This window comes from Streptomyces sp. cg40, assembly GCF_050320165.1.
In the GTDB taxonomy this organism is placed as follows: domain Bacteria; phylum Actinomycetota; class Actinomycetes; order Streptomycetales; family Streptomycetaceae; genus Streptomyces; species Streptomyces hokutonensis.
In genome coordinates, this window is sequence record NZ_CP190128.1 from 4,460,558 (window position 1) to 4,575,900 (window position 115,343).

Annotated in this window: 95 protein-coding genes, 2 tRNA genes, 3 pseudogenes and 1 riboswitch (2 of these 101 running past the window's edge); of the genes and pseudogenes, 50 read left to right on the forward strand and 50 right to left on the reverse strand. The window is 69.7% G+C overall.

Annotated elements, in window-relative coordinates:
- Positions 1 to 1,293 carry the 5' portion of a urocanate hydratase gene (gene hutU, locus ACQHII_RS19625; RefSeq protein ID WP_427920518.1) on the reverse strand. Its footprint begins 372 nt before the window's first position, so 1,293 of the gene's 1,665 nt are visible here — the first part of the coding sequence; it begins with the start codon at positions 1,291 to 1,293; the stop codon falls past the left edge of the window.
- Between the two features lie 164 nt (positions 1,294 to 1,457).
- Between hutU and ACQHII_RS19630 the strand changes: the two genes are divergently transcribed.
- From ACQHII_RS19630 to ACQHII_RS19650, 5 genes are all read left to right on the forward strand, one after another.
- Positions 1,458 to 2,837 (forward strand): diaminopimelate decarboxylase, encoded by a 1,380-nt coding sequence (locus ACQHII_RS19630; protein ID WP_427920519.1) that lies wholly within the window; start codon positions 1,458 to 1,460, stop codon positions 2,835 to 2,837.
- Positions 2,838 to 3,019: 182 nt separating this feature from the next.
- On the forward strand, positions 3,020 to 3,418 hold the full coding sequence (locus tag ACQHII_RS19635) for a hypothetical protein (RefSeq protein ID WP_362974760.1): 399 nt from the start codon (positions 3,020 to 3,022) through the stop codon (positions 3,416 to 3,418).
- Positions 3,415 to 4,236, forward strand: coding sequence for a transcriptional regulator (locus tag ACQHII_RS19640; RefSeq protein WP_427920520.1), 822 nt, complete (start codon positions 3,415 to 3,417; stop codon positions 4,234 to 4,236). Before ACQHII_RS19635 ends, ACQHII_RS19640 begins: the two co-directional genes overlap by 4 nt.
- A 34-nt stretch (positions 4,237 to 4,270) precedes the next feature.
- Positions 4,271 to 4,792 (forward strand): roadblock/LC7 domain-containing protein, encoded by a 522-nt coding sequence (locus ACQHII_RS19645; RefSeq protein WP_427920521.1) that lies wholly within the window; start codon positions 4,271 to 4,273, stop codon positions 4,790 to 4,792.
- 23 nt (positions 4,793 to 4,815) lie between these two features.
- Positions 4,816 to 5,190, forward strand: coding sequence for a hypothetical protein (locus ACQHII_RS19650; protein WP_403641370.1), 375 nt, complete (start codon positions 4,816 to 4,818; stop codon positions 5,188 to 5,190).
- Between the two features lie 8 nt (positions 5,191 to 5,198).
- Here the strand turns inward: ACQHII_RS19650 and ACQHII_RS19655 are convergent, their stop codons facing one another.
- Positions 5,199 to 5,792, reverse strand: coding sequence for a hypothetical protein (locus tag ACQHII_RS19655; protein WP_427920522.1), 594 nt, complete (start codon positions 5,790 to 5,792; stop codon positions 5,199 to 5,201).
- An 85-nt stretch (positions 5,793 to 5,877) separates the two neighbouring features.
- Positions 5,878 to 6,411 (reverse strand): PadR family transcriptional regulator, encoded by a 534-nt coding sequence (locus tag ACQHII_RS19660; RefSeq protein WP_359603406.1) that lies wholly within the window; start codon positions 6,409 to 6,411, stop codon positions 5,878 to 5,880.
- 147 nt (positions 6,412 to 6,558) lie between these two features.
- Between ACQHII_RS19660 and ACQHII_RS19665 the strand changes: the two genes are divergently transcribed.
- Positions 6,559 to 7,122: a hypothetical protein gene (locus tag ACQHII_RS19665; protein WP_427920523.1), complete on the forward strand. Its 564-nt coding sequence runs from the start codon at positions 6,559 to 6,561 to the stop codon at positions 7,120 to 7,122.
- Positions 7,119 to 7,766, forward strand: coding sequence for a TMEM175 family protein (locus ACQHII_RS19670; protein ID WP_427920524.1), 648 nt, complete (start codon positions 7,119 to 7,121; stop codon positions 7,764 to 7,766). Before ACQHII_RS19665 ends, ACQHII_RS19670 begins: the two co-directional genes overlap by 4 nt.
- 81 nt (positions 7,767 to 7,847) lie before the next feature.
- Here ACQHII_RS19670 and ACQHII_RS19675 read toward each other — a convergent pair whose 3' ends face one another.
- Positions 7,848 to 8,756 carry a MurR/RpiR family transcriptional regulator gene (locus tag ACQHII_RS19675; RefSeq protein ID WP_427920525.1) on the reverse strand — a complete coding sequence of 303 codons (909 nt, stop codon included), beginning with the start codon at positions 8,754 to 8,756 and terminating at the stop codon, positions 7,848 to 7,850.
- The gene (locus ACQHII_RS19680; RefSeq protein WP_427920526.1) at positions 8,753 to 10,726 is read right to left on the reverse strand and encodes an aromatic amino acid ammonia-lyase; all 1,974 of its coding nucleotides are present in this window, start codon (positions 10,724 to 10,726) and stop codon (positions 8,753 to 8,755) included. Before ACQHII_RS19680 ends, ACQHII_RS19675 begins: the two co-directional genes overlap by 4 nt.
- Before the next feature lie 142 nt (positions 10,727 to 10,868).
- On the opposite strand from ACQHII_RS19680, the gene ACQHII_RS19685 reads away from it, so the two are divergent.
- From ACQHII_RS19685 to ACQHII_RS19715, 7 genes are all read left to right on the forward strand, one after another.
- Positions 10,869 to 11,930, forward strand: a complete 1,062-nt coding sequence (locus ACQHII_RS19685; protein ID WP_427920527.1) for an ABC transporter ATP-binding protein — start codon at positions 10,869 to 10,871, stop codon at positions 11,928 to 11,930.
- Positions 11,927 to 12,568, forward strand: coding sequence for an ABC transporter permease (locus ACQHII_RS19690; protein WP_200713682.1), 642 nt, complete (start codon positions 11,927 to 11,929; stop codon positions 12,566 to 12,568). The genes ACQHII_RS19685 and ACQHII_RS19690 overlap by 4 nt, the downstream gene beginning before the upstream one ends.
- Entirely contained in the window at positions 12,568 to 13,230 is a 663-nt protein-coding gene (locus ACQHII_RS19695) for an ABC transporter permease (protein ID WP_427925362.1), read from the forward strand. The genes ACQHII_RS19690 and ACQHII_RS19695 overlap by 1 nt, the downstream gene beginning before the upstream one ends.
- A 13-nt stretch (positions 13,231 to 13,243) precedes the next feature.
- A complete protein-coding gene (locus ACQHII_RS19700) occupies positions 13,244 to 14,179 on the forward strand; it encodes an ABC transporter substrate-binding protein (protein ID WP_427920528.1) in 936 nt (311 codons plus the stop codon).
- 120 nt (positions 14,180 to 14,299) lie between these two features.
- Positions 14,300 to 14,965: a carbonic anhydrase gene (locus ACQHII_RS19705; protein WP_427920529.1), complete on the forward strand. Its 666-nt coding sequence runs from the start codon at positions 14,300 to 14,302 to the stop codon at positions 14,963 to 14,965.
- 35 nt (positions 14,966 to 15,000) lie between these two features.
- Positions 15,001 to 16,593 carry a SulP family inorganic anion transporter gene (locus ACQHII_RS19710; protein ID WP_427920530.1) on the forward strand — a complete coding sequence of 531 codons (1,593 nt, stop codon included), beginning with the start codon at positions 15,001 to 15,003 and terminating at the stop codon, positions 16,591 to 16,593.
- Between the two features lie 19 nt (positions 16,594 to 16,612).
- Positions 16,613 to 17,041, forward strand: a complete 429-nt coding sequence (locus ACQHII_RS19715; RefSeq protein ID WP_427925363.1) for a hypothetical protein — start codon at positions 16,613 to 16,615, stop codon at positions 17,039 to 17,041.
- Positions 17,042 to 17,050: 9 nt separating this feature from the next.
- On the opposite strand, the gene ACQHII_RS19720 is transcribed toward ACQHII_RS19715, so the two are convergent.
- Positions 17,051 to 17,803: an SDR family oxidoreductase gene (locus ACQHII_RS19720; RefSeq protein WP_427920531.1), complete on the reverse strand. Its 753-nt coding sequence runs from the start codon at positions 17,801 to 17,803 to the stop codon at positions 17,051 to 17,053.
- Between the two features lie 127 nt (positions 17,804 to 17,930).
- Here ACQHII_RS19720 and ACQHII_RS19725 point away from each other — a divergent pair.
- Positions 17,931 to 18,560, forward strand: a pseudogene (locus ACQHII_RS19725) (helix-turn-helix transcriptional regulator); the annotation flags it as partial.
- Positions 18,561 to 18,908: 348 nt separating this feature from the next.
- Here the strand turns inward: ACQHII_RS19725 and ACQHII_RS19730 are convergent.
- Positions 18,909 to 20,300, reverse strand: a complete 1,392-nt coding sequence (locus ACQHII_RS19730; RefSeq protein ID WP_093628626.1) for a cystathionine beta-synthase — start codon at positions 20,298 to 20,300, stop codon at positions 18,909 to 18,911.
- A gap of 147 nt (positions 20,301 to 20,447) precedes the next feature.
- Between ACQHII_RS19730 and ACQHII_RS19735 the strand changes: the two genes are divergently transcribed.
- The 3 genes from ACQHII_RS19735 to ACQHII_RS19745 all read left to right on the forward strand — a co-directional run bounded on the left by ACQHII_RS19735 (position 20,448) and on the right by ACQHII_RS19745 (position 23,901).
- Positions 20,448 to 21,485 (forward strand): SGNH/GDSL hydrolase family protein, encoded by a 1,038-nt coding sequence (locus ACQHII_RS19735; RefSeq protein WP_427920532.1) that lies wholly within the window; start codon positions 20,448 to 20,450, stop codon positions 21,483 to 21,485.
- Positions 21,486 to 21,617: 132 nt separating this feature from the next.
- Positions 21,618 to 22,838, forward strand: coding sequence for an acetyl-CoA C-acetyltransferase (locus ACQHII_RS19740; protein ID WP_200712238.1), 1,221 nt, complete (start codon positions 21,618 to 21,620; stop codon positions 22,836 to 22,838).
- Between the two features lie 274 nt (positions 22,839 to 23,112).
- Entirely contained in the window at positions 23,113 to 23,901 is a 789-nt protein-coding gene (locus ACQHII_RS19745) for a hypothetical protein (RefSeq protein ID WP_427920533.1), read from the forward strand.
- 161 nt (positions 23,902 to 24,062) lie between these two features.
- On the opposite strand, the gene ACQHII_RS19750 is transcribed toward ACQHII_RS19745, so the two are convergent.
- Positions 24,063 to 24,374: a hypothetical protein gene (locus ACQHII_RS19750; RefSeq protein WP_427920534.1), complete on the reverse strand. Its 312-nt coding sequence runs from the start codon at positions 24,372 to 24,374 to the stop codon at positions 24,063 to 24,065.
- Positions 24,375 to 24,476: 102 nt separating this feature from the next.
- On the opposite strand from ACQHII_RS19750, the gene ACQHII_RS19755 reads away from it, so the two are divergent.
- Complete coding sequence (locus ACQHII_RS19755) at positions 24,477 to 24,707, forward strand: DUF4287 domain-containing protein (RefSeq protein ID WP_026178224.1); 231 nt, start codon at positions 24,477 to 24,479, stop codon at positions 24,705 to 24,707.
- A 73-nt stretch (positions 24,708 to 24,780) separates the two neighbouring features.
- Here the strand turns inward: ACQHII_RS19755 and ACQHII_RS19760 are convergent, their stop codons facing one another.
- From ACQHII_RS19760 to ACQHII_RS19775, 4 genes are all read right to left on the reverse strand, one after another.
- The gene (locus ACQHII_RS19760; protein WP_427920535.1) at positions 24,781 to 25,668 is read right to left on the reverse strand and encodes a Bax inhibitor-1/YccA family protein; all 888 of its coding nucleotides are present in this window, start codon (positions 25,666 to 25,668) and stop codon (positions 24,781 to 24,783) included.
- A 160-nt stretch (positions 25,669 to 25,828) separates the two neighbouring features.
- Complete coding sequence (locus ACQHII_RS19765; protein ID WP_427920536.1) at positions 25,829 to 27,010, reverse strand: 4-hydroxybenzoate 3-monooxygenase; 1,182 nt, start codon at positions 27,008 to 27,010, stop codon at positions 25,829 to 25,831.
- 116 nt (positions 27,011 to 27,126) lie between these two features.
- Positions 27,127 to 28,047 (reverse strand): class I SAM-dependent methyltransferase, encoded by a 921-nt coding sequence (locus tag ACQHII_RS19770; RefSeq protein WP_427920537.1) that lies wholly within the window; start codon positions 28,045 to 28,047, stop codon positions 27,127 to 27,129.
- Between the two features lie 44 nt (positions 28,048 to 28,091).
- Positions 28,092 to 28,175: transfer RNA gene (locus tag ACQHII_RS19775), tRNA-Leu, on the reverse strand.
- Positions 28,176 to 28,578: 403 nt separating this feature from the next.
- On the opposite strand from ACQHII_RS19775, the gene ACQHII_RS19780 reads away from it, so the two are divergent.
- Both ACQHII_RS19780 and ACQHII_RS19785 read left to right on the forward strand, forming a co-directional pair.
- Positions 28,579 to 29,349, forward strand: a complete 771-nt coding sequence (locus ACQHII_RS19780; RefSeq protein WP_019066687.1) for an ABC transporter ATP-binding protein — start codon at positions 28,579 to 28,581, stop codon at positions 29,347 to 29,349.
- Between the two features lie 48 nt (positions 29,350 to 29,397).
- Positions 29,398 to 31,926 (forward strand): ABC transporter permease, encoded by a 2,529-nt coding sequence (locus ACQHII_RS19785; RefSeq protein ID WP_427920538.1) that lies wholly within the window; start codon positions 29,398 to 29,400, stop codon positions 31,924 to 31,926.
- Positions 31,927 to 31,981: 55 nt separating this feature from the next.
- On the opposite strand, the gene ACQHII_RS19790 is transcribed toward ACQHII_RS19785, so the two are convergent.
- From ACQHII_RS19790 to ACQHII_RS19860, 15 genes and pseudogenes are all read right to left on the reverse strand, one after another.
- Positions 31,982 to 33,274 (reverse strand): class I SAM-dependent methyltransferase, encoded by a 1,293-nt coding sequence (locus tag ACQHII_RS19790; protein WP_427920539.1) that lies wholly within the window; start codon positions 33,272 to 33,274, stop codon positions 31,982 to 31,984.
- 208 nt (positions 33,275 to 33,482) lie between these two features.
- The gene (locus ACQHII_RS19795; RefSeq protein ID WP_427920540.1) at positions 33,483 to 34,868 is read right to left on the reverse strand and encodes an NAD(P)/FAD-dependent oxidoreductase; all 1,386 of its coding nucleotides are present in this window, start codon (positions 34,866 to 34,868) and stop codon (positions 33,483 to 33,485) included.
- 985 nt (positions 34,869 to 35,853) lie between these two features.
- Entirely contained in the window at positions 35,854 to 36,843 is a 990-nt protein-coding gene (locus ACQHII_RS19800; protein ID WP_427925364.1) for an exopolyphosphatase, read from the reverse strand.
- A 204-nt stretch (positions 36,844 to 37,047) separates the two neighbouring features.
- Positions 37,048 to 37,452 (reverse strand): annotated as a pseudogene (locus tag ACQHII_RS19805) (DUF501 domain-containing protein); the annotation flags it as partial.
- A 35-nt stretch (positions 37,453 to 37,487) separates the two neighbouring features.
- Complete coding sequence (locus ACQHII_RS19810; protein ID WP_262056247.1) at positions 37,488 to 37,964, reverse strand: FtsB family cell division protein; 477 nt, start codon at positions 37,962 to 37,964, stop codon at positions 37,488 to 37,490.
- Positions 37,965 to 38,079: 115 nt separating this feature from the next.
- Complete coding sequence (eno, locus tag ACQHII_RS19815) at positions 38,080 to 39,366, reverse strand: phosphopyruvate hydratase (RefSeq protein ID WP_427920541.1); 1,287 nt, start codon at positions 39,364 to 39,366, stop codon at positions 38,080 to 38,082.
- Positions 39,367 to 39,678: 312 nt separating this feature from the next.
- The gene (locus ACQHII_RS19820; protein ID WP_427920542.1) at positions 39,679 to 40,365 is read right to left on the reverse strand and encodes a transglycosylase family protein; all 687 of its coding nucleotides are present in this window, start codon (positions 40,363 to 40,365) and stop codon (positions 39,679 to 39,681) included.
- A gap of 9 nt (positions 40,366 to 40,374) precedes the next feature.
- Positions 40,375 to 40,548, reverse strand: a riboswitch (cyclic di-AMP (ydaO/yuaA leader).
- Between the two features lie 193 nt (positions 40,549 to 40,741).
- Positions 40,742 to 41,731 (reverse strand): transglycosylase family protein, encoded by a 990-nt coding sequence (locus ACQHII_RS19825; RefSeq protein ID WP_427920543.1) that lies wholly within the window; start codon positions 41,729 to 41,731, stop codon positions 40,742 to 40,744.
- Between the two features lie 202 nt (positions 41,732 to 41,933).
- A complete protein-coding gene (locus tag ACQHII_RS19830) occupies positions 41,934 to 43,268 on the reverse strand; it encodes a cytochrome P450 family protein (RefSeq protein WP_427920544.1) in 1,335 nt (444 codons plus the stop codon).
- On the reverse strand, positions 43,265 to 45,595 hold the full coding sequence (locus ACQHII_RS19835) for a tetratricopeptide repeat protein (RefSeq protein ID WP_427920545.1): 2,331 nt from the start codon (positions 45,593 to 45,595) through the stop codon (positions 43,265 to 43,267). The genes ACQHII_RS19830 and ACQHII_RS19835 overlap by 4 nt, the downstream gene beginning before the upstream one ends.
- A gap of 53 nt (positions 45,596 to 45,648) precedes the next feature.
- The gene (locus tag ACQHII_RS19840; RefSeq protein WP_427920546.1) at positions 45,649 to 46,662 is read right to left on the reverse strand and encodes a nucleoside triphosphate pyrophosphohydrolase; all 1,014 of its coding nucleotides are present in this window, start codon (positions 46,660 to 46,662) and stop codon (positions 45,649 to 45,651) included.
- 103 nt (positions 46,663 to 46,765) lie between these two features.
- Positions 46,766 to 47,413: a SurA N-terminal domain-containing protein gene (locus ACQHII_RS19845; RefSeq protein WP_427920547.1), complete on the reverse strand. Its 648-nt coding sequence runs from the start codon at positions 47,411 to 47,413 to the stop codon at positions 46,766 to 46,768.
- Between the two features lie 144 nt (positions 47,414 to 47,557).
- Positions 47,558 to 48,217: a hypothetical protein gene (locus ACQHII_RS19850; protein ID WP_427920548.1), complete on the reverse strand. Its 660-nt coding sequence runs from the start codon at positions 48,215 to 48,217 to the stop codon at positions 47,558 to 47,560.
- Positions 48,218 to 48,688, reverse strand: coding sequence for a hypothetical protein (locus ACQHII_RS19855; protein WP_427920549.1), 471 nt, complete (start codon positions 48,686 to 48,688; stop codon positions 48,218 to 48,220). It lies immediately after the preceding gene.
- A gap of 54 nt (positions 48,689 to 48,742) precedes the next feature.
- Complete coding sequence (locus tag ACQHII_RS19860) at positions 48,743 to 49,567, reverse strand: glycoside hydrolase domain-containing protein (protein WP_427920550.1); 825 nt, start codon at positions 49,565 to 49,567, stop codon at positions 48,743 to 48,745.
- A 412-nt stretch (positions 49,568 to 49,979) separates the two neighbouring features.
- Here ACQHII_RS19860 and ACQHII_RS19865 point away from each other — a divergent pair, with 412 nt between their 5' ends.
- Positions 49,980 to 50,336: a hypothetical protein gene (locus ACQHII_RS19865; protein WP_427920551.1), complete on the forward strand. Its 357-nt coding sequence runs from the start codon at positions 49,980 to 49,982 to the stop codon at positions 50,334 to 50,336.
- A 1-nt stretch (position 50,337) separates the two neighbouring features.
- Here the strand turns inward: ACQHII_RS19865 and ACQHII_RS19870 are convergent, their stop codons facing one another.
- Positions 50,338 to 52,083: an insulinase family protein gene (locus tag ACQHII_RS19870; protein ID WP_427920552.1), complete on the reverse strand. Its 1,746-nt coding sequence runs from the start codon at positions 52,081 to 52,083 to the stop codon at positions 50,338 to 50,340.
- Positions 52,080 to 53,045: a hypothetical protein gene (locus ACQHII_RS19875; protein ID WP_427920553.1), complete on the reverse strand. Its 966-nt coding sequence runs from the start codon at positions 53,043 to 53,045 to the stop codon at positions 52,080 to 52,082. The genes ACQHII_RS19870 and ACQHII_RS19875 overlap by 4 nt, the downstream gene beginning before the upstream one ends.
- Before the next feature lie 186 nt (positions 53,046 to 53,231).
- On the opposite strand from ACQHII_RS19875, the gene ACQHII_RS19880 reads away from it, so the two are divergent.
- Positions 53,232 to 53,675, forward strand: a complete 444-nt coding sequence (locus ACQHII_RS19880) for a hypothetical protein (RefSeq protein WP_427920554.1) — start codon at positions 53,232 to 53,234, stop codon at positions 53,673 to 53,675.
- On the opposite strand, the gene ACQHII_RS19885 is transcribed toward ACQHII_RS19880, so the two are convergent.
- The gene (locus ACQHII_RS19885; protein ID WP_427920555.1) at positions 53,665 to 54,090 is read right to left on the reverse strand and encodes an ATP-binding protein; all 426 of its coding nucleotides are present in this window, start codon (positions 54,088 to 54,090) and stop codon (positions 53,665 to 53,667) included. The genes ACQHII_RS19880 and ACQHII_RS19885 overlap by 11 nt on opposite strands.
- A gap of 172 nt (positions 54,091 to 54,262) precedes the next feature.
- Between ACQHII_RS19885 and ACQHII_RS19890 the strand changes: the two genes are divergently transcribed.
- The 7 genes and pseudogenes from ACQHII_RS19890 to ACQHII_RS19920 all read left to right on the forward strand — a co-directional run bounded on the left by ACQHII_RS19890 (position 54,263) and on the right by ACQHII_RS19920 (position 59,377).
- Positions 54,263 to 55,099 (forward strand): helix-turn-helix domain-containing protein, encoded by an 837-nt coding sequence (locus tag ACQHII_RS19890; RefSeq protein WP_427920556.1) that lies wholly within the window; start codon positions 54,263 to 54,265, stop codon positions 55,097 to 55,099.
- Positions 55,100 to 55,108: 9 nt separating this feature from the next.
- Positions 55,109 to 55,333, forward strand: a complete 225-nt coding sequence (locus ACQHII_RS19895) for a DUF397 domain-containing protein (protein ID WP_427920557.1) — start codon at positions 55,109 to 55,111, stop codon at positions 55,331 to 55,333.
- Positions 55,334 to 55,342: 9 nt separating this feature from the next.
- A pseudogene (locus tag ACQHII_RS19900) lies at positions 55,343 to 55,525 on the forward strand (DUF397 domain-containing protein); the annotation flags it as partial.
- 734 nt (positions 55,526 to 56,259) lie between these two features.
- A complete protein-coding gene (locus tag ACQHII_RS19905; RefSeq protein WP_427920558.1) occupies positions 56,260 to 56,796 on the forward strand; it encodes an SUKH-4 family immunity protein in 537 nt (178 codons plus the stop codon).
- A 40-nt stretch (positions 56,797 to 56,836) separates the two neighbouring features.
- A complete protein-coding gene (locus ACQHII_RS19910; protein ID WP_427920559.1) occupies positions 56,837 to 57,250 on the forward strand; it encodes a DUF5959 family protein in 414 nt (137 codons plus the stop codon).
- Between the two features lie 141 nt (positions 57,251 to 57,391).
- Positions 57,392 to 58,513 carry a hypothetical protein gene (locus tag ACQHII_RS19915; protein WP_427920560.1) on the forward strand — a complete coding sequence of 374 codons (1,122 nt, stop codon included), beginning with the start codon at positions 57,392 to 57,394 and terminating at the stop codon, positions 58,511 to 58,513.
- Positions 58,514 to 58,798: 285 nt separating this feature from the next.
- Complete coding sequence (locus ACQHII_RS19920; protein ID WP_427920561.1) at positions 58,799 to 59,377, forward strand: suppressor of fused domain protein; 579 nt, start codon at positions 58,799 to 58,801, stop codon at positions 59,375 to 59,377.
- On the opposite strand, the gene ACQHII_RS19925 is transcribed toward ACQHII_RS19920, so the two are convergent.
- From ACQHII_RS19925 to ACQHII_RS19935, 3 genes are all read right to left on the reverse strand, one after another.
- The gene (locus tag ACQHII_RS19925; RefSeq protein WP_427920562.1) at positions 59,356 to 60,387 is read right to left on the reverse strand and encodes a tetratricopeptide repeat protein; all 1,032 of its coding nucleotides are present in this window, start codon (positions 60,385 to 60,387) and stop codon (positions 59,356 to 59,358) included. The genes ACQHII_RS19920 and ACQHII_RS19925 overlap by 22 nt on opposite strands.
- Before the next feature lie 82 nt (positions 60,388 to 60,469).
- Positions 60,470 to 61,150, reverse strand: coding sequence for an ankyrin repeat domain-containing protein (locus ACQHII_RS19930; protein WP_427920563.1), 681 nt, complete (start codon positions 61,148 to 61,150; stop codon positions 60,470 to 60,472).
- A 318-nt stretch (positions 61,151 to 61,468) separates the two neighbouring features.
- Positions 61,469 to 62,500 carry a hypothetical protein gene (locus ACQHII_RS19935; protein ID WP_427920564.1) on the reverse strand — a complete coding sequence of 344 codons (1,032 nt, stop codon included), beginning with the start codon at positions 62,498 to 62,500 and terminating at the stop codon, positions 61,469 to 61,471.
- A 225-nt stretch (positions 62,501 to 62,725) separates the two neighbouring features.
- Between ACQHII_RS19935 and ACQHII_RS19940 the strand changes: the two genes are divergently transcribed.
- The gene (locus tag ACQHII_RS19940) at positions 62,726 to 63,631 is read left to right on the forward strand and encodes a hypothetical protein (protein WP_427920565.1); all 906 of its coding nucleotides are present in this window, start codon (positions 62,726 to 62,728) and stop codon (positions 63,629 to 63,631) included.
- Positions 63,632 to 63,679: 48 nt separating this feature from the next.
- On the opposite strand, the gene ACQHII_RS19945 is transcribed toward ACQHII_RS19940, so the two are convergent.
- From ACQHII_RS19945 to ACQHII_RS19970, 6 genes are all read right to left on the reverse strand, one after another.
- Positions 63,680 to 63,832 (reverse strand): hypothetical protein, encoded by a 153-nt coding sequence (locus tag ACQHII_RS19945; RefSeq protein ID WP_427920566.1) that lies wholly within the window; start codon positions 63,830 to 63,832, stop codon positions 63,680 to 63,682.
- A gap of 1,042 nt (positions 63,833 to 64,874) precedes the next feature.
- Positions 64,875 to 65,297, reverse strand: a complete 423-nt coding sequence (locus tag ACQHII_RS19950; RefSeq protein WP_427920567.1) for an Imm1 family immunity protein — start codon at positions 65,295 to 65,297, stop codon at positions 64,875 to 64,877.
- A 70-nt stretch (positions 65,298 to 65,367) separates the two neighbouring features.
- A complete protein-coding gene (locus ACQHII_RS19955) occupies positions 65,368 to 65,847 on the reverse strand; it encodes an Imm1 family immunity protein (protein WP_427920568.1) in 480 nt (159 codons plus the stop codon).
- 111 nt (positions 65,848 to 65,958) lie between these two features.
- Positions 65,959 to 77,016 carry a LamG-like jellyroll fold domain-containing protein gene (locus ACQHII_RS19960; RefSeq protein ID WP_427920569.1) on the reverse strand — a complete coding sequence of 3,686 codons (11,058 nt, stop codon included), beginning with the start codon at positions 77,014 to 77,016 and terminating at the stop codon, positions 65,959 to 65,961.
- Between the two features lie 332 nt (positions 77,017 to 77,348).
- Positions 77,349 to 78,086 (reverse strand): HNH endonuclease family protein, encoded by a 738-nt coding sequence (locus ACQHII_RS19965; RefSeq protein WP_427925365.1) that lies wholly within the window; start codon positions 78,084 to 78,086, stop codon positions 77,349 to 77,351.
- 241 nt (positions 78,087 to 78,327) lie between these two features.
- Positions 78,328 to 79,242, reverse strand: coding sequence for an SCO6745 family protein (locus ACQHII_RS19970; RefSeq protein WP_427920570.1), 915 nt, complete (start codon positions 79,240 to 79,242; stop codon positions 78,328 to 78,330).
- Positions 79,243 to 79,349: 107 nt separating this feature from the next.
- Here ACQHII_RS19970 and ACQHII_RS19975 point away from each other — a divergent pair, with 107 nt between their 5' ends.
- Together ACQHII_RS19975 and ACQHII_RS19980 are read left to right on the forward strand one after the other, a co-directional pair.
- Positions 79,350 to 79,952 carry a TetR/AcrR family transcriptional regulator gene (locus ACQHII_RS19975; protein ID WP_427920571.1) on the forward strand — a complete coding sequence of 201 codons (603 nt, stop codon included), beginning with the start codon at positions 79,350 to 79,352 and terminating at the stop codon, positions 79,950 to 79,952.
- Positions 79,953 to 80,114: 162 nt separating this feature from the next.
- Positions 80,115 to 80,429 (forward strand): ankyrin repeat domain-containing protein, encoded by a 315-nt coding sequence (locus ACQHII_RS19980; RefSeq protein WP_427920572.1) that lies wholly within the window; start codon positions 80,115 to 80,117, stop codon positions 80,427 to 80,429.
- 199 nt (positions 80,430 to 80,628) lie between these two features.
- Here the strand turns inward: ACQHII_RS19980 and mfd are convergent, their stop codons facing one another.
- On the reverse strand, positions 80,629 to 84,159 hold the full coding sequence (gene mfd / locus ACQHII_RS19985) for a transcription-repair coupling factor (protein ID WP_427920573.1): 3,531 nt from the start codon (positions 84,157 to 84,159) through the stop codon (positions 80,629 to 80,631).
- A gap of 497 nt (positions 84,160 to 84,656) precedes the next feature.
- Here mfd and ACQHII_RS19990 point away from each other — a divergent pair, with 497 nt between their 5' ends.
- Together ACQHII_RS19990 and ACQHII_RS19995 are read left to right on the forward strand one after the other, a co-directional pair.
- Positions 84,657 to 85,511, forward strand: coding sequence for a helix-turn-helix domain-containing protein (locus ACQHII_RS19990; protein WP_427920574.1), 855 nt, complete (start codon positions 84,657 to 84,659; stop codon positions 85,509 to 85,511).
- A gap of 173 nt (positions 85,512 to 85,684) precedes the next feature.
- Entirely contained in the window at positions 85,685 to 86,005 is a 321-nt protein-coding gene (locus ACQHII_RS19995) for a hypothetical protein (RefSeq protein WP_427920575.1), read from the forward strand.
- Between the two features lie 225 nt (positions 86,006 to 86,230).
- On the opposite strand, the gene ACQHII_RS20000 is transcribed toward ACQHII_RS19995, so the two are convergent.
- From ACQHII_RS20000 to ACQHII_RS20010, 3 genes are all read right to left on the reverse strand, one after another.
- On the reverse strand, positions 86,231 to 86,611 hold the full coding sequence (locus ACQHII_RS20000; protein ID WP_427920576.1) for a DUF397 domain-containing protein: 381 nt from the start codon (positions 86,609 to 86,611) through the stop codon (positions 86,231 to 86,233).
- A 136-nt stretch (positions 86,612 to 86,747) separates the two neighbouring features.
- Positions 86,748 to 89,321 carry an ABC transporter permease gene (locus ACQHII_RS20005; RefSeq protein ID WP_427920577.1) on the reverse strand — a complete coding sequence of 858 codons (2,574 nt, stop codon included), beginning with the start codon at positions 89,319 to 89,321 and terminating at the stop codon, positions 86,748 to 86,750.
- Complete coding sequence (locus tag ACQHII_RS20010) at positions 89,318 to 90,106, reverse strand: ABC transporter ATP-binding protein (RefSeq protein WP_093628593.1); 789 nt, start codon at positions 90,104 to 90,106, stop codon at positions 89,318 to 89,320. The genes ACQHII_RS20005 and ACQHII_RS20010 overlap by 4 nt, the downstream gene beginning before the upstream one ends.
- A gap of 381 nt (positions 90,107 to 90,487) precedes the next feature.
- Between ACQHII_RS20010 and ACQHII_RS20015 the strand changes: the two genes are divergently transcribed.
- The 5 genes from ACQHII_RS20015 (at position 90,488) to ACQHII_RS20035 (ending at position 96,934) form a co-directional block, all read left to right on the forward strand.
- Positions 90,488 to 92,005 carry an MFS transporter gene (locus ACQHII_RS20015; RefSeq protein ID WP_427920578.1) on the forward strand — a complete coding sequence of 506 codons (1,518 nt, stop codon included), beginning with the start codon at positions 90,488 to 90,490 and terminating at the stop codon, positions 92,003 to 92,005.
- A 277-nt stretch (positions 92,006 to 92,282) separates the two neighbouring features.
- Complete coding sequence (locus ACQHII_RS20020) at positions 92,283 to 92,810, forward strand: DUF485 domain-containing protein (protein WP_427920579.1); 528 nt, start codon at positions 92,283 to 92,285, stop codon at positions 92,808 to 92,810.
- Positions 92,807 to 94,423 (forward strand): cation acetate symporter, encoded by a 1,617-nt coding sequence (locus ACQHII_RS20025; RefSeq protein ID WP_427920580.1) that lies wholly within the window; start codon positions 92,807 to 92,809, stop codon positions 94,421 to 94,423. The genes ACQHII_RS20020 and ACQHII_RS20025 overlap by 4 nt, the downstream gene beginning before the upstream one ends.
- Positions 94,424 to 94,643: 220 nt before the next feature.
- Complete coding sequence (locus ACQHII_RS20030; protein ID WP_427920581.1) at positions 94,644 to 96,353, forward strand: PHP domain-containing protein; 1,710 nt, start codon at positions 94,644 to 94,646, stop codon at positions 96,351 to 96,353.
- Complete coding sequence (locus tag ACQHII_RS20035; protein WP_427920582.1) at positions 96,350 to 96,934, forward strand: hypothetical protein; 585 nt, start codon at positions 96,350 to 96,352, stop codon at positions 96,932 to 96,934. Before ACQHII_RS20030 ends, ACQHII_RS20035 begins: the two co-directional genes overlap by 4 nt.
- Before the next feature lie 69 nt (positions 96,935 to 97,003).
- Here the strand turns inward: ACQHII_RS20035 and ACQHII_RS20040 are convergent, their stop codons facing one another.
- The 3 genes from ACQHII_RS20040 to ACQHII_RS20050 form a co-directional block, all read right to left on the reverse strand.
- Positions 97,004 to 97,891 carry a cellulose-binding protein gene (locus ACQHII_RS20040; RefSeq protein ID WP_427920583.1) on the reverse strand — a complete coding sequence of 296 codons (888 nt, stop codon included), beginning with the start codon at positions 97,889 to 97,891 and terminating at the stop codon, positions 97,004 to 97,006.
- A gap of 184 nt (positions 97,892 to 98,075) precedes the next feature.
- Positions 98,076 to 101,195: an SUKH-4 family immunity protein gene (locus ACQHII_RS20045; RefSeq protein ID WP_427920584.1), complete on the reverse strand. Its 3,120-nt coding sequence runs from the start codon at positions 101,193 to 101,195 to the stop codon at positions 98,076 to 98,078.
- Positions 101,196 to 101,203: 8 nt separating this feature from the next.
- Positions 101,204 to 102,202, reverse strand: coding sequence for an SMI1/KNR4 family protein (locus ACQHII_RS20050; protein ID WP_427920585.1), 999 nt, complete (start codon positions 102,200 to 102,202; stop codon positions 101,204 to 101,206).
- A 338-nt stretch (positions 102,203 to 102,540) separates the two neighbouring features.
- Between ACQHII_RS20050 and ACQHII_RS20055 the strand changes: the two genes are divergently transcribed.
- Positions 102,541 to 103,080, forward strand: a complete 540-nt coding sequence (locus tag ACQHII_RS20055) for a YwqJ-related putative deaminase (protein WP_427920586.1) — start codon at positions 102,541 to 102,543, stop codon at positions 103,078 to 103,080.
- Between the two features lie 70 nt (positions 103,081 to 103,150).
- On the forward strand, positions 103,151 to 103,651 hold the full coding sequence (locus tag ACQHII_RS20060; protein ID WP_427920587.1) for an SUKH-3 domain-containing protein: 501 nt from the start codon (positions 103,151 to 103,153) through the stop codon (positions 103,649 to 103,651).
- Between the two features lie 199 nt (positions 103,652 to 103,850).
- Here ACQHII_RS20060 and ACQHII_RS20065 read toward each other — a convergent pair whose 3' ends face one another.
- Entirely contained in the window at positions 103,851 to 105,185 is a 1,335-nt protein-coding gene (locus ACQHII_RS20065; protein ID WP_427920588.1) for a sensor histidine kinase, read from the reverse strand.
- 194 nt (positions 105,186 to 105,379) lie between these two features.
- Here ACQHII_RS20065 and ACQHII_RS20070 point away from each other — a divergent pair.
- The 6 genes from ACQHII_RS20070 (at position 105,380) to ACQHII_RS20095 (ending at position 110,117) form a co-directional block, all read left to right on the forward strand.
- Positions 105,380 to 105,451 (forward strand) — tRNA-Gln (locus ACQHII_RS20070).
- Between the two features lie 165 nt (positions 105,452 to 105,616).
- Positions 105,617 to 107,062: a bifunctional UDP-N-acetylglucosamine diphosphorylase/glucosamine-1-phosphate N-acetyltransferase GlmU gene (glmU, locus tag ACQHII_RS20075; RefSeq protein ID WP_427920589.1), complete on the forward strand. Its 1,446-nt coding sequence runs from the start codon at positions 105,617 to 105,619 to the stop codon at positions 107,060 to 107,062.
- Between the two features lie 77 nt (positions 107,063 to 107,139).
- Positions 107,140 to 108,120, forward strand: a complete 981-nt coding sequence (locus tag ACQHII_RS20080; RefSeq protein ID WP_427920590.1) for a ribose-phosphate diphosphokinase — start codon at positions 107,140 to 107,142, stop codon at positions 108,118 to 108,120.
- Between the two features lie 181 nt (positions 108,121 to 108,301).
- On the forward strand, positions 108,302 to 108,886 hold the full coding sequence (locus tag ACQHII_RS20085) for a 50S ribosomal protein L25/general stress protein Ctc (RefSeq protein ID WP_388102323.1): 585 nt from the start codon (positions 108,302 to 108,304) through the stop codon (positions 108,884 to 108,886).
- A 100-nt stretch (positions 108,887 to 108,986) separates the two neighbouring features.
- Positions 108,987 to 109,589: an aminoacyl-tRNA hydrolase gene (gene pth / locus ACQHII_RS20090; protein ID WP_427920591.1), complete on the forward strand. Its 603-nt coding sequence runs from the start codon at positions 108,987 to 108,989 to the stop codon at positions 109,587 to 109,589.
- An 81-nt stretch (positions 109,590 to 109,670) separates the two neighbouring features.
- Positions 109,671 to 110,117 (forward strand): hypothetical protein, encoded by a 447-nt coding sequence (locus tag ACQHII_RS20095; protein ID WP_427920592.1) that lies wholly within the window; start codon positions 109,671 to 109,673, stop codon positions 110,115 to 110,117.
- A 65-nt stretch (positions 110,118 to 110,182) separates the two neighbouring features.
- Here ACQHII_RS20095 and ppc read toward each other — a convergent pair whose 3' ends face one another.
- On the reverse strand, positions 110,183 to 112,915 hold the full coding sequence (gene ppc, locus ACQHII_RS20100; RefSeq protein WP_427920593.1) for a phosphoenolpyruvate carboxylase: 2,733 nt from the start codon (positions 112,913 to 112,915) through the stop codon (positions 110,183 to 110,185).
- A gap of 304 nt (positions 112,916 to 113,219) precedes the next feature.
- Here ppc and ACQHII_RS20105 point away from each other — a divergent pair, with 304 nt between their 5' ends.
- Together ACQHII_RS20105 and ACQHII_RS20110 are read left to right on the forward strand one after the other, a co-directional pair.
- On the forward strand, positions 113,220 to 114,236 hold the full coding sequence (locus tag ACQHII_RS20105) for an acyl-CoA desaturase (protein WP_427920594.1): 1,017 nt from the start codon (positions 113,220 to 113,222) through the stop codon (positions 114,234 to 114,236).
- Positions 114,233 to 114,910 carry a TetR/AcrR family transcriptional regulator gene (locus tag ACQHII_RS20110; RefSeq protein ID WP_200714921.1) on the forward strand — a complete coding sequence of 226 codons (678 nt, stop codon included), beginning with the start codon at positions 114,233 to 114,235 and terminating at the stop codon, positions 114,908 to 114,910. Before ACQHII_RS20105 ends, ACQHII_RS20110 begins: the two co-directional genes overlap by 4 nt.
- Here the strand turns inward: ACQHII_RS20110 and ACQHII_RS20115 are convergent.
- On the reverse strand, positions 114,907 to 115,269 hold the full coding sequence (locus ACQHII_RS20115) for a glyoxalase (protein ID WP_427920595.1): 363 nt from the start codon (positions 115,267 to 115,269) through the stop codon (positions 114,907 to 114,909). The two genes, ACQHII_RS20110 and ACQHII_RS20115, sit on opposite strands and share 4 nt — an antisense overlap.
- Positions 115,270 to 115,272: 3 nt before the next feature.
- Positions 115,273 to 115,343 carry the 3' portion of a trans-aconitate 2-methyltransferase gene (locus ACQHII_RS20120; RefSeq protein ID WP_427920596.1) on the reverse strand. 736 nt of this gene lie beyond the right edge of the window, so 71 of the gene's 807 nt are visible here — the last part of the coding sequence; its start codon lies off the right edge, out of view; the stop codon is at positions 115,273 to 115,275.

The window sequence follows — 115,343 nt, forward strand, 5'->3', positions numbered from 1 at the left end:
CGGGGCGGCCAACTCGCCGGACGCCACCATGTCGTTGAAGCGCTCGCCGGCCTTGTCGCGCTCGCCGTAGCCGAGCCAGCAGATGCGGGCGGGCAGGCCCTGGAAGTGGACGCGCTCACCGGCCAGCTTGATCCAGCGGTGGAGGGACTCGTTCTCGGGGAAGAGGTCGAGGATCGCCTTGTCCGTCTTGTGGATGTCGGAGGCCTCGCCGGACAGCGCGGCCCAGCGGAAGGGGCCCTTGCCCTCGGAGAAGAGGGGGCGGATGTAGGCGGGGACGAAGCCGGGGAAGGCGAACGCCCGCTCGTACCCGGCGAGTTGGGCCTCGCCGCGGATCGAGTTGCCGTAGTCGAAGACCTCGGCGCCGGCGTCCATGAAGCCGACCATCGCCTCGACGTGCTTGGCCATGGACTCACGGGCACGGGTGGTGAAGCCGGCCGGGTCCTTCGCGGCGGCGTCGGCCATGTCCTCGAAGGCGATGCCGACCGGGAGGTACGCCAGCGGGTCGTGGGCCGAGGTCTGGTCCGTCACGATGTCGATGGGGGCGCCCTCGGCGAGCATCTGCGGCAGCAGCTCCGCCGCGTTGCCGAGGAGGCCGATGGAGAGCGGGCGGCGGGCGTCACGGGCCTCGACGGCGAGCTGGAGGGCGTGCGCGAGGGAGTCCGCGCGGACGTCGAGGTACCGGTGCTCGATGCGGCGCTCGATGGCGCGCGGGTCGACGTCGATGCAGATCGCGACGCCGTCGTTCATCGTCACGGCGAGGGGCTGGGCGCCGCCCATGCCACCGAGGCCGGCCGTCAGCGTGATCGTCCCGGCGAGGGTGCCGTTGAACTTCTTCGCGGCGACGGCGGCGAAGGTCTCGTAGGTGCCCTGGAGGATGCCCTGGGTGCCGATGTAGATCCAGGAACCGGCGGTCATCTGCCCGTACATGGTCAGGCCGAGGGCCTCCAGGCGGCGGAACTCCTCCCAGTTGGCCCAGTCGCCGACCAGGTTGGAGTTGGCGATGAGGACGCGCGGCGCCCACTCGTGGGTCTGCATGACGCCGACCGGGCGGCCGGACTGGACGAGCATCGTCTCGTCCTGCTTGAGGGTGCGCAGCGTGCGGACCATGGCGTCGAAGGAGCGCCAGTCGCGGGCGGCCTTGCCGGTGCCGCCGTAGACGACGAGCTTGTCGGGGTGTTCGGCGACCTCGGGGTCCAGGTTGTTCTGCAGCATCCGCAGGGCGGCTTCCTGCTGCCATCCCAGGGCGCTCAGTTCCGTACCGCGCGGTGCTCGTACGGGGCGGGGTCCTGACATGGTCTGCCTCCTAGCGGACTGCGTTCAGCGGATTTTTAACTGTAGCTATTCACATCCTGTCTTCGTGAATAGAACTAGTCAATACATCGGGGCGTCTCTGTGGACAGGCTCTGCGTGTTTGGCTGGATGTAACGACCACGGGCAACGACACGACGGGGGACGCAGTGAACGACGTAGACCAGGGTCACACGGACGGCACTCGACGCACCGCCCGCCGGGACGACGCCGTGCGGGCGGCCGTGGAACAGGGCCTGCTGGGGCCGGACTCCCCCATCGTCGCGCTGCTCGACGTGACCGGGATCCGGGAGTCGGCGGCGGCGCTGCGGGCGGCGTTCGACGAGGTGACGGCGCCGGGGACGCCCGTGCTGCACGCGTTCGCCGTCAAGGCGAGCCCCCTCGTGCCGGTGCTGCGGCTGCTGCACGAGGAGGGCATCGGGGCGGAAGTGGCGAGCCCCGGCGAGCTGGCCCTCGCGCGGGCGGCGGGCGTGCGGCCGGAGCGGACCGTGCTCGACGCGCCCGCGAAGACGCCGGCGGAGCTGCGGGAGGCGCTGGCGCTGGGGATCGCGGTGAACGTCGACAATCCGCAGGAGTTGGAGCGGGTGGATGGGTTGATGCGGTCGGCGAGCAGTCGTTCGCCGCTCGGGATCCGGGTCAATCCGCAGATCGGCGGCGGGTCGATCGCAGCGCTGTCCACGGCGACGGCGACCTCGAAGTTCGGGGTGGCGCTGCGGGACGAGGGGGCGCGCGAGTGGGTGGTGCGGGCGTTCGCCGAGCGGCCGTGGCTGAGCCGGCTGCACGCGCACACCGGGTCGCAGGGCATCCCGCTGGAGCTGCTGGCGCGGGGCGTCGCGGAGACGTACGCGCTGGCGGAGGAGATCAACGCGCGGCTCGGGCGGCGGCAGATCGACACGCTCGACATCGGCGGCGGGCTGGGGGTCAACTTCGACTCGGACGCCACGAGTCCGACGTACGCGCGGTACGCGCGGCTGCTGCGGGAGACGGTGCCGGGGCTGTTCGACGGGCGGTACGGGCTGGTGACCGAGTTCGGGCGGTCGATGCTGGCCAAGCAGGGGACGGTGGTGGCCCGGGTCGAGTACGCCAAGAGCGCCGGCGGGCGGCCGATCGCGGTCACGCACGCGGGGGTGCAGGTGGCGACGCGGACGGTGTACGCGCCGCAGTCCTGGCCGCTGCGGATCGCCGCCTACGACGCGAAGGGGCGGCCCAAGTCGGGGCCCGCGGTGGTGCAGGACGTCGCCGGTCCGGCCTGCTTCGCGGGTGATCTGCTGGCCGAGGGGCAGGCGCTGCCGCTGCTGGAACAGGGTGACCACGCGGCGGCGCTGGACACCGGGGCGTACTACTTCGCGGCCCACTACGCCTACAACTCCCTTGCCAGGCCGGGTATTTACGGCTTCGTACCGGACGGTTCGGGGGGTGTGGCGTTCGCGACGGTGCGGAGGCCGCAGACGACGGCGGAGATCGTGGCCGAATCCGGAGGGGCGCACGCCGCCGCGCTCACCACCCTGCGCGAATCCGGGCGCCGTTGACGCACGCCGGTGGGCGCACGGTTCAACTGGCTCACGCAACTGGTGAGAAAACGGGGTCAGTTGACCCACCTTAGTCACTCCAGGCATGTCCCACTGGAAAATGCCAGATCCCTCACCCCTCGGCCACACGGTGCGTAGCTTCGTCGTCACTCAGCCGAACCGCAGGCGGGAGGGGAGCCACGGTGCCCGGAATCGACGAGTGCTTACTGGAGGCCATGCGACTGCCCGGTGCCCGGGGCGCCGCGCTGGTCGACTGGACCAGCGGGCTGGCCCTGGGCGTCGTGGGAGAGTCGCCCGGCGGTGACCAGGAGGCCAGTGCGGCCGAGGCCGCGGAGCTGGCGCGGCTGGCGGCCGAGCACCGGGCGTTCGCGTCCGACGCGGAGGACGGGGAGGAGGCCGACGATCCTCCGCTGGAGGATCTGATCGTCAGCAACCGGGACAGCTATCACGTGCTGCGGTTCGTGCGGACGTCGTTCGACAGCAGTGTGTTCCTGCATCTGTGGCTGGCCCGCGCGGAGGGCAATCTCGCGCTGGCCCGGATCCGGCTCGGCGAGATGGCGGGGCGGCTGGTGCTGGGATGACCGCGCTCAGGACCACGCCGACCACCCCGCCGCCCCGGCTGCCGGTGCGGGACAAGTCCGCCGCCGTCGACCGGGCCTGGGGCGGGGTGTCGCCGATGCTGACCAGGCTCGCGGAGGAGAAGGCAACCGGTGTCCTCGTCCGCGAGCGCGGCAGTCTGCATCTCGTCGCGGGCCATGTGGTGCACGCCGAGAGTCCGTCCGCCCCCGGTCTCGACCTGCTCCTCACCGCCCACGGCACCCTGCGCCCCGAGGCCTGGGAGGCCGCGGCCAACGCGACCGACGACCGGCAAGCCACCACCCGGCTGCTGCTCGACGGCGGGCTGATCGGCCCGGGCGCGCTGGAGTTGTGCCAGCTGGGGGCGCTGTACGACGCGGCGTACTTCGTGCTCGCGCCGAGCAGCACCCCGGGGCGTTTCCGGTACGGGGTCACCCATCCACTGGGCTCCGTGCGGCCGGTTCCGGTGGCCGCACTGGAGCGCGAGACGCTGCGCCGCCGCGAACTGCTGCACCGCGTCTGGCCGGACGCGTCGACGGACGGCGCGCCGCTGGTGCGGGCCGACCCCGTCGCGCCCCCGCCGATCACCGCCCGGCAGGCCGCCGTACTGGCGCGGGTGGACGGGGTACGGACGGCGCCGGAGATCGCGCGGCTGCTGGGCCGGCGGGCCTACCCCACGCTGCTGGACGTCCGGCGGCTGGTGTCGGCGGGGCTCGTCTCGCCCCGGCCGCCCGCCCCGCCCGCCGTCCTGCCCCCGCCCGACGTCACCGACCCCGACATCACATTGCTGAAGAGGCTCAGGGATGCGCTGGAGGCCCTTTGAGTGGCAGCGAGCACGCGCCGAGAGGAGAGAGCCGATGGCCTCCGAGGCCGAAGTCCTGGACGAGCTGCGGCGGTTGAGAGCCCGGGTGCCGCAGCTGACGGGGGCGCTCGCGGCGGGCGTCGACGGTCTCGTACTGGCGCAGGACACCCCTGGCATCGAGCCGGAGCGGGTCGCGGCGCTCACCGTGACGGCGCTGGGCGTGGCCATGCGGATGGCGGACGCGACCGGGCAGGGCGACTTCCGCGAGCTGCTGGTGCGCGGGGTCTACGGCTATGTCGCGACCTATGCGGCGGGCCGGGGCGCCGTGCTGACCGTGCTCGCCCAGGACCGCGTGAACCTCGGCCGACTGCTGCTGGAGGGCCGCCGCACAGGGGCCCGGATCGGGGAACTGGTCGACGCCGAGGCGGCGGCGACGGCCGAGGCCGCCGAGGCCGAGGAGCGGGCCGAGGCGGCGCCCGCCAAGGCGCCCGCGAAAGCCACCACCGCACGACCGAGAACAGCGCGCGCACCACGCACCACCGCAACGACCAACGCGCGCACCACCACGGAAAGTTGAACGGACCCAAAGGGAGCACTGTCATGGCCAACACCGAAACCTCGCTCAAAGAGGCGCTGACCTCCATCGAGGGCGCGACCGGAGTCGCGCTCGTCGACTACACCAGCGGTATGGCGCTCGGCACGATGGGCGGCAGCAAGACCTTCGACCTCGGCGTCGCCGCCGCCGGCAACACCGACGTGGTGCGCGCCAAGATGCGCACCATGGAGCACCTCGGCCTGAAGGGTGAGATCGAGGACATCCTGATCACCCTGTCGAGCCAGTACCACCTGATCCGGCTGATCAAGGGCCGAGGCGGCAACGGGCTGTTCCTCTACCTGGTGCTGGACGCGGGCCGCAGCAACCTGGCGATGGCCCGCCACCAGCTGAAGCGGATCGAAGCCGATCTGGAGGTGTAAGGCCCCGGCTACGCGTACACGTCGCCGCGGCGGCGCGCCCCGCCCGGGGTGGCGTCGCCCGCGGCGATGCCGGTGGAGCGGTAGCCCTTGACGGATTTCCCGGCGGGGGCGCCGCCCCGCCCGTCCAGCCAGTCCACGCGGATCCACAGCAGGACGTCCTCGGCCCGTTCCCGGCGTCCCAGCCAGGCGGCCTTCAGCCGCAGTCCCGTGCCGGCCCCGGCCAGCAGCATGCCGCCCGCCGCCGGCACCGCGAAGGCGCTGCCCAGCGCGAGCGCGAAGGCGAGCACGATCCACCAGCGGTGCGCGCGGCGCCAGTTGCGTACGGACACCGCGCGGTCCTGGAGCACGTCGTGCTTGCCGGCCCTGGCGGCGCCACGGGCGAGGGCGGTGTAGCGCCTGCGGCGCGTGTACGCCACGACGGCCGCCGTGACGATGAAGAGGGCGGCCCCGGCCAGCACGCCGATCCGGCGCCCGGTGATGCCCGACGGCAGCACTCCGACACCCGCCGCCAGCACCCCGAACCACCACAGCGGGGCGGCTCCGGCCCGTACGACGACGGCCACTCGGGCCAGCCCCTGGACTCTGCGATCTCCGCGTGCCACGTCCTGCCTCCTGGTCGCCTCGGCACAGTTCCGTCGGGCCGCGAGACTAGTGAGCGAACGTGAGACGAGTCTGAGAACGGACTTTTCAGGACGGCGTGTCCAGGCGCTCGGTGAGCTCGCCGGCGGCCCAGCGGGCCCACTGCTCGGCGGTCTCGGAGCCCCGCAGCCCGTATTCGAGCATGAGCCAGCCGCAGACCTGGACCGGGTCGCCCACCCACTTCGCGTTGTCGTGGATGGCCTGCAGCGCGGTGAGCCGCGCGTGGTTGTGGTCGGCGAACTTCTCCAAGTAGGCCGCGCCCTCACCGCTGTTGAGGGTCCACAGGAAGAAGACCCGGAGGAGCGCGGCGCTGCGGAACGCGAGGTCGAGGTCGGGTTCGGTGAGCCAGCGGCGCAGTTCGGCGCGGCCCGCGTCGGTGATGCCGTACTCCCGCCGTTGGCGGGCGCCGGTGCCGGTGATCTCGATCAGCCCGTTCTCGTCGAGCTTGGCCAGTTCGCTGTAGACCTGGCTCTTCTGCGCGGGCCACACGGCCGACAGCCCCTCGTCGAACCGCTTGAGCAAGTCGTAGCCGCTGGCGGGCTGTTCGGAGAGGAGCCCGAGGAGGGCGTGGGGCAGGCTCATGAACTCACCCTACCTTTCCGCTATTTCACGTATCTTGACTGGACGGTCGAGAGTTGGACGGTCATAATCCTACCGTCCAATATTGGAATCCCGATGGGCTCCTGCCGCCGAGCTCTTGGATTCTTGGATTCGTGGAGGAAGACACCGGTGAACTACGTCCGCGGTTTCGCACCCTGGCTGTGTTACGCGGCCCTGAGCCCGGTCGACTGGCGACTGGGCACGGGCGCCGCCGCACTGGCCGCGCTCTGGTTACTCGCCGGGCAGCTCCGCGCCCGGAGCGTCGACCTGCTGGGCGCCGCCACCTGCGCCTTCTTCGTGGTCATGGCCTCCGTCGCGCTGGGAGACCCGTCGTCGGGCCTGCGGAACTGGATCTGCGCGCTGGCGAACGCCACCCTGGCGGCCACCGCCCTGGCCTCGCTCGCCGTGCGCCGCCCGTTCACCCTGGCCTTCGCCCGGGCCGAGGTGCCGCGGGAGTTCTGGCACGCGCCCCGGTTCATCCGGGTCAACATGGTCCTGACGTCGATATGGGCAGCCGCGTTCACCCTCGGCGCGCTCGCCTGCGCCTTGGTGGTCGGCTACGACCACTCCTCGACCGCCCCGCTGGTCACCGTCCAGGTCCTGGCGTTCGTCGTCCCGTTCGCTCTCTCCGGCCGTTACGCCGCCCGAGCCAAGGCCAAGGCCGCCGCCGCGACCGGACAGGCGATCGCATGAGCACCCACGACGCGACGGCCGAACCGGCGGAGTCGACAGAACCCGCCGAGCGGATCGAACCCGCGAGTCCGGAGCGGCTGATCTACTTCTCGGACGCGGTGGTGGCCATCGCCATCACCCTGCTGGCCCTCGAACTGCCGGTCCCCGGCGCGGAGGCGCACGGCGACGCGGGTGTGCGGCACTTCCTGCGCGAGCACCTGACGGAGTACTTCGCGTTCCTCGTCAGCTTCGCGGCCATCGCCATGCAGTGGATGCTGCACCAGCGCGTCTTCCGGTACGTGAGCGGTCTGTCCGGCGGGGCGATCCGCTGGAACCTGCTGTGGCTGCTGCTGATCGTCGTCACGCCGTTCACCACGAAACTGCTGACCAGCGAGGCGGACGCGTTCCGGACCCAGTTCATCGTGTACGCGGCCGGCCAGGCCCTGACCAGCCTGTCCTTCAGGCTGACCGTCGCGGATCTGCGCAGGTCCGGGCTGCTGCGCCCGGACGCCCCGCGTTCGGTGATCGCGGAGACCCTGGCCTGGGCGGACGCGACGATCGTGACCTTCGCCGTCTCGATCCCCGTCGCCCTGGTCACGCACTGGGCGTCCCTGTGCTGGGCCCTGCTGCCGCTGACGCAGAAGATCCTGCGCCGCGTCACCTGACGGGAAGAGGCCGCCCGGCAACCACGACCCGGGCGGCCCCAACGCCGAAACACCCACGCACACACGGCACTTGACGCCCCGTCACTCCACGAACAGCCCCCGCGCCGCCGCCCGCGCGTCGAACTCCTCCAGCCGGGCCTGCGCGTCCGGCAGGTCGTCGCACATCGCCTCCAGGAGCACCCGGCCCAGCAGCATCGGCGCGCACGCCGTGTCGAAGGCGAGGCCGGTGCCGACGGCGGCCGGGATCAGCAGGTCGGACACCTTGGCGACCGGCGCGAACGCCGAGTCCGCGACGGTGACGACGGTCAGGCCCGCCTCCCGCGCGTACGCCAGCGTGTCCACGACCTCGCGAGGATGCCGGGGCAGCGCGAAGCACAGCAGGGCGGTGGCCCCGGCCCGCACGGCCGCGTCGATCCGGTCGTGGATCATCGTGCCGCCCTCGTTGAGCAGCCGTACGTCCGGATGGACCTTGGCGGCGAAGTACGCGAAGCCGTACGCCTGGGAGGCCGCCGCGCGCAGGCCGAGGACGGGCAGCGGGCGGGAGTTGGCGAGCAGCCGGCCCGCCTTGGCGACCGGGCGGGGGTCGGCCAGTATCTCGGCGAGGTGCTTGAGGTTCTCGATCTCGGCCTCTACGGCCTGCTGGTACTCGTTGTACGACGCGGTGTCCGGGGCCGACTCGGCGGGCGCGACCTCGCGGAGGTGTTTGCGCAGCGCGGGGTAGCCGTCGAAGCCGAGGGCGACCGCGAAGCGGGTCACGGAGGGCTGGCTGACCCCGGCGAGCTCGGCGAGTTCCACACTGGACAGGAACGGCACCTCGGCGGCGCGGCGCACCATGCTGTGCGCGATGCGCCGCTGGGTCGGCGTGAGCCGGTGCCCCTCGAAGAGCGTCTGAAGTCGTGCGGCCGGGCTGTCGGTCGCACCCGTACTGCTGTCCAAGGTCCCCTCCAGGCTTGCGTCCACCGTCTCTTCCAGGCTCCCATCCACGGTCATGACGTGCTCCCCCTCCAGATCTCGGTGAACCGGTCCAGCAGTCCGGCCGCCGCCGTCACGTCGTCCGTGAGCGGCCGGTCCGCCGGGTCGTCGTCGAGCACCGCCTCGGCGAGCTCCAGCGCGCGGCCGACCGGGAGTTCCGGGTCGGGCCGCAGGTCGCGCTGGCGCAACGCCCGTACGGCGGCGACGAGTTCGCAGCCGACCACGAGACGGTACGCGCGGCAGGCGCGCAGTGTCTGACGGGCGGCCAGCGAGGCGAAGCTGGCCTGTTCCTCGACGCCCCGGGAGAGTACAGCGTGCCCGAGCGAGGCGGGAGCCGAGAACGCGCGCAGGTCGCCGAGGGCGGCAGCGGCGGCGTACTCCAGGATCATCACGCCGGAGGAGGCGGGTTCGCTGTCGGCGAGGAAAGGCTTGAGGCGGGTGAACGCGGGCTCGTTGAGGGAGGAGAGCCGGGACGTCGACAGCCGGGCCACCTGGGTGACGGCGAGCCTGAAGTGGTCCAGGGCGAGGGCGAGTTGGGCCTGGTAGAAGCCGCCGTGGTGGTAGGCGGTCATGTCCTCGGCGGAGATGAAGGGGTTCTCGGCGGCGGCGTTGATCTCGATCGCGAGCACCTCCTCCAGCGCGTCCGCCGCGTCGTGCGCGGGCCCGTGGATCTGCGGCAGACACCGGAAGCCGTACGGGTCCTGGATCCGCCCGAGCGGAGGGGTGGGCCGGTCGGCGGCACCGATCAACTCCCGCATCCGGCGGGCCACTTCGGTCGACCCCCGGTGCGGCCGGGCCGCGTGCACGGGCGCCGCGAACGGCTCGTGCGACCCGTCCACGGCAAGCAGCGACAACGCCCCCACGACCTGCGTCGCCCCGATCAGCCCCCGCAACTCGTGCAACGCAAGCGCGGACTGCCCGAGGGTGAGCGCGTTGCTGCTGATGAGCGCCAACGCGTCGTTGTTGTCGAGGGGTTGGGGCTCGGGAACGCCGGTGCGGGTGCCGTGGCCGCCGAAGGACTGCGGCTCGGTGACACCGACGCGTGCACGGGCGCCGGAGGCCGCCGCACCGCGACCGCGGGCACCCTCGCCGCCTCCGCGACCAAAGCCCTCCGCGTCGCCGTCACCAACGCCCTCGACGTCCTCCGCAGCACGGCCGACAAAAGCCCCGGCGCCACTCCCGACCAAGGTCTCCGCGCCCCGCCCGCCGGGCCCCTCCCCGCCACGCCCACCGGAAATCCCCGCACTCCGCCCCCCGGAGACCTCAGCGCCCGGCCCGCCGGACCCCTCCGCGCCCAGGCCGCCGGAGGCCACCGCACCGACCCCACCCGAGACCACCGCGCCCGCTCCACCGGAAGCCGCCGTGCCGAGCCCACCAGAGCCTTCCGCAGCCGCCCCGCCCAAAGCCACCCCGGCGTCCCCGCCTCCGCCGACCGCACCGGAGTCCCCCGCCGTCCGCCACGGCCGCTCCCCCACCAACGCCAACCCCACCTGCGCCAGCGCCGCGATGTCCCCCGTCCCCACCGAGCCGAACTCGTTGACGACCGGATGGACCCCGCTCTCCAGCGCCTCGCACAGCGCCGTGACGACCGTAGGCCGCAGTCCCGCGCCCCCGGCCAGCAGCTGGTTCGCACGGACGGCGAGCATCGCCCGCACCTCCCGGGCCGGGAGTTCGTCGCCGATCGCGCCGGCGTGGCTGCGGAGGAGCCGGAGGCCGTGCTCGGCCGCCGCCTCCGTGGGCACGTCCTCGTTCCGGTTGGCGCCGACGCCGGTGGAACGGCCGTAGACGCGGCCGGTCGCGGCGATCTGGCGGGCCGCGTCCCAGGACTCGGTCGCGCGCTTCATCGCGTCGGTGCCAGGGACCGGCCGGGCGTCCCCGTCGGCGAGCCGGACGACATCGGCGACCCCGAAGCCGACCCCGTCGAGGACGACGAGGTCGGAGCTCCCGGACACCATCGCATCGGCGGCGTCCGCGATCTGAGACGACATATAGCCTCAAACTCCCCTCAATAAGGACACTCGATCTTGCCTGCCGAGCATCCGTTACCTCGGATTAACGCGGAGACATTGACAAACTATTCAGACACCGAGAACTCTGCATGACGTTATACAGCCGGGCAAGGGACAACTCATGATCCAGTTCGACGCGGTCCACAAGCGCTTCCCCAACGGCACGACAGCAGTTCACGACCTCTCCCTGGAGATGCCGGAAGGCGGGGTCACCGTACTGGTCGGTTCCTCCGGTTGCGGCAAGACGACCACCCTTCGGATGATCAACCGGATGATCGACCCGACCTCGGGCGTCATCAAGGTCGGCGGCAAGGACGTCACCCAGCAGGACGCCGCCGAACTGCGCCGCTCCATCGGGTACGTCATCCAGCAGTCGGGGCTCTTCCCGCACCGCACGGTGCTGGACAACATCGCCACCGTGCCGCTGCTCCTGGGCCACGGCCGGAAGAAGGCCAGGGCCCGCGCGGCCGAGCTGCTGGAGACCGTCGGCCTCGCCGCCGACGCCGGCAAGCGGTACCCGCACCAGCTCTCCGGCGGCCAGCAGCAGCGCGTCGGCGTGGCCCGCGCGCTCGCCGCCGACCCGCCGGTCCTCCTGATGGACGAGCCCTTCGGCGCCGTCGACCCGGTGGTCCGCACCCAGCTCCAGGACGAACTCCTGCGCCTCCAGAAGGAGTTGAACAAGACCATCGTCTTCGTCACGCACGACATCGACGAGGCCGTACGGCTCGGCGACCGCATCGCGATCTTCCGCACCGGCGGCCACCTCGTCCAGTGCGCGGCCCCCGCAGAACTCCTCGCCCGCCCGGCCGACGACTTCGTCGCCGACTTCCTCGGCGCCGAGCGCGGCCTCAAGCTGCTCTCTCTGAAGACCCTCGCGGACGTCCCGCAGGGCCCGGCCCCCGAGGGCGGCACCTGGACACTCGTACTCGACGAGGCGCGCAAGCCGCTCCACTGGGCGGCTGCATCCTCAGGGGGTGCCGAGATCCCCCTACGAGCGCTCCGCGACGGCGACTCCCTGCTCGCCGCGCTCGACGAGTCCGTGGCCTCGCCCACCGGTCTGGTCGCCCGCGTCGACGCCGACGGCGTCCTCACCGGCGTCTCCTCCCGCGACGACATCCACACCCACGCGGGCCGGGCGCACGCCGAAGCGCGGAGCCACACCGTGACCGAGGTGGCGGCATGAGCGTCGACTGGTCGTGGATCGGCGACCACACCGACGACCTGACCAGCCTCACGTTCTCGCATCTCCAGGCCGCGATGACCGCCGTCTTCTTCGGCCTGCTGATCTCGCTCCCGCTGGCGGTCGTGGCCCACCGGGTCCGCCCGCTCCGGGGCTTCCTGCTCGGCCTCTCGAACGTCCTGTTCACGATCCCGTCGATCGCGATCTTCGTGCTCCTGCTCCCGATCAGCGGCCTCACCCGCACCACCACCGTGATCGGCCTGACGGTCTACACGCTGGTCGTGCTGCTGCGGAACACGGTCGAGGGTCTGGACTCGGTCCCCGCGAAGACGAAGGAGGCCGCGAAGGCGATGGGCACGCGCCCCCTGCGCACACTTCTCACCGTCGAACTCCCCCTCGCGCTCCCGGTGATCATGGCGGGCGTCCGCATCGCCACGGTCATGTCGATCTCCCTCGTCTCCGTGGCGACCTACATCGGCGACGGCGGCCTCGGCCAGCTCTTCACCGACGGCTTCCAGCGCGACTTCCCGACCCCGGTGATCGTGGGCGTGGTCCTCACCCTGCTGCTCGCGGTGGTCGCGGACGCGGCCCTGGTCGGCCTCCAGTACGTACTCACCCCGTGGACGAGGCGGCGAGCCTGATGTACGAACTCTTCAAGAACCTCGGCACGTGGCTGACCAGCGGCTCCCAGTGGGCCGGCACGGACGGCATCGCGCACCGCCTCGCCGAGCACCTCCAGTACTCGCTGCTCGCGACGCTCATCGCGGCCGTGATCGGCCTCCCGCTGGGCCTGCTGATCGGGCACACCGGCAAGGGCGCGTTCCTCGCGATCAACCTGGCCTCCTTCGGCCGCGCGCTGCCGACCGTGGGCCTGGTGGTCCTGGTCTTCCTGGCCAGCGGCCTGTCGATGTGGCCGGTGTACATCGCGCTGGTCGCCCTCGCGGTCCCGTCGATCGTGACGAACACCTACGCGGGCATGACGGCCGTGGATCCGGACGTGAAGGACGCGGCGCGCGGGCAGGGCATGCGGGGCCACCAGGTCCTGTTCCAGGTCGAGTTGCCCCTCGCGCTCCCCCTGATCATGACCGGCCTGCGGCTCGCCCTCATCCAGGTGGTGGCCACGGCCACGATCGCCGCCTACGTCTCCTTCGGGGGCCTGGGCCGCTACGTCTTCGACGGCCTGGCCCAGCGCGACCTCGTGCAGGTGCTCGGCGGGGCGGTGCTCGTCGCCGTCGTCGCCATCGTCCTCGACCTGGGCCTCTCCGCCCTCCAGCGCTTCCTCTTCCGCCACCGCACCGCCTAGGGATATCAACGTCATGAACCGTCGCACCCTCCTCGGCGCCCTCGCCGGAACGGCCGTCGCCGTCCCCGTCCTGTCCGCCTGCTCCAGCGGTGTCACCTCGCTCGACGGCGGGGGCTCCGCCGGCGGTGGCAGCGCCTCCAGCAAGAACGGCGTGACCATCGGCACCGCCAACTTCACCGAGAACCAGGTCCTCGGCTACCTCTACGCCGCCGCCCTCGAAGCGGCCGGAGTGAAGGTCAAGGTCCGCCCCAACCTCGGCACCCGCGAGATCGTCTTCCCCGCCCTCAAGAGCGGCGACATCGACCTTCTCCCCGAGTACCAGGGCGCCCTGCTCACCTACCTCCAGCCCAAGTCCAAGGTCGCGGAACCGGGCGAGATGCAGAACGCCCTCACCCTCGCCCTCCCCTCCGGCCTCCAGGTCCTGCCCTACGGCATCGCCGAGGACGCGGACTGCTTCGCCGTCACCCGCGCGACCGCGAAGAAGTACGGCCTGACCTCGCTGGCCGACCTGGCGAAGTACAACGGCAAGCTGATCCTGGGCGCCTCCGCCGAGGTGAAGACCCGTCAGGTGGGCGTCGTAGGACTGAAGGACGTGTACGGCATCGAATTCAAGGAGTTCAAGTCCCTTGATTCCGATGGCCCGTTGGTGAAGGGCGCACTGAAGAAGGGCGATGTGGACGTGGCGAACCTGTTCACCACCGACACCGACATCAAGGCCAACGACTGGGTGGTGCTGACCGACCCCAAGACCCTGATCCCCAGTCAGCACATCGTCCCGCTCATCGCCGACCGGGTGGCCGACCCGACCGTCCGCAAGGCCCTCGCGAGCCTCGGCAACCTGCTCACCACGGCCCAGCTCACCGAGCTGAACCGCCAGGTGGACAAGGACAAGAAGGACCCGGAGGACGTGGCGAACGCGTACGCGAAGCAGCACGGCATCACGAAGTAATGGCGCGTCGATGACCGGTCGATGATCCGACGAGGGATCAGTCAAGTGTCGTTAAATCGGCACTCTCGGTAACTGATCGCATGCGTAGGGTGAGTTCACGCTCACCACCTGAGGAACCGCATGGCCTCGAACCGCAGGGCCTTTCTGACGGCCACCACCGTCGGCGCGCTGGCCACCGCCCCCACGACCGCCACCGCCGCCGGCACCCGCCCCCGCCCGACCACGGCACCCGCAGCCCTCGCCGAACTCCTCGACGGCAACCGCCGTTACGCGACCGACCACCCCCGCCACCCGGACGAGAGCCGCGCGCTGCGCCGCCGACTGGCCACCACACAGCACCCGTTCGCGGTGATCGTCGGCTGTATCGACTCCCGGGTGCCGCCCGAGCTGGTCTTCGACCAGGGCCTCGGCGACCTGCTGTGCATAAGGACGGCGGGCGAGGTCCTGGACGAGGCGGTGCTCGCGTCCATCCAGTACGGCGTGGAGGAACTGCGCATCCCGCTCGTGCTGGTGCTCGGCCACGAGCGCTGCGGGGCGGTGGCCGCGACCCTCGCCCACCTGGAGACCGGCGCGCCCGTCCCCGGCCATCTCGCGCTCCTCGTCGACGAGATCGCCCCGGCCGCCCGCCGCACCCGGTCCCTGCCCGGCGACTGGGCCGAGCACACGATGACCGCCCACACGGCCTGGGTCAGGGACGCGATCCGCGCCGACCCCGCCTTCGCTCCGGCGCACGTCGTGGCGGGGCGCTTCGACCTCGACACGGGCGTCGTGTCCCTGCTGCCGTAACCCCCTTCCCCCCCCACGCGAAGAAGCTCATGCCCATGCCCATGAACGGCGTGCTCTCCGTCCTGCCCTCCCCCGCCGACCTCCGTACGATGACCCGCGCCCCGCGCCGCGACCTGCTGTGCGGCCTCACGGTCGCCGTCGTGGCGCTCCCGCTCGCCCTCGGTTTCGGGGTGACGTCCGGTCTGGGCGCCGCCTCCGGACTGATCACCGCGATCGTCGCGGGCTCGCTCGCCGCGCTGTTCGGCGGCTCCGCGCGCCAGGTCAGCGGCCCGACGGGCGCGATGACGGTCGTTCTCGTCCCGATCGTCCACGAGTACGGCGCCAACGGCGTCCTCACGGTCGGGCTGATCTCCGGCGTCATGCTCCTCGCGCTCGCCTTCGCCCGCGCGGGAACGGCGATGGCGTACGTCCCCGCACCCGTGATCGCCGGTTTCACCATCGGCATCGCCTGCGTGATCGCCCTCCAGCAGGTGCCCTCCGCACTGGGCGTGCCCGCCCCGGCCGGTGACCAGGTGGCGGTGGTGGCGGCGCGCGCGGCCCAGGAGTTCGACGCGACCCCGCACTGGGCGGCCCTCCTCCTCGCCCTCGGCTCGGCCGCGCTGATGCTGGCCGGGGCACGCTGGAAGCCGACGATTCCCTTCTCCCTGGCGGCAGTCGGCGTGGCGACGGTCGTGGCGGAGGCCCTGCACCTGCACGTCACCCGCCTCGGCAGCCTCCCGTCCTCGCTCCCCGCGCCCTCCCTCGCCTTCCTGGACGTGTCCCGCATCCCGACCCTCCTCCTCCCGGCGGCAGCCGTAGCGGCACTGGCCGCCCTGGAATCCCTCCTCTCCGCCTCCGTCGCGGACGCGATGCGCCCGGGCGAGCGCCACGACCCCGGCAAGGAACTCTTCGGCCAGGGCATCGCCAACCTCGCGGCCCCGCTCTTCGGCGGTGTCCCGGCGACGGGCGCCATCGCGCGTACGGCGGTCAACGTCCGCACCGGCGCCACCTCCCGCCTGGCCGCGCTCGCGCACGCCGTGATCCTCGCCGGGATCGTCGCGGTCGCGGCCCCGCTGGTGGGCCGTATCCCGCTGTCCGCCCTGGCCGGAGTGCTCCTTGCGACGGCGGTCCGCATGGTGGAGACGGACGCGGTCCGCGCGATGGCCCGCTCGACGCACGGGGACGCCCTGGTCCTGGTCCTCACGGCGGCCGGCACCCTCGCCCTCGACCTGGTGCGCGCGGTCCTGATCGGCCTGGGCGTCTCGGTCCTGCTGGCCCTGCGCGCGGCGATGCGCGGCACGCGCCTGACCCCGGCCGAACCCCCCGACCCCGCCTCCGGCACGGTGACGTACCGCTTCGAGGGCCCGCTCCTGTTCGCCGCCGCCCACCGCTTCCGCCGCGCTCTGGCCGAGGTGCGGGACGTGACGGCCGTAGACCTACGACTTTCCGGGCTGACGGCGGTCGACGCGACGGGCGCGCTGGCGCTGAAGGAGGCGGTGGCCGAGCTGCGCGACCGGGGTGTCGAGGTCCGCATCACGGGCGTCGAGCATGCCCACCACCGGGTGCTGGAGTCGCTCGGGGTGCTCCCGGTGAACCCGAATTCCAACAGGGGGGCTATCCCCAGTGCAGCGGGCGCGACCGCTCCCTAACGTAAGTCCCATGACGGGAATGGACTCGCACGACGCCGAACTCAAGAAGGAACTCAACGCCACCCTGCAGGCGCGCAGGGAGCTGGGCGACGAGTACGAGTCGGCGCTGGTCGACTCGTTCCTGGAGAAGGTCGACCAGCGCATCGACGGGGCGGTGGAGCGCCGGGTGCGCCGGCAGCTGGCCGAGCAGCAGATGGTGGTGGCCCGGGGCACCCAGGGCCCGAAGTCCACCGACTCCTGGGGCGAGCGCTTCGGCTTCGGCATCGTCTCGATGGTCCTGGCGATCCCGCTCTCCGCGATCGGCGGCGGCATCGCCCACCTCCCCGGCCTCCTGGTGGCCTGGGCCGGCATCGTCGGCGTCAACGCCGTCCAGGCGGCCCGCACCAACCCGGGGCTGTTCGGCGGGCGGCGCGGGAAGCCCTCGCAGGACGGCGAGTGGGAGGACTGAACCGCCCGGTCACGCCTGGCGGGTGGGCAGCACCATGATCTGCCGCAGGTTGACGTGCCGGGCCCGGCTCGCCGCGTAGGCCACGACATCGGCGACCTCCTCGGCGGACAGTCCGCCCAACGCCCCGAACATCTCGTCCAGTTGGCGGGCCATCTCCTCGCTGCCGAGGTGCGTCCCCAACTCGGTTTCGGTCAGGCCGGGTTCGATGTTGGTGACCCGTACGTCACGCGGCCCGAGCTCGGTGCGCAACGACTGGGAGAGATAGGTGACGGCGGCCTTCGTCGCGCCGTAAACGGCGTAGGTGGGGAACGTGATGTGCGCGCCGACGGACGAGATGTTGACCAGGTCCGCGCTGCGGCCCTCCCCCGCCGCCGCCACCAGGTCCCCGGTGAAGGCGCGGATGACGCGCAGCACCCCGGTCACGTTGGTGTCGAGCATCCGCCGCCACTCGTCGATCCGCCCGTCGTCGACGGGGTGCGGCAGCATGACACCGGCGGCGTTGACGACCAGGTCCACGGCCCCGAACGTCTCATGGACCCGCTCGGCGGCGGCCTCCACCGACGCGTCGTCGGTGACATCGGCGACGACCGCGAGGGCCTGTCCCCCGTCGGCCCGGATCTTCCTGGCAAGGGCGTCCAGCCGTTCCCCGCGCCGGGCCAGCAGCGCCACCCGCGCCCCGTTCGCGGCCAGTTGAACGGCGATCGCCTGCCCGATCCCGCGAAGGGCTCCGCAGGCCAACGGAGGCTTCGTGGTAGCGGTCAAGGCAACTTCAGCCTGTCCGGCGTTTGAGGACGAGGCCGTTCAGGCCGATACGGGGGTTTGGGGGCGCAGCCCCCAAGGCGGCGACATCAGTGCCGGGTGGGCTGCACGTCACGGCTGCCCGGCTTCCCGCACCCGGCTACCGTCGCGCCGCGAGGAGGGCGCGCAGCTGGCCGGGGTGAGCGTCGACTACTACATCCGGCTGGAGCAGGGGCGCGGGACGAGCGTCTCGGACGCGATCGCGCGGGTGCTGCGCCTGGACGAGACCGAACACACCTACTTGCGTACGGTGGCCCGACCCCAGCGCGCGAAGAAGGACCGGACGCCAACTCCCCGCGTCCGCCCCGGTGTTCAGGTACTGCTGGACGGCATGGACCGCATGCCCGCCTTCGTGCTGGGCCCCCGGATGGACGTGCTCGCCTGGAACACCCTCGCCGACGCGCTCAGCGGTTTCAGCGCCATGCCCGTCGCCGTGCGCAACATCCCGCGTCATGTCTTCCTCGACCCGGCCTCGCGTGACCTCTACCCCGACTGGGCCGCGGTCGCCGCACAGGCCGTCGCGAATCTCCGGGTCAAGGAGTGCGCCTACGGTGTGAAGCGCGTCCGGCATCCGGTCGCGGGCCTGCTGACGCCGCCGTACGAAACACTCGCGGTGCCGGGGGAGTTGGCGCAGACGCTCGTGGTCTACACGCCGGAGCCGGGTTCGGAGACGGCTGAGCGGCTTGCGCTGCTGGGGAGTTGGGCGACGACAGCGTCGTAGACGATCTGTCCGCGGGAAAAGCTATGCGCGGGGACCGCCGCACCCCCCGTTGCCGGGAGGGCGGGACGACGGCGGTCCCCGCGAGGGACGCGTGCCGGGTCAGGGCCGGGCGTGCGCGTCCTAGGCGTCGGTGGAGGTCCGGGAGCCGCTCCGGAGGTCCGTGACGCCGTTTTTGTGCCGGCGAGGCGGGGAGCCGCTCCCGCCCTGCCGACAACCACCAATCTGCCGTACCCGTGTTAAGCGGGTGCTGCGTGGACGTGACGCGCTCGTACCACTTCCGAGAAGTCCACCGATTCGGTAGGCAACCGCAAAGTCGCCGCCGTCACGGCCCGTTCACCGGACGTTTTGCTACTGCTTCCCGCCCTTGGCGAGGAAGGACAGCAGGTCCTGCCGGCTGATGACCCCGGTCGGCTTGCCCTCGACCAGGACGATCGCCGCGTCGGCCGCGCCCAGCACGGTCATCAGGTCGCCCACCGGCTCACCGGAACCGACCTGCGGCAGCGGCGCCGACATGTGCTTCTCCAGCGGGTCGGAGAGGGAGGCGCGCTGGGTGAACAGGGCGTCCAGCAGCTCGCGTTCGACGACCGAGCCGACGACCTCCGCCGCCATGACGTCCGGGTGGCCCGCGCCCGGCTTCACGATCGGCATCTGCGAGACGCCGTACTCGCGCAGCACCTCGATGGCCTCGCCGACGGTCTCGTCCGGGTGCATGTGCACGAGGGACGGGATGGCGCCGTGCACCTTGTCGTTCAGGACGTCGGCGACGCGGGCGCTGGGGCCCTCGTCCTCCAGGAAGCCGTAGTCGGCCATCCACTCGTCGTTGAAGATCTTGGAGAGGTACCCGCGACCGCTGTCGGGCAGCAGGACCACGACCACGTCGTCCGGACCGAGCCGTTCGGCGACCCGCAGCGCGGCCACGACCGCCATCCCGCAGGAGCCGCCGACGAGCAGCCCCTCCTCCTTGGCCAGCCGGCGGGTCATCTGGAACGAGTCCTTGTCGGACACGGCGACGATCTCGTCCGCGACGGTCCGGTCGTAGGCGGTCGGCCAGAAGTCCTCACCGACGCCCTCGACGAGATACGGCCGCCCGGAGCCGCCGGAGTAGACGGACCCCTCGGGGTCGGCGCCGACGACCTGGACCTTCCCGTCGCTGGCGTCCTTCAGGTAGCGCCCGGTGCCGGAGATCGTTCCGCCGGTCCCCACACCCGCGACGAAGTGGGTGATCTTCCCCTCGGTCTGCTCCCAGAGCTCGGGGCCGGTCGAGTGGTAGTGGGAGAGGGGGTTGTTGGGGTTGGAGTACTGGTCCGGCTTCCAGGCGCCCGGCGTCTCGCGAACGAGCCGGTCGGAGACGTTGTAGTACGAGTCCGGGTGCTCGGGGTCCACGGCGGTCGGGCAGACGACCACTTCGGCGCCGTACGCGCGCAGCACGTTGATCTTGTCGGTGGACACCTTGTCGGGGCACACGAAGATGCAGTGGTACCCCTTCTGCTGGGCCACGATGGCCAGGCCGACGCCGGTGTTGCCGCTGGTCGGCTCGACGATGGTGCCGCCGGGCTTGAGCGCGCCGCTCTGCTCCGCCGCCTCGATCATGCGCAGGGCGATGCGGTCCTTCACGCTCCCGCCGGGGTTGAAGTACTCCACCTTGGCCAGAACGGTCGCCTGGATGCCCGCGGTCACGCTGTTGAGCCTCACCAGCGGGGTGTTGCCGACGAGGCTGATCATCGAGTCGTGGAATTGCACCGTTGTCTCCGGTTGCTGCAAAGAAGTGGTCGTCATTGGTTCCGCCAGCCTAAGGCCCGGATTGGGCGTTCACCGCCTGTTGAGATTGGGCCACGTGCTGTTCGGGGCAAGGAGTGGATGACGGCTACGAGGAGGTGGCGGCGACGTATGACGAGGATGTCGAGGGCGCGGGTGGCCCGGCGGATCGCGGCCGGTGCGGCGTACGGCGGTGGCGGGGTCGGGCTGGTGGGCGCGGCAGCCATCGGGCTGGTGCTGGCCGAGGTCCGCTTCGTGAAACGCCATGTGGGCAACGGCCATGCGCCGGGCAGCAACCATGTGCCGAGCGCCGACGGCCGGTACGGCCATGTCTACGACACCCCGGGTGAAGCCCCGCTACGGCTGACGATGCTCGGCGACTCCACGGCCGCGGGGCAGGGCGTGCACCGGGCGGCCCAGACCCCGGGCGCGCTGCTGGCCTCGGGCCTCGCCGCGGTCGCGGAACGCCCGGTCGAGCTGCGCAACGTGGCCCTCCCGGGCGCCCAGTCCGACGACCTGGACCGCCAGGTGGCCCTCGCCCTCGCGGACACCTCCCGGGTGCCCGACGTCTGCGTGATCATGATCGGCGCGAACGACGTCACCCACCGCATGCACCCGACGACGTCGGTCCGCCATCTCTCGGCGACGGTACGGCGGCTGCGCACGGCCGGTGCCGAGGTGGTCGTGGGCACCTGTCCCGACCTCGGGACGGTGGAGCAGGTCCAGCAGCCGCTGCGCTGGCTGGCCCGCCGGGCCTCCCGGCAACTGGCGGCGGCCCAGACGATCGGCACGGTCGAACAGGGCGGGCGCACGGTGTCGCTGGGCGACCTGCTGGGCCCCGAGTTCGCGGCGAACCCGCGCGAGCTGTTCGGCCCGGACAACTTCCACCCCTCGGCGGAGGGCTACGCCACGGCGGCGATGGCGGTCCTCCCGACCGTCTGCGCCACCCTGGGCCTCTGGCCCGCGGAGGAGGACCGCCCGGACGCCTCCCGCCGCGAGGGCTTCCTCCCTGTGGCACGAGCGGCAGCAGAGGCGGCTGCGGAGCCGGGCACGGAGGTCACGGCGGCGATGCCGACGGGGCCCCGGGGGCCGTGGGCGCTGCTGAAGCGGCGGAAGAGGAGGCGGGTACCCGAGCCCGAGGTCGCTCCGGTTCGGACCACCCACCCCTGACCTGAGGAAAGCAAGCGCTTAGAAAACTGCGGTCAGGGTCACACAGCGATCCCCGTGACCTGTGCCATACGTACGGGTAACTTCCCAAGGAGCCGTGCCAGTCCCCCCGTACGAAACGCCAATGGAGCCGTGATGCCCGAAGCCGTCATCGTCTCGACCGCCCGCTCCCCCATCGGCCGCGCCGTCAAGGGCTCCCTCAAGGACCTGCGCCCCGACGACCTCACCGCCACGATCATCCAGGCCGCCCTGGCGAAGATCCCCGAGCTGGACCCCGCGCTCATCGAGGACCTGATGCTCGGCTGCGGCCTCCCCGGCGGCGAGCAGGGGTACAACCTCGGCCGGATCGTCGCCGTACAGATGGGCATGGACCACCTGCCGGGCTGCACGATCACCCGTTACTGTTCCTCGTCCCTCCAGACCAGCCGCATGGCCCTGCACGCCATCAAGGCCGGCGAGGGCGACGTCTTCATCTCGGCCGGTGTCGAGATGGTCTCCCGTTACGCCAAGGGCAGCTCGGACGGTCTCCCGGGCACCACGAACCCCCTGTTCGACGAGGCGCAGGCGCGCACCGCCGCGACCGCCGCGTCCGAGGGCTCCACCTGGCACGACCCGCGCGAGGACGGCCTGCTCCCCGACCCGTACATCGCGATGGGCCAGACCGCGGAGAATCTGGCCCGGATCAAGGGCGTCACCCGCCAGGACATGGACGAGTTCGGCGTCCGCTCGCAGAACCTCGCCGAGGAAGCCATCAAGAACGGCTTCTGGGAGCGCGAGATCACCCCGGTCACGCTGCCGGACGGCACGGTCGTCAGCAAGGACGACGGCCCGCGCGCCGGCGTCACCCTGGAGGGCGTCCAGGGCCTGAAGCCGGTCTTCCGCCCGGACGGGCTCGTCACCGCCGGCAACTGCTGCCCGCTGAACGACGGCGCCGCCGCGGTCGTCATCATGAGCGACACCAAGGCCCGCGAGCTGGGCCTGACCCCGCTGGCGCGGATCGTGTCGACCGGTGTCTCCGGCCTCTCCCCCGAGATCATGGGCCTCGGCCCGGTCGAGGCGTCGAAGCAGGCGCTGGGCCGCGCGGGTCTCACCGTCGACGACATCGACCTGTTCGAGATCAACGAGGCGTTCGCCGCCCAGGTGATCCCGTCCTACCGCGACCTGAACATCCCGCTGGAGAAGCTGAACGTGAACGGCGGCGCGATCGCCGTCGGCCACCCCTTCGGCATGACCGGCGCCCGCATCACCGGCACGCTGATCAACTCCCTCCAGTTCCACGACAAGCAGTTCGGTCTGGAGACGATGTGCGTCGGCGGCGGCCAGGGCATGGCGATGGTCATCGAGCGCCTCAGCTGACCAACTCCCCGTAGCCGAACGGGAACTTTGCGTCACCCTCGGGCCCGGAACCCAGTAACCACCTGGGTTCCGGGCCGATTTGTGATCCAATCTCCCCCAGGATGTGACCTATCTCCCATCGAAGAGGGATTTCCCCAGGTCAGGACCGTTTCACCACCAAACATCGGGCCCAAAGTCCTGCCCGATTCGTGACGTTACGCACTGACAGCTGGTTAGTCCGCCCTTCAAGCTGATGTAGGAAGTCGGGGGTCGACTTTGAACCGGGAGTACGTCAGTGAGCGCCATGCCGATCGCTTTGCTGCTCACCACGGCCGCCACAGGCGCCGTGGGCGTCGCCGTCCTGCGCACCCTCTTGGTGCTCCGTCGACAGGTGGCGGACCTGCACACCGAACTGGCCGAGGGCCGGGCCGCCGCCGTACGCGCACTCGTGCCCGCCGCCCGAAGCCACACCGACGCGGACGAGATACGCGCCGCCGTGGCCGAGGCACTGGCCGAGGAGCGGGAGCGGGAGCTGGCCGAGGCGCGGGCCTTCTGGGCCGCCCAGGAAGCCCGTGACACCGAGGTGCCGACCCTGCTGGGTCTGCCCGACAGCGAGCTGTTCATGCCCCGCCAGAGCGACTTCGTGGGCCTCGAACCGCTGGAGCCGGTGACCGAGCCGTTCACCGAGCCCGACGAGTTCGCCGGAGACTCCCCGGAACTGGCCGCGGCCCGCCGCCGCCACCCGTCCCACCCGGACTTCGTCCCGGCCCAGTCACCCATCGCGAACGACCACGAGCGCACGGTGGCGACGCTGGAGGAACTGGCCGAGTCCGCCGTGGAACTGGCCGACGTCCGGCCCGGTCCGCTCGGCACGCTCGACGTCTACGTCTTCGTCGACGGCACCACCCTCTGCATGACCCCCGGCCACCGCGAAACCGCCGAACGCCTCGCCTCCGCCCTCCGCGCCGGCGAGACCCCGTTCCTGCTGGGCGGCTCGGGAATCTCCGGCGCCTACACGCTGACGTTCGCGTGCGGCGAGGAGAACGTGTACATCCTGGCGGACCGGGTCATAGCGTCACTCTGATTTTTCGGGGGTGCGGGTTCGTTTTCGAGTGCGGGCCGGTGGGGGCTGGCCGCGCAGTTCCCCGCGCCCCTAAAGACCAAAAACTCGGGGCCCGGCGTGTCTTTTAGGGGCGCGGGGAACTGCGCGACCAGCCACGACGCACCCGCACCCGCCGACGCACCTCAGACCCCCGCTCTCTTCTGCGCCTCCGCAACCAACCCGAGCGCCTCATCGACTTCGGCGTCATTCACCAGAACAACCGCCAAGTCATGCACGGCAACGGTGATTTGATCGGCGGCGGCAAACATCCCCGCATCCGGCATCTCCCGAGCATCGACGCCCGGCTCCTCAACAGCCTGCGCCCACCGAGACATTTGCCTGGCCAGCGCCAGCGCCTCCGCGGCAGCGCCCCGTTGCAAACGGCTCTGCGGCGCAGCCCGCAACCGGTCCGCGAAGTGATCCACCGCTTGAGTCAACCGCGTCGTATCCACCACGCCGCGAGACTACGCGCCGCACCGGGACTGTTGCCAACGGGCGAACGCTCAGGCACGGTGACCTGAAGGACCGGCTTACACCCCATGCGTCCGGAGGCGCCGATGTCCCAAGTGTTCTCCCAGGAGACCCACCGCAACCTGCTCGCCCGCATCCCCCACTGCACCGGTCGTGAAGTGTCCGACTGGCTGCGCACCGTCGACGAAGGCCCCGCCCTCTTCCGCTTCGAGGAGAAGGTCAGCTGGCTCCGCGCCGAGCACGACCTCGCATACGGCCACGCCAAGGCGATCATTCACGAGTACGACCTGAGGAGGGCCGCGCGCAAACTGCTCTAGGCGCGCACCACGGACATGACGAAGGGCCCCGGGAACGAACCCGGGGCCCTTTCGCGGATCAGCCTGCTGTCGGCTAGTCGTTGCTGTTGAGGATCGCGATGATCCGCAGGAACTCCATGTAGATCCACACCAGCGTCAGCGTGAGTCCGAAGGCCGCGAGCCACGCCTCTTCCTTCGGGGCGCCGTACGCGATGCCGTCCTCGACCTGCTTGAAGTCCAGGGCGAGGAAGCAGGCACCGAGGATGATGCCGATGACACCGAAGAAGATGCCGAGCGGGCCGCTGCGGAAGCCGAGGCCGTCACCGCCGCCGAACACCGCGAACAGCAGGTTGACCGCCATGAGCAGCACGAAGCCGAGCGCGGCGGCCATCACGAAGCCGTAGAAGCGGCGGTTGACGCGGATCCAGCCCGCGCGGTACGCGATGAGCACGCCGGCGAAGACGGCCATCGTGCCGATCACGGCCTGCATGGCCGCGCCGCTCGCGATGCGGTTGTCGACGACGCTGGAGACGACGCCGAGGAAGACGCCTTCCAGGGCGGCGTACGACAGGATCAGCGCGGGGACGGGCTTGCGCTTGAAGGACTGGACGAACGCCAGCACCATCGCGATCAGCGCGGCGCCGATCCCGATGCCGTAGGAACGGCCGATGTTGGCGTCGTCGACCGGGAGCAGCACCCAGGCGAGCGCGGCCGTGACGATCAGCGTGCCGAGGGTGGTGCCGGTGCGCTGGACGACGTCGTCCATGGTCATCCGGCCGGTGGTGGCCGGGGCCTGGGGCGGTGCGCCCTGCTGAAGGTCCTGCTGGGCGTAGGGGTTCTGCGCGTACGGGTTGCCCGCCGCGTAGGGGTTGCCCTGCGTTCCTACGGCGGGGCCCCCGGCCTGCGGCGCGGTGTTGAAGCCCGCGTAGCCGTTGTCGCGGCTGAACCCCCGTCGCGAGAAGACCGGGTTTCTGCTCCTCATTTCACTCCTCCATGGCCGCCTCGCGCGGCCTTGGCCTCAAGAGTAATAGGTAGGCAAAAGTTTGACCCTACCTCTTGGGGAGGATCTTCCCCTCGTCCTGCCACGGTACGCGGTGGACCGCACCCCCCGGCGACTCTGGTACCAACCCGTGACGCCTCCCTCAGAGGGTGTCCAGGGGGAACCCGGTGTACGCCTCCGCCAGGTCCGTCTCGGCCGCCCGCGAGGACGCGATCCGCTCCAGCCGGGCCAGCTGGAGCCGCCCCTCGAAGGGCGTCGCGCCGGGCGCCGGGTGGAGAAGGCTCGTCATGTCGTAGGAGAACCGCTCGGCCTGCCACACCCGCCGCAGACAGGTCGCGGAGTACGCGTCGAGCCGCTCCTCGCTCCCCGTCTTCTTCTTGTACGTCAGGGCCCGCGCGAAGGTGACGACGTCCCCGACGGCGAGGTTGAGGCCCTTGGCCCCGGTGGGCGGCACGATGTGCGCGGCGTCGCCGGCGAGGAAGAGCCGGCCGTACCGCATGGGCTCGTGGACGTAGGAACGCATGGGGGTGACCGACTTCTGGGTGATGCGCCCGCGGTCGAGCGTCCAGCCGTCCTCCGTCTCGAACCGGCGCTCCAGCTCGTCCCAGATCGCCTCGTCGCTCCAGCTCTCGGCGTCCGTGTCCTCCTCCACCTGGAGGTAGAGACGGGAGACGGAGGGGGAGCGCATGGAGAGGAGCGCGAAGCCGCGGTCGTGGCGGGCGTAGACGAGTTCGTCGTGCGAGGGCGCGACATCGGCGAGGATGCCGAGCCAGGCGTAGGGGTACGACCGTTCGAAGACGCGGGTCAGTTCGGCGGGGATCGCGGTGCGGGCGATGCCCCAGAAGCCGTCGCAGCCGACGACGTAGTCGCAGTCGAGGACGTCCTCGCGGCCCTGGTGCCGGAACCGGACGCGCGGGCGGTCACTGTCCGCGCCCTCCACCGCGAGCGCCTCCGCCTCGAACAACAGCGGTCCGCCGCCCGCGAGTTGAAGGGCGATCAGGTCCTTGCACACCTCGGTCTGCGCGTAGACCATCACGCTGCGGCCGCCGGTGAGGGCCGGGAAGTCCACACGGTGCCGCTTCCGGTCGAACCGCAGCTCGATCCCGTCGTGCCGCAGCCCCTCCCGGTCCATCCGCTCCCCGGCCCCGGCCTCCCGCAGTACGTCGACGGTCCCCTGCTCCAGGATCCCGGCCCGCTGCCGGTGCTCGACGTACTCCCGGTCCCGGCTCTCCAGGACGACCGAGTCGATACCGGCGTTGTGCAGCAGCCGGGCGAGGAGGAGTCCGGCGGGGCCGGCTCCGATGATGCCGACGGTGGTACGCATCGGGGGTCCCTTCGAGTGCGGGCCGTTCAGTACGTTCACTGGACGTTTTGTTCGTGTGGTGAAATTTACTTCACCTATGTGCTCCACCTCAGTCTCCGACCGGCCGGGGCGGACTGTCAACGGCTGGAGGGCGAGCCCTTTGCGGTGGCGTCGAGCTGGAAGTGCCAGACGACCACGAGCGGGGAGTCCTCCAGGGCCGCGGCCGACGCCTCCGGGCACCAGTGGTGCAGGTCCCAGGACGGGTGGGTCGGGAGCGGGTCCGGGGCGGCGGGGCCGAGGAAGCCGCGCGGGCGCCGGGGTTCCTCGCAGCCGCGCACCTGGAAGCCCAGCGGGAGGGCCGCGGTGAGGTAGGCGCTGAGCGGGCGGTGGTACTCGTCGAGAAGGGACGGGCGGCCGTCCGGGCCGGGGCGGCGGGGCAGCGTCGGCCGGAGATAGGACGACAGCAGGTGGGCGTCCGAGACGACGAGGTGTCCGCCGGGGCGCAGGACGCGCGCGAACTCCCTGAGCGCCGGGGCCAGTTCGGGGACATGCGTCAGAGCGAGCGCGCATACGACGGTGCCGACCGCGTCGTCGGGAAGCGGGAGCCGGTGCAGGTCGGCCTCGCGGAAGTCGACGTCCGGGAGGCGCTCGCGGGCCCGGGCGAGCATGTCCGGCGAGGCGTCGACGCCGATGACCTGGTGGCCGAGTCCGTGCAGGTGGGCGGTGTGGCGGCCGGTGCCGCAGGCCGCGTCCAGGGCCGGGCCGACGGGCAGGCCGTCCAGGATGCGCCGGACGACGGGCTGCTCGATGTCGATCATCCCGTTGCCTGGGGCGTCGTAGTGCGGTGCCCAGTCCTGGTAGACCTCGGCCGTGCCGACCGTGCCCGGTTCCGCCGTGACCACCTCGGCGTGCGCGAGGGCGGGGGTGTCCAGCAGGGTGCGGATCTCGGCGATCCGGGCCTCGACGAAGGCCTGGTCGGCGCCGCCCTCCCGGAAACCCCTGAGGAGCGCGGCACCCTCGACGCCCAGCAGATATCCCAGGGGGCTCAGGTACGTCACGACAACACACCGTTCCCGCAGGTCACCGTCAGTGACCACGATAGTGCCCGGAGCCGGACTTGAACCGGCACGCCCGCGAAGGGGCAGCGAGGTTTAAGCTCGCCGTGTCTGCATTCCACCATCCGGGCAGGCCGTGGGCTCCACATCGAGGTCCCGAGCCTATCGGGGCGCGTCTCCCCAACAGCGGGCGGGCGTACCGATGTTGTCTTATTTTATTGATGTCTGAGGGTTCATCAGACCGTGGAAAGAGCCATCAGCACTTGCCAATAGCCTTGCGTGCGGTGTGGGGGCCTGTATGCGGAATGACGGAATTTCACCGCCCGAACGAGGGTGCTCCACCGGTTCTTGACCCGGCCCTGACTCAGGGCTCGCTTCGGGGGTGGCTCTCATCCCCAGGTATGACAGCGCCGCGTGCAGTCCGACTGGAGGCTGCCCCCGGAACCGGAACAGCGGGTGACTCCACGGCGGGATACGGCCGGAAGGATGGGACGCGTCCCCAGCAACACCGTCGTCCCGACAGGAGTGCCTTCCGTGACCACCACCCCCATCGCCGACCGGACCACCTCAGTGGCCGCGCGCGCCACGGATCTTTCCAAGATCTACGGACAGGGCGAGACCCAGGTGGTCGCCCTCGACCAGGTCTCGATCTCCTTCCGGCAGGCCGAGTTCACGGCGATCATGGGCCCCTCGGGGTCCGGCAAGTCCACCCTCATGCACTGCGTGGCCGGCCTCGACACGTTCTCGTCCGGATCCGTGCGGATCGGTGACACGGAACTGGGCTCCCTGAAGGACAAGCAGCTCACGAAGTTGCGCCGGGACAAGATCGGTTTCATCTTCCAGGCGTTCAACCTGCTGCCGACGCTGACGGCCCTGGAGAACATCACGCTCCCCATGGACATCGCGGGCCGCAAGCCCGACAAGGAGTGGCTGGACTCGGTGATCCGGATGATCGGCCTCTCGGACCGGCTCAAGCACCGGCCCTCCCAGCTCTCCGGTGGCCAGCAGCAACGCGTCGCCGTGGCAAGGGCGTTGGCCTCCCGCCCCGACATCATCTTCGGCGACGAACCGACCGGAAACCTCGACTCGCGCTCCGGCGCGGAGGTGCTGGGCTTCCTGCGCAACTCCGTACGGGAACTGGGGCAGACGGTGGTCATGGTGACCCACGACCCGGTGGCCGCGGCCTACGCGGACCGGGTGGTGTTCCTCGCGGACGGCCGCATCGTCGACGAGGTCTTCGAGCCGACGGCGGACTCGGTGCTCGACCGCATGAAGCGCTTCGACGCCAAGGGCCGTACCAGCTAAGTCTCCTGACGCTCCCTCACCTCTCGTACACCTGGACTGAGTAGACCCATGTTCCGAACCGCCTTGCGCAACGTACTCGCGCACAAGGCCCGGCTCCTCATGACCGTGCTCGCCGTGATGCTCGGCGTCGCGTTCGTGTCGGGGACCCTGGTCTTCACCAACACCATCTCGAACGCCTTCCAGAACAGCTCGGCCAAGGGCTTCGACCAGGTCGACGTCGCCGTGCAGGCCAAGCACCAGGACAGCAAGGGCGACGCGGTCGGCAAGACGCCCGAGCTGACCCAGGCCATGCTCGACACCAGCGCGAAGGTGCCGGGCGCCACGTCCGCGACCGGTGTCGTCAACGGTTTCACCGCCATCGCCGACAAGAAGGGCAAGCTGATCGGCGGCGGCTTCCAGTCCGAGGGCGGCAACTACTGGGGGGACAAGGACGCCCGCTATCCCCTCAAGTCCGGTACGGCACCGCACGGTTCGGGCGAGGTCGCGATCGACTCCGAGACCGCCAAGCGCGCCGGGTACAAGGTCGGCGACACCGTACGTCTGTCGGTCGACGGACCGGTGCTGTCCCCGAGGATCACCGGCATCTTCACCACCGACGACGGCAACGTCGCCGCCGGCGGCAGCCTCGCCCTCTTCGACACGGCCACCGCGCAGAAGCTGTTCGGCAAGGCCGGGACGTACGACGAGATCGACGTGAAGGCCGCGGCCGGGACGAGCCAGGCGGCGCTGAAGTCCGCGCTGGACCAGGCCCTGCCGAAGGGGCAGACGGAGACCACCACCGCCAAGAAGCTCGCCGACGACCAGGCCGAGACGATCGCCTCCTCGATGAGCGGGCTGAAGTCGGGGCTGTTGGTCTTCGCGGGGATCGCGCTCTTCGTCGGCACGTTCATCATCGCCAACACCTTCACCATGCTGGTCGCCCAGCGCACCAAGGAGCTGGCGCTGCTGCGCGCGGTCGGCGCCTCCCGCCGGCAGGTCACGCGGTCGGTGCTGCTGGAGGCCTTCGTGGTCGGCGCGGTCGCCGCCGTGGCCGGTCTGGTCGCCGGTATCGGCATCGGTGCCGGGCTGCGCGCCCTGATGGGCACGATCGGCGCGACCGTCCCGGACGGCCCGCTGGTCATCACCTCGGGCACAGTGCTGAGCGCCCTCGCGGTCGGCATCCTCATCACGATGCTCGCCGCCTGGCTGCCCGGCCGCCGGGCCGCGAAGATCCCGCCGGTCGCCGCGATGAGCAGCGTGCACGCGACGGCCACCACCAAGTCCCTGGTGCTGCGCAACACGCTCGGCGCGCTGTTCTCCGGCGCGGGCATCGCGGTCGTCATCGCGGCCACGACGATGAACGGCTCGGACGGCCAGGCCCCCATGGGTATCGGCGCCGTACTCCTCATCATCGGCGTGTTCATCCTGACCCCGCTGCTGTCCCGCCCGCTGATCGCGGCGGCGGCCCCGGTCCTGCGGATCTTCGGGATCTCCGGCAAGCTGGCCCGCCAGAACTCGGTGCGCAACCCGCGCCGTACGGCCGCCACCGCCTCCGCGCTGATGATCGGCCTCACCCTCATCACCGGCATGACGGTGATGGCGGGCAGCCTCCAGCAGGCGATCGACAAAATGGCCTCGTCAGCGATCAGCGCCGACTACATCGTCTCGATGGCGAACGGCAACGAACTCTCCGCCGACGTCGACAAGACCCTCACCACCACCTCCGGCGTCACCGCCACCAGCCCGCTGCGCAACGCCCCTTCGCGTATCGACGGCACGACCGAGTTCCTGACCGGAGTCAACGGCTCGGCGATCGGCAAGCTCACCGACCTCAAGGTCGACAACGGCACCTTCAAGGTCGCCGGCACGCAGGTCGTCGTGGACGACGACACGGCCAAGTCCCATGGCTGGAAGGCCGGTTCGACCTTCACCACGCACTACGAGGACGGCAAGGCGCAGCAGCTCACCGTCTCCGCCGTCTACGAGGGCAACGCGCTGATCCGCGGCATCATGCTCGACAACGCGACGCTCTCCCCGCACCAGACCGACCCGGCCGACATGCAGATCCTCGTCAAGACGGCCGACGGCGCGTCGAGTTCGACGAAGGACAAGCTGGAGAAGGCCCTCGGCTCCAACCCGGCCGTCAAGGTCCAGGACAAGAAGGACCTCTCCAACAGCATCGCGCAGGTCTTCACCCTCATCCTCAACATGGTCTACGGCCTGCTCGCCATGGCGGTGATCGTCGCGGTCCTCGGGGTCATCAACACCCTTGCCATGTCGGTCTTCGAGCGCTCCCAGGAGATCGGGATGCTGCGCGCGATCGGCCTGGACCGCAAGGGCATCAAGCGGATGGTCCGCCTGGAGTCCCTGGTCATCTCGCTCTTCGGCGGGGTGCTCGGCCTCGGCCTGGGCGTCTTCTTCGGCTGGGCGGCCGGTGAGTTGATCGGCGCGAAGATGTCGACGTACGAACTGGTCATCCCCTGGGCCCGGATGGCGCTCTTCCTGCTGCTGGCGGGCACGGTCGGCGTCCTGGCGGCGCTGTGGCCGGCCCGGCGGGCGGCGAAGCTGAACATGCTGTCGGCCATCAAGTCCGAGTAGCAGTACATGAGTTGGGGCCCTGTTCCGATGCGGAACAGGGCCCCTGACTGTTGGTTCAGTTCCAGGTGCGGGCGCGCAACGGCATTCCGGAGCCGCCCGGTTCGGGGGTCCGGACGGCCAGCACCTGGTTGACTCCTATGCGGTTGCGCTCGAAGCCGAGCGCGGAGGCCGCCATGTAGAGGCGCCAGACCCGGGCCCGTCCGGCCCCGACGAGACCGACCGCGCGCCGCCACTGGGACTCCAGGTTGGCGACCCAGCGGCGCAGGGTGAGCCCGTAGTGCTCGCGGATCGCCTCGACGTCCCGCACCTCGAACCCGGCGCTCTCCAGCTGGGTCACGGTGGTGCCGATCGGGGCGAGTTCGCCGTCGGGGAAGACGTACGCGTCGATGAACTCGTCGATGTCGTACGCCGATTCGTCCTGCCACGGGCGGCGCGCGATCTGGTGGTTGAGCAGCCGCCCGCCCGGTCCGAGCAGCGAGTAGAGGACCCTCGCGTACTCCAAATACCGTGCGGAGCCCACGTGTTCGGCCATGCCGACGGAGGAGATGGCGTCGTAGGGCCCGTCGGTGACGTCGCGGTAGTCCTGGACGCGGATCTCGACCTTGTCGGTGAGTCCCTCCTCGGCGACCCGCTTACGGGCGTAGGCCGCCTGTTCCTGCGAGAGGGTCACGCCGACGACGCTCACGCCGTACTCGCGGGCCGCGTGGATCGCCATCGAACCCCAGCCGCAGCCGACGTCGAGGAGTCGCTGACCGGGCGTCAACTCCAGCTTGCGGCAGATGAGTTCGAGCTTGTCGCGCTGTGCGTCCTCCAGCGTGCCGTCCGGGGACTCCCAGTAGGCGCACGAGTAGACCATCGAGGGGCCGAGGACGATCTCGTAGAAGTCGTTGCCGACGTCGTAGTGGTGGCTGATGGCGTGTTTGTCGGTGCGCTTGGTGTGGAGGTGGGCGCGGCCGCGGCGGACCTCCTCCGGGGGCGGGGCGGGCGGCAGCGGGAGTCCGGCGAGTTTCACCAGTCCGCGGACGGCGGACCGTACCTCGGGGTCGCGCAGGGCCTGGGTGAGGGTACGGGCGTCGTCGCCGCGCTCCCACACCAGGGAGGACAGCGCGTCGAGGCCCTCGTACAGGTCGCCCTCGATGTCCAGGTCTCCGGCGACCCAGGCACGTGCCATGCCCAGTTCTCCGGGCTTCCACAGGAGTCGGCGCAGGGCGCGGCGATTGCGTACGACCAGGGCCGGCGCATCGGGCGGCCCGGCCTCGGAACCGTCCCAGGCGCGGATACGCACCGGCACAGGGGTTCCCAGCAGTTGCTCGAAGAGGGATTTGAGCCGCAGCGCGGCATCAGCCATGGCGCACACCTCCGTGACGCGGATCCCGGAATTGTCCATCACTACGTAAACACCGGCCAGGCCCGATCGCAGTCCTGCTTGAGCATTACGAGTAGGCAAAATAGGTGTAGAGGACATGTAGCGGCGGGGCGCCGGGAACGCCGAAGGGGCCGCCCGCACCACGGATGGCGGACGGCCCCTTCAGGGGTGTTTCAAGGGTGACCGAGGGTCAGGAGGCCTTGGCCTTCTCCTCGGACTTCGCGGCGGCGGCCGGAGCCGGCGCCGGCTTGGCGGCCTCGTAGAACTCCTCGCGGGGGTTCTCCATGGCGCCGAGCGAGACGACCTCGCGCTTGAGGAACATCGCGAGCGTCCAGTCGGCGAAGATGCGGATCTTGCGGTTCCAGGTCGGCATCGCCAGGCCGTGGTAGCCACGGTGCATGTACCAGGCGAGACGGCCCTTGACCTTGATCTTCATCTTGCCCATGACGATCATGGCGACGCCCTTGTGGAGGCCGAGGCCGGCCACGGCGCCCTTGTTGGCGTGCGCGTACTCCTTCTGCGGGAAGCCCCGCATGCCGGAGATCACGTTGTCGCCGAGGACCTTCGCCTGACGCAGCGCGTGCTGGGCGTTCGGCGGGCACCAGGCGTTCTCGACGCCGGCCTTGCGGGCGGCGATGTCGGGCACCTGGGCGTTGTCGCCGGCGGCCCAGATGTAGTCGGTGCCGGTGACCTGGAGGGTCGGCTGGGCGTCGACGTGACCGCGCGGGCCGAGCGGCAGGCCGAAGCGGGAGAGAACGGGGTTCGGCTTCACGCCGGCCGTCCACACGATCGTGTTGGAGTCGACCTCGAGGCCGTTCTTCAGTACGACGTGACCGCCGACGCAGGAGTCCATCGAGGTCGAGAGGTAGATCTCGATCCCGCGGCTCTCCAGGTGCTCCTTGCCGTAGAGGCCGAGCTTGGGGCCGACCTCCGGGAGGATCTTGTCGGCGGCGTCGACGAGGACGAAGCGCATGTCCTCGCGGGAGACGTTGTTGTAGTACTTGGCCGCGTCCCGGGCCATGTCCTCGACCTCACCGATGGTCTCCGCACCGGCGAAACCGCCGCCGACGAAGACGAAGGTGAGCGCCTTGCGGCGGATCTCCTCGTCGGTGGTGGAGTCGGCCTTGTCGAGCTGCTCGAGGACGTGGTTGCGCAGGCCGATGGACTCCTCGATGCCCTTCATGCCGATGCCCTGTTCGGCGAGGCCGGGGATCGGGAAGGTGCGGGAGACCGCGCCCATCGCGATGACGAGGTAGTCGAAGGGCAGCTCGTACGCCTCGCCCACGAGGGGGGCGATCGTGGCTACCTTGCGGTCCTGGTCGATGGTGGTGACCCGGCCGGTGAGGACCTCCGCCTTCGGCAGTACGCGTCGCAGCGGGACGACGACGTGCCGAGGGGAGATGCTGCCGGCGGCGGCTTCGGGGAGGAAGGGCTGGTAGGTCATGTACGACCGGGGGTCGACGACCGTGACGGTCGCCTCGCCGTAGCGCATCTTCTTGAGAATGCGCCGAGCTGCGTACAGGCCTACGTACCCACCGCCTACTACGAGGATCCTGGGACGCTCCGTGGTGCTCATGCCATCGAGTATCCACCTGCCCCTGGGGGGTCGCTCGTGCGCCCCTTCACAAGCTTCCACAGGGGCTGTGTTATCCTCCGCGACTCGCATGATCCAGGTCACCTCGCACGAGGGGAACCACGGTGCGGTTCGCCCCGTTGTCAAGGCCGCGTGAGCTGCTCCTCTGCCCCGCCGGACCCCCTGGACCACACCTCCGCGACACCCTCCCGAAACTCCCCCGAATCACTCCCGTACCGGCCCGCCGAACACGCCCCCGGCCCCTCCGGGACCCCGGACGGGCCAACCGGGCCAGTCCGGTCGCCCAACTGGACAGAATTCCTTGTGAAGAACTTCACGAACTTTCTTACGGACACGTTCCGGAGGGGGTCAGCGAGCGCCCCTGCATCCGCTCATACGTTATATGGGCTGCTCAGGAGTTTACTACCGGCCAGTAATAATTCGGGGGATCCGTCCGCGCGGCAAGGCGTTCCGGGCGGGGCGGGAGTCGGGTCCTGTGACGGTCGTGGGGCCGACGGGGGCCGCCCTGAGTCGCACCCCGCCTGGTGCTGGGTAAGAAGGGCGATCAGGGCGACGAGGAGCCCGAGGATCCCGGCGATCCCGGCGGCCACCGTCAGCCTGGGGCGCCGGCCCTCGTCACCCGCCGGTGACGGCGCGGCAGGGGTTCGGTACACCTGCCCGCCGTACAGCGGGGCGGCCGGTCCTGCCCCCGCCCGACGGCGCGACTGGGCACGTCGACCGCGGGAACGGACCAGCGCCGAGACCAGCCACCCGACAAGGGCGACGATCAGGATCTCCACCAGCCAGACGACGTTCATCCGCGACCCCCGTCACGCGCGCTCCGCTCACCGGCCACGGGCACAGTCGGCGAGTTCCCTCACCGACTGCGCCCGACGGCCGGTGCGCACAAGGGGCGAATCCCGAGGCCGACGCCGCCCTGAGACCGGCGGGCGGGCACACTGCGGGCCCACCCGATCTCTTCGGCCCCTCAGGCCCCTGCGGCCTCTTCCGTCGCCTTGGTCGCGATGCCGAACGCGATCCCGTCGAGGATGTCGTGCTCGCTCACCACGACCTCCGTGGCGCCCGTGCGCTCCATGATCGAGAGGAGTACGAGGGCGCCCGCGCCGATGACGTCGACGCGGCCCGGGTGCATGGAGGGGATCGCGGCGCGCTCGGCGTGGGTGGAGTTCAGCAAGGACTCCGTGATCTCCCGGACGCGGTCGTAGGAGACGCGGGAGTGGTGGATGGCCTCCGTGTCGTACTCGGAGAGGTTCTGGGCGATCGACGAGACCGTGGTGACCGAGCCGGCCAGGCCGACCAGGGTGCGGGCCTCGCGCAGCGGGACCGTCTTCGCGGCGAGGTCGAGGGCCTCCTCGATGTCCGCGCGCATCGCCGCCACCTGCTCCGGGGTCGGCGGGTCCGTGACCTTGCCGTCGGTGACGAGGTGGCGCTCGGTCATGCGGACGCAGCCGATGTCGACGGAGCGGGCGGCACGGACCTGGTCGTCGCCGACCACGAACTCCGTCGAGCCGCCGCCGATGTCCACGACGAGGTAGGGCTTCGCGAGGGCCAGGTCGTCCCGGCCGGTCAGTTCCTTGGTCGCACCCGTGAAGGAGAGCTCCGCCTCCTCGTCGCCGGTGATCACCTCCGGCTCGACGCCCAGGATGTCCAGGACGCCCCGGACGAAGTCGTCACGGTTCGAGGCGTCGCGCGAGGCCGACGTGGCCACGAAGCGGACCTTGTCGGCGCCCTTCTCGCGGATCACCTCCGCGTACTCACGGCAGGCCGCGAACGTCCGCTCCAGCGCCTCGGGGGCCAGCATGCCGGTCTTGTCGACGCCCTGGCCGAGCCGCACGATCGTCATCCGCCGGTCCAGCTCCCGCAGTTCACCCGTCGTCGGGTTCACGTCCGCGACGAGCAGCCGGATGGAGTTCGTACCGCAGTCGACCGCCGCGACGCGGCTGAAGCCCTCCTCCAGCAGCGGGACGTAGGAGAAGTACGTGCTGCGGATCGCGGCGGGGTCGGAGGTCTCGGCGGCCTCGGCGGGCAGTTCGTCGGCCGGGTCCGGTGCCGCCAGCGGCTGTACGCACGCGCCCTTGGCCCACCACTCCGGCAGCATCGCGAGCGCCTCGTCGCCGAGCGGGTTGACGCCCGGGCCCGCGGCCAGGGAGTGACCCACGAGGACGTGCAGGCACTTCACGCGGTCCGGCATGCCGCCCGCGCTCGGGAAGCCCTCCAGGACCTCGATGGCGTCGCGGCGCGCGATGTAGTCCTCGTGCGCGGCACGGTAGGCGGCGGCCAGTTCGGGGTCCGTCGCCAGCCGGGCCGTCATCTCCTTCATGACGCCGTTCGCCTCAAGGGTGCCGATCGCCGAGGCGGCCTTCGGGCACGTCAGGTAGTACGTCGTCGGGAAGGGCGTGCCGTCGGGGAGGCGGGGGGCCGTCTCCACCACGTCGGGCTGTCCGCACGGGCAGCGGTGCGCGATCGCGCGCAGGCCGCGCGGCGGACGCCCGAGCTGCTGCTTGAAGGCCTCGACATCGGCGTCGGTGGGCTCGGTGCGCGGAGTGGACGGCGGGGGCGTTTGCATGCCTCTACGAAAGTCTCTCTGAAGTGTCTGTCGGTTCACTGGTCGGAGGCGTCGGACTTGTCGACGCCGTCCCAGACGTTCGAGTACCAGGGACGGTCGGCCGCCCCCAGCTCGGCGCGCGACTGCTTGGCCGCGTCCGGGTCGATCACGATGTAGCCCGTCTCGCCGGGCATCACGTAGTGCAGCCGCTGCCGGATCTGCTGTTCCGCGTACGAGTCGTCCTGCCAGCGCGCCTTGAGGTCGCGCAGTTGCTCGACGCGCTGCCGGGCCTGCGCCTGCTGCCGCTCCAGCTCGGAGATCTCGGCGCGCTGGGAGACGTACTGCCTTATCGGGTACGCCAGCGCCACGATCAGCGAGCACAGCACCAGGGCGAGGAGGGCCGCCCGGCCGGTGAGCCGGGAGCGGCGGGCCTGCCGTTTGGTCTGGGAGCGGTAGACACGGGCCGCCGTCTGCTCGCCGAGCAGCTTGAGCCTGGTCGCGGTGGAGAACCGGTCCCGGTCCTTCACGGCCATGTCCCGCCTCCCCTTCACACGCGCGTACGTCCCCGCACACGGTACGGGACCGGGTGCGGGGACGTACGTACGACTGGCTAAGGCTTAACCCGGTATGGGTCAGCCGGTACCGGTCTCAGCCCTTGAAGCGCGGGAAGGCACTGCGGCCCGCGTACTCGGCCGCGTCGTCGAGGATCTCCTCGATGCGCAGCAGCTGGTTGTACTTGGCGACGCGGTCCGAGCGGGCCGGGGCGCCGGTCTTGATCTGGCCGCAGTTCACCGCGACGGCGAGGTCGGCGATGGTGACGTCCTCGGTCTCGCCGGAGCGGTGGGACATCATGCACTTGAAGCCGTTGCGCTGGGCCATCTCGACGGCGTCCAGGGTCTCGGTCAGCGAGCCGATCTGGTTCACCTTGACGAGCAGGGCGTTGGCGGTGCCCTCCTCGATGCCGCGGGCGAGGCGCTCGGGGTTGGTGACGAAGAGGTCGTCGCCGACGATCTGGACCTTCTCGCCGAGACGGTCGGTGATGACCTTCCAGCCGGCCCAGTCGTCCTCGTACAGCGGGTCCTCGATGGAGACGAGCGGGTACGCGGAGACGAGCTCCTCGTAGTACTCGGTCATCTCGGCGGCCGAGCGGGACTTGCCCTCGAACTCGTACTTGCCGTCCTTGTAGAACTCGGACGCGGCGACGTCGAGCGCGAGCGCGATCTGCTCGCCGGGGACGTAACCGGCCTGCTTGACGGCCTCGATGATGAGGTCGAGGGCGGCGCGGTTGGACTCCAGGTTCGGGGCGAAGCCGCCCTCGTCGCCGAGGCCGGTGGACAGGCCCTTGGTCTTCAGCACCTTCTTGAGGGTGTGGTAGACCTCGGCGCCCCAGCGCAGCGCCTCGGAGAAGGACTCCGCGCCGATCGGGGCGATCATGAACTCCTGGATGTCCACGTTCGAGTCGGCGTGCGAGCCGCCGTTCAGGATGTTCATCATCGGAACGGGCAGCAGGTGCGCGTTCGGTCCGCCGAGGTAGCGGAAGAGGGGGAGGTCGCTGGCCTCGGAGGCGGCGTGCGCGACGGCGAGGGAGACGCCGAGGATGGCGTTGGCGCCGAGCGAGCCCTTGTTGTCGGTGGCGTCCAGGTCGAACATCGCCTGGTCGATCAGGCGCTGCTCGGTGGCGTCGTAGCCGACGAGCTCCGGGCCGATCTGCTCGATGACGGCGAGGACGGCCTTCTCGACGCCCTTGCCGCCGTAGCGGTTGGGGTCGCCGTCACGCAGCTCGATGGCTTCGAAGGCACCCGTGGAGGCGCCGGACGGAACGGCGGCACGACCCGTGCTGCCGTCGTCGAGGCCGACCTCGACCTCGACCGTGGGGTTGCCTCGGGAGTCCAGGATTTCCCGGGCTACGACGACGTCGATGGACGGCACGAGCATCTCCTTCTTGGGGTCTGACGCGGCTGCGGCAACACCGCAGCGGCTCTGCGAGACGAGCCTAACCGGCTCGGGGCGATTGGCCATCCGGTCGGCCGCCTGATGGACAGAACCGAGAGTAAATTGTTTCCGAACGGAACAAAGAGTCCCGCGAAAGAACACGGGGACAGGAGTGGGCGCACAAAAAAAGCCCCGCTCCGGTGCGTACGGGGGAACACGCACCGGAGCGGGGAGCCCGTGGGGGACGGGGGTGACCCTCACGAGGTCTCCATGATGCAGTCCACGGATGTGAGGGCGCTGTGGTTCAGCTGAGTGCTACTTAAGGTGGAGCTGCTGACCCGGGTAGATGAAGTCGGCGTCGTCGATGATGCTCTTGTTCAGCTTGAACAGCTGCTGCCAGCCGCCCTTGACCTTGTGCTTCTCGGCGATGGAGCTGAGGGTGTCGCCCTTGACGACCTTGTACTCGCCGTCGCCCTTCTTGACCTTCTTGCCGGTCGGGGTGGTGACGGTCTTCTTGACGGCCGGGCGCTCGGCGGAGCGCGACGCGGTGGTGTCGGTCGTGGAGCGCTCGGTGGTGGCCTTGGACGAGGAGCTGCTGCTCGACGAGCTGGAGCTGCCGCCGGAGTAGGCGGCGCTCGACAGACCGGTGCCGCAGACGGGCCAGGCGCCCTTGCCCTGGGAGGCGAGGACCTTCTCGGCCACGGCTATCTGCTGCGACTTGGAGGCCTGGTTCGCGGTGGAGGCGTAGGCGGTGCCGCCGTACGCGGCCCACGTCGAGGCGGAGAACTGGAGACCGCCGTAGTAGCCGTTGCCCGTGTTGATGGACCAGTTGCCGCCGGACTCGCACTGGGCGACCGCGTCCCACTCGGAGGCGGTGGCGGCGGAGGCGCTGCCGGTGGCCATGAGCGGAGCGGCGATGGCGACACCGGTCACGCCGGCGAGCGTGGCGACGCGGGTGGCCTTGGACGGACGGCGGTGCTTGCCCTTGCCGGAAAACAGCATGGAAGATCCCAATCCCCTCACCGACGCCTGCGAGGTGAGCTGTCGGGTTCGGGCCGTGTGAGTTGCCCGGCCACGCACCTCACGGTGCGCGACTTGACCCCAAGCCGGTTCCGGACGTCTCTCGACTCCCGGGCCCGGCACTTACCTTGGGTCCCCCGCTCCTGCCTACGGCGCTTGACGCGACGACTGTTCCCGGAGGCCGCTGGCAGGACTCGGCGTGTGCGGCAGCCGGGGCTCGTGGTGACGAGCGGCCTTGACCGTAGACAGGGAATCGGCGGAATTTCAAAGACGATCAGGGCTTCTGAGACTCATCCCACACTTTCACCAAACCGGACATTCGGCTCGAAGTGTGACGTGAACTCCCGCTGTTTTACTGCTACTTTCCGCCCGTTTCAGCACTGACGTCCAGGGTCTGACCGGCGACGACAGTGGACGGATCGGCGCCTATCACCTTTTTGTTCTCGGCGTACAGCGCGCGCCATCCGCCCTCGAAGCCAAGGGAGTCGGCGATGGACGCGAGGGAGTCGCCGGCACGGACGGTGTACGTCTGCGGCGCCGCGCTCTCGCCGGAACTCTCCTCGGCGCTCGCTCCGCGGTGCTTGCCGGTGCTCTGCTGCTCGACTCCCTGGTCGGCCGAGTCGTCGAGCGCGCCGGTGTCGACGAGGCTCCACTTGCCCACCGCCTGCCCCGAGTTGTCCGATTCGTCGATTTTCGGGGAGGCGGCGGCCGAGCCGTCGTCCGCCGAAGGGGTGGTGGACTTGTCGGACTTGGTGGGGTTGTCCGTCGCGGAGGGAGTCGGGCTCTGCGAATCGGAGGGAGTCGGTTCCGTGTTGCCGGAGTCGGACAGCCCGAACGATCCGGAGGCACCGGAGGAGTCGGAGGCATCGGAGGAGTCGGAGGAGTCCGAAGAACCCGAGGAGCCCGACGAACCGGTCGCGTCGGCCGACGGCGAGTCGCTCGCGACGCCGGTGTCGACGTTCGCCGAACCCGAGGTCGTGGTGAGGCCGGCGACCAGCGCGCAGGTGACCCACTCGGAGGTGCCCTTGGCGTCGAGGATCTTCTCTGCGACGGCTATCTGCTGGGAGCGGCTGGCGAGGTCGGCGGTCGGGGCGTAGTCCTCGCCGCCGTACTTGCTCCAGTCGTCCTGGGTCAGCTGCAGCCCGCCGTAGTGGCCGTTGCCGCTGTTCTCGCTCCAGGCACCGCCGGTCTCGCATTCGGCCACCTTGTCCCAGGTGGTGCCGTCGGCTGCGTTCGCGGCGGCGGCGCCGAGGAGGGGGATGGCGATGGCGGAGCCGGTCACGCCGGCCGCGACGAGGATTGCCGGAGCCTGACGGGGGCGACGGTGACGACCGTTCCCGGAGAGCATGCGGAGGCCTTTCGCGTGACGACTTGGGGGAGCGCGCGGCGGGTGCTGCGGGGCGCCGCGCTGGTATGCGAACGTAGCCGCAGTCGATCACTTGTCACAAGTTAATGCCACGTAGATCACGTGAAGATCACAGAGTTGAGGAACTGTCATCTTCGGGTTTACGCGGCGAGATGCCCTGTTCGGTCCGGGTCTACGGCGGTGTCTACGGGGTTGGTGTGCCCGCTCGCGGGGTGAACTCCACGGGCAGGGTGCGCAGTCCGCGCATGATGAGGCCGCCGCGCCAGCGCAAGTCGGCCGGATCCGCAGCGAGTTGGAGGTCGGGCAGCCGGGTGAGCAGCGTGGCGAGCGCGGTCTGCCCCTCCAGGCGGGCGAGCGGGGCGCCGAGGCAGTAGTGGATGCCGTGACCGTAGCCGAGGTGTTGATTGTCACGCCGTCCGAGATCGAGGACATCGGGATCGGCGAACCGTTCCGGATCGCGGTCCGCGGCGGCCAGTACGACGAGCACGGGGTCGCCGGCCGCGATGTCCTGCCCGCCGAGGGTGAGGGGCCGGGTGGCGAAGCGCCAGGTCGCCAGCTCCACCGGGCCGTCGTAGCGCAGGAGTTCCTCGACGCCGGTTTCGAGGAGGCCGTGTTCGCCCGCGGCCAGTGACTTCTCCAGGCGGGCGCGCTGCTCGGGGTGGGTGAGGAGGGCGTACGTGCCGTTGCCGATGAGGTTGACGGTCGTCTCGAAGCCGGCGAAGAGCAGGATGAAGGCCATCGCCGCGGCTTCGTTCTCGGTGAGGTGCTCGCCCTGGTCGGAGGCCCGGATGAGGGCGGAGATGAGGTCTTCGGTGGGGGCGGGGGCGGAGGTGCCGGGGAAGGTCTCGCCGGGGTGCGAGGCAGGGGCTTCGGGGAGGGCTTCGCGCTTGCGGTGGATGAGGTCGGCGAGATAGCCGCGCATCTTCTTCACGGACCGCGCGACTCCGCCCCTGGGCCCGCCCCCGTGCCGGATCATCATGCCCGCCCAGTCCCGGAAGTCGTCCTGGTCCTCGCGGGGGACGCCGAGCAGGTCGCAGATGGCGTAGATGGGGAGCGGGAAGGCGAAGTCGTGGATGAGGTCGGCGGAACCGCTCGCCGCGAACCGGTCGATGAGCTGGTCCGTCAACTCCTGCACCCGAGGCGCGAATTCGGCCACCCGACGGGGTGTGAACGCCTTGCTGACCAGTCGTCGGAGCCGGGTGTGGTCCGGCGGGTCGATGTTGAGCAGATGCGTCATCAACTCGGCCTTGCGCTCCCCCGGGATACCCGTCTTGCCCTTGGCGTGCGCGGGTTCGTCGTGATGCGCGGGGTTCTTGGACAGCCGCGGGTCGGCGAGCGCCTGCTTGGCATCCGCGTACCGCGTGACCAACCAGGCCTCCACTCCGCTGGGAAGCCGCGTCCTGTGCACGGGTGCGTGCTCACGGAGCCAGGCGTAGGCGGGGTAGGGGTTGGTGGCGAACTCCCAGGTGAAGAGTTCGGGGGCGGGGATGGAGGGGTGGGGGTGCGGCTGGTCTGTCACTCCTTGACGGTATCTGGGGTTGCGGGGTGACCCATATCGGTGGCTTTCCGGTACCAGAGCTTCGCTTCTTCGGGTTTGCCCTGCTTTTCGAGGAGCGTGGCCAGGCGGTAGGCGCCATAGGAGTCGCCGGACTCGTGGGCCTTCGTGTATTGATCGCGGGCTTCGTCGGGGTGACCTTGCTTTTCCAGTACGACGCCGTAGTGGGCGATGTCTAGAGGCCAGGCGTCGTTGTCCGCGAAGTGCGTCTCGGCATCCGCCGGGGACCCCGGCTCATGCTTCAACAATCGTTGCAGGTAATTTGCCCGCTCGTCGCCGTCGCTCGCCGCGCGCCCCAGCCATACCTCGGCCTTTTCGCGCTGGTTGTACAGGAGAAGACACAAGGCCATGCTCAGGGCAACCTCGGTGTATCCCGCGCTCGCCGCTGCTCCGTAGCGCTCGCCCGCGGCTTCGACCTCCCCATTTCCGAGCAGCACACCCCCCAAGCGGTGCGCCGCCTCCGGGTTCCCCTCCTGAGCCCCGGCCCTCAGCCACCGTTCCGCCCGCTCCAACAAGAGTTTTCCGAGCAGCGTCGCCGCGTCGCCGTCCCCGTCCTGGGCGGCCAACTCCAGGAAGGTTTCCGCCTCCCTGCTCTCGCCGCGCTGCACGAACAGCCGCCCGAGGTGCCTGGCGGACTCTGTCTGCCCCGCCTCCGCCGCCCGTCGGAACCAAGACTCGGCCTTCTCACCTTCCCCGAGGCTCTCTTCGAGCAAGCCCAGAGAGTGCATGGCCCACCCATTCCCCGTCTCGGCCTCGCGGAGATACACCTCCCTTGCTCCAGCGACGACGCTGTCCACGTCGTACGCCACCGGGTTCGCCCGTGCAGCCTCCAGCGCGCAGCCCCACACCCATTCGGCGACGGGCGGAAACGTCTCGTCCTGTTCCGCCGTGTGCACGAGATACGGCACCACGTCCGCGAACGGCCCCTTCTCCCCTTCACCACGCCTCAGCGTGCGCAGCACTCCGTACCGCTTCCGCCCGACCCACTCCCAGGCATCGGCCAAGGACTCCCGCTCCAGCCCCGCGAGGCCGTATCCCTCGTGCACCTTCACCAACAGGTCCTGCGGCAAAGGCCCCTTCAGTCCGCACCTGGCCAGATCAATCGCCGCCCGCACCAGCGCGTAAGCGCGAGGGTGCCGCTCACGGTTCGGGCCGAGCTGCCAGTCGTTCCAGAGGCGGGGGCCGATGGCGAGGTAGCTGGCCACCCCTACCGAGCCGCACTCGCGGGCCGCCTCAGTAAGCCGGGGGTCCTCCGATTCCCCCGCCCGCTTCAGTTCGGCGGGTCCCCAGGCACGAGGAAGTTCAACAAGCTGCGCCTGGCTCAGCAGTCGGCCCTTCGCGGACGTCCCGACATACGTCTCGTACGCCTCCTCCCGCATGGTCGCCAGTACGACCGCTTCCAGGCCGGTCAGTTGGGCCAGCAACCGCTGCTCCAGGCCACCGTCTCCCAGATGGTCATCGAGGTCGTCGAGCCAGACGACACACCTTTCCGGCCGGCCCCGTAGCAGCGCGGGAAGTTTCCGCAGTTCCTCGTGCTGGGTGGGCACGAACACCGGGCGATCGGGGAGCACTTGAGCCATCGCGGCCAGTGCCGTACGCGACTTGCCCGCATACGCCGGCCCGAGGACGACCACCAACCCGCCCTCCGAACTCGCCTGCTCCAACACCGAATTGACCGTCGCGTCCCGGTCTCTACCCACGTACGGCGGCAGCGCGGGCAGCCCCTTCACTCTCCGGGTCGGCCGGACCCCATGTGTGCGCGGCTCGATGTCCTTCGCCAACGGCCACTCCAGCGGGCCCGGTTGGGCGTCACCCGGGGACGGGGCCGCGTACGTGTTGCTCACGTGCTGGACGCCGACGACCTGTGCGTTGAAGGTGCCGTTGCGGAGGTCGATGTGGTCTCCGTCGGTGTGCTCGCCCAATGGGGGCAGGCTCGGCGATTGGCCGGTGCCGAGAAGGGAGCCGTCTTTGGGAGGCGCGAGGAGCGCGTTCGGGCCGAACCGATCGATGAGAGCGCGGAGTTCGTCCGTCGCCATGGGGTTGGACGACCGCCGGATTCCCTCAAGCAGTTGACGACGCCACAGTGCCATCTGCGCGATGCTCGGGGACGCTCCCCTCCCCCCGTTGACAGCGGCGAGGTCCTGACCGTACGCATCCAGTCCACGCCGTCCGAACCAGACCACGAACTCAGCCCGGACCGCCGCCCAGTCCGCCCAACCGGGCGCTCCCAGACCCCACACCAGCACATCGACCGCCTCGTCGGCCAGCCGCTCCAACTCCCCGTCGTCCACGCGCTCCCCCACACCCGAATCCGTCCTGAACCAACGGTACTGAGCCCGCGCCCTCAGATCCGCCCTTCAACCCCCCTGATCGCATCCCGATAAGCCCGCCCCGCCGCCCGCAACGCAGCCTCGGGATCGACTCCTTCGGCCTCCGCACGCACCGCCAGCGCCAGCAGCTCGTACCCGATGCCGTCGCCCCCTTCCGGCAGGGGCAGCGGGACCTCAAGTCCCGCCGTCCGCACGCGTGATGCCAGTTTCGCCGCGAGGGCGAGGCCGGGCTGGCCCATCGGGATTCCCTCAGTTATGGAGGTCCGGCGCTTCTCCTCGGCCTTCGTGCGCAGCCAATGCGCCTTGACCTCCTCGGGAGTTGACGCCGTTTCGTCGCCGAAGACGTGCGGGTGGCGGTGGATCAGCTTGGTGACGATGCCGCCGGCCACGTCGTCGATGGAGAAGGGGGTGTCGGGGTCCTCCTCCGCGATGCGTGCGTGGAAGACGACCTGGAGGAGGACGTCGCCCAACTCCTCGCGCATCTCGTCGCGGTCGCCCTCCTCGATCGCCTCGACGAGCTCGTACGCCTCCTCGATGCCGTACTTCGCCAGGCCTTTGTGGGTCTGCTGGGAGGACCACGGGCACTCGGCGCGGATGCGGTCCATGACCTGGACGAGGTCGAGGAGGCGGGCGCCCGGGAGGTCGTAGGAGGCGGGGAGGAGTTCCAGCTCGGGCATCTGGACGCGGCCGGAGCCGGCGAGACGGGCCAGGCCGTCGGTCAGTGCCGGTTCGCCCTCGCCCGTGGCGACGATCACCATAGTGTGGCCGCCGTCGCAGGCGGCGACCAGTTCCTCGGCGGTCGGGGACGCTTCGACGACCGTTGTGCCGGCCTCACGCAGATACGGCAGCTGCGGATGGGCACCGTCCGCGCACAGCACGCGGTCGGCGGTGCGCAGCGCCTCCCAGGCGGGCCAGGACAGCAGGCCGGGGGCGACACGGTGACTGGTGGTGAGCAGGACGATGCGGCCAGGAGCAGGGGTGGGCGCGGGAGCGGGGGTGCTCTCGGGACCAGGCGTGGTTGCGTTCACACACCGAACGTAACCCACGCCGACGACAGCCCCACGAGTTATCCACAGGCCGGTGGGCAGCCCCGCGGACGCCGTCAGCCCCTCCGGAGGAGGCGCCGTACCGTTACGCCGACTCCTGCGTCTGCGCCGCCGTGACCTCGCGCACCCACGGTGTCTTCGCGTCGACGCGGCTGCTCTTCTCCACGTCCCAGGTGCCGTAGCGCGGGTTGAGGTCGACGTGGAGTTCCCTGGAGGCGGTCGACAGGGCCTTCCAGAAGGCGGGCTGGCTGGTGTCGGTGCCGAGTTTCGCGGCGAGCTTGCGGCCCTCCACCTGGAGGCGGAGGTTCTCGTCGAGGCGCTGCGGTGCGACGCCGTACTGTGCGAGCCAGGTCGCCTCAAGGGCCTTGGAGCCGCCGGCCTGCTGGGCGAGGGCGGTCCGCATGTCCTGGATGTCCTTGCGGGTGACCGTGACGTCGGCGTCCTGGGCGGCGCGGTGCACCACCTGGTCGAAGACCATGCCGTAGAGCGTCTCGCGGGTGAGGCCGCCGGTGGTGGCGATGGCCCGCACGTACTGTGCCTGGTCCTGGACGGCCGCCCGCTGTGCCACGCGCACCTCGTTGACCCGGCTCTGCAACTGCGCGACGGTGATGCGCTGCCCGCCGACGACGGCCGCCGCGCCCGGATGCGCCTCGCTTCCGCAGGCGGTCAGGGCGGGGGCCGCGGCGGCGATCACGGCGGTGAGGACGAGCGCGGTGCGACGGCGGCGGTGCAAGGGAGCCTCCCGAGGAGATTGTGCGACGGTGCACAAAGTCTTGCGGTGATCGATGTTAGGCAGTGGGTCGCCTGTGGCCAACCCATTCGACCAACGATTCACCAGGACTTCGGGCACCGGCACGCACGGGCACGCACGCATGCGCTAGGGCCTGCCCTGGTTCCGCGCTTCCACCACTCGTTCCACGGCCGCCGCGACTCCCTCGCGGAGCCCGTCGCCGGTGGGTACCCAGGACACGTTCGTGGGGGTCTTGTCCTTGCTGCCGCTGCCGCTGCCGCTACTGGTACCGGCGCCCACGAGCACGAAACCGACCTTCGCGTACCGCGCCGTCGTCTCCTGTGCCGCCTTCACCTCGACGCCGCCCACCGCGAGGACGACCTCGCAGGAGCTCTGGAGCATGGCGTTGAGGAAGGGGCGCGCGTTGGCGGTGCTCTGTTCGCCGGTCACCGAGGAGTAGCTCACGCGCGTGTGCGTCCTGAGCGACGCGTCCTGCATGCCCCGCCAGACCTTGGCGGCGACGCTCCCGTTGATGCCCTGGTGGTCGGTGAGCAGGCAGGCGTCGGTGTCGGTGTAGTGCCGGGCCCGGGTGGCGGGGATCGGCGGGCGGCTGTCGTGCCTGGAGAGGACGATTCCGGTCACGATCACCGCGAGGACGACGGCGAGCGCCATCGCGATCATGGCGATGGTGCGACCGCCGAGCCCGCGCAGCCCGGCTACTACGGCATGCCCCGCGCGCGTGAGCCGCCCCTGTTTCTCCACCGGGACCGGACGCGCCTGCGTGACCTGCCGGACCTGCTTGCCCATCTACCGCTGCTCCTCAGCCCGTTCGACCACCGGGCCGCCCGTGGGATCGACGACCGAGTCGTTCGCCGCGCGGTCGATCGCAAGGCCCTCCGCGCGGTCGGCGACCAGGACACCCGTCCGGCCGTCCGCAACGTCCGCGAAGTCCCCCGCCCGCCGCGGCCACGCCCGCCACGCGTGCGCCGAGGCGCCCGCCATGGAGAGCGTGACCAGCAGCAGGTCCACGCCGAACAGCGCGCCGTGGGTGTCGACCGGCGTCAGCGCGAGTTCGGTGATCCAGGCCGCGAGGACCGCGGTGAACCCGGCGAAGGCCAGCCAGGCGGCGCGGGTGCGGCGGCGCAGGGCGAGGACGAGGGACGGAACGGGACAGAGCAGGCCCAGGCTGACGACCGGCAGCACGGCGAACCCCGCGCGCACGGCCGGCGTCCGCAGCACCGGCGCGGCGGACGCCCGCAGCACCCTCAGCATCCTCATCGCCTTCACCCCTCGCCCCTCGCCCCTCGCCCCTCGCCCGTCAGCAGTCGGCGCTCAGCCGGTGATGGCCACCGGCGCGTCCCACGCGTCGCGGTCCACGGTGATCGTGTAACCGCCGCGGGTCTCCTTGCTGTTGACCAGGTACTGGTGGGCGCGGCTGTGGCCGGTGAACTGGGTGGAGCCCCAAGGCCAGTCGGAGGTCGTGGTGTTGACCTTGTCCCACAGCGCGTACCAGAGGTTGCCCGGCAGGTCCGTCTTGTCGGTCGCGGTCGCGATCGCCTTGGCGCTGGAGCTGCTGAAGCCGTAGAGGCCGCCGCGGTAGATCTTGGCGTGCAGTTCCTTGTCGAAGGCGCGCACATAGGTCAGCACGGCGTTGTTGCAGGACGTGTTCGTCGTGTCGTACGACTCCATGTCCAGGTAGACCGGGCTGCCGGCCTTGAAGCCGAGCGCCGCGGACTTGGCGACCGCGTCGTCCGCCTCGGACTTGCCGACGGCCGCCGCGGTGCTGGCGCTGATCTTCACCGAGCCGCCGGAGCCGCAGGACGGCTGCGAGCCGACGTAGAGCGGGATGAACTTCCAGCCGACCGTGGTGAGGGACTTGACCCAGGAGGCGGTGAGGTTGGGCTGGCTGCAACCGCGGTTCTTGCCGCCGACGTAGACGGCGGCGGCGCCGTAGAGGCCGCCGTACCAGGCCTTCATCGCGGCGAGGGAGGGCGCGGCGCAGGTGTCGAAGGCGCGGCCCGTGTAGGTCTTCTGCGCGGGCCAGGTGGTGGCGGCCATCGAGGTCTGCGCGGCGATACCGCCCCCGGCGACGACGGCGGCACCCGCGACGCCCCAAGCGATGTATCTGCGCTTCTTCGACTGCCGGTGCTCGGACACGAAAAACCCCACCCCTGTTCATGACAAGCGGACGTGTACGACGTCCGCCGGAAAGTTGTCGGCCCCCTGGGGGCCCCGGAAGCTGCGCGGGTCCGGCGCGGCGACGCCGTAGGACTACGGTCGTACGGCCCTCGGTACGGAACTGTCCGTGCGCGCGCGGGACTTGGGACCCCAGCGAATCGCACGATAATCGACGGTGTCCTTCGACCTGGAAAACGGATCCTCTCGATCGCCACAAGATTCCCTCACGACACGGCAAAAACTCCCGTACCGGGGAACGCGGACCGGACAAACGCCGTACCAGTGCGCGGACGTGGCGGGCGTCCGCCGGGTCGCGGGACGGTTCACATGGCCGTTCGTCCCCCGGGCGGCTGCCCGTGCCATAACCTTGGCCCGACCTTGGGGGGTTGACATGGCAAAACGGCTCGACGCCGGCTGGGGACAGCGGATCGCCTGGGTGTTCCTCGCCTGGGGGTCGTGCGGCCTCCTGATGTGGGTGCCCTTCCTGTACGCGGCGATCCGCCGCGGGCGGGGTTCGGACTGGGGCGCGTTCGCGTCCTTCGTGCTCTACGAGTGCGTGACCCTGCCGTGGGCGGCGTCCGGCGGCAGCTCCAGCGGCGACCCGTTCCTGGGCCTCGCGGTCGTGCTGACCATGCTGATGGCGGCCGGACTGCTGCTGTTCGGGATGTTCGACACTCCGCCCCCGAAGCAGCAGCTGTACATGGGCATGCCCATGCCCCCGCAACAGGGGAACCCGTACCTCCGCTAGCTCACGCTCGCCGGGTGCGCCGCAGGATCCGTACCGCGGGCCAGACGATCAGCCCGGTGACGGCCCACAGGAAGCCCGAGAGGCCGAGCCATTCTCCGGTGCCGCTGTCGGGGTCGCGGCCGAAGACCGTCGTAGCGAGCGCGACGAAGGCGAACAGCCCGCCCAGGAGGATGAGCACGACGAGCGCGGCGGTCTGTCCGCCGGTGCGCCGGGCGGGCGCGGCACCGCCGCGCTCGGCGGCGGGCTCCGCCGCGGGCGCCTCCGCGCGCGGGGCGCTCTGCCGCGGCGGCAACTGCACGCGCGCGTGCGGCGGTACGGCCGCGTCGAGCATCGCCATCGTGTGCGCGTCGACGCCGTAGAGCCCGGGTTCTACGGAGACGGCGAGACCGTCGGTGCCGATGAGCCGCCGGCCACCGTCGGGCCAGCTGAGCACGGCGGCGCAGGAACGGTACGGCACGGTCACCGCGAGGTCCTCGCCGTCGCGCCCGCGCACGGTCACGCTGACCCCGTCGTCCCCGACCACCAGCGCGGACCCGTCCTTGGCGACTGCCTCGAAGCGCCGCCCGGTGACGGCGTACGTCGAACGCGTCGGCGCCTCCGCGTACCCCGCCCAGCCCGCGCTATGCCCCGAGGGCACCTGGAGCAGCGCGGTCCCGGCGGCCTCCAGGGCCACCGCGTGCAACTGACCGGTCGTCACCGACCACAGCTCGTGCCGCAGTTCGTCGAGCCCGCGCGGCGGCCGTCCGGCGAGCAGATCCTCCGCCGCCCCGGGCAGCCGCCGTACGGCCGCGTCGGCCGCCGTCAGTCCCGCGTCGGCCCGCGTGCGTACGGCCTCCAGGTCGGCCTGCGCGATACGGCCGGCCTGGAGCGCGGCGAGGACGTCGACGAAGCCGCCGAGCACCGCGTCCTGCTTGGCGGGCAGGGAGTCGGCGAAGGCGGTGAGGAGGGCGTGGCCGTCGCGGCGGGAGGTGTAGTCGGTGGCGGCGGTGTAGGAGTTGCCGTCCTCCTGGCGCAGGGCGCGGGAGAGTTCGCGCTCCAGGACACCGGCGTAGAGGCGGGCGGCGGTGGTGTCGGTGACGACGGCGTCGAGGAGGACTCCGCCCTGGCCGTCGGCGAAGTAGGCGGGTGTGGTGGGGAGCGCGGAGGTGACGGCGGGGAGGGGGTGTCGGGTGCCCGGGGGCAGTTTGAGCGCGAGTCCGGCGGGGAAGCGCTCGCCGGCGATCCACAGCACGGCGTTGCCGCCGCTGAACCAGGTCTCCGTCCAGTGCCGTACGTCCTCCGGGCGCAGGTTCCTGACCCCCCACTCGGGGTAGCTGACCAGGCCGTAGCCCTGGGCGCCGTAGCGCCAGAGCGGGAGTTGGCCGGGTTCGCGGCGGGACTCCTCCGTCCGCAGGATCTCCTTCTCCGTCTCCAGGCGCTCCATGGGGAGGTCGGCGAGGGAGGCGCAGACGCCTTGCAGATAGTCGACGATCTCGTGTTCGGCGCCCTCCACGTGGAAGTGGGTGAAGGCGGCCTTGGTCGCGCCGTTGTAGTGGTAGTCGGCGAGGCCGTGGCGGTACAGGGCGAGATGTTCGACGAGGTGGGTGACGCCGGCCCGGGCGAGGGTCTCGTCGGCGGTGCCGACGCGGAAGACGAGTCCGGCGCGGAGGGGGCCGGGGGCGTAGGCGAAGAGGGTGGGTATGCCGTCGACTTCGGTGAGGTGGATCGCGTTCATGGTGGCGGCGGACTGACCGTCCTGGGGGTTCATCTTCGGCCTCTCAGGGCGGAGTTGGCGGTGTCGCGGTGCTGGACGTACGCCTCGGCGGGCTTGCCGAGGTAGCTCCACGGATACTCGGAGGCGAGGTTGCCGAGGGCCCGGAAGTGCGCGGCGGCCTGCGCGGTGTCGCCGATCAGGGAGAAGAGCGCGGCGAAGCTGCCCTGGACGGTGACCCAGCCGTACGGCCGCGCGAACTGCGGGTGGAACACGGAGCGTTGGGCGGCCTCGACGAGTTCGGCGTGCACGTGGGGTTGCCTGAGGTACTCGGTGCGCTTGTCGTCGGCACCGAGGTCGAGCCAGTGCTCGATGTGCGCCTCGGCGACGAGTCCGCCGTTCAACGCCCCTGCGGGGGCGGTCAGTAGACACTCGCGCGCGAAGGAGTGGGCCTCCTCCCAGGTGCCGCTCCACTTGGGGCAGAGATTCTGGAGGAGACGGGCCTGGCCGGTGAAGTGGTGGGGGTGGTAACGGGCGAGCCGGTTGTAGCGGCGCCGGGTCTCGTTCTGTCCGAGGGACAGGCCGCGGGCGGTATTGAGACGGGCGGCCCAGGCGGCGTCGTAGGAAGGGTCCAAAGCCGTTGCCTGGATGAGGAGTTGCTCCGCCTCCCGCAGGTGTTCGTGGAACGCCTTGAACTGTTCGCGGCTGACGTTCTTGGCCCGCGCGCCGGTCCGTATCTCCCACCCGGCCTCGATGAGTCTGGTCCCGAGCACGGTGAGCGCGAGAACGTCGTGCGGTACGGCGGCGAGTTGCCGCCTCAGCGCGTGCTCGAAACCGTCGTCCTCGGCCAACACGCCCACGACGAAGGCCCGGTCGGTACCGGGCGGCAGGCTGTCGTGGTACTGCCTGATCGCGGCCCAGTCGGCCGCGGCGACGGCCTGACGCAACCAGGTGACCTCCGGGAAGGCGGAGGCGAGTTCGAAGTCGGGGCCGGCATCGGCTCCGGGGGCGGATGACATGCGGCGGATCCTAGGCGAGGCCTGTGACATCGCGGGTGGCGGGGAATCCACAGGTCAGAGATGGGGTGAGCGTGGGTTTACCTTGACCGTCGGCGGACCTTCCGTACAACTTCCGTTCACTGGGAGGTCATACAGTCCGCACCTTTCTGTACCACATCTGCACTTACGTCTCCCAGGAGTCCCGCCATGTCTCTGAACGCTCGCCGAAACCGCCAACTCCTCGAGGCGGCAGCCCCGTTGCTTCTCCAGGACGAACGGGTCGAGTTCACGTCCCTGGCCGCGATCGGCTCGGTCTCCGTCCGCAGGCAGGCGTTGACTGCGGCGGTGGTGGGGGTGTTGAGCGCGGGGACAGTGATGGCCACGGTCACGCCGCGCCCGTTGTACATAGTCCTGACCGACCAGAGAGTCCTGTTCTTCGACGGCAACAGAGGTGGAAAACCGGGCAAGTTGATGCTGAACCTGCCGCGTCCGTACGTCTCGGCGGGCGGTTCGAAGAAGGCGTTCCTGGGGTTGCAGTTCACGACGAGGTTGTCGGTGGCGGGGCAGGAGCAGGGGTTGAAGGTGACGTTTCCGGTGCAGCACCGGGGGGACGGGCCGCGGTTTGTGGGGGCGTTGCCGGTCACGCGGTGAGGAGTTCGCACCAGACGTATTTGCCATGCGTGCCGTGGCGGGCGGAGGGCTGCCAGCCCCAGAGGTCTGCGCAGGCGCGGACCAGTGCGAGCCCGCGACCACTCTCGGAGTCCTCGGAGTGCGCAATCACCTCCAACGGCCTTGCCGGGGGCGGGGGTTCGGGGTCGGCGTCCCAGGCACCGATCCGCAGCACTCCTGCCTCCCAGCGGACGCGTAGGTCGGCGGGGCCGTTCGTATGCCGTACGGCGTTGGAGACCAGCTCGGCGGCGAGGAGTTCGGCGGTGTCGACGTGGCTGATGAGTCCGTGGACGGTGAGAATGAGGCGGAGGGTGCGGCGGCTTACGGTGACGGCTCGGGGGTCGTTGGGGATTGAGAGGGAGTACTCCCAGGGAGCGGGGCGTTCGCCTTCGTGCATGGTTTAACTCCGTTCAGGTGAAGGGGAGTTCGCGCGGTGGCTCTGCCACGGCCGTCGCGGCATGACGGGGTGGTGCACTTCCGCAGCGTATGCGTTGCGTCACCGACGGTAGGGGTAACCTGTAACCCCATGCAAGCCGATCGCGTAATCACCCCCGAACGAGGAGCACTTGATGGTCCAGAGGCGCGAACCGACCGCACGTCAAATGCGCCTGGGGATTGAATTGCGCAGGCTCCGCGAGGCGGCAGGGCTCACCGCCGTCGAGGCAGCGGCGCTGCTCGGGGCGAACCGCGTCCAGATGAGCCACATCGAATCCGGACTCGTAGGCGTGAGCGAGGAACGGGTACGTCGACTCGCGTCCCACTACGCCTGCACGGACAAGAAGTTCATCGACGCGTTGGTCGCAATGGCAACTGATCGGACACGGGGCTGGTGGGAGGAGTACCGGGGCCTACTGCCCACGTCGTTCCTCGACCTGTCCGAACTGAACCACCACGCCACCTTCCGGCGCGACGTCGCGATCCTGTACGTGCCCGGTCTGCTTCAGACGGAGGACTACGCTCGCGCGGTCTTCTCGGCGAGGGTGCCCGAACTGACCGACGACGAGCTTGAGTTGCGCGTCCGCCACCGGCTGGCGGGGCAGAAGATCTCCGTTCCCTACGAGTTGGTGATCCACGAGTCGGCCCTACGAATCAGAGTCAGCGACCGGTCCGCCTCCCAGGCCCAACTCGCCAGACTCCTGGAGCTCTCTGAAGCGGACAACATCACCGTACGTGCCATCCCTTACGACTTGGACGGCTTCGCCACAGCCGCCAGCACCATGACGTATGTGGGCGGCCTCGTCCCCAAACTGGACACGGTTGTGCGGGACGTACCCCATGGCTCGGCCTTCATCGACTCCGAAGCACAGCTCGGCGCCTTTCGAACCCGCTTTCGTAAGGTGGAAGCCGCGTCACTCGACCCTGAACGGTCACGTGACTTCATCGACCGGCTGACCAAAGAGCTGTGAGGCACCCCCATGAACAACTGGCGGAAGTCGTCCCACTCCGGCCCCGACGACGGCAACGAGTGCGTGGAGATCGCGACTTCCCCCACGCACACACACGTATCCATACGCGACTCGAAGGCGCCGGCCAGGGCCACGCTCACCTTCCCCGGAGGAACCTTCCATGCCTTCATCGAGACCCTCAAGACGGACACAGGGACGCGTGCCTTCATCCGCGAACTGGCTCAGGAGCTGTGAGGTACCCCTATCGACAACTGGCGGAAGTCGTCCTACTCGGGCGAAGGAGACGGCAACGAGTGCGTGGAGATCGCGCCCTCGCCCACGCACATATCCGTACGCGACTCGAAGACGCCGACCGGGACCATGCTCACCTTCCCTACGGGAGCCTTCGCCACCTTCATGGAAACCGTCAAGACGGACACCACGCACACGCACATCGCAGTCGGCGCCTCTGTCACCGTCACTGACGGCCCGTTCATAACGTTTCAGGCGACGATCACAGAGATCGGCACCCGGGCGCAGAGGGCCAAGGGTGTGATCGAACTGTTCGGCCACCCCTCCCCCGTCGAACTCACCTTCACTGACACACCGAACGAACAACGAATAACAGCAGTTCAGGACCGCTCACAGATCATCGCCACGCACAAAGACGCCACCCGCCACTTCGGGGTCGTAGGACGCATAACCTCCGGCAAAGACACAGGCCGCTACATCCGGGCCGACGGAATGGCCGCCCTTGACGACCCCCCTGCGGAGCACACGGAATCGGCGGGAGTGATGATTCGCGTCGCCGACGACCCCGACATGCAGATCAACTGTGTCGGCGAATGGGTGGAGGACTGGGCAGGCGCGGAGGAGTCGTTCCGACTCGATGGCCGCCAAGTCGAGTGGGCCCTTTGAACTTGAACGAGTGGTGCCGAGCCGCCAGGATCTGCGCGTGACAGAGCACCAAGAAGACCTGGTGGCCTTGTTGCGGGAACCCGATGATCCCGAGTGGCTGGAAAACGGCCCCGGGCCTACGACCATGGCGAGCTCGGCGTCCTCATTGAGCCAGAACCGGGTCTGTTCCACCCGGCACCGTCCGTAGCCGTCAGCAACCCCCGGCGAAACTGTCCGGGGCGGCGAGTAGGGTCACCGCAGTCGCACGCCCGGGAAGGGACGTCATGGTCACCCACACAGACCTTGCAGCTTGGGCTGGTCCGGGCAATGTCCACCGCGCGACGCGGCAGACCGTCGCCGAGTGGGACATCCCAGCCGAGGCGAAACGGATGCTGACCAGCGTGGGAATCCCGATCACCGAGCAGATCATCACCCACATCTCCTACCAGAGCGAGCCGTCTCCGCAGCTGGTGGCCTCCGACGGTCGACGGTTCTACAAGCTCACGATCTCCCAGATACCGAGCTTGGACGGCTGGCAGGCTTTCGGTGTCCAGCCTCTCACAGGCGAGGTCCACTACATCGGGTGGACCGATGAAGCCCGGTACACCAACAGTTCGGTCGAGCGGTGGCTCCTGTCTCTCCACCACTTCGGACGTCACCTCAGCCAGTCCAAGGTGCTCGAAGATCCATTCGAGGACGAAGATGCCGCAGTGAATGAGCTAAAGGCTCTGGCCGACGATCTCAAGGAGATCGATCCTGCGGCATTCGAGGGCTACGAGGCTTTCACCTGGCCGGCGTTCCTCGACCGGTGGCTTTGGTAGTGCCGATTACCCTCTTCGCACACGCCCCAGGGGACACGACATGACCAAGCACGCTCCGGTGGACCTCATCCGCCTTGCTGACGAAGAGAACAGCGTGGTCGTTCAGGTGACGGGGCCAACAACCGAGGTGCTCCCTTGGGACGGCTGCCTTGACATCGGCATCGCGGTGGCCAGCGATTTCGCGAAGGGCAACCGCACAGAGGTATGTCTGCTGCCCGAGGGCCGGCCGGTTCAGTGGATGGACGGTGGTCGAAACCCGGAGATCCGGATCACGCCGAAGGGGCCGTACATCTGCCACGGTGAGGTCCGCAACGCGATCGAGGTGGTGGTGAGGGACACCCCGGTGTCTCTCACCTCGGTGTGCGTCTTGGTGCGCCTGCCCGCCGACTGGGTCGACATCCACCGCGTGCAGCTCGGCCATGTCCGCGCAGCGTGGCCCTTCGGGCCGAACTGAGACATTGAGGTGTCCCCACGGAGCCGGCCGGTGCGAGACGTCGTCGAACTCAATCGGTACGTCTCTGACTGATCGCTTCAAAATGGTTGGCCGTCACATGGCGGCCTACGGCGTCCAAGGTGGTGGTGGCAGAATGCCGAGGTGGAGTCGATCTTGCGGGCCGCCGGCGAACTGCTGGATGTCGAGTTGTCCGGCCCGGTCGACCTGGGTGGCAGCTCGCGCAGCACCGTGCTGCGCTGTGAAACGCCCGGTGGCGGCAGTGTGATCGTCAAGGCGTTCACCAACGAGCCTGAATCTCTGCGCGGCTTCACGGCTGAGGCCGCCGGGCTGTCTCTCGGGATCGCCGGTCCCGAGGTACTGGGTGTGGATCCTGAGGTTCCCCTGCTGGTCATGGCGGACCTCGGGAACGCACCTACCCTGGCGGACGTTCTGCTCGGAAACGATCCGACGGTCGCGGAAAACGGGTTGCTGGCCTGGGCTCGCGGGCTCGGGCGGCTGGCTGCCGAATCGGTGCACCGGCGTGCCGATCTCACGCGGCTGTGGTCCCTGTACGACAAGGGCATGCCGTCCTGGGGCGACGAGCCGTGGATCGCGCAGAGGGCGACTGATCTGCTCGCGCTGCTCGACGGCGCCGGAATCGCCGTTCCCGCGGGCCTTGCCGAGGAGTTGGCCCGGATCGGGACGGCAGGTGGGGAGGAGTATCCGGCCTTCACCCCGGGTGACACCTGCCCCGACAACAACCTGCTCACCCCGCAGGGGCTGCGGCTGATCGACTTCGAAGCGGCCTGCTACCAGTCGGTGTTCATGACGGCCGCGTACTGCCGGATGCCGTTCTCCAGCTGCTGGTGCGTCTTCACCCTGCCGACGGGGATCGCCGCGCAGATCGAGCAGGCGTATCGCGCGGAGGTCGTCGGTGTGTACCCGGCACTGGGCAAGGACGAGGTGTGGCAGGCCGGCATACGGCAGGCCATAGCGGTCTGGACGATGGACGCAACGGTGAGGATGCTTCCTCGCACCGTGCAGGACGAACCGCTGCACCGGACCCGGCGCCCGGTCCCGACAAGACGTCAGGTGCTCAGGCATCGCTGGGAGATGGCGAGCACGCTGGAGGAGTTCCCGGCGTTCGCGGAGACGATGGGGTTGCTGTTGCGTGAGGTCGCCGGAGACTGGGACGTGGCCCGGCTGCCGGGATATCCGGCTTTCGCAAACCGAGGGGAGAGCCGGTCGCTTCAGGCACCGGCCGACGTAACGACTCCCGGCTGAAGGTACGCCGGGGCAGGATCACCAAGGGCTGCTGGAGCCGGCCTGCGGAATCATCTGCCTTCGCCGGCTCCGGAAGGCATTCTGAAACGATCAGTTGGCCGGCAGCCCAGCGGAGACCCGTCCGCGAAAGCGTGACACCTCTCCGCCGAGTGTCACACTTCTACGCCTCGACCAACTGGGGCCGAGGGACGCCCCGTTGCGGGCTGGACACGATCAAGGCCTGCAACTCCACAACACTCGACGAGCGGCCGGGGTCAGTCGATCACAGTCTGGAATGATCGCACGGTGAGCGATGCGAGGCTGCTGGCCGCAGATGCCGTTGAGGCACATGTCCGGGCATTCTTCACGGGACACTCGGTGGAGGTCGTCGACTACGACCTCGGTCCAGAACGGCGAGAGGCAGTACCCGATCTGCGGGTTCTCGTCGTAGCTCCCGGCCCCCGCAGCGACAACTGGGCCTATGTGACCGCCGGTTGCTGGGCCTCGGTGCAGGAGCACGGCCACGGACTTGAGTTCGTGATGACCGCGCACGTCCGCGACCACTGGTTCGTCGAACTCATGGCGATGATCGCCTTCTACCACTGCGGAGGGCACCAACTCGCCCTGGAACACAGCATGCCGATCGGCGAACCGTGGATACCCGGTTCGGCCTGCGACCACCTGCTGATCAGCCTGCCGTACCTCCACGGCCCCGACCTAGAGCACTGCCCACTGCCCGGCGGACACGCCCGCATCCTGTGGACCCTGCCGGTGACCGCGGCCGAGATCGATTTCCGCAGACGTCACGGTCACGAGGCGCTGGAACAGCTCTTCGACGAGGCACGGATCATCCCCACCGATCCCTACCGGGCATCGGTCGCCTGACCTCCCGGCCCCAGCCGATTCGCCTCAACCCCGTTCTGGATGCGGCGAGCCGCAGTCACGAGCTCGGCAGGCAGCGCGGGGCCGTCACACGCGTGATCGATCAGCAGGTCTCGGTAGGAGTCGTTCGGCAGGTTCGGCGCCAGTTCGATGAGTTCGCTCAGTTCGGCGGGCGAGCCGGTGAGCCGCGCCCGGTAGGCGGCCCCGGCAGCGCGCAGTGTGAGCTCGGTCGACTCGTGCTCCATTCCCCGATCGATCAGCCGGACCGCTGCGGCGAAGTCGCCCTGCTCGGCGTGAACGTCGGCCAGGTCGAGATGGAGCGACCAGTTGGCCGGGTCCAGGGCAAGAGCGCGCTCGAACGCCGCCACCGTCCGTCGAGGATCACCCAGCTTGCGCCATGTACCCGCTCGCACGACCTCCGTCAGCATGATCCGCTCCACGGAGTCCGCCCGGTCGCAGAGTGCCAATGACGTATCGGTGAGACCGCACGTCCGCAGCAGGATCGCCATCTTGGCCAACGCGTCCGCCGACGGCCGGCGGGCAGCAACCGCGTCGATGGCCCGGAACCAGGGCCGGAACCCTTCCCGCATGCTTTCGGTGTCCAGAACACGGCCATGGTCCATCGTCCGCATCGCGGCCTCGGCCAACGCATCGGCACTCACCACGCCGAGAAATCGCACATCGCCGAACCAGGGGGCTTGGGCCCATGCGATGTCGGGTTTCACACCCGTGACCGACCCGATCGCCAGCGCCGCATCGTCCATGTCACCTTCAAGGAAGCTGATGTACGACCGCGCCAGCAGCGTCCTCAAGGAGTCGGCGCCCTGAACAACCTCGGCCAGTTCGGACGGCTTGTCCCTCCACAACTCGGCAAGGACCGTATAGGGCTCGGGGTTCTCCGGTGCGGAGGCGATGGCACCCGCCAGATAGTGCACGGCGGCTGCCGGGCTGCCCCCGCAGTGCGCCATCACCTGCGCGAGACCTACTCCAACTGCCACCGCCCGATTCGACATTGGCCGAGGGTATCCCTGACGGCCGTCTGACGGCCCGCCCACTCAGGGATCGCTGGACAGGTGCCAGGTCGGCAAGTTGATCTCAGCGCTGCGGGGCGGACGGAGGAGGTGGCGGTACACGCGGGGATTTGATCTTGGACCAGCTCTCGGGGGTTACGTGGTAATGCTCCCCGTCGTCGGCATCCATCCGTGAGTGAAAGTGCACGTACAGATGATCGTCTTCGAGACGGTAGGTGACGCCGCCCATCATGCCGAACACGACGAAGGTGATTTCTAGGGCCGGTGCTTCCGTCAGCGGCGCCAGCGGTGGCAACAGGTGCTCGGTCTCCTCGAAGCAACTGCCGGTTCTCTCCCGTAGCAGCGAGTGGAAGCGGTGCTCCAGCATCTCGGGCGGGGACGGGAGTGGCCGCACCACAACCGGTTCCAGGAGCTCCAGCAGATGCGTATGCCCCTGCTGCCGTGCGATGTCCACGGCGCGCTGCCCGTCCCGGGTGCGCTGCGTGCGCCAGGCGCCGTGCGCGATCAGCCGGGAGACGACGGGGAAGTCCGCGCCGTGCCAGGCCGCCTGATGCAGCGCGGTATAACCGGTGCGGTTCCCGATCCGGGGGAGGTTGGCCCGCGCCGGATGCTTCCTCAACTCCTCGAACAGGCCAGTCCAGTTGGCGTCCCGGGCCATGTCCGAGAGCCGGTCCCGCTCCGCCCGGTACCACCCGCTGGGCTCACGGTCGGTGAGGGCGTCCCATTCCATCACGTTCCTGATCACCCGGACACGCTAGTCCACCCCGTCGGAGCCGGACCGATCCGGGCGGACGACGGCGCGAGTAGCGGTGGAGCGGGCCGGGCCGAACCAGCGGGCCGACACGTTGTGCGTGGCGGCACGGCGCGGACTCACCGGCATCGCCAGCAGTCGGTCGACGAAGACGAACCGGCGCTTCGCCCCGGCCTCTACAGCCCTTCACCACGACCGGGCCGGATCATTGATGAGAGGTAGTCGGTTCTGACGACCAGGGCGTCGAACTCATCACGGCCGGTGACGACGGGCAACGCTCTCATGGATCCTTCTCCTCGGTGGGCCGGCGAACTACTGGCTACTCCAGCGATGCGGATGCTCGGGCTTGTTGGGACAGGCGAAAACGTTGAGGTCACCCCAACGGCCAACTTTGACCTCCGTGGGAGTGGCGGAATGGTGAGTGGGTTGGTTCTGGTCCTCCAGCGGTTTCCAGCTGCCGCTGCCGCCGTCCCATTCCGAGCTGTCGATGGTCAGCAGCAGGTGCATCGGTGTCGCGCAGCTCAGGCAGTCCATGGGGTACGGGTCTGTCACGTGCCAGGAGGCGAAGCCGCCCGCGCGCCAGCCGGGCGGGATGGACAGGTCGTACTGGCAGCCGAGCGGCTCCTTCCTGCTTTCGTCCGCCGTCTGCTCGGCTTCCTCTTCGAGGGCTTCCTCCCAGGCATCGATCTGGGCGCACAGTTCCTCGGGCAGAAGGCCGGCAAACGGGTAGGTGACCACCTGCTCCGGGTGCAGCACACAGGGCTCGGGCACGAAGCCGTCCGACCCGACGACCAGCGGTTGCGGCGGCGTGGTCAGTACCTCGCCAACCTTCCACGACTGCCGCCAGCGCAGGTGAAGCTCCAGGTCGTACCGGCCCGGGCCGTGCGCGTTGAAGGGACACCAGAACACTTGAAGCAGATCGCAGTCGCCCGGCCCCGCCGGTAGGTCGGGCACATCCCGCCGGTAAAGCTGTGCGAGGGCGATCATCGGCAGCGGATCGGTCTCGGACGCCCCGGGGATCCGGTGCTCCTGGTGCAACTCGCCCAGGAGCTGCCGTTCCTCGTCCGTAGGGCCGACAGCCTGCTCGCGGGCCCACGCGGAAGCCAGAACCTGCCGGTAGCGGTGGATGTCGTCCGGGCGTCGCCCACGCCCACGGCCGTGGGCCTCGCCGCACACCGGCCACGGTTCGTGCGTCGGCCACAACATGGGGCCACCCACGGAACTGGCCGCATGGTCTGGTCTGCCCGGCCGCGGATGGAGCCGGGTTGTCGTTCCCCGAAAGGACGCCAGTTCCGGGAAGAGCGCCTCGACGTCTAGAGGGCGCGGGGGCGTAGTCCTCGTCATGGACCCGACCTTAGAAGCCTGACATCCCTGGTCACCGAACACTCCCGGCAACTACTCGCCAGCGCTGGCGCTGTCAGAGGCTGATACGCACGTTGATGTCCGGTTCGTGATTCCAGGTTTAGCGAGGATGGCGGGTCGGGGGCTGGGCTGAGGGAACGTGTCCGCCGATACGGAGTGAGTCTGGGCAAGGTGAGCCCGTCGAGGTGTCATGGCACCATCCCCGTTGTGGATGACCGTACGTATGACGTGGATTGGTCCGGCCTCTTTCATGCTTCGGGCCCCGCCACCGACACGCCACAGCATCTGGCTGCTCTCCTCGGCGACGATGCGAAGGCCTTCGTCGACGGGTACTCGCACCTGTGGTCGGCGACGCTTCGTCGCGAGGGCAAGGCCTGGCCTGCGACGGCACCCACCGCGTTGCTTGTCGCCGAACTCCTGGACAACCCACTGCTGGGGCCCGAAGATCCCACGTTGCCCGACGCTATGCTCGCCTACCTGCACGAGGTCGGCGTCTCCGGCGACCTCGGAGACCGGGCTGCGCAGATCCGTGCTCGGGTCAAGGACCGCGCACCGGAGCTGCGGGCCTGGACTGCCCAGTACGTGTCGACCGATGCGGACGGCAGGGCCCGGATGTGGCGGGACGGCACGGGTGTGGGTGAACTCGTCCTCGATCAGGCGGCGCTGGCCTGCTTCGACCTCGTTCCCACGCTCCTGCGGCGAACACTGCCCTACCTCACCTCGGAACGCGCCAGGCGCAGGGCATGCGCAGCAGCAGCCGTCGGATCGCTGGCCCGGCATCCCGCAGCCTCCGCGCAACGACCGGAGCTGCTCAACCAGTTGACGTCGATGGCCCGGGCCGCCGATTCCTCGCACGACCTGGCGACGATGGTGATCGCCATCGGCCACCTCGGTGGCGACACCCGCCCCTGGCTGGCTGACCCGCATGCAGGCGTCCGAACCTGCGCCGCCCTGGCGCCCGACCTTGCCGACGACGACGCAGCGGACCAAGTGCTGATGGAACTGGAGCAGTCGCCGCAAGCCTTCGGCACGTCCTTCGGCGACATGGCTCCACCCCTGCAGCTCCAGTCCAAGTCGTACCAGGACCGGCTCACCGGGCGACGCGCGAGCTGATGCTCGGGGTCCGGGACGGGGGTACGGTCGCGGCAGGGCGAACATCGCCTACTCGATCTCGGCCGGGATTCCCCGCCCGGCGAGCCGCTTGAGCTTCAGTCGGACGTTGTTGATGCTGTTGGGCACGACCTCCAAGCCCACCGGCCCACACACCGCCCGCGCCCGCAGCGGGGCATCGGCGGCCGCGGCGAAGACCGCCATGATCTGCGGGCAGGCCGGATGCTCTCTGCCCGCCCCACCCTTGGCTGATGTCCCCCTCGGAGGGGACCCTCTCAAGAAAAGTGTGACGTCTCAGCGCAAAGTGTCACACTTTCCCGCCCACCCCCTGACGCAGAGCATCCCCTCGCACCCACTTCGCCATCGGCCGACGAATACTCGCCCCACCTCCGACAAAACAGCTGGTCCAGCCGTCAAAGAAGCTAAAGAACACCCCACACCTTCAGGTGGATTGGAGTCAGGACACGTGGTCGACACCCGTACACACGTGCTGAGCTGAGCCCGCGCAAGATCGCGCAGTCTCCAGCTCAAGCCCCAGAAAGGGGACACCTGTACGCCACAAGGGACGGGCCAGGACATGGCTCGCCGCCGCAGCAGCTGCCACCGCACTTTTCGTGTCACCGACCTCAATAGCCAGCGCCAAACGCTCAGGCTCCGCAAGCCGGCCGCTACCTGAACCTCCACCAGTGCGTCTACTACTCCGACGCCCAGCACGACCGCATCACGACGGTCGCGAACGTCGGGCCCCCGAGTTCGCCGCGCACTCGAACGTCCCCAACACCCCCGACACCACCCCGACCTGCGGCACCGGCGACGGCAACTTCACCCTCATCCCGCTTCTCTCGGGCACGAAGGCTCTCTCCCGGACCTGACGCAGATCCCAATCCGGGTCGCACCGGAAGCCATCCCGCCCCGGTGCGGCCGAACAGGCTTCGCCCTACCGAACGGAAGATACTTCCAGATTACCCACGATGGAATAGGCGCTCAGGAACGCATCGAAGCACACTGATTCACTGATGTCAGGCTATTCCAAGGTCCGAACCACGTAGTCCGCTAAGGAAACCAAATCGATAAACCAGGGCTCGATCTCCTCTGAATATTCGAAGGAAACCCTTCGTCAAGAAATCCATGAGAGCCGAGGCCAACTGATTACTATATTCGTCACAGGAATCCAACAGGCTACGGACCAACCCGGAGGAGATCAGCTCATCGTTATGACTTTAAATCCGACACCTCTGAGGCAAGATCACACATATCTCTCCTCCTGCCATTCAATGCATGTTGAACGCCTACCACCAGAAGACAGAAATTCCTTCAAGCTTTGGCGGACTAGGTCGATACAAATTTCCGAGCCCGCCATGAATTCCATCGGATGCCCTAGCAGGTAATAGAGGACCACACCTCGGTCTACCGAGCCACGGGGCACGAAGTTTCCATCATCGAGCAGAGATAGGGTGCCGATTTCGGCATTCTTATCAACTCCACAGACAAGCAGGTGGTCAGGGTAACCCGACGAGAGGAGAGGGCGGTCCAGTGAGAAAAGTTGAGCCGCGTTATAAGTCGGCGGGCCGACCATGAGTGCATCAATCAACGCGTCAATACTCTCTGGGCTATCAAGCAGGGCAGGATTCTCGACATGCTCATCCCCTGAATACTGCTTTGATTCCATGCATAATGCCTCGACTGAAATCGGCGTGGGTTTGGTATCTCTCAACTTCCTTAGACTTCTCGGCTCTACCTCACGCCCACGGATCTGTTACGTCAGAAGTGTCGACGAAGTCCACGACAGGCTCTTCCCCCAGTCGCTGACCGTTCAATTCACCTTGGACCCATCGAATGCACTGCGGCCTTTCCCCACTGCCTGTTCGACAAAACTCCTCCAACACCAGCCGAACGCTGTCGAGCGGGATAGTGCTCCTAGGGTGATGAAACAGCGGATAACCCGGATCTGCAACCACCCGCGGATCAAAATCTGGCGGCTCCGGGTTGTCTGAAAGCCAGGTGTAGTCAAATATTTCAGACCTGCCGGAGCGCCGATCTGTGGCAAACCACATCAGGGCCCCGTAGCCCGTCGACCTGTTTACAGCAACCCGCAGGTATGTATTCGGATTATTTTGGACCGTAACACTTTCGAAACGACGATCCGAAAAACAGAACCATGCATCCTCGCCAGGTGATACCCACTTGCTCGACGAGTCTTCGAACCTCAGGTTCTCCATCACCTCAGTGACCAGGCGGGAGCGATCTACTTCACTCTCGGCGTGACGCCATTCCTTGGAGAATAGAACATTCAATACCACGGAAAATTTGCCTTCATTCTCGAATACCAATCACTGGCCGACGAATTCCTGCACGCGCATTCCGCCTCCCTCAAGCGGAGAATGCACTCTCAACGTCGATCCCTTGGGCAAAAGTTTCGGTATTGCTACTGAGCACGAGTAGTCACCCTCACATGCCCCACCCACCTTGGTTATTACAATGTCTGCTGAAGTGACTCCGCTCTTGCTCTCCCTCATCAAGTAGGCAAATTGGGTATCCGGGTGCTCGGCAGCTGGAAATCTTCCGTTGGAAGGCATCTTGACGCCCGCCTCTTCAAGAGCGCTGTTGACCTTCTCAGCAAGAGCACTCCGCCCACTGATAAGCGGCTTGCCCAACTTGGTAGCGCTGCCGTCAGAATTGATCCGCACGGCCTGCCCCACGGTCTTGCCGGCATACGACGTCTCAGCAAGGTCCGCTGCCACACTTTCCGTGCCGCAGTTGTGCACCAGGACCGGCGTGGTCCCAGCCTCCACATAGTAGGTGTGAAGGGTACCGATAGTGAGGTCGTAGGTCGTGGTGTTCGCGTGGTACAGCCGAACCCCGGTGACCTCGGCTGTACCGGTCGGAGTCTGGAGGACGTCGCCGACCTTCAGGTCCTTGCCCTCGACGAAGGCCGACTGGGTCTCGTCGTAGAAGGGGTGGTGGAAGGTCGTCGTCAGGTGTGCGCCTTGCGCCCTCGACGTGGCATCGGCAGTCCTTGCACTCTGCCCAGGCGTTGCCGAGGAGACCGCTGCCACCGTCTTGGTCGCCGAGTCCTGGGCAGCGTCGTGGCCGTGGCTCGCGCCCAGCGCTCCCAGTACCGCCGCCGACGCCGCCAGGCCGAACGCCGCCTTGCGGGCGACCTTCTTGGCCAGGGACTTCGCGCCGTCCTTCACACTCTGCTTCGCAGCAGCCTCGCCTGTTGCCTTGATCGTCAGGTCCACGAAGTCGTGGTCCGTGTGCGTCACGATCACTGCGGTGACCTTGTGCGCCTCCGTACCCGCAACTCCAGGTACCGAGTTGGCGATCGTGTCCCCCACCCGTACCTGATCGATGGCCTTTGTCGAACCGTTCGCCATCAACACCCGAGTCGAGCCGGTGAAACTGTGTGTCTTGGGTTTGCCGATCTTGCAGGACGACCCCGCCTCGCTCTCCCCGGCCTCCTCCGACTGGGACTGCGAGTGTGACCCCGCCCCCTCAGACTCCGCCGCAGAAGCCGCCTCATCCGTGGCATCCGCAGCCCCGGCCTCCCCGGCTTCACTCGCCCCCTTGCCGAAGAGCCCCCCGACGACCTCCATCGCCTTCGGAGCCGCCTTCGCCAGGAGCTTTCCGCCCAGGGAGCCGAGCGCGCCGCCCAGCGCGCCCGTCACCGCGCCCTCGACCGCCGACCCCGCGAACGCTCCCGCGCTGCAGTCCCCGCCGCCGTTCTGGGCGCACTTAAAGCCCTGTTCCACCAACGAACCCGCCGCGCCCGCCAACGCCGCGCAGCCAATCGTGCCGACGCCCCATGTAGCCGCTTCGCAGCCCGCGAAGACCGCCGTGGAGACCACGATCGATGTGATCGCCGCCGCGTGGTTCTTGACGAACTTCGCGGTGGTCTTCACCGCCTTCACCGTGGCGTGGTAGGCCGTCCGCGTCGCATGCGCGACCGCCTTCGCCGCCTTCTTCACCGTATGCGCGACCTTGTGCGCCGCCTTCTTCACCGCGTGGACCACGCGGTGCGCCACCTTTGACGCCTTGTGGTACGCCGTATGCACCGCGTGAACTGCCGCGTGGTACACGCGTTTCACGTGTCTGACCGTGTAGTGGTAGACCCGCCGCGTCACCCGCACCGTCGCCCGGTACACGTCCTGCACCTTGTGGACGACCTTGTGCGCCGCGTGCTTGACCGCGTGAACCACCTTGCGGGCCACGTGCTTTGCCGCGTGGTAGACCTTGTGGACCGCGTGCTTGACCTTCTTGGCCACGTGCTTGGCGGCCTTCACCTCGCACGAACCGGTCCACCAGGAGCAGTGACCCGACTCGTCCGTACCCACCATCGGGTTGTCGTCGACGTACGCGAACGGGTTCGCCGCCACCGAGTCGGGGCTCGGGTCCAGGGACACGCTGTCCTTGTTGAGGAACTCGCCCGTGTTCGGGTTGTACCAGCGGGACGCCGTGCCGACGTCGCCCGTTCCCGGTTCCGTCCAGCCCGACTGGAAGCCCAGGTGGCCGATCAGCGACAGCGTCGCCGTCACCTTGCCGAGCGGGTCGTACGTCGCCGAGCCGGACAGACCCGTCGCGCCCGACGTGAACGTGCCCACCACGTCGTCGTGCAGGTCCGTCAGTGCCAGGGACCCCGTCGACGAGCCCGACTGTTTGATGCCTACCAGGCCGCCGGCCGGGTCGTACGTGTACGCGTCGTCCCCGTCCGTCGCGATCGTGTTGTCCGCGCCCGAGTAGGCGAACGTCCGGGTCGACGACGCGGCCGTGTTGGTGTCCGTGATGTTCCGGCCCAGGGCGTCCAGCGTGTACGACTGCTGGCCGGCGACGATCTGGCCGCCGAACGCGTCCGTCTTGAACGCGGCCGTGCCGTTCGCCGTCGACGACTCCTGGGTCATCGTGCCGCGGGCCGAGTAGGAGTACGAGTTCGTGCCGTCCGACGTCAGCTGGTCCCGGGCGTCGTACGTGTAGACGTCCGCGCCCACCCGCACCCGGTTGCCCGAGGCGTCGTACGAGTACGCCGTCGTCGCCGAGCCGTTGTTCCACGACGTCAGGCGGTCCGACCAGTCGTACGTGTACGTGTTGGACGACGCTCCCGTCACTCCCGCCGTCGTCTTCGACGTCAGGTTGCCGTTGTTGTCGTAGCCGTAGGTGAAGCTCGACAGTGTGGTCGCGCCCTGGACCATGACGTCGTTCGACAGCTCGTGCGCGCTGTTGTACGTGAACGTGCGCGTCTGGCCCGTGCTGCCGTACTTGATCGTCTTCAGGTCGTTCAACTGGTCGTATGTGTAGGACAGATGGGTGCCTGTCGCTGCGTCGTCCAGCGTGGACAGGCGGCCCGCCGTGTCGTAGCCGTACGACTGGGTGCCCGCCGCGTCCGTTCTCGTCAACGCCGAACCGTCGTCGTTGTACGTGAAGCTCGACGTGCCCGCCGAACCCGACGTCGACAGCAGATCGCCCCGGTCGTCGTACGTGAACGCGTCGTGCGTGGACGCCTGGTGGTCCCCGGCGCCCACCGTGCCGGCCTCGTCGGTGTCCGCCGAGGTGACGCGGCCGTCGGCGTCGTAGGAGAAGCTGTGCTTCGCCGAGGCCGCCTCCGCGCCGGTGCCCGTCATCGTCTTCAGCTGGTCGTTGGCGTCGTACGTCATCGACGTCGTGACGCCGCCGGGGGCGGTGGCCGAGGTGACGTTGCCGTCCGCGTCGTAGGCGAAGGTCGTCGTGGTGTCGGCGGCCGACGTGTACTGGGAGGTCGTGGGCTCGGTCACCGTCGCCTGCTGGCCCCAGGGGGTGTAGCCGTAGCGCCAGGAGTTGCCGCGGCCGTCGGTGAAGCGGGTGCGGTTGCCGGCCGCGTCGTAGCCGAAGGACGTGGTGATCGACGTTGTCGCGTCTACCGGCTCCACCTGTTGGGTGATCGTGCCCGCCGCGTCGTACGTCCAGCGGGTGGTGTGCTGGTTGGCGTCGGTGGCCGCGGTCAGGTTGCCGTTGCCGTCGTACTGCTCCGAAGTGCCGTACAGGAGCGTGCCGTTGGCGTCGTAGCTGCGGGTCGCCGTCGGGTCGTCGTTGACGTTGTAGTCGGTGGTCGTGTAACTGCCGTCCGCCAGCGTCGTCTTGGTGGGGTTGTCCTCGAAGTCGTAGGCGTAGGAAGTGGAGTTGCCCGCGCCGTCCGTCGTCTTCGTGACGTCGCCCGCACGGTTGTAGGCGTACGTCGAGGTCACGCCGCCCGGGGTCGTCGTCGAGGAGACGTGGGCGCCGTAGGGGTTGCCGGTGGTGACGGCGTAGGAGTTCGTCGTGGTCAGCGTGCGGGTGGAGGGGTAGCGCTCCAGGGTGGTGGAGGTGACCTGGCGGCCGAGGTAGTCGAAGGTCGCCTGGGCCTGGGCGCCGGTGCCGTCCGTGGCGGTGCGCTGTTCGCCGTTGGTGTCGTAGGTGGCGTGGGTCGTGGTGCCGTCGGGCTCGGTTATCTGGGCCAGGTCGCCCAACTGGTCGTAGAGGTACGACGTCGTTTTGCCGCCCGGCGTCGTCTCGCCGGTCTGGTTGCCCTCGCTGTCGTACGTCCAGACTGTCGTGCCCGCGTTGGGAGTTGACGCTCCGGCGGGGGTGTACGACGGGAGGGTCTCGCTGACCTTGTTGCCGACCGCGTCGTAGGCCGTGGTGGTCACCAGGCCGGTCGGGTCCTTCTCGGCGACGGCCTCGCCGAAGGTGTTGAAGCCGCTGGAGGTGACCGGGTTGACGGCGGCGGCGTTCGCGGCGATGCCGTCCGGCTCGGACTGGACGGTCGGCGCGGTGGTGACCGCGAGGTTGCCGGCCTGGTCGTAGGCGTAGTTGGTGGTGTGCTGCTCGGGGTCCGTCATGGACGTGGGCAGACCGCGCTTGTCGTACGTGTACTTGGTGGTCTGCTGGTCGGAGGAGCCGACCGTGCCGCCCGAACGGCCCTTGCCGTAGAGGGAGGTGATCTCGCTTGTGGACAGGGCTCGTTGGTAGGTCTGGACGTTGCTGACCGCGCCGTTCACCGCGTTGCTGACGGTGCCCGAGGCGGTCTTCGCGCCGCCGATGGACAGCGGGCCCGCGCCGGTCCAGGGGGCGGGGTTGTTGGCGGTGCCCGCGAGGGTGCCGTTGACGTACAGGTTCATGGTGCCGGTCGACGCGTCGAAGGAGCCGACCAGTTGGGTCCAGGTGTTGAGCGCCGGGGTGCCGGAGGCGGAGGCGCTGTAGTACGCCGACGGGGCGGCGGAGGTGTCCTGGCTGGGCGAGATGAGACGGAAGACGCCCGTGGTAGAGGCGTACTGGAGGTAGAAGGAGGAGCGGTTGGTGCCGCCCTGTGCGACGAAGGTGCGGAACGTCGAGGTGTCCGACAGCTTCACCCACGCCGAGACGGTGTAGGAGGAACTGGTGTCCAGGACCGGTCCGTTGGTGGCGGCGATGTCGCCGTTGCCGGAGGTGTCGCCGCTGAACTGGGCCGCGTCGTCCGACCAGGTCACGCCCGAACCGGCGGTGACGGTGTTGCCGGTGCCGGAGGAGTCGGTGACGGACCGGCCGGAGGTCTGGTTGAGCTTCCACCAGCCCGACGGGTGCCCGGAGGCGTCGCCGTACAGCGTCTCGCTGAGCAGGTTGCCCATGTCGTCGTACGTGTCGGTGGTGGTGCGGTCGTAACCGGTCGCGTCGTGGTCGTTCTCTGTCGCGACCTGGTCGTCCGGGGTGTACGACACGGACGTCACGCGGTCGACACCGGTCGGGTCGACGGTCGTGGACGTGGTGCGGCTGGAGGCGTCGACCGTGAACTGGGTGACGTTCTCGCCGTTGTCGGTCGTCTGGGTCAGCAGGTTGCCGGCCGCGTCGTAGGCGTCCGACTCCAGGACATAGCTGCTGGTGCCGTCGGAGCTGGTCTTCTTCACCGTCGCGGTGAGGCCGTCGTCGGTGTAGGTGTACGACGTCGTGTTGCCCATCGCGTCGGTGACCGAGGCCAGCCGGCCGGCCGGGTCGTAGGCGCGCGAGGACTCGACGAGCTTCGCGGCCGTCTGCGGGGAGACCGGGTCGCCGGTGTACATCAGGCTCTGCGTGAGCAGGTTGCCGTTGTCGTCGTAGGTGTAGTCGGTCTCGTTGCCGGCGCTCGTCACCTCCTTGGTCTTGTTGCCGGAGGTGTCGTACGTGTACGTCGTCGTGTTGCCGTAGGACGTGCCGGCCGCGACGTTGGCGTCGGACTCGGTCAGCAGCCGGTCGTAGGCGTCGTAGGTCTGGGTCTCGGTGCGCGGGGCGTCGCCGCCCTGGGCGTCGGAGACGGTCTGGGAGAGGACGTCGCCGTCGTCGTCGTAGACCGTGCTGGAGACGGCCGCGTGGTCGGCGCCCTGCACCCGGTCGGTGATCAACGGGTCGTGCTCGGCGGTGACCTGGCCGTTCTTGTCGTACTCGTAGCTGGTGGTCAGGCCGGCCGGGTAGGTGTCGGAGACGACGTTCTGGCTGAGGACCTGGCCCACGTTGTCATAGGTGTACGACGTGACCAGGCCGATGGCGTCGGTGGTGGAGGCGACGTCGCCGTTGGTGAAGTACGCCACGGAGTTGACCGCGCCGCCGGGGCTGACCGTCTTCACCGGGAGGCCCTTGGGCACGACCCCGCCGTTGGCGGACGGGTAGGTGCTGGTGCCGTCGCTGTAGACGGTGGTCGTGGTGCGGCCGGACGGGAAGCCGGGGACGGCGGGGCCGGTGACGGCGGTCTGGTTGCCCGCCGAGTCGTAGGTGTACGACGTCAGATACGTGGTGTCGGTCGCGGACGCCGAACGGCCGTCGCGCTCGGTCAGCAGCTGGTCGTTGCGCGGGTCGGCGGTGGTCAGCTGAGCGGTCGTGTCGTCCGGGTAGTACGTGTAGTACTCGGTGTTGCACTTGTTGGCGACCTGGTCCTGGCAGGACGTGGACGAGACGATGTTGCCGCGGACGTCGTGACCGGTGGTGGTGACCGCGCCGTTGGGGTCGATGACCGTGTGCTCGAAGCCGGCCGTGTCGTAGCCGAAGCTGGTCTTGTTGCCGAGGCCGTCGGTCTCGGTCAGGGCGCGGTTTCCGTTGGTGACGTCGTAGGTGTACGTCAGCGTGGACGTGGTCGGCGAGGTCACTTTGACCGTCTCGACCGGGAGCAGACCACTGGAGTCCTTGGCCGCCTCGACGTGCGCCGCCACGTCGGCCGCGGTGAGCGCCGTGTGGTAGAAGGCCGCGTCGGCGATCGAGCCGGTGAAGTGGCTGACGTCTCCCGGGGAGTCGAGCCAGCTCTTGGCGAAACCGGCGCCGAGGTAGAGGTGGTTGTAGGTCTGGTCGGCCGGGGTGCCGGAGTAGCTGGACTGCTGGACGCCGTCCAGGTACAGGGTCTGGGTGGCGCCGGAGACCGTGAGGGCCACGTGGTGCCAGGTGTTGTCGGTGACCGTGCCGGTCGAGCCGAACGCCGTCGAGCCGGAACCGCTGCCCGAGTAGTAGTGGCCGTGCAGTTTGTTGTCGCTGCCGACGTACAGCAGGGGCGCCCAGGTGCCGGTCGCGGCGGTCGCGCCGGAGATCGCCGCCGACTGGGAGCCGACGATGACACCTTGGGAGGCGGTCTTGAACCAGAGTTCGAGACTGCGGTCGCTGGTGCCGAACTGCACGGACGTCGGCAGTTCGACGTAGGAGGAACTGCCGTCGAAGGTGGCGGCCTTGGCGTCGCTGAACGGTCCCGTCGCGCCGAGTGTCACCCCGCTGTACGTGCCGTTGCCGCCGTGCACCTCGTTGAGGGCCGTGGTCGCGCCGGCCGCCTCGCCGAGCCGGTAGTAGCCGGCCGGTCCGCCGCCGAGGACCGCGCCCCGGTAGGTCTGGCTGGAGCCGGTGACGGTGGGCGCGGCGAGCTTCCAGACGCCGCCGTTCTCGTCGGTGAGCTGGGTGAGGGCAGTCGTCGCCGGGTCGTACGTCATCGTCGCGAAGGACTTGCCCGAGGGGCGCTTGACCGAGGTGAGCAGGGACGCCGAGTGGGTGCCGTACTGGTAGAGGGCGTTGACGTCGGCGGCCACCAACGGCCGTCCGTACCAGGCCGCGTCGGCGATCGAGCCGTTGAAGTAGGTCGCGTAACCGGTGCCGTCGGTGGTGCTGGCGTTGTCCTCGTCCGGCCAGCTGCCGCCCAGGAAGCCGGTGCCGAGGTAGTTGAAGACCTGGTTCTTGCCGAAGGCCACCGCGCTCTTGATGGAGACGGTGCCGGTGCGCGAGCCGACCTTCGTGTTGTCCAGGAACAGTGTCTGCGAGTTGCCCGCGGCGCTCAGCACCACGTGGTGCCACTTGCCGTCGGCCACGGACGCCGAGGACACGATCGGGTTGATGCCGCCGCTGTACCAGAACTCGGCGTTCAGCTTGCCGTCGGAGCCGACGTAGACCGACGGGGTGTAGAAGCCGGCGGCCTTCTTCGAGCCGATCGGCTGGGAGGCGTACGAGTAGAGCACGCCCGGTCCCGCCGAGGTCTTGAACCACAGGGACAGCGCGCCCGAGTCGGTGTCGTTGCCGGTGTTCTTCGGCAGGGCGACGTCGGAGGTGGTGCCGTTGAAGGAGGCCGCGGTGGAGGACGAACCGGTGAGCGGGCCCGCCGCGCCCAGCGTCACGTTCTCGTACGTGGCGTTCTTCGTGCCCTCGTTGGCGAGGACCGCGTCCTTGGCGGTGGTGCCCGAGCTCTCGGTGAGCGGCCAGGCGGCGCTCGGGTCGAGGTCGAGGGAGGCGTTCTGGTACTGCGAGCCCGTCGTGTAGCCGTACGTCGTGCACTTCGTCGTCGACAGGGGCGCGCACACGGTCGTCAACTGGTCGCCCGTGTAACCGTAGTTCCAGGTCAGCGCGGTCGTCGCGGTGCCGGCGGTGACCGGATCGGTGGTGACGGTCGCGACATGCGCGGCGAGGGCGCCGGACGGGGTGGACCAGGTGAGGGCCAGGGTGCGGCCGGACACGTTGGACTTCATCTGGGTGACATGGCCGCTGGTCCAAGTCAGCGATATGGAGCGGCCGTTGGCGTCGGTGACGGAGGTGAGTCCGTAGTTGCCCGTGGTGAGCAGGGTGGTGAAGGCGTAGACCGTGTCGTCCTTGTCGGTCAGGCTGTAGCCGCCGCTGACCGTGGTGAACGTGGCCCAGCGGCCGGTGCCGGGCGCGAAGGTGCCGTCGCTGTTCTTGCCGTAGCCGACCTGTGAGCCGTCCGGATAGGTGACGTTGACGCTGGTGACCGCGCCGGCCGCGCTGTACTGCTCGGTGGCGCGGGCGTCGAAGATGGACGACCAGCCGGAACCGAAGGCTCCGGTCCAGCGCGGGTCACGGGAGTTGTAGTCGCGCTCGACGTCCAGGGACGGGCCGACGGTGGAGATCGAGGCGTCCGTGTCGGAGGTGGTGTAGTTGCCGATGGACGCGTCGAAGCCGTGGTCGCTGCTGTTCTGCGAGAGCCCCGAGGTGATCACGGGCTGGGGGACCTGGACGGACAACTCGTAGGGATCCGCGGGCGAGTAGAGCCCGGTCGTCGCGTCGTACGCCTGCACTTCCCAGGTGTAGTTCTTGCCCCAGGCCAGCTTCCCGGCCGGGACCGTCCAGTCGCCGGTGGCGACCAGGCCCGAGTCGGCGACCAGGGTGTTGTTGGCGTCGTAGACCTTGAACTGGTACTTGTTCGCGCTGCCGCTGGTGGAGTTGGCGCCGCCCGCCCAGGCGGTGAGCTCCGGGGTGGTGGTGCCGACGACCGCGTTGTCGGCGGGGAACTGCTCGTAGAGCTGCGGGGCGGTGTTGCCGGTGTAGGTGACGATGAGCTTCGGGCCGAGCCCCGGGTCGTTGAAGGAGCCGAACTGCTTCCAGTGCACGGTGTCGCTCGTGGACGCGTACAGCGCGAGGCCGTAGTCGGCGGTCGTCCCGCTGAACCAGCCCTGGATCGCCGAGGTCGACAGCGTCACGTCCACCGTGTCGCCCACGCTCCGGTCGGCACTCGTGTTCGCGCAGGCGTTCGGCACGGTCGGGGTCAGGTTGCCGATGGAGGAGCCGTAGCTCGGCCCGGGATAGCTGGTGACGCCCTCGGGCGTCCAGGCCTGGGTGACGAGGGCGACGTCGAAGCGCTCGGCGGTGCAGGTCGACGCCCAGGTGTCGAACAGCTCCAGCTTCGCCGCGGTGACCGTCAGACCGGTGTCGTCCCAGGCGGTGTCCCAGTGGTTGATGTAGCTCGCCGCGGAGTGCGTGCCCGAGTCGTACGAACCGACCTTGATCGTCTGCTCGTAGGAGTGGTCGCCCGTCGCGTCCGAGCCCGACTCGGCGTAGGTGGTGGTCCAGCCGTCGGTGACGGTCGGGTCGACGGTGACGGGGAAGACGCGGTGCGCGTCCTTCAGCCAGGCGTCGTCGAGGGTGATCCTCAGCGCGTAACCGCCGCCGTCCCGCACGAGCGTGGTGGTGACGTCGTGGGTGGTGGTCGGGTCACCGGAGCGCGGGTCGACCTTCGAGTCGTAGGCGTACGACGAAGGGACGCGCTCCACGGTCTTGCCCGCGGCGTCGCGCAGGACGATCGAGCCGTCCTTGTTCTGGACGGGGGTGAGTCCCTTGAGGTGGAGCGGGAAGGTCCAGGAGTTGCCGGCGTCCGCGGAGTGCAGGACGACCGCTTCCTTCACGCCGGTGGCGGTGGGGGCGACCTGGAGGTCGGTGTCGGTGAGGACTTCCGGGTAGGTGACGCGCGAGCCGCCGTCGACGGTGCCCTTGACGGCCTGGGCGTTCTTCAGCCCGTAGGAGACGGTGTGCTGTGCGTCGGCGGTGAGGGAGACGAGAGCGGAGTCGTCGGCCTCGGCCGCGAAGTCGACGCCGACGGAGTTGGCCTTCTCGTGCCACCGCCCGTCGGGTCCGGCCCGCACGTCCACGTCGATGGGCGCCCATTTGCCCTTGCCGACCTGGTAGTTGACGGGTGTCGGGGAGATCTGTCTGGTGATCGATCCGTCGGCGTTGTCGAAGACGGTGTCGGTCCGCGAGGACTTGCCCGCGTCCCGCTTGCTCGTCCTCGCGTTGAAACCGGCCTTGCCCGCGGCGCTCTTTCCCCGCTTCACCGACGCCGAGTGGGCGTGGTAGGCGGCGAGTTCGCCCTTGCCCTTCCCCGGCTTACGGCCCGCGCCCTGGTGTGCCTCGGTGGCGGCGGCGGAGACCCGGTGCCGCTTGCCGGCCGCCGTGCCGGACTTCTCCGACGGCAGCCGGCCCCAGTGCGGGTCCTTCAGCCAGGCGGTGAGCGAGGACAGGCTCGGCAACGAGACGTCCACGGCGTGCAGTTCGATACCGTCGGCCATCGCCTGCTGCGTCGTCCACATCAGGGCGAGCGCGGTCAGCAGGAGCAGGGCGACACCACGGCGGGCGCGCCGCGTGCGGCGGGGTGGGCGAACACGGCGAGCGAGCCGGAAACGCACGACGAGGACTCCAACGGTCGACGGGCACGAAGCGGCCGCCGTCAGCTGATGCTTGACCGGGTCCTGACAGGACAGCCACAGAAACGCACAGATCTTGCCCATCACCAACAAAGACCGAACAGACCCCAGAAGAGATCATCACCCGATCTTGACCATTACCCGGTGAACGCACCCCGAGTCACCCCTGATGCCCCTTTGTTCCTTGTGAACTCCTTTGCCAGTACAACGACTTGACCAGAGCAGATCGTCATCTCCCGTATATGTACTTCACGGGAAAGGGCTTGCTCTGACAGGCGCTCAGGTCAGGCCGGCTCGCTTCGGCTCGCTTCGGCTCACTTCGCGTGGAACCTGCTCGGCGCGCTCGTCGGGTTTCCGCCGGACGGGAGCTGCTGGCCCGGACAGGTCGAGAGGACCTTCTTCATCGCGGCCTTCTCGGCGGCGGTGACCCACAGCTCGTACTTCTTCTTCACGGCGACCTGCGCGGCCACATAGGCGCAGCGGTACGCCTTGTCCGGCGGCACCCAGGTCGCCGTGTCGCCGTCGCCCTTGCTGCGGTTGGCGCTCGCGCCGACGGTGAGGAGGTTGAGGGGGTCGTTGGCGAGGGCTATGCGCTTGCTGGCGTCCCAGTACTTGGCGCCCTTCTGCCAGGCGTCGGAGAGCGCGACGAGGTGGTCTATGTCGACGAGGCTGGCCCCGCGGCGATAGATCACCTCCTTGCCGGAGTACGGGTCGGATTCGAGGACGCCGTACGACACCTTGCAGGTGCCGCCGGTGAACTTCACCTGCTTCAGGTCCCGTTTGAGGATGTCGTCCCTCGTGTCACAGCTGTTGGAGTCGGTGTCGGCCCAGGCGGTACCGAACCGCTCGCGGGAGTAACCGGTCTTCGGCGCCCGCCCCTTGACGGTCAGGGATTCGGCGGCGGTGAGCGCCGCGCCCCCGCCTCCGCCGGAGTTCCCGCCGGAGTCCCCACTGGTCGTCGCTTCGGGCCCGGAGGCCCCGGTGGTGTCCTTGCATCCGGCGACGGACAACATGATCAGGACGGCGACGGCCGCCCCACCCCTCAGACGCATCACGGTGCGCCCCTCCCCTGGTTCACCCGGCCCCCGCCCCTGCGGGGGCGGATATTGACCTGGTGCCCACGTTAGCGGCGGAGATGTCGCGAACATATGGGGCCCGGGGGCGCATGACGCGCAACTCGGGTGTATAGGAACGACTTAGTCGGCGTGGGCGCCCCCACCTCGCACTCTCCCCCCACACTCTCTCCCCACACTCTCTCCCCACGGCCCTCCCAGACCTTGCCGAACACCCTTCTCAGACCTTGCCGATACCCAAGGTCGACTCCGAAGGCAGCAGCCCGGAACCGAGCACGGCGACCCAGAACTCCCCCAGCAGATCGGCGAGTCGGTCGGTGCCGGCCCTGCCGAGGGCCTGCCAGGGCTCGGCGGCCAGGCGGTCGGTGCGGCGCTCCACCTCCTGGCGCAGCTCGCGGCCCGCCCTCGTCGCCGTACCGAGGTCGTCCAACAGGCCGCGGGCTACCAGGCGTTCGCGGGCCGCCGCCCATTCCTCGCGGCTCCAGCCCCGGCTTTCGAAGCGCTCGACGGAGGCGGCTCCTATCGCGGCGAAGGAGACCAGGGACTCGACCGGGTCCAGGCCGGCGACGAGGAGGGCGGCGAGGTGGCCGTCGCCGCGGTGTTCACGCAGGATCGTCGCCGCCTGCCACAGCTGGAGGTGGGGTTCCTCGGGCCAGGCCAACTCGGCGTTGGCCGCGGCGAGGGGACGGCCGGCCGTGGTGACCGACTCGGCGGCACGGCGGGCGAGGGCGGCGGCCTCCGCGAGTTCGGGGCTGTCGATGCGGTCGCCGAATATCGCGCGGTAGGCCCGGTCCATTCCGCGCAGCCTCGCCTTCAGTACGGCGTCCGGGCTCGCGACGCTCCACGCGGGGTCGATGTGCTCGGCGACCATGCGGGGGCTGAAGCTGTAGAAGGCGGAGGTCACGCGCTCGGCGCCGACGGGGCCCAACGGGGCGGCCCGCAGCGGGAAGTAGCTCGGCCAGCGCTCCTCGGTGTCGTAGCCGAGCACTGCGGCCTCCTCGAAGACCTCCGGCGCGTAGTACAGCACCGCGTGCAGGGGTTCGAGCAGGTGCCAGAGCTGGCGCACCCGGCCCGGCGCCACGGCAGCGGGGTAGCTCGCGGTCCCGGTCTCCACTCCACGTACGTCTTCGGACATGGCACAACTCCTCGTCGCGTCCCGGTCGTTCCCACAACTTGACACTGACAAGATTGCCCCAGTCGCCCGAACTTGTCAATGCCTAGATTCGGCGTACGCTGCTGAGTATGAGTACGACCAAGCCGACCAAGCCGACCAAGCCGACCAAGAGCCCGTACCACCACGGCGATCTGCGCCGCGCCGTCCTCACCGCCGCGCTCGACGTCATCGCCGCCGACGGCCCGTCCGGGCTGAGCCTGCGGGACCTCGCCCGCCGTGCCGGTGTCTCGCACGCGGCGCCGGCGCATCACTTCAAGGACCGCACGGGCCTGTTGACGGCCATCGCGGCGGAGGGGTTCGGGCTGCTGGCCGCCACGATCGGGGAGGCGGCGGATCTCAAGGACGCGGGAGTGCGGTACGTGCGCTTCGCGCGCGAGCATCCGGCGCACTTCCAGGTGATGTTCGCGCCCGAGCTGCTGCGCGAGGGCGACCTCGAACTCGCCACGGCCCGCGCCCTCGCGAGCGACGCGCTGAGCGGCGCCGTCTCCGCCGTACCGCCCGAGGGCCGCGGCCCCGACGCCCGCCTCGCCGGGGTCGCCGCGTGGTCCTTGGCGCACGGGTTCGCGACGCTGCTGCTGGGCCACAACCTGGACGGGGCGGTGGGTGAGCGGGAGCCGGAGGAGGTGTTCCGGGTGCTGGCGGGGATGTTGTTCCGCGGGGCGGGCGGCTGACGGCTCCGGGGAGGGCGGACGACTGACGGCTCCGGGAGGCGGGCGGCTGACGGCTCTGCGGGGCAGACGACTGGAGGCGTGCGCGGTCGCCCCCGCGCGATGGCCGGTCCGGCGGCGGGGGTCGCCCCATGCCCTTCGCCAGGTGTCGTGATGATGTCTGGCATGACGGATGAGGTTCAGGACTTGGGGCGTCAGAGCCGCCGGGGGTGGACACCGCTGCACTTCGCGGCGGACGAGCAGGATGCCGCGGTTGTCGGCTCTCTCCTGGCGGCGGATGCCCGCGACGAGCAGGGCAATACGCCGTTGTTGCTGGCGGTGTTCACCTATCGAGGTGATGGCGCGGTGCTGTCGCTGCTGGTCGGTGCCGGAGCCGATCCGGACCTGGACAACCTTCATGGCGTGAGCCCGCGGCGCCTTGCCGGCTGGCGTATTGGTTCAGATGTCGCGGTGCGTCTCGGGGATCACCCTGTCCCGTAGTGCGGTTTCCGCAGGGCTCGACTCGCCGTACGCGGAAGGCAGTTGGCCGATCTCGGGCAGGCAGGCGGGGGCCGGGCAGCTGGTGCACCTGAAAAAGCGTGACGCTTCCCGAAGAAGTGTCACGCATTTCCCAGAGGGTGCCCCCGCCACGCCGGACGCGCCAAACGCCCCGCCCCCGGCCCAGCCCACTCCCTCGCCGCTACGACCCCAGGATCGTCGCCAGGAACTCCCCCACCCAGCCCAGCAACTCCCGCCCCACCAACGGCTTTCCGCCCACCCTGGAGGTCTTCGGGCGGGGGACGAGGATCTGGTGGGCGGCGGGCTTGATGACGGTGCCGGGGTAGAGGCGCTTGAGGCGCAGTTCCTGGGACTCGCGCAACCCCACCGGTGCGAAGCGGATGTTGGTGCCCTGGAGGACGATCTCGCCGACGCCGCACGCGCGCGCGAGCATGCGCAGGCCGGCCACCAGGAGCAGGTTCTCCACCGGCTCGGGCAACTTGCCGTAGCGGTCGACGAGTTCCTCGCGTACGGCCTTGATGTCCTCCTCCGTGTTGGCGGAGGCGATGGAGCGGTAGGCCGACAGGCGCAGGCGCTCGCCGGGGGCGTAGTCGTGCGGGACGTGCGCGTCGACCGGGAGCTCGATCTTGACCTCCAGGGGCGGCTCCTCCTCGACCCCGCCCTCCAGGGAGGCGCGGTAGTCGGCGACCGCCTCGCCGACCATACGGACGTACAGGTCGAAGCCGACGCCCGCGATGTGGCCGGACTGTTCGCCGCCCAGGAGGTTGCCGGCGCCGCGGATCTCCAGGTCCTTCATCGCCACGTACATGCCCGCGCCCATCTCCGTGTGCTGGGCGATGGTGGCGAGACGCTCGTGGGCCGTCTCCGTGAGGGGCTTCTCCGGGGGGTACAGGAAGTAGGCGTAACCGCGTTCACGGCCACGCCCGACCCGGCCGCGCAGCTGGTGGAGCTGTGACAGGCCGAAGTTGTCGCCTCGTTCAACGATCAGCGTGTTCGCGTTGGAGATGTCGATGCCGGACTCGACGATCGTCGTCGACACCAGGACGTCGAACTTCTTCTCCCAGAAGTCGACGACAACCTGCTCCAGGGCCTGTTCCGACATCTGGCCGTGGGCGGTGGCGATGCGCGCCTCCGGGACGATCTCGCGCAGACGCGCCGCCGCGCGGTCGATCGATTCCACCCGGTTGTGGATGTAGAAGACCTGGCCCTCGCGCAGCAGTTCACGGCGGATCGCGGCGCCGATCTGCTTCTCCTCGTAGGGGCCGACGAACGTCAACACGGGGTGACGCTCCTCCGGGGGCGTCGTGATCGTCGACATCTCGCGGATGCCGGTGACCGCCATCTCCAGGGTTCTGGGGATCGGGGTGGCGGACATCGTCAGGACGTCGACGTTGGCGCGCAGCTTCTTCAGCTGCTCCTTGTGCTCGACGCCGAAGCGCTGCTCCTCGTCGACGATGACCAGACCGAGGTCCTTGAACTTGGTCTCGGAGGCGAACAGGCGGTGGGTGCCGATGACGAGGTCCACGGAGCCCTCGCGCAGGCCCTCCAGGGTCGCCTTCGCCTCCGTGTCGGTCTGGAAGCGGCTCAACGCCCGTACGTTGACCGGGAACTGCGAGTACCGCTCGGTGAACGTCCCGAAGTGCTGCTGCACGAGCAGTGTGGTCGGGACGAGGACGGCGACCTGCTTGCCGTCCTGGACGGCCTTGAAGGCCGCCCGTACCGCGATCTCGGTCTTGCCGTAGCCGACGTCACCGCAGACCAGCCGGTCCATGGGGACCGACTTCTCCATGTCGTCCTTGACCTCGGCGATGGTGGTCAGCTGGTCGGGGGTCTCCGCGTACGGGAAGGCGTCCTCCAGCTCGCGCTGCCAGGGCGTGTCCGCGCCGAACGCGTGCCCCGGGGCGGCCATCCGGGCCGAGTACAGCTTGATGAGGTCGGCCGCGATCTCCTTGACGGCCTTCTTGGCGCGTGCCTTGGTCTTCGTCCAGTCGGCGCCGCCCAGGCGGTGCAGGGTGGGTGCCTCGCCGCCGACGTACTTGGTGATCTGCTCCAGCTGGTCGGTGGGGATGTACAGGCGGTCGCCGGGCTGGCCGCGCTTGGCGGGGGCGTACTCGACGACCAGGTACTCGCGCGTGGCGCCCTGCACCGTGCGCTGCACCATCTCGATGTAGCGGCCCACTCCGTGCTGCTCGTGGACGATGTAGTCGCCCGTCTCCAGGGTGAGCGGGTCGATGGTCTTGCGGCGGCGGGCCGGCATGCGGGCGCCGTCCTTGCCCGCGGCCTTCTGTCCGGAGAGGTCGGTCTCCGTGAGGACGGCGAGCTTGAGCGCCGTATCGACGAACCCGTAGTCGATCGATCCGGTCGCCACGTGCACTACGGAGGGGGCGATTTCCCCGAGCTCGGTCTCCAGGCGGGCCGCGACGCCCTCGCTGCCGAGGACTTCGACGGTGCGGGCGGCGGGGCCGTGGGCCTCGGTGACGAAGACCGTGCGCCAGCCGTCGGCGAGCCAGCCCTTGGTGTCGGCGAGGGCCTTGGCGGTGTCGCCGCGGTAGGTCTCCGGGGCGTGCATCCCGAGCTTGAGCGTGTCGGCGTCGAGCTCCTCGTCGGCGGCGAACGGCGACACCGACCACCACATCATGTCCAGCTCGCGCGCCCGGTCCCGTACGTCCGCGATGGACCACAGGGAGGCCGCGTCGACGTCGATGGGCGCCTCGCCGCCGCCCGCGGTGGCCGCCCAGGAGGCCTGGAGGAACTCCTGCGAGGTGGCCACGAGATCGGCGGCACGCGTGCGTACACGCTCCGGATCGCAGACGACGGCCATCGCGCCCTTGGGCAGCACGTCGAGCAGCAGCTCCATGTCGTCGACGAGCACCGGGGCGAGCGATTCCATGCCCTCCACGGCAATGCCCTCGGCGATCTTGCCGAGCAGCTCGCCCAGTTCGGGGTGGGCCTCGGCGAGGGCACGCGCGCGCGAGCGGACGTCTTCCGTCAACAGGAGTTCACGGCAGGGGGGTGCCCACAGGCCGTGTTCGGCGACCTCCAGGGAGCGCTGGTCGGCCACCTTGAAGTAGCGGATCTCCTCGACGTCGTCGCCCCAGAACTCGACGCGCAGGGGGTGTTCCTCGGTGGGCGGGAACACGTCCAGGATGCCGCCGCGTACGGCGAACTCGCCGCGCCGCTCGACGAGCTCCACGCGCGCGTAGGCGGCGGCGCCGAGCGCGTCCACGACCGCGTTCAGGTCGGCGGACTGGCCGGACCTCAGGGCGACCGGCTCCAGGTCTCCGAGCCCCTTGACCTGAGGCTGGAGCACGGACCGCACGGGCGCCACGACGACGGAGACCGGGCCCGTCTCCGGGTCGTCGTCCCTCGGGTGGGCCAGGCGGCGCAGCACGGCGAGGCGACGGCCCACGGTGTCGCTGCGCGGGCTCAGCCGCTCGTGCGGGAGCGTCTCCCAGGAGGGGTACTCCACGACGCCGTCCGGCGGCAGCAGCGAGCGCAGGGCGGCGGCCAGGTCCTCCGCCTCCCGCCCGGTCGCGGTCACCGCGAGGACGGTGCGGCCGGCCTCCCGCGCGAGGGCCGCGACGGCGAAGGGGCGGGTCGCCGGAGGACCGACCAGGTCGACGTGCATGCGGTTGCCGTCGGCCGCCGCGCGGGTCGCTTCCGCGAGGGCGGGGTCCTTGACTACGGCGTCGAGCAGACCGTGCAGACTCATGGAGGGGCGCTTCCGTCCGGGGGGGGTGGGCAACACGAAGGGCCCGACGCGCGCGGTGGGCCGGGGTTCTCCAGGGTACGTCGGTGCGATCGCCGGTGCCGGGGCCTGTGGACAACCCGGGTTCCGGCCGGGCGGAACCCGGGGACGGCTCGCTCGGAAGGCTCCGGGTCCCGGAGCGTCACCTCCCTGCCGCCCCTCACTCTTCCGGCTCTTCCGGCGCCCCCTCTCGGTGCCAGTCCATCACCTCAACCGGGTCCCGACATCCCGTCCGCAACACGCGTGTGCGTACGGACGGCAGCCCGAACTCCGCGTGTCATATTCGAGAAGCTGGCATCGATTAGACACGTGTCATCCGGGTACCAACCAAATAGACGACATAGGTCAGACAATAAGCACGATGCTAGTGGGCGAGTAGGCTACAGCTCTCAGAGCTTGTCACTTCGCCGCCTTCTCGTTGCTGCATGTCGACTGGCGCCGTCACCTTTCGAAGGAGCACCATGCCCACCGCTTTGGACCCCAGCCTGAACCGCCGCAAACTCCGTGTCGCCCTGCGGAGCGCTCGCGACAAGGCCGGACTCACCCAGCGAGACGCGGCGGAGACACTGGAGTGGTCGCTGTCCAAGATCATCCGCATCGAGGCGGGAACGGTGAGCCTGTCAGTGACGGATCTCCGCGCCATGCTCCGGGAGTACGGTGTGACAGCTCCCGAAACCGTTTCTGAACTCGAGGAAGCCGCTCGCGGAAGCAAGGGACAGTCGTGGTGGTCCGAGTACAGCGACGTCATGACCCCCGTGTTCGCGCAGTTCCTGAGTTACGAGAGCTCGGCCACCCTGATCCGCGCCTACCACCCGAGCCTGATCCCCGGACTTCTACAGACGACGGACTACGCGAACGCGCTGTTCGCCGTGAGCCCGATGGACACCAGGCGCCTCCAGCGCACTCTCGACATGAGGCTGGCCCGGCAGGAACGCGTCCTACAGGACGGCGGGCCGAAGGTCGAAGTGGTTCTCGACGAGGCGGCGTTGCGCCGGCAGATCGGCGGTCCGGCAGTCATGCGCCAGCAGATCGCCCACATCAAGGAACTCGCCTCGGGGGAGCAGGTGAACGCCGTCGCCCTGCCGTTCACCGCCGGAGCCAACGACAGCCTGGAGAGCAGCTTCTTCCTGCTCAGCTTCCAGGACGAGGACGATGCCCTCTACCTGGTCGGCCCCGGGGGAACCGTCACCAACCGGGACGACCGGGAGACCATCGCCTGGTACCAGGAGTGCTACGAGGACCTCCGTGGCAAGGCATTGTCGGAGACCGACACACTCACTCTGCTCGATGAACTCGTCGAGTTCCACCACGCCTGAAACTAGGCCAGATCATCACAGGGGGGGGGAGGAACGCCGTGAAGACCGGAAGGAAGAGCAGAAAGGGCCGCGACTCACGTCCCTGCCCGAGGTGTCCGGCCGACAGCACCCCGCGTTCCCCGGAAGGTGCTCCCGACTCATCCCCTACCGACAACTCGTTGGTACAGCAGGGGATGTCCAGCCACGCGGCGTCCTCCCGCCTCCGTGAGATCAAGAATTCCGAGACCGACAACAGAATCCGGCAACGGCGGGCACACATCGACGATCTGATACGCGTCTTCCGCAACGTCGCCGCCCTGGCCGTGTTCGCGGTGGTGACACTGACGGTGGTGGCCTACGCGGGCATGAAGATCGGGATCCCGCCCGAGGCCTGCGTCGCCGGCGGCGTCACCAGCGCGACGTTCCTGGTCAGAGCGTTCACCAAGATCTTCGATGCGGTGCGTTCCTCGCTGCCGGCCGCACCAGACGATCCACCGTCCAGCGACGGGCCGTAGAGGAGTCCACGGCCCACCACCAGCCGGCGGCCAGTGTGGCAAGGAGCAGGACACCCGCCCACACGAGGACACGGGCAACGAACCCGGCTGCCAGGAGTGACGCGGCCGCTCCCGCCGCCGTGGCCGACATGCCCATCAGCAGACAGTAAAGACCGAACCCACTGCGGTTCGGCGGACTGGGCTTGCACTGTTGGCCGTTCATTTTCACGTCCGGCTGTCTCGCCATCACTTCCCGACCGGCCCGGATCTCCCCTCCGCCCTCACGTGCCGCACTATCGCCTGCCATGCCTGCGGGGTGAACGACAGTATCCCAATACCGGGCCTCTTGGAATCGCGCACCAGCATCCGCGCCCCTGTGAAGGCGACCTCGCAGCAGGTAGCACCAGCCTCGCTGTAACTACTCTTCCACCATGTGAACGTGCTCCCATCACGGCGCAAAGCTATCCCCCTCTCACAGCTCAAGGCGCGTTCCCCGGCAGGTCGCCGATGCACGGGACGACGCATCAGGCACCAGGACGCGGCGTGACATGACGTCACCCGCGTCGAGGGATGGATACCCTCCACGGCGCCGAGGAGAACGTGCCACAGAGGATGGCTTGATGTCATGGGCCCGAACCGGCCGTTGTCCGCCGGCGTGTGTCACGTCCCCGCCCACGCGCCCTAACACGGCGTGGACAAAACAAGCCCGGCGCCGGGAAGTCCCCCGTGACTTCCCGGCGCCGGGTTCCCCTGTAGACAGTGGCTATTCCGTGGCGATCGCGTTCAGCACGTTCATCCGCCCCGCCCGGAACGCCGGGATCAGAGCCGCGAACAGTCCCACGAACGCCGACCCCACGAAGACCGCGGAGATCGTCCCCCAGGGGATCTCCAGGACCTTCAGCCCCTCCAGCGCGAGGAGCTGCTGGGCCGTGGCCCCCCAGCCCATCCCCAGGCCGAGGCCGAGCAGCGCTCCGAAGAGGGCGATCACGACCGACTCCATGCGGATCATCCGGCGGAGCTGGCGGCGGGACATGCCGATCGCTCGCATGAGGCCGATCTCGCGGGTCCGCTCGACGACCGACAGGGCCAGCGTGTTCACGACACCCAGGACCGCGACGATGATCGCGAGGGCGAGAAGGCCGTAGACCATGTTGAGGAGCTGGCCGATCTGGTCCTTCAGTTCCTGCTTGTAGTCGGTCTGGTCGCGCACCTGGTACTGCGGGTAGGGCTCCATGGCCTTCTTCAGGGCCGCGTACGCCTGCTTCTCCTGGCCGTCCTTGGCCTTGGCGAACATGATCTCGTTCGGCGGGACCCTGTTCGCGGGGAGGTACTTCTGCATCGTGGCGATGCTGGTGTACCGCGCGCCCTGGTCGATGGCGACGTCGTCGTCCGTGATGGCGGCGACCTTCAGCTTCGCCGTCGAGCCGCCCTTGAAGGCGACGCTGATCGTGTCGCCGACGTGCACGCCGTGCTTCTTGGCGTACTTGGAGCCGACGGACATCGAGTTGGTGCCGTAGGCGGCGGACAGTTCGCCGGCCGTGGTGGCGCGGCGCAGGTCCTGGGCGTAGGACGGGTCGGCGGCGGTGATGCCGTCGGTGTCCTTCTGGCCGTCGGGCGAGGTGAGGGTGGCGTCGAGGTCCTTGTAGCGGGTGACGTGGACGAGGTCGGGTGCCTGTTCCATCGCCTTCTCCGCCTGCGGGACGATCCGCTGGTTGCCCTGGACGATGAAGTCGGCGCCGACGGACTTGTCCAGCTCGCTCGTCGCCGAGGCGACCATCGAGGAGCCGACCACCGACAGGCAGGCGACCAGCGCGAGGCCGATCATCAGGGCCGCACCCGTAGCACCCGTACGCCTGGGGTTGCGGAGCGCGTTGCGCTCGGCCAGGCGCCCCACCGGTCCGAAGGCCCGCAGGAGTACGACACTGATGACCCGTACGACCCCGTTGGCCAGCAGCGGGCCGATGATCACGAAGCCGATCAGCGAGAGCACGACACCCGCGCCGAGGACCAGCGAACCGTCCGTCGCCTTCTTCGCGGTGGCCGCCGCGAACAGGGCTGCCGCACCGGCGCCCGTCAGCACCAGGCCGATCAGGCCCCGCACCCAGCCCGCCTTGCCGTCGGCCGGCGTACCGGCGTCGCGCAGGGCGGCCATCGGGGAGACCTTGCCGGCGCGGCGGGCCGGGAGGTAGGCGGCGAGGATGGTGACGATCACGCCGAGGAGCAGGCCGAGCACCGGAGTCGTCCACTTGACCGTCAGGTCCCGCGTCGACAGGTCCATGCCCGCCGCGCTCATCAGCTTCATCAGGCCCACGGCGATGCCGACACCGGCGCCGACACCGAGGATCGAGCCGACGATCCCGAGCAGGGTCGCCTCGACCAGCACGGACCGGTTGACCTGCTTGCGGGAGGAGCCGATCGCCCTCATCAGGCCGATCTCGCGGGTCCGTTGGGCGACCAGCATCGAGAAGGTGTTGATGATCAGGAAGATGCCCACCAGGAACGCGATCCCGGCGAAGCCGAGCATGGCGTACTTGATGACGTTCATGAACTGGCCGACGCCCTGACGGTTCTCGTCGGCGTTCTCCTTGGCCGTCTGGATCTTGTACGTCCCCGTCGGGGTGAGGGTCTGGGCCACGTTCTGCTTGAGCTGAGTGTCGGAGACACCGCTCGCAGCCGTCACGCCGATCTGGGTGAACCGACCGGTGGCGCCCAGGAGTTCGCGCTGTGCGGTGGCGGTGTCGAAGTAGACGACGGCCGCACCGGGGTTGGTCACCTTGAAGGTGGCGATGCCGACGATCCGCGCGGTGAAGTCACCGGTCTGCGAGATGGTGCGCAGCGAGTCGCCCAGCTTCAGGTGGTGCTTGTCGGCGGTGTCGGCGTCGACCATGGTCTCGGTCGGGCCGCGCGGGGCGTGTCCGGAGGTGATCTCCATCGAACGCAGGTCGTTCTTCGTCCAGTTGCCCGCGATGGTGGGCGCACCGGTCGACGATCCCATGTTCTTGTTGGCGCTGTCGACGACGGTCACGTTCATCGAACTGACGGCGCCTTCAACGGACTTGACGCCCTGTGCCTTCGCCACCCGCGCGACCGTGGAGGCCGGCAGCGACTCGGGCAGTCCGTTCTGCGGGGTGCTGCCGTCGGCCTTGGCGGTCTTCGGCAGCACCGTCACGTCGGACGCGGTGGCCGCGAAAAGCTTGTCGAAGGTCGTGTTCATCGTGTCGGTGAACACCAGCGTGCCGCACACGAACGCCACCGACAGCAGCACGGCTATCGCCGAGAGCGCCATCCGCCCTTTGTGCGCGAAGAAGTTGCGCATCGAGGTCTTGAGGACGGTCATGACGTACGCCCCCGCGCGTCGAAGTCCTTCATGCGGTCGAGGACGGCGTCGGCGGTCGGCTTGAACATCTCGTCGACGATCCGGCCGTCCGCGAGGTACAGGACGCGGTCCGCGTACGAGGCGGCCACCGGGTCGTGCGTGACCATCACGATGGTCTGCCCGAGGTCGTCCACAGACCGGCGCAGGAAGCCCAACACCTCCGCTCCCGCACGGGAGTCGAGGTTTCCGGTCGGCTCGTCACCGAAGATGATCTCAGGCCGGGCCGCCAACGCCCTTGCCACGGCGACGCGTTGCTGCTGGCCGCCGGAGAGCTGGTTGGGGCGGTGCTTGAGCCGGCTCGACAGTCCGACCGTCTCCACGACCTGCGCCAGCCACCCCTTGTCCGGCTTGCGGCCGGCTATGTCCATGGGGAGGGTGATGTTCTCCAGCGCGTTCAGCGTCGGCAGCAGGTTGAACGCCTGGAAGATGAAGCCGATCCGGTCCCGGCGCAGCTGCGTGAGCTTCTTGTCCTTGAGGCCGGTGATCTCGGTCTCGTCGAGGTAGATCTGCCCGGAGGTCACGGTGTCGAGCCCGGCGAGGCAGTGCATGAGGGTGGACTTGCCGGACCCCGAGGGGCCCATGATCGCGGTGAACTGACCGCGGGCGATGTCCACGTCGACATGGTCGAGGGCGACGACGCGGGTCTCCCCGGCGCCGTAGGCCTTGACGACCTGCCGCGCCCGCGCGGCAACGGCCGTACGCCCTCCAGTACCCCCGTGCCTGGGAATGGTCACAGCCGATGTCACGGTATGTCTCCTAAGTCGGTCGGCGATTGAGCGTGCCGGTGTCCGGTCGATGCGTTTCAACTGGTTACGACGATGAGTCTGGCGGCGGGAGGGGGTCCGGCGCGCTGGTGCTCAGCGCAGTCTTTCCCGGGGGAAAACCCCACCCCCGGCGGTTCGGTCCCCCACCCCCCCAGCGGCATAAAGCCAGGTTAAGGACGACCCCTGGCCCTTCTCCTCCTCCGCCGGTACGAACCGTCCCCGGGCCGTAGTGGGGAGGCACCCCTAGGGGCTCTCCACCGCCGGGTGGAGTCGATCTCGGGGTCCGGTCCACCCACCGGCCCGTCCAGGTTTCCCCCTGACGCGACGTGAGGGTCAAGTGGGAGAGTGTCGTCCGGCAGATAGATGCAGGGGGAAGGAATCCGCGTGGGCAACACGGAAGCCGCGATACGTGAGGCCACCCGGGGAAGCGCACCCCAGAAGCGGGGAGCCGTCGTAGCGGCCCTCATGCTCGCGATGGCGCTGGCCGCCCTCGACTCCACCATCGTCTCCACGGCCGTACCGCAGATCGTCGGCGACCTCGGCGGCTTCTCCGTCTTCTCCTGGCTCTTCTCCGGCTATCTGCTCGCGGTGACGGTGACCCTCCCCGTCTACGGCAAGCTCTCCGACACCTTCGGCCGCAAGCCGGTGCTGATCACGGGCGCGGCGGTGTTCCTCGCCGGTTCGCTGCTGTGCTCGGTGGCCTGGAGCATGGGCGCGCTGATCGCGTTCCGTGTCGTACAGGGCCTGGGCGGCGGGGCGTTGCAGGGCACGGTCCAGACCCTGGCCGCCGACCTGTACCCGCTGAGCGAACGCCCCAAGATCCAGTCGAAGTTGTCCACGGTGTGGGCGGTGTCGGCCGTCGCGGGCCCGGGGGTGGGCGGCCTGCTCGCCGCGTACGCCGGCTGGCGCTGGATCTTCCTCGTCAACCTCCCTGTCGGAGCAGTGGCGTTGTGGCTGATCGTCCGCCACCTCCACGAACCGCGGCGCACCCGCACCTCCCGCCCGCGCGTCGACTGGGCGGGCGCGCTGGCCGTGTTCGCGTGCGGAGGCGTCCTGATCACGGCCCTGGTGCAGGGCGGGGTGGCCTGGCCCTGGCTCTCGGCTCCCTCAATCGCCTTGTTCGGTACGGGACTTGCGCTGGCCGGAGTCGTCGTGGCGATCGAGCGCCGGGCGGCGGAGCCGATCATCCCCGGGTGGGTGTGGCGCCGCCGTACGATCGCGGCCGTCAACCTGGCCCTGGGCGCACTGGGGTTGCTCATGGTGGCGCCGAGCGTGTTCCTGCCGACGTACGCGCAGTCGGTGCTCGGCCTGGCCCCGGTGGCGGCCGGATTCGTGCTCTCCGTATGGACGTTGAGCTGGCCGGTGTCGGCGGCGCTCAGCCAGCACGTGTACCGGCGGATCGGTTTCCGCAACACCGCGATGCTCGGGATCGGGACGGCCACGCTGATCCTGTTCGCGTTCCCGTTCCTGCCGTATCCGGGCGCGGCCTGGCAGCCGATGGTGTTGATGCTGCTGCTCGGCGCGGCCCTCGGCCTCTTCCAACTCCCCCTGATCGTCGGGGTGCAGTCGACGGTGGGATGGGAGGAGCGGGGCGTGACGACCGCGTCCGTCCTGTTCTGCCGCCAGACCGGGCAGACGATCGGCGCGTCGGTCTTCGGGGCGGTGGCCAACGGGGTGTTGGCGTCCCGGCTGGGCGGCGCGGGCGATCTGGACTCGGTGACACGGGGGTTGGACGGGGGTGCGGTGCCGGAGGCGACGCGGCGGGCTGTCGCGGACGCGGTGCACGCGGTGTACGTGGGGGCGGGGATCGCCGCCGCGGCGGCCTTCCTGGTGCTGCTGTTCCTGGCGCCGCGGCGCTTTCCTGTGCTCAAGGAGCAGTGAAGACCTTCGCGACGAGCACCCTGACCTTGCCGTCGGGATAGGCCCCCCGGCCCCGGCGGACAGGTCTTGCGGTGAAGGCCACACGTGCGCCGGAGCCCACCCGGTCAACTCGGGCAACACCGGTGGTCAGCAGGCATTGACAAGGCAAGCGCATACCAACCGCCCAGTTCGGCGAAAAGCACCCACACCCCCCAACCGGCGAGTAACATGCGTGACCCGCTCCGCCCAACTCCCTGCGGTCCGCCGCCACGGACCCGAGCCACGCAAGGAGCACGGGATGTCCTACGACCCGTACCCTCCGCATGATTCATCCGCCCCGCACGACCCGTACGACCCGCACACCCCGTCCCCGTACGACCCCTACCCGCCGCACGGTCGGCACGCCCCGTACCCGTACGACCGGCGTGCCCCGCACACCCCGTCCCCGCCGCACCTGACCTACCCCTGGCAGCCACCCCCGCCCCCACCCGAACGCCGTCGCCCGCCCCGTCGTCCCGCCCTCGGCAGCCACCGGGATCTGCGCGTCCTGCGCGGCGCGTACCGGCGGCAGCGGCGCGTGGCGAGTCTCACCGCGCTCGGTTACTTCTGCCTGTTCCTGACCCTGTCCGCGTTCGCGCCGCCGCTGATGTCCAGCACCGTCGTCGCGGGCGTGCCCACCGGGCTGCTGCTCGCGCTGCTCCAACTGCCCGTCACCTGGCTGGCGATAGCCCTCTACGAGCACACGGCCGCGCGGCGCGTGGACCCCCTCGCGGACCGCATCCGCAAGCAGGCCGAACTGGACGCCAGACGGGAGGCGGCACGATGACCGGCTTCCGCGACCCCGCGTCGCAGACCATGTCGCTCGTCGCCTTCACCACCGTCGCCACCCTCACACTCCTGCTGTGTGTGATGACCGGGCCCGACCGCGACGACCTCGACGAGTTCTACACGGGGTACGGCTCCCTCTCGCCGCTGCGCAACGGCCTTGCCATAGCGGGTGATTACATCTCCGCGGCGAGTGTCCTGGGCACGGGCGGGGTGATCGCCCTGTACGGCTACGACGGGGTGGTACTGGCGCTGAGCACCGCGCTGTCGCTGATGCTGCTGATGTTCCTGCTGGCCGAACCGCTGCGCAACGCGGGCCGGTTCACGATGGGCGACGCGTTGGCCCGGCGGATGCCGGAGCGGTCCGTGCGGATGGTCGCGTGCGCGGTGACCATCATCGCGCTGCTGCCACTGATGCTGGTCCAACTCGCGGGCGCGGGCCAGCTGTTGGCGTTCATCCTCGGCTTCTCCGGCGACTCGCTCCAGACCGGCTGCATCATCGGCCTGGGGGTGCTGATGATCAGCTACGCGGCGATCGGCGGCATGAAGGGCACCGCGCTCATCCAGATCCTGAAGATCGTGATGCTGCTCGGTTCCGGAGCCGTGATCACTGTGCTGATACTGAACCGCTTCCACTGGGACCTGGGCGCCTTCTTCGACACGGCGGCGCGCCGGAGCGGGACCGGAACGGCCTTCCTGCACTCGGGACTCGAGTTCGCCTCAGGCCCAAGTCCCCGGCTGGACATGATCAGTTCGCAGCTGACCGTCGTCCTCGGGGGCGCCTGCCTCCCGCACATCACGATGCGCATGTACACCGCGTCGAGCGCCCGGCAGGTGCGGCGGTCGATGTCGTGGGCGGTGTCGAGTGTCGCGCTGTTCGTGGTGATCGTGACGGTCGTCGGGTTCGGGGCCACGGCGCTGCTCGGGCGGGCGGCGATCGCGCGGGCCGACGCGCAGGGCAACACGGCGTATCTGCTGGGCTCGCGGGCGGTGTTCGGGGCGGACGTCTCGACGGCGGAGACCCTGCTGTTCACCGCCGTCACCACGGCCGTGTTCCTGACCCTGCTCGCCTCGGTCGCCGGGATGATCCTCGCCTGCGCCAACTCCCTTGCCCACGACGTCTTCGCGGCCCGCGTCGAGGAGATGCCGGTCCGTCGCGAGATGACGCTGGCCCGCTACTCGGCACTGGCGGTGGGCGTCCCGGCGATCGTGCTCGCCACGCTCGTCCAGCACCGGGGCCTGCAACCCCTGGTGACACTGTCGTTCTGCCTGGGCGCCTCGGCCATAGCGCCCGCCCTCGTCTACAGCCTCTTCTGGCGCCGCTACACGCGAACGGGCCTGCTCAGCACGCTCATCGGCGGCACGCTCGGCGTGCTGCTGCTGATGCCGGGCACCAATCTGGTCTCCGGTTCGCCGGCCGCCGCGTTCCCGGGCGCCGACTTCAACTGGTTCCCGTTCACGACCACCGGGCTCGTCACCATCCCACTCGGCTTCCTCTGCGGGTGGCTCGGCACGGTCGCCTCGGGGCGGAAGAAGGAAGACGAACAGCGCAGGCGGTACGAGGCGATGGAGGGCTGGATCCTGGCGGGCGCGGTACGGAGGGGCGAAGGGTGACCGGTACGCGAAAGCGGAGGGTGGCCATTACGCGAAAGCGGAGGGTGACCGGTACGCGAGGCGGAGGATGACCGACGAAAAAGCTTCGCGTGACCGGCGCCATAGCCGTGCATGACTCGTTCTTTGCCGCACCACCACCCCGACTCCCACTGTTCACCGCTCCTTTTCAGACTCTGCACGTCCGAGCGTGAAGGTCCCTGCATTTCAGCGGGAGTTGAACATGAGCCACGGCCACAGTCACGGCGACCACGGTCACCACCACCATCACCACCACACGGACGGGGACGCCGGCTCGCTGCCGCCCGCCCTCGACACATCCATCCCGGACGCCGAGTTGACGCCCAGTCAGCTCTCGCGAAGAGGCATGCTGCGCCGAACCGGCCTGCTGGGCGCGGGACTCGCGGCGGGCAGCGTGCTCGCCGGCGCGGGGGAGGCAGCCGCGTCGGTGCAGCAGAGCCCGGCCAAGTCGTCGAAGGGCAACGGCGGTTACCTGTGGCTGGCCGGCGACCACCACATCCACACGCAGTACAGCAGCGACGCCAAGTACCGCGTCATCGACCACGTACGCCAGGCGAACGCGCACGGCCTGGACTGGATGGTCATCACCGACCACGGCAGTGTCGCGCACGCCAAGATCGGTGTGGAGAAGGTCAATCCGGACATCGTCGACGCCCGTGACAAGACCGACGACACCCTCGTCTTCCAGGGCCTGGAGTGGAACATCCCGGGCGCCGAGCACGGCACGGTGTTCGTGCACCCCGGCGCAGGCGAGGTAGCCGTACTGAAGGAGTTCGAGAACTCCTTCGACGGCAGCGTCAACAACGCGAGCGGCAACTCGCCCGCCAACGAGGCCCTCGCCATCGCGGGTGTCAACTTCCTGGCCGACCAGGTCCGCCGCCGCAAGGTCAAGGACGCGCTCTTCCTCGCCAACCACCCGGCGCGCAAGGGCATCGACTCCCCGCACGAGATCCGCGGCTGGCGCGACGCGCAGCCCACGATCGCGGTCGGCATGGAGGGCGCCCCCGGCCACCAGGCGGGCGGCATCCCCAAGCCGAACGGCCCGGGCAGCGGACGCGGCATCTACGACAACAGCCCCAGCGCCGACTCGTTCGCCGGTTACCCGCTGGAGAGTTACCGCACCTGGGGCGGCTTCGACTGGATGACGGCCACGGTCGGCGGCCTGTGGGACAGCCTCCTCGCCGAGGGCAAGCCCTGGTGGATCACCGCCAACTCCGACTCCCACAACGTGTACGCCGACACAGCCGTGCGCGGCCCGGGCGGCGACTTCAACGCCAACGGCCGCTACGAGGACCCCGTCTACGGCACGGGCATCAGCCTCACCGACACCGACTTCTGGCCCGGCCAGTACTCCCGCACGCACGTCGGCGCGGCCTCCTTCTCGTACAAGGCGGTCATGGACGGCATCCGCGCGGGCCGCGTCTGGGTCGACCACGGCGGCCTGATCAGCGGCCTCGACGCCCGCCTGGTCTCCGGTGGCCGCGAGGTCACGCTCGGCAGCGCACTGCACGTCCGCCGCGGCGCCCAGGTCGACCTGGTCATCCGCATCAGCCTGTCCAACGGCCCCAACTGGGCCCAGTTCCAGCCCTCGTTGGCCCGCGTCGACGTCATCCAGGGCGATGTCACGGGACCGGTCGCGGACAAGGACACCTTCTCCACCCCCACCACGAAGGTCGTCAAGTCCTTCGCGGTGGACAAGTCCACCGGCACCGTCCGCCTCACGTACTCCCTCGGCCGCCTCGACAAGCCGGTCTACGTCCGCCTGCGCGGCACCGACGGCAACCGCTCCGCCGTGGGCGCGGGCGGGGCGGCCGTAGACCCCGTAGGCCCCGCGATGGACGTCCTCGGCGACGCCGACCCGTGGAAGGACCTCTGGTTCTACTCCAACCCGATGTGGGTCCTCCCCGCATGACCACGTCCTACGACCCGTCCGGCGTCCACCCCGTCCTCGGGGTGGACGCCGGCACGACGACCCTCCGCGAGGCCGACCACCTCATCCACGACCTCGCCGCCACCCTCGCACTCCCCCCAGGGACGGTCGCCTGCACCCACCTGATCCGGACGGACGCGCGCCGGGGGACGGCCGTATCGCTGGAGTTGCCGGACACCGAATCGGCGGAGGAAGCCCGCCGCCGGCTCGCGGAAGACCCGAGCACTCCCCTGGGCAACCACGAAGCCGCCGCCCACGCAGCCACCGAACACACCGCCCGCCGCTCGGGCCGCGCAGTCCTCTTCCCGGGCGCGGAACACCTCACGGGGACGATCACCGTGGCCGACCTGCTGGAACGGACGGCCATCGACGGGGTGATCGTGGTGGGCGCCACATCGGGCGACGCCCCGGACCCCGCCACACCGGTACACACCCAGGATCACGTACGACCGGAATGGCGCGAGGGACGACTGGTGCTGGCCCTGGTTCCGGCGGCGGGCAACACCCTGGCTCCCTTCGAGGTCTCCAACCCGACGCCCTGTTGCTCCGATCACACCAACTAACCCAGGGGCGCGGGGAACTGCGCGACCAGCCCCCCACCGGCCCGCAGACGACCACAACCGCGCCCCCCGTCACTCAGCCGGCGCCCGCCCCGTAAGCGCAGTCAAACTGCTCCGCACGTGATCCATGTGCGCCTGCACGTCATCCCACGTCTCCCCGTGCTCACGCAGCACCCGTTCCGTGTCACGGGCGATCCGCTCCGCCCGCACCCGCGCCTCCGCGACCACCTCGGCCGCCCGCTCGGCCGCCTCCTCCTGCCGCCGCCGGTCCGACAACTCGGCGTCGGCGAAGGCCTGTTGAGCCTCGGCGAGCGCCACCTCCGCACGGGCCACCCGCTCGGCGCACCGGGCGTCCACCGCGGCCGCCCGCTCCTCCGCGGAGCGTTCCGCCTCGGCCCAGCGCTCGGCGTGTTCCTTGGCCTGCTCGCCCAGCATCGCGGCGGTGCGCTGCCGTACCTCGCGCAACGCGGCGAGCGCCTCCGTGCGCCCCTCCTTCACCTCGCGCCGGGCGCCGATCCGGAGGTCGTCGGCCTCGGCGCGGGCCGCGAGGAGCCGCTGCCGGGCGCGTTCCTCCACCTCCGCGCGGAGCGCGTCCGCGTGTTCCCGCGCTTCCTGGAGTACGCCGGCGGCGCGCACCTCGGCCCGCGCGACCTCTTCGCGCGCCGAACGCCGCGCGGACTCCCGTACGGCGGCGGCTTCTTCCTCCCCCAGCTGGAACAGCCGGCGCGCCCGCTCCCCGAGCGTCTCGTACGTCTGCGGGGCGAGCCCTGCCACCGTCTCGCGCAGCCGCTCGGCCTCCGCCTCCATGTCCCTGGCCAGTACGGTCAGCCGCGCGGCCCGCTCCCACGCGGCGTCCCGGTGCCGCGAGAGCCCGGCCGCGTACGCGTCCACCTGGGCGGGGCGGTAGCCGCGCCCCCGTACTGCCACGAAGCCACGTGGCGACACCGATGCGCTGCTCATCCTGGAACCCCTCTCCACCCGACGGACACGAAATGATGATTTCGCGCATATCTTGATGGATGAGACATAAGGGTTCATAACGCGACACTCCGGGTGTGGGTCACGGGTATCACGCATGCAAAAAGGGGCGGGACCCGGTCGTCCGACCAGGCCCCGCCCCTCCGCTTCGCTCAGCGACCGGCTCCTACAACAGCCCGTCCCACATCTGCTCCAGCAGCACCGACCACCAGCTCTCCGGCGAACCGAGCGCCGCCGGGTCCAGCGAGGCGAGCTGCGCCTGGAAGTCGACGGTCCACCGGCCCGCCTGCTCCTGGTTGAGCCCGTACCGCAGTCGCCACATCCGGCCGAGCAGCGCCAGACAGCGCGCGAACTCGGGCAGCCCCGTGTTCACGAACTGCGGCGGTACGGAGGCACCGCCCGGCCCCGCCTCCACGGGTACGGCGACGATGTTGGCCGTGCCGTACTGGACGCAGATCGCCTTGCCGAAGTCGCTGCCCATGACGAGGTAGGAGCCCGCGTCGGCGGACGGCCGCACCCCGCGCTCCTGCGCGAGTTCGGCCAACGTCGGTACCGGGCGGCCCGGTTGGGCCTGCGCCCAGAAGAACGGACCCATGTCCATCGGCAGCCCCGCCGCGACCAGCGTGTGCGCGACGACCGGCGGCACGCCCTGGCGGGACACCGCCGCCTGCTCGAACCGGAACACTCCCGGCCCGAACGCGCCCGCCAGTTCCTGCGCGATCGCCTCCGGCGGGATCGGCGGTGTCGGCTGCACCTGCGGCAACGGCGCCCGCACCGGGGCGAGTCGGGCCGGCCCGTCCGCCACCTGGTGCAACTCGCCCTGGTGCGCGATGAGTTCACGCATCCCCTGCTGCCGGCTCGCGTGATCCGTGCCGTACGGCGCGATGCTGGCGATGCGGGCCTGCGGCCACTGTTCGCGGATCATCCGCGCGCAGTACGCGCCCGGCAGCTCGCAGGACTCCAACTCCGTGTGCAGTTCGAGGACTTGGTCCGGCGGGATGTTCAGGCCGCGCAGCTCGTGGAAGATCTGCCACTCCGGGTGCGGTGTCCCCGGCGCGGACCGCCGGATCACCTGCTGCTCGGAACCGTCCGGCGCGCGGTACCGCAACACGGCCTGATAGCCCGGTCCCACGGTCGGCTGCCCCTGCTGCGGATAGCCGTAGGCGGGCTGCTGCTGACCGGGGAACGGCTGACCGGGCGCGGGGTGCCCGTGACCGGGCGCCTGCTGTCCCGGGGGCGGCGGCATCGCACCCGGCGGCATCGGCTGCGGCGGGGCACCCGGAGGCATCCCCGGAGCGCCCAACGCACCGGGCGCGCCCGGGAATTGCGGCGCCGGAGGAGCACCGGGTCCACCCGCCGGAGGCCCGGCCAGCATGGTCTCCGCGTGATGCACGGCACCGGGAGCACCGCCCTGCGGGGCGGAAGCACCAGGGGTACCCGGAGTACCAGGGGTGTACGGCGGCGGAGGCGTGCCGGGGCCACCGGGGGCCTGCGGCTGTTGCGGGGCACCGGGCATGCCTGGGGCTCCGGGCGCACCCGGCGGCTTGGGCGCACCCGGAGCACCGGGAACGCCAGGGGCACCCGGCGGCTGCGGCGCGCCCGGCCCCGCGGGCCCACCCTGACCGGGATCGGCGAACATCGTCGCGGCCTGGTGAACCCCACCCGGAGGCGGACCCCCGGGAGTACTGGGGGCACCCGGACCGGCCGCCCCGTCCGGACCGAGTCCCGGAACCATCTGCGTCGGCACATACCCGCCCGCGGGCGGCGGAGGCGGAGGCGGCCCGGCAGGCGAAGCACCCGGTCGCGCACCCGGCGTCCCCGGGGCCCCCGGCGGAGGCGGCGGGTTCGAACCACCGCTCCGCGCCCGGCGCGGCGGAGGCGCCGCCTTGCTGGTGGCCGCGTCGGCGATGTCCCCGGCGTTGGGCGCGAGCCCCCGCCCCGGCGCACCGGGACTCCCAGGAGCATGCGGCACGTTCCCCGCACCGCCCGGCCCCTGGGGATACCCGTAGGCCGAGGGATCGGCCCCGGGCCCACCCTGCGGACCACCGGGAGCGGGCGTACCGGGCGCACCCGCCCCCTGCGGGTACCCGTACGACGACGAACCGGCCTCCGGCCCACCCTGCGGACCGCCCGAGGGCGACGCGCCGGGAGCACCGGGAGCACCCCCCCCTTGCGGGTACCCGTACGACGACGAACCGGCGCCCGGCCCACCCTGCGGACCACCGGAAGGCGACGCACCAGAACCCCCCGGAGCACCGGGAGCACCCGGCCCCTGGGGATACCCGTACGACGACGAACCGGGCGCCCCCTGCGGACCAGGCGCTCCCTGCGAACCGGGCCCACCCGGAGCCTGAGCCCCAGCCCCAGCCCCCTGGGGATACCCGTACGACGACGGAGGCGGCGGCGTACCGCCGGCGGCACCAGGGCCACCGCCGGGTCCACCCCCCGGCCCCCGTGAACTACCCGCTCCCCCACGGGCGTTGCCATCCCCCAGCGCCGACGCGACTGCCGTGGGCGGGAGTTGGCTGCCGCCGGACATCAGCGCGGTCTCGGCGTCGGCCGGGGTCTCGTCCTCGCGCTGCTCGCTCAGCGGCGGTGCGAACACGGTCGCGGGCAGCGGTACCGAACGGTCCTCGCCGGCATCGGCGTTGGTGTCGGTCCCCGCCCACGGCGTGGCCCCGGCGGGCACTCCGGGCGCGCCCGGCGCCTCGGCGCCCCCACCGGCATCCGGCCAGGCAGAAGCGGCCGGCACCCCGGCCTGAGTCTCCGGCAGCGAACCAGAACGCGAGCCCGCCAACGGCCCCGAAGGCGAACCGGCCGACGGCGACGAGGGCGAAGGCGCAGCCGAGCCCGAGCCCCCAACACCCGCCCCCGCACCCGCACCCGACGTTCCGGCCCCCCGCCGATCCTGAATCCCGATCTTGTCCGCCGCCTCCTGCAACCACTCCGGCGGACTCAGCAGGAACGACGTCTGGTTGAGGTCCACTCGCGCGGGAGCCGCGGGCACCGCGTCGGCGACCTCGTCGGGACGGCCGTACTCCTCCTCGTAGCGGCGGATGACCTCACCCACCGGAAGGGCGGGCCACAGCGTGGCCTCGCCGCTGTCGCGGGCGAGGACCAGTCGCTGCCCGCCGCCGTCCGAACGCGGACCGTCGGCGCGGTCCTCGGCCCAGGCCACGAAGCCGAGTTCGAACTCCCTCACCCGCACCTCGCGGTGCTGGTACGCGGGCACGTCCCCGTTGATCCATTCCTCGGCGCGCTCCTGCGCCTGCGCGAAAGTCACCATCGTGTCGCTCACTCCCCCACCGCGGCGGCCGAAGACACCGGCACCGATCGCGCGAACCCGCCGTCCACCATCAGGTTCGCCACCGTCTCCAACTCCGGTGGATTTCCCGCGAGTCGGCCCAGGAACTGGTCGAAGTCGCCGCCCACGGGCAGCAACAGCCGCTCCACCCGGTCGGCCGGCGCCCAGGACGGGTCGACGTCGCGGGCGTCGTCGTAGGCGCAGAACCAGACCGAACCGAGCGCCGCACCCTTCACCTTCACCGCGAGCAGGCCGCCCTGGACGAAGCCGACGGCGAGGTAGTCCTTGGTGAGGTGGTCGCGGAGGCATTTGTTGACGTAGACGAGGTCGTTGACGGCCGCCTCGTCGCGGACCGTGAAGAACGGCTGGTCGAGCAGGAGACCCAACTCGGCGTCCAGCGCGGTGCCGATGGGCGCGCTCCCGCCGGCCGCCTTGAGGAACGACCGGTAGGCGCCCGGGAGTCGGTAGCCGAGGTCCTCCTCGACACCCTGCACCTGCGCCTCGGTCACCGCGAGCGAGGACTTCGGCAGGCCGAAGTGCGCGGGGCGGGTCTCCTGGAGCGGGCGGGTGCCGCGCTTGTTGTGGTCGACGGCCGCCGTGGCGATCCCGCCGTGGTGGCGCAGCAGCGCCTTCACCTCGACGGGTACGAGTTCGAGGCGCCGGGTGCCGACCACGTGGTGCCAGGTCCAGCCGTGCGGGGTGGCCACGGCGGGCACGGTGTCCCACAGCTGGTGCCCGGACGCGGCCAAAGCGGCATTCGCCGACACATAATCCGTCAGGCGCAGTTCATCGACGCCGAAGCCCTCCGGGGGCTCGGCGATCTCGGCCGCGGCGCGCGCGTACGGCGAGAAGTCGGGGTAGCCGTGCTCGTCCATCCGCACCCCTCTCGGGTGACGGGCCGCCCGGACCGGGTCCGGGAAGTGCACGACCTGCCCGGCGTAGGCCGCGTTCGGTGGCGCGGCTCGCTGCCCGAGCCGACCTGTCGTCATGGCGGTTGCCCCCTGCGGCATTCAGTACGATTCACAGCAGGCGAATGTCCAACTCGCCCCACTGTGCCCCGTATCGACTGTCTCGTCTTCTTGACGTATTCGTTCGACTGTCTCCACGCGTCGACCGCGTGGATCGCGGTGCGGACAGCCTATGCGGTACGGCGGCACGGGTCACCGGCAGCGGTCGCCGACCCCCCTCACCGGACCTTCACTTCCGTGACCTGCCGTCACCCCGCCGTGACAGCCCGCCGAAGCCCTGGCGTGTCGGACCGCCCCAGCTTCCGCACCAGCCACGGCATTTGGCACTCTGAGACCCGCCGGGGGATGCTCGGGAGGGGATGACGATCATGAACGCGACGCAGACGGGACCGCACACCGGGGCGCACACCGGGCCTTCGGGCGACCCCAGGGTCGGCTGGAGCGCCACCGAGGGACGGCACGCACCCGCCCTCAACCACCGCCGTGACGGCATACTTCCGACCGTCGCCGCCGCCCTCTCCGTACGCGGCGCGACCACCCTCACCGGCACCGCGGCGCGCGGCGACCAGCCGCCCGCCCTGCACCCACTGGTACAGGACTTCCTCGACACCCTCACCAGCGCCCAGCGCGACCGTTTCACCGGCCGCTGCGCCGAGGCGATCCTGATCTCCCGCCACATCGCCGCCGCCGACGCCGAGCGCAGCAGGCGCGCCGCGCGCAAGCCGATGACCAACGGCGAGGCCCGCAAGACCCTCAAGCAGGCCAAGCTCACCGCCCGCCGCATCCGCGAGGACGGCGACCCCCTGCACGGCAGCTTCGCGGCACCGTGCCGGGCCTGCGCAGCCCTCAGCGCCCACTTCGGCGTCCGCATCGTGGACCCCGCGACGGAAACCGGCTGACACCCACCCCCCACTCACCACCACGCAGCACCACCGCACCACTCCCACGCCGCCGACGATCGAAGGGCAGATGCACCCCGACCGCCACTCCCACTCCTCCACGCGCTTCGCCGTACCCGTCGACGCCGCCCTGCGCGCCGCCGGCTGGCAGCCCGGCCGCTGGGACATAAAGCAGGCCGAGATCTGGGCGGACACCCTGCGCGACCACACCTCGCCCGCCGGCCACCAGCACGCCGTGTTCCCGGCAGCGGTGGAGGCATGGGCCGAGTTCGGCGGCCTGCGCATCGCACCCACCGGCCCCGGCCGCCAGATCGCCCCCGCCGCCCTCCACCTGGACCCGCTGCACGGCCTCCACATGGCCCGCACTCTCGGCGACCTCGGCCGCGCCCTGGACACCGACGTCAGCCCCCTGGGCGAGGAACCCGACACCCAGTCCCTCCTGGCCATCGACGCCGAGGGCCGCGTCTACGCCCTGGACCACACCGGCGACTGGTACCTGGGCCAGGACATCGACCAGGCCCTGACCGCCCTGGTCTCAGGCATGGAGCCGGTACGCCTCACAGCGGGCTGAGCCGAACGGACGGCAGGCACCCCGGGACGGCCGTCAGCCGCGTACGGCGCGAAGGTGACGTGTCGGGGGGTGTCCGCCCGCAGCGGTTGGCGCGTCAACACCCTCAAATTCTTGCGAGACCGATTCCGCGCCGTTCCGAGGACGGACACCCCCCGACACGGCACCGACCCACCACAAACCGCAGGCGAACGACCCGACCTCAGACAGCCGGAATAACCGCCGAAACCCGAAACCCACCGGCATCAGTGGGCCCGGAAACAAACACCCCACCCAACGCGAGCACCCGCTCCCGCATCCCGACCAGCCCGTTCCCCCCGGACGGCAGCCGGGCCGCCGAGGCGGACGCAGGCTCGGGCGGCGGTTCGTTCTCGACCTGCATCGCGATCTCCGACACCCGGTGCGCGAGCCGTACGTGCGTCTTCGCACCGGCCGCGTGCTTGTGGACGTTGGTCAACGCCTCCTGCACCACCCGGTAAGCGGTCTGCTCGATCTCAGCCGCGTACGACCGGGTCTCACCCTCCACGGACAGATCGACGGCCATCCCGGCGGCGGCGGACTGCCCGAGCAACTCGTCCACGTCCGACAGACACGGCCCGTCGCCCCCACCCTCGTCGTCCACAACCCGCGAGGCCGCAGCGGCGGCGGCCACCCCCACCGCGACCAGCGGCACAGCGGACCGCTCCCGCGCACCCGCACCCGCGCCCGCGCCCACCCCGTCCCCGCTCCGCAGCACCCCGAGCATCTCCCGCAGCTCGGTCAGCGCCTGCCGCCCCATGTCCCCCACGAGCGCCGCGTTCTTGACGGCCTTCTCCGGATCCTTCCGGGCCACGGCCTGCAAGGCAGCCGCATGCACGACCATCAGACTCACCCGATGCGCCACGACGTCGTGCATCTCGCGAGCGATCCGCGTCCGCTCCTCGCCCCGCGCCCACTCGGCCCGCTCCTCGGCCCGCTCCGCGAGAAGCTGCAACTCCCGCTCCAGGCTGTCGGCCCGCTCCCGGAGGCTCTCCATCAACCGCCGCCGGGCACCCACGTACATCCCGAGCAGCACGGGCGGCGCGGTCATCCCGACCGCGGTCGTAATGGAGGCGAACGGCACGAACCAGTCGCCGAGTTCCCAGGTCCCGCGCTGGGTGTCCTGCTTCACCCGCACGAACATGACGATCAGCATGCCGAGGAAGGACATCCCGGCCAGCGACCCGATGATCCGGCGCGGCAGCTCGGACGCGGCAAGCGTGTAGAGCCCGACGATGCCCATCAGGTAGCCCATCTGGGCCGGAGTGATGGCGATGGACACCAGCACCACGGCGATGGGCCACTTCCGCCGCACAACGAGCGTCGACCCGGCCAGCACACCGAACACGACACCCACGGCGGCCGGAACCCCCGCGTCGTGCGCGAACCGGACCCCCTCCGCCCCGCACTCCGCCGCGGAGCCGGCGGCGAGCCCCACGTCGAGTACCGCACTACGCCACCTTGTCCACCACCACGGCCCTCCCCGGCCCGTGGTGTGCTCTTCCCCCGTCGTGGTCATGCCTCCAGCCTACGGGCGCCGGGCCCCGGTTTTCCGTCGAGTTTCGACGAGTTGCCTACACCACTGCGCGTAATCGAACAATGACGAAACCGATCACCGCGGAGAAGTACCGTCGCACGGAGGGCATCCGGTACGGCATAGTGTTTGTTGCCCACTCGGCGACCAGGCTAAATGTCCGGTTCAAACGAGTTTGATCCCCCGTGGTGTAATTGGCAGCACCGTGGCTTTTGGTGCCATTTGTCCGGGTTCGAGTCCTGGCGGGGGAGCAAGAACAGACCACGAACTGAGCAACACCTGATCAACCCCCTCCCCCAGCAATCCTCTTCGGGCCCTGACAGCTCTGTCAGGGCCCACTCTCATGTCCCCCATGAAACGCCCCGGTATCCTGCGAATGTCCACCCCCCAGCATTCCGAAGCCGAAGGGCATACCCGTGAGCGCCATTCGCCCGGCAGCCGTCGTCGTACTCGCAGCGGGTGAGGGCACCCGTATGAAGTCGGCCACACCGAAGGTCCTGCACCAGATCTGTGGCCGCACCCTCGTCGGTCATGTGCTGGCCGCCGCCCGCGAGTTGGAGCCGGAGAACCTGGTCGTCGTCGTGGGCCACGCCCGCGAGCAGGTGACCGCCCACCTCGGCGAGACGGACCCCGGAGTGCGCACAGCGGTCCAGGCCGAGCAGAACGGCACCGGGCACGCCGTACGGATGGCGCTGGAGGAACTCGGAACCATCGACGGCACGGTCGTCGTCGTCTGCGGCGACACCCCCCTCCTCCGCGGCGCGACCCTGCGCGAGCTCACCGCGAACCACACCGCCGACGGCAACGCGGTGACCGTCCTGACCGCAGAGGTCCCGGACGCCACCGGCTACGGCCGGATCGTGCGCGACGGCGCCTCCGGCGCGGTGACCGCGATCGTCGAACACAAGGACGCCACCGACTCCCAGCGGGCGATCCGGGAGATCAACTCCGGGGTCTTCGCGTTCGACGGCCAGCTGCTCGCCGACGCCCTCGGCAAGGTGCGCACCGACAACAGCCAGGGCGAGGAGTACCTCACGGACGTCCTCGGCATCCTGCGCGAGGCCGGGCACCGCGTCGGCGCCTCCGTCGCGGGCGACCACCGCGAGATCGCCGGCATCAACAACCGCGTGCAGCTCTCCGAGGCCCGCCGCATCCTCAACGACCGGCTGCTGACCGAGGCCATGCTCGGCGGAGTCACCGTCGTAGACCCGGCGACGACCTGGATCGACGTCGAGGTCACCTTCGACCAGGACGCGATCGTCCACCCCGGCACCCAGCTCCACGGCACCACGCACATCGGCGAGGGCGCCGAGGTCGGCCCGGGCACCCGGCTGACGGACACCGTCGTCGAGGCGGGCGCCCGCGTCGACAACACCGTCGCCGTCAGCTCGCACATCGGCCCGGGGGCGTCCGTCGGGCCGTTCGCCTATCTCCGCCCCGGCACCCGGCTGGGCGCGAAGGGCAAGATCGGGACATACGTCGAGACGAAGAACGCGACGATCGGGGAGGGGACGAAGATCCCGCACCTCTCCTATGTCGGTGACGCGACGATCGGCGAGTACAGCAACATCGGGGCCGCCAGCGTGTTCGTCAACTACGACGGACAGGCAAAACATCACACCACCGTCGGGTCGCACTGCCGTACGGGGTCGGACAATATGTTTGTGGCACCTGTCACGGTCGGGGACGGCGCGTACACCGCCGCCGGCTCCGTGATCACGAAGGACGTGCCGCCCGGTTCGCTGGCCGTGGCCCGTGGCCAGCAGCGGAATATCGAGGGCTGGGTGGCGCGCAAGCGCCCCGGAAGCGCGGCGGCGAAGGCCGCGGAAACTGCTTCCCGCCAGGGCGAGAGCGAGAACTGACCGGAAACGGACGCGTCGAACACGGCGTACCGTGATAAACGCACACCCAGTTGAATGACCTCTGAGGAGACAGTGCTGTGACCGGGATCAAGACGACCGGCGAGAAGAAGATGATGTTCTTCTCCGGCCGCGCCCACCCCGAGCTTGCCAAGGAGGTCGCCCACGAGCTGGGTGTCGGGGTCGTCCCGACCAAGGCCTTCGACTTCGCGAACGGCGAGATCTACGTCCGCTTCGAGGAGTCGGTGCGCGGCGCGGACTGTTTCGTGATCCAGAGCCACACGGCCCCGATCAACCAGTGGGTCATGGAGCAGCTGATCATGATCGACGCCCTGAAACGCGCGTCGGCCCGCTCCATCACGGTGATCGTGCCGTTCTACGGCTATGCCCGCCAGGACAAGAAGCACCGCGGCCGTGAGCCGATCTCGGCCCGCCTGGTCGCGGACCTGATGAAGACGGCGGGCGCGCACCGCATCCTCACCGTCGATCTGCACACCGACCAGATCCAGGGCTTCTTCGACGGCCCGGTGGACCACCTCTTCGCCCTCCCGCTCCTCGCGGACTACGTAGGCGGCAAGGTCGACCGCAGCAAGCTGACCGTCGTCTCCCCGGACGCCGGCCGCGTGCGCGTCGCCGACCGCTGGTGCGACCGCCTCGGCGCGCCGCTGGCGATCGTGCACAAGCGGCGCGACAAGGACGTGGCGAACCAGGTGACCGTCCACGAGGTGGTCGGCGAGGTCAAGGGCCGCGTCTGCGTCCTGGTCGACGACATGATCGACACCGGCGGCACGATCTGCGCCGCGGCGGACGCGCTGTTCGCGCACGGCGCGGAGGACGTCATCGTGACGGCCACCCACGGCGTGCTCTCCGGCCCCGCGGCCGACCGCCTGAAGAACTCCCGCGTCAGCGAGTTCGTCCTCACCGACACGCTCCCCACCCCCGGTGAACTCGGCGCCGACCTCGACAAGATCACGGTCCTGTCGATCGCCCCGACCATCGCCAGCGCGGTCCGAGAGGTCTTCGAGGACGGCTCGGTCACCAGCCTCTTCGACGAACACTGACCCCAAGGGTCGTAGATCGATTTCTGATACGGCCTCCCCGCCGAGTAAGCTGCCCAAGTTGCTCGGCGAGGGAGGCCGTACCGATATCCAGGTGCGGCGGTCCGTTATCGACGCGCTCTTCGTAGCAGGCCGATGTTCGGCCGGGTGACCACCTTCCCCGACTTATCTACGAGGAGTGACCATGGCCGACGTCAAGCTCACCGCCGAGACCCGCACCGAGTTCGGCAAGGGTGCCGCCCGCCGTATCCGCCGCGAGAAGAAGGTTCCCGCCGTGGTCTACGGCCACGGTGTGGACCCGCTGCACGTCACGCTGCCGGGCCACGAGCTCCAGCTCGCCCTGCGTACCCCGAACGTCCTGCTGACCCTGGACATCGAGGGCAAGACCCAGCTCGCCATCCCGAAGGCCGTCCAGCGCGACGCCATCAAGGGCTTCCTGGAGCACGTCGACCTGCTCACCGTGAAGAGCGGCGAGAAGGTCACCGTCGAGGTCTACGTCCACACCGAGGGCGAGCTGGCCCCGGGCTCCTTCCTGCTGGAGCACGTGCTCAGCACGATCACCGTCGAGGCCGAGGCCACGCACATCCCCGAGTCGGTCACCGTGTCCATCGCGGGCCTGGAGGCCGGCGCCTCCATCGCCGCCAAGGACATCCCGCTGCCCAAGGGCACCACGCTGGCCATCGACGAGGACGCGGTCGTCCTCCAGGTGCTGGCCGCCCAGGCGGAAGAGGCGCCCGCCGACGGCGAGGCCGAGGCCACCGAGGCCTGATCCTCACCTTCATCGCTGTGTCAGCCGCTGTTCCCACCGGGGGCAGCGGCTGGCTGCTCGGGGGTCCGGGGGCTGCCCCGGGAAAACACAGCAAGGAGACATGGACGTGACGACCGACGCGAACGCCCCCTGGCTGATCGTGGGCCTCGGCAATCCCGGCCCCGAGTACGCCGCCAACCGGCACAACGCGGGCTTCATGGTGGCCGACCTCCTCGCGGAGCGGATCGGCGGGAAGTTCAAGCGGGCCGGCAAGGCGCAGGCGCAGGTCCTGGAGGGCCGGCTCGGCGCACCGGGTCCGGCGAGCCGCCGGGTCGTACTGGTGAAGCCGATGTCGTACATGAACCTCTCGGGCGGCCCGGTCAACGCGCTGCGCGACTTCTACAAGGTGCCCGTCGCGAACATCGTCGCCGTGCACGACGAGCTGGACATCGACTACGGCACCCTCCGCCTCAAGCTCGGCGGCGGCGACAACGGCCACAACGGGCTGAAGTCGATGACGAAGGCCATGGGCCCGGACTACCACCGGGTGCGCTTCGGCATCGGGCGCCCGCCGGGCCGTATGCAGGTGGCGGACTTCGTGCTGAAGGACTTCTCGTCCACCGAGCGCAAGGAACTCGACTTCCTGGTGGACCGCGCCACCGACTCGGTGGAGTGCCTGGTGAGCGAGGGCCTGGAGCGGGCGCAGAGCGCGTACAACTCCTGAGCCGTCCGACTTGCCCGGATTAACCCTCTTGTCCCTCGCGGGAGTTGACCGCGTGTGCGGCTATGGCCAATGATCCCGGCCATGAACTTCGGACGGCTCGCGGCGATGGGCACGGTCGCCCTGCTGATCCTGATCGCCGGGGTCTGGGGCTCCTGGCCCACCGCGCACAACGTGATGCTGACCAAGGGCCGCGAGAGCGGCACCATCGAGGTCACCGCGTGCGGCGACGACACCTGCACCGGTCCCTACACTCCGGTGTCGACCGGATCGAGCGCCCGCGCCAAGGTCGTCATCGAGCACACGGTCGCGGTGAAGAAGGGCCGGACGTACGCGGTGGTCGTGAAGCCCGGCACCGACGAGGTCATGCGCTCCGGCCCCGCCGGCATCCTCTACGCCTGGGTCCCCCTCGGCGGCGCCCTCCTGCTGGCCTCGGTGGTGGTCGCCGGCGGCCTGCGCCTGACCCGGCCCGCGTGGGTACTGGCCTGGTCGGGGATCGCGCTGCTGACGGCGGCGTTCGTCGCCCTCTGACCGCTGGAAAAGACGAGTGCCCCCGAGCTTCTACGACAGCTCGGGGGCACCCTTCGTTTCTCTGCTCAGCCGGTGTTGCGCAGCCCCGCCGCCACACCGTTGACGGTGAGGAGGAGGGCGCGGCTCAGCAGCGGGTCGGGCTCGGCACCGGCCGCCGCCTCGTCGCGCTGGCGCTTGAGGAGGGTGACCTGGAGGTAGGAGATCGGGTCGAGGTAGGCGTCCCGGATGGTGAAGGTCTGCTTCAACACCGGGGTGGCGTCGAGGAGTTCGGCCTCACCGGTGACGCGGAGCACCTCGGCGACGGTCAGATCGTGCTCGGCCCTGATGGTGTCGAAGACGTGCTTGAGCTCGTCCGGGACGAGGGTGTCGACGTAGTGCTGGGCGATCCGCAGATCGGTCTTCGCGAGCGTCATCTCCACGTTGGAGATGAAGTTGCGGAAGAAGTGCCACTGCTCGTGCATCTCGTCGAGCACGGTGTCCAGGCCCGCCTCGCGCAGCGCCTTCAGCCCTGACCCCACGCCGTACCAGCCGGGCACGATCTGCCGGGACTGGGTCCAGCCGAACACCCACGGGATGGCGCGCAGTCCGTCGAGCGAGACGCCCGAGCCGGGGCGGCGGGAGGGCCGCGAGCCCAGGTGCAGATCGGCGAGCTGGTCCACCGGCGTGGAGGCGAGGAAGTACGTCGGCAGGTCCGGGTCCTCGACCAGCCTGCGGTAGGCCGCGTGGGCGGCGTCGCTGACCACGTCCATGGCCGCGTCCCAGCGGGCCAGCGCCTCGTCGGACTGACGGGGTGACGTGTGCAGGGCGGAGGCCTGGAGCGTGGCCGCGACCGTCAGCTCCAGGTTCTCGCGCGCCAGCGACGGCACCAGGTACTTGTCGGAGATGACCTCGCCCTGCTCGGTCACCTTGATCTCGCCCTCCAGCGTGCCCCACGGCTGCGCGAGGATCGCGTCGTGCGAGGGGCCGCCACCGCGGCCGACCGTTCCGCCGCGACCGTGGAAGAGCCGGAGCCGCACGCCGTACCGGTGCGCCACGTCACGCAGCCGCCGCTGGGCACGGTGGATCTCCCACTGAGATGTCGTAATACCGCCGAACTTCGACGAGTCCGAGTACCCGAGCATGACCTCCTGGACATCCCCGCGCAGCGCCACGAGCCGCCGGTAGGACGGGTCGGAGAGCATGTCCTCCAGGATGGTGTCGGCGGCCTTCAGCTCGTCCGTCGTCTCCAGGAGCGGCACGATGCCGACCTTCGCCCAGCCGGCGTGCAGGTCGATCAGCCCGGCCTCGCGGGCGAGGACGGCGGCGGCGAAGACGTCGTCGGCGCCCTGGCACATCGAGATGATGTACGACTCGATGACCTCGGGCCCGAACACGGCGAGGGCCTTCTTGACGGTCTCGAACACCCCGAGCGTCTTCTCACCGGCCGCGTCGACGGGCGCGGGCGTCGGAGCCAGCGGCCGCCTCGACCGCAGTTCCTTCGCGAGCAGCTTGGTGCGGTACTCGCGAGGCATGTCCGAGTACCGCCAGGACTCCTCGCCGAGCCGGTCGAAGAGCTGGCCGAGGGCGTGGTGGTGGGCGTCCGCGTGCTCGCGTACGTCCATGGTGGCGAGCTGGAGGCCGAACGCGCCGAGCGTGCGGATCGTACGGTCCATGCGGCCGTCGGCGAAGAGGCCGCCGCGGTGGGCGCGCAGGGAGGTCTGGATGAGGGTGAGGTCGTGCAGCAGCTCGGCGGTGCCGAGGTAGTCGCGGCCGGGCTGGTGCGGGGTGTCCTTGGCCAGGCGGCTCTTGGTGTTCTCCAGCTTCTGCCGGATGCAGGTGGCCTTGAGCCGGTAGGGCTCCTCGGCGTTGAGCCGCTTGTAGCGGGGGCTGATCTCGGGCAGCAGCTCAAGGTCGGCCTGGAGGGACTCCAGCAGTTCCTCGGTCGCGCCCGTGTAGCGGATGGAGTTGGAGAGGAAGCCGCGCAGCTCGTCGATCGTCTCCAGGGCGTCGTTGATGCCGTGCTCGTGCTGGAGGATCAGGACGTCCCAGGTGACCTGGGGCGTGACGTTCGGGTTGCCGTCGCGGTCGCCGCCGATCCAGGTGCCGAAGGTGAGCGGACGGGTGTCGTCGGGCAGCTTGACGCCGACGCGCTCCAGCTCGGCGGTGAGGTCCTCCAGGACATCCCCTACGGCGCCCGCGTGCAGCTCGTCGAGGTAGTAGATGGCGTTACGGGCCTCGTCGGCGGGCTCGGGCCGGACGACCCGCAGCTCGTCGGTCTGCCACACGAGGTCGATGTTCTCGGCCAGCCGGGTGTCGTAGCGGCGGCGGTCGGAGGCGATGACCGGGGTCTCCAGGAGCGCGGCGATGCGCCGGAGCTTGTTGAGGACCGACCGGCGCGCGGCCTCGGTGGGGTGCGCGGTGAAGACCGGGCGGACGTTCAGGTTCCTGACCGTCTCGCGCAGGTGGTCGGGGTCGGCGTCCTTGAGGCGGTCGGCCGTCCTGGCGAGGAGACCGCCCTCGGCGGCCCGCCGGGCGCGCAGCTCACGGCCTCGGTGCACCTGCTCGGTGACGTTGGCCAGGTGGAAGTAGGTGGAGAAGGCGCGGACCAGCTTGGCGGCGGTCTCCAGTTCGGTGCCGCGCAGCAGCTCGGCGGCGGCCTCGCCGTCCTCCCGGGTGAGGCGGCGGACCTTCTCGACCAGTTCGAGCAGCTCGGGGCCCTCCTGGCGGACGAGGGTCTCGCCCAGCAGGTCGCCGAGGCGCCGGATGTCGGCGCGCAGCTCGTTGTTGGTCGTGGTGGCCTGGTCGTCGGCACTGCTCACAGGTGCGGCTCCTTGCAGTGTTTGAAGCTCGTCCGGAGGGAACCCGGACGGCGGTCCCGCGGCGGCTGTCGCATACGGGACGGACATCCGGGAAGAAAACAGAGCGGACCGCGCTGTCCGACCGACACCAAGGATAGGTGTCCACTCTGACGCGCGGTCTCACGGGCTTCGTCCACCGGTCGACGCACTGCCATACTTACGTCGCCGTAGGTTACGGAACCGTAGGGAAGTCCATGGTGAACTCATACTCGGCTCCCGCCGTCCGACGCTCCGCCTCCACCTCCGAACCCCACAGGGGACGCCCATGACCACGAGCTCCGATGTGATCGACGACGCCCCGCGGGCGAACGACGACGGCACCCCGCTGCCCGCCGCCACCCTCGGCGGCGAGAAAAAGGGGACGCTGGAACAGCTGACACTCCTCCTCTTCATCACCGTCCCGTTCCTGGCGCTGGTCGCGGCGGTGCCGCTGGCCTGGAGCCGGGGCGGGGTGAGCTGGCTGGACCTCGGCCTGCTGGTGTTCTTCTACTACCTGGGCTGCCACGGCGTGACGATCGGCTACCACCGGTACTTCACGCACGGCTCGTTCAAGGCGAAGCGCCCGCTGCGGATCGCCATCGCCATCGCCGGGTCGATGGCGGTCGAGGGCCCGCTGGTCCGCTGGGTGGCCGACCACCGCAAGCACCACAAGTTCTCCGACGCGGAGGGCGACCCGCATTCGCCGTGGCGCTACGGCGAGACCGTGCCCGCGCTGATCAAGGGCCTGTGGTGGGCGCACATCGCGTGGATGTTCGACGAGGAGCGCACCCCGCAGGACAAGTACGCGCCGGACCTGATCAAGGACCGGACGATCCGCGCGATCTCCCGCCAGTTCATCTTCTGGACGATGCTGTCGCTCGCGCTGCCCCCGCTGATCGGCGGCCTGGCGACGATGTCCTGGTGGGGCGCGTTCACCGGCTTCTTCTGGGGTTCGCTCGTCCGGGTGGCGCTGCTGCACCACGTCACGTGGTCGATCAACTCGATCTGCCACGCGGTCGGCAAGCGCCCCTTCAAGTCGCGTGACCGCTCGGGCAACGTGTGGTGGCTGGCGGTCCTGTCCTGCGGCGAGTCCTGGCACAACCTGCACCACGCCGACCCGACGTCCGCGCGGCACGGTGTGATGCGCGGCCAGATCGACTCCTCGGCGCGGATCATCCGCTGGTGCGAGCAGCTCGGCTGGGCCTATGACGTGCGCTGGCCGTCACGCTCGCGTATCGATTCGCGCCGTATCTCCGGTCCGGACAGCTCTCGACCCCGGAAGGAGTCGGCGGAGGCGGCATGATTGACGCCGTGGCGACCGATCCCAGCAGCACCCCGAGCAACGAGAAGCCCCGGCGCGCGCGCCGCACCCGGATGACGGGAGCCGAACGCCGGGCCCAGCTGCTGGAAGTCGGTCGCACGCTCTTCGCGGCGAAGGGTTTCGAGGCCACGTCGGTGGAGGAGATCGCGGCGAAGGCCGGGGTCTCCAAACCGGTGGTCTACGAGCACTTCGGCGGCAAAGAGGGCCTGTACGCGGTGGTGGTGGACCGAGAGATGCGCCGCCTTCTCGACATGGTGACCAGCTCCCTGACGGCCGGCCACCCCCGCGAACTCTGCGAACAGGCCGCCTTCGCCCTCCTCGACTACATCGAGGAGTACACGGACGGCTTCCGCATCCTGGTCCGCGACTCCCCCATCCCGCAGTCGACCGGCTCCTTCGCGTCCTTGATCTCGGACATCGCGACGCAGGTCGAGGACATCCTGGGCCGCGAGTTCAAGAGCCGGGGCTTCGACGCCAAACTCGCCCCCCTCTACGCCCAGGCCCTCGTCGGCATGGTCGCCCTCACCGGCCAGTGGTGGCTGGACGTCCGCCGCCCGAAGAAGGCGGAGGTGGCGGCCCATCTGGTGAACCTGGCCTGGCACGGGCTGGACGGGCTGGAGGCGAAGCCTCGGTTGATAGGGCACCGGAAGGCCTAGGACCGGGGCTCCAGGAACTCCAGCCGGTTCCCCACCGGATCCTTCGAGTAGAAGCGCCGGTGTCCGGGCAGGTTCTCGTCCCAGGTGACCTGCGCCCCGTGGGCCTCCAGTCGGGCCGCGTACGCCTCGATGCCGACGACCCGGAGCCCTGGGTGGGCCTTGGAGGAAGGCCGGAAGTCGGTCTCGATGCCCAGGTGGAGCTGGACCGCCCCCGCCCCGAACCAGCACCCGCCCCGTGCCGCCAGCACCGGCGGCTTCGGGATCTCGGTCATGCCGAGGGTGTCGACGTAGTAGGCGCGCAGCGCGTCCTCAGAGCCCGGCGGGGCCGCCAGTTGCACATGATCCACGGCCGCGAGCACCGCTCACGCCCCCTTACGGGCCACCGCGAACAGCCGCCGGAACGGCAGCACCGTGCCGTAGTCGGCCGCCGGAT

Coding starts and splice junctions, on each gene's coding strand:
- ACQHII_RS19890 (WP_427920556.1), top strand. CDS start 54,263: ATGGTCCAGAGGCGCGAACCGACCGCACGTCAAATGCGCCTGGGGATT.
- ACQHII_RS19785 (WP_427920538.1), top strand. CDS start 29,398: ATGTTCCGAACCGCCTTGCGCAACGTACTCGCGCACAAGGCCCGGCTC.
- pth (WP_427920591.1), top strand. CDS start 108,987: ATGGACGTGACGACCGACGCGAACGCCCCCTGGCTGATCGTGGGCCTC.
- ACQHII_RS19660 (WP_359603406.1), bottom strand. CDS start 6,411: ATGAGCCTGCCCCACGCCCTCCTCGGGCTCCTCTCCGAACAGCCCGCC.
- mfd (WP_427920573.1), bottom strand. CDS start 84,159: ATGAGTCTGCACGGTCTGCTCGACGCCGTAGTCAAGGACCCCGCCCTC.
- ACQHII_RS19700 (WP_427920528.1), top strand. CDS start 13,244: ATGAACCGTCGCACCCTCCTCGGCGCCCTCGCCGGAACGGCCGTCGCC.
- ACQHII_RS20030 (WP_427920581.1), top strand. CDS start 94,644: ATGAGCCACGGCCACAGTCACGGCGACCACGGTCACCACCACCATCAC.
- ACQHII_RS20095 (WP_427920592.1), top strand. CDS start 109,671: ATGAACTTCGGACGGCTCGCGGCGATGGGCACGGTCGCCCTGCTGATC.
- ACQHII_RS20085 (WP_388102323.1), top strand. CDS start 108,302: ATGGCCGACGTCAAGCTCACCGCCGAGACCCGCACCGAGTTCGGCAAG.
- ACQHII_RS19945 (WP_427920566.1), bottom strand. CDS start 63,832: ATGGCGGTCTTCGCCGCGGCCGCCGATGCCCCGCTGCGGGCGCGGGCG.
- ACQHII_RS20025 (WP_427920580.1), top strand. CDS start 92,807: ATGACCGGCTTCCGCGACCCCGCGTCGCAGACCATGTCGCTCGTCGCC.
- ACQHII_RS19670 (WP_427920524.1), top strand. CDS start 7,119: ATGAGCACCCACGACGCGACGGCCGAACCGGCGGAGTCGACAGAACCC.
- ACQHII_RS19715 (WP_427925363.1), top strand. CDS start 16,613: ATGGACTCGCACGACGCCGAACTCAAGAAGGAACTCAACGCCACCCTG.
- ACQHII_RS19950 (WP_427920567.1), bottom strand. CDS start 65,297: ATGGAATCAAAGCAGTATTCAGGGGATGAGCATGTCGAGAATCCTGCC.
- ACQHII_RS19825 (WP_427920543.1), bottom strand. CDS start 41,731: ATGCTCTCCGGGAACGGTCGTCACCGTCGCCCCCGTCAGGCTCCGGCA.
- ACQHII_RS19905 (WP_427920558.1), top strand. CDS start 56,260: ATGGTCACCCACACAGACCTTGCAGCTTGGGCTGGTCCGGGCAATGTC.
- ACQHII_RS19895 (WP_427920557.1), top strand. CDS start 55,109: ATGAACAACTGGCGGAAGTCGTCCCACTCCGGCCCCGACGACGGCAAC.
- ACQHII_RS19675 (WP_427920525.1), bottom strand. CDS start 8,756: ATGACCGTGGATGGGAGCCTGGAAGAGACGGTGGACGCAAGCCTGGAG.
- eno (WP_427920541.1), bottom strand. CDS start 39,366: ATGCTCGTGCCGTCCATCGACGTCGTCGTAGCCCGGGAAATCCTGGAC.
- ACQHII_RS20105 (WP_427920594.1), top strand. CDS start 113,220: ATGACCACGAGCTCCGATGTGATCGACGACGCCCCGCGGGCGAACGAC.
- ACQHII_RS19795 (WP_427920540.1), bottom strand. CDS start 34,868: ATGAGCACCACGGAGCGTCCCAGGATCCTCGTAGTAGGCGGTGGGTAC.
- ACQHII_RS20020 (WP_427920579.1), top strand. CDS start 92,283: ATGTCCTACGACCCGTACCCTCCGCATGATTCATCCGCCCCGCACGAC.
- ACQHII_RS20060 (WP_427920587.1), top strand. CDS start 103,151: ATGCACCCCGACCGCCACTCCCACTCCTCCACGCGCTTCGCCGTACCC.
- ACQHII_RS19645 (WP_427920521.1), top strand. CDS start 4,271: ATGGCCTCCGAGGCCGAAGTCCTGGACGAGCTGCGGCGGTTGAGAGCC.
- ACQHII_RS19955 (WP_427920568.1), bottom strand. CDS start 65,847: ATGGAGAACCTGAGGTTCGAAGACTCGTCGAGCAAGTGGGTATCACCT.
- ACQHII_RS19680 (WP_427920526.1), bottom strand. CDS start 10,726: ATGTCGTCTCAGATCGCGGACGCCGCCGATGCGATGGTGTCCGGGAGC.
- ACQHII_RS20050 (WP_427920585.1), bottom strand. CDS start 102,202: ATGACGACAGGTCGGCTCGGGCAGCGAGCCGCGCCACCGAACGCGGCC.
- ACQHII_RS19995 (WP_427920575.1), top strand. CDS start 85,685: ATGTCCAGCCACGCGGCGTCCTCCCGCCTCCGTGAGATCAAGAATTCC.
- ACQHII_RS19710 (WP_427920530.1), top strand. CDS start 15,001: ATGCCCATGAACGGCGTGCTCTCCGTCCTGCCCTCCCCCGCCGACCTC.
- ACQHII_RS19910 (WP_427920559.1), top strand. CDS start 56,837: ATGACCAAGCACGCTCCGGTGGACCTCATCCGCCTTGCTGACGAAGAG.
- ACQHII_RS19935 (WP_427920564.1), bottom strand. CDS start 62,500: ATGACGAGGACTACGCCCCCGCGCCCTCTAGACGTCGAGGCGCTCTTC.
- ACQHII_RS19865 (WP_427920551.1), top strand. CDS start 49,980: ATGGCAAAACGGCTCGACGCCGGCTGGGGACAGCGGATCGCCTGGGTG.
- ACQHII_RS19855 (WP_427920549.1), bottom strand. CDS start 48,688: ATGAGGATGCTGAGGGTGCTGCGGGCGTCCGCCGCGCCGGTGCTGCGG.
- ACQHII_RS19760 (WP_427920535.1), bottom strand. CDS start 25,668: ATGAGGAGCAGAAACCCGGTCTTCTCGCGACGGGGGTTCAGCCGCGAC.
- ACQHII_RS19695 (WP_427925362.1), top strand. CDS start 12,568: ATGTACGAACTCTTCAAGAACCTCGGCACGTGGCTGACCAGCGGCTCC.
- ACQHII_RS19870 (WP_427920552.1), bottom strand. CDS start 52,083: ATGAACCCCCAGGACGGTCAGTCCGCCGCCACCATGAACGCGATCCAC.
- ACQHII_RS19970 (WP_427920570.1), bottom strand. CDS start 79,242: ATGTCCGAAGACGTACGTGGAGTGGAGACCGGGACCGCGAGCTACCCC.
- ACQHII_RS19685 (WP_427920527.1), top strand. CDS start 10,869: ATGATCCAGTTCGACGCGGTCCACAAGCGCTTCCCCAACGGCACGACA.
- ACQHII_RS19885 (WP_427920555.1), bottom strand. CDS start 54,090: ATGCACGAAGGCGAACGCCCCGCTCCCTGGGAGTACTCCCTCTCAATC.
- ACQHII_RS19975 (WP_427920571.1), top strand. CDS start 79,350: ATGAGTACGACCAAGCCGACCAAGCCGACCAAGCCGACCAAGAGCCCG.
- ACQHII_RS19810 (WP_262056247.1), bottom strand. CDS start 37,964: ATGGCCGTGAAGGACCGGGACCGGTTCTCCACCGCGACCAGGCTCAAG.
- ACQHII_RS20015 (WP_427920578.1), top strand. CDS start 90,488: ATGCAGGGGGAAGGAATCCGCGTGGGCAACACGGAAGCCGCGATACGT.
- ACQHII_RS19880 (WP_427920554.1), top strand. CDS start 53,232: ATGTCTCTGAACGCTCGCCGAAACCGCCAACTCCTCGAGGCGGCAGCC.
- ACQHII_RS19640 (WP_427920520.1), top strand. CDS start 3,415: ATGACCGCGCTCAGGACCACGCCGACCACCCCGCCGCCCCGGCTGCCG.
- ACQHII_RS20055 (WP_427920586.1), top strand. CDS start 102,541: ATGACGATCATGAACGCGACGCAGACGGGACCGCACACCGGGGCGCAC.
- ACQHII_RS19690 (WP_200713682.1), top strand. CDS start 11,927: ATGAGCGTCGACTGGTCGTGGATCGGCGACCACACCGACGACCTGACC.
- ACQHII_RS19980 (WP_427920572.1), top strand. CDS start 80,115: ATGACGGATGAGGTTCAGGACTTGGGGCGTCAGAGCCGCCGGGGGTGG.
- ACQHII_RS19790 (WP_427920539.1), bottom strand. CDS start 33,274: ATGGCTGATGCCGCGCTGCGGCTCAAATCCCTCTTCGAGCAACTGCTG.
- ACQHII_RS19650 (WP_403641370.1), top strand. CDS start 4,816: ATGGCCAACACCGAAACCTCGCTCAAAGAGGCGCTGACCTCCATCGAG.
- ACQHII_RS19820 (WP_427920542.1), bottom strand. CDS start 40,365: ATGCTGTTTTCCGGCAAGGGCAAGCACCGCCGTCCGTCCAAGGCCACC.
- ACQHII_RS19705 (WP_427920529.1), top strand. CDS start 14,300: ATGGCCTCGAACCGCAGGGCCTTTCTGACGGCCACCACCGTCGGCGCG.
- ACQHII_RS20035 (WP_427920582.1), top strand. CDS start 96,350: ATGACCACGTCCTACGACCCGTCCGGCGTCCACCCCGTCCTCGGGGTG.
- ACQHII_RS19850 (WP_427920548.1), bottom strand. CDS start 48,217: ATGGGCAAGCAGGTCCGGCAGGTCACGCAGGCGCGTCCGGTCCCGGTG.
- ACQHII_RS20005 (WP_427920577.1), bottom strand. CDS start 89,321: ATGACCGTCCTCAAGACCTCGATGCGCAACTTCTTCGCGCACAAAGGG.
- ACQHII_RS20045 (WP_427920584.1), bottom strand. CDS start 101,195: ATGGTGACTTTCGCGCAGGCGCAGGAGCGCGCCGAGGAATGGATCAAC.
- ACQHII_RS19990 (WP_427920574.1), top strand. CDS start 84,657: ATGCCCACCGCTTTGGACCCCAGCCTGAACCGCCGCAAACTCCGTGTC.
- ACQHII_RS19765 (WP_427920536.1), bottom strand. CDS start 27,010: ATGCGTACCACCGTCGGCATCATCGGAGCCGGCCCCGCCGGACTCCTC.
- ACQHII_RS19965 (WP_427925365.1), bottom strand. CDS start 78,086: ATGCGTCTGAGGGGTGGGGCGGCCGTCGCCGTCCTGATCATGTTGTCC.
- ACQHII_RS20040 (WP_427920583.1), bottom strand. CDS start 97,891: ATGAGCAGCGCATCGGTGTCGCCACGTGGCTTCGTGGCAGTACGGGGG.
- ACQHII_RS19925 (WP_427920562.1), bottom strand. CDS start 60,387: ATGTCGAATCGGGCGGTGGCAGTTGGAGTAGGTCTCGCGCAGGTGATG.
- ACQHII_RS19875 (WP_427920553.1), bottom strand. CDS start 53,045: ATGTCATCCGCCCCCGGAGCCGATGCCGGCCCCGACTTCGAACTCGCC.
- ACQHII_RS20000 (WP_427920576.1), bottom strand. CDS start 86,611: ATGACATCAAGCCATCCTCTGTGGCACGTTCTCCTCGGCGCCGTGGAG.
- ACQHII_RS20110 (WP_200714921.1), top strand. CDS start 114,233: ATGATTGACGCCGTGGCGACCGATCCCAGCAGCACCCCGAGCAACGAG.
- ACQHII_RS20065 (WP_427920588.1), bottom strand. CDS start 105,185: ATGACCACGACGGGGGAAGAGCACACCACGGGCCGGGGAGGGCCGTGG.
- ACQHII_RS19755 (WP_026178224.1), top strand. CDS start 24,477: ATGTCCCAAGTGTTCTCCCAGGAGACCCACCGCAACCTGCTCGCCCGC.
- ACQHII_RS19735 (WP_427920532.1), top strand. CDS start 20,448: ATGACGAGGATGTCGAGGGCGCGGGTGGCCCGGCGGATCGCGGCCGGT.
- ACQHII_RS19740 (WP_200712238.1), top strand. CDS start 21,618: ATGCCCGAAGCCGTCATCGTCTCGACCGCCCGCTCCCCCATCGGCCGC.